Source organism: Bacillus sp. SJS (assembly GCF_000732485.2).
GTDB lineage: Bacteria > Bacillota > Bacilli > Bacillales > Bacillaceae > Metabacillus_B > Metabacillus_B sediminis.
Window position 1 is genome coordinate 1 of sequence record NZ_JAQV02000007.1, and the last position, 115343, is coordinate 115343.

General features: G+C 41.6%; 114 protein-coding genes, 2 pseudogenes, 1 riboswitch and 1 other annotated feature (1 of these 118 running past the window's edge). Of the genes and pseudogenes, 23 read left to right on the top strand and 93 right to left on the bottom strand.

The annotated features are described in order from the left end of the window. The 3 genes from AS29_RS03645 to AS29_RS03650 form a co-directional block, all read right to left on the bottom strand. The coding region (locus tag AS29_RS03645; protein WP_035409408.1) for a hypothetical protein at positions 1-251 on the bottom strand (251 nt) is incomplete at its 3' end. Then, the gene (locus tag AS29_RS21215) at positions 232-390 is read right to left on the bottom strand and encodes a hypothetical protein (RefSeq protein WP_156505854.1); all 159 of its coding nucleotides are present in this window, start codon (positions 388-390) and stop codon (positions 232-234) included. The genes AS29_RS03645 and AS29_RS21215, both read right to left, overlap by 20 nt. A 321-nt stretch (positions 391-711) precedes the next feature. Further along, on the bottom strand, positions 712-1467 hold the full coding sequence (locus AS29_RS03650) for an SDR family oxidoreductase (protein WP_035409410.1): 756 nt from the start codon (positions 1465-1467) through the stop codon (positions 712-714). Between the two features lie 176 nt (positions 1468-1643). Between AS29_RS03650 and AS29_RS03655 the strand changes: the two genes are divergently transcribed. Next, positions 1644-2957 (top strand): purine-cytosine permease family protein, encoded by a 1314-nt coding sequence (locus AS29_RS03655; RefSeq protein ID WP_035409412.1) that lies wholly within the window; start codon positions 1644-1646, stop codon positions 2955-2957. Between the two features lie 16 nt (positions 2958-2973). On the opposite strand, the gene AS29_RS21220 is transcribed toward AS29_RS03655, so the two are convergent. From AS29_RS21220 to AS29_RS03665, 3 genes are read right to left on the bottom strand one after another with little or no spacing between them, the layout of a single operon-like run. Further along, positions 2974-3135, bottom strand: coding sequence for a hypothetical protein (locus AS29_RS21220; protein ID WP_156505855.1), 162 nt, complete (start codon positions 3133-3135; stop codon positions 2974-2976). Positions 3136-3182: 47 nt separating this feature from the next. Next, positions 3183-4589, bottom strand: a complete 1407-nt coding sequence (argH, locus tag AS29_RS03660; protein WP_035409414.1) for an argininosuccinate lyase — start codon at positions 4587-4589, stop codon at positions 3183-3185. Next, positions 4586-5791 carry an argininosuccinate synthase gene (locus AS29_RS03665; RefSeq protein ID WP_442854514.1) on the bottom strand — a complete coding sequence of 402 codons (1206 nt, stop codon included), beginning with the start codon at positions 5789-5791 and terminating at the stop codon, positions 4586-4588. The genes argH and AS29_RS03665 overlap by 4 nt, the downstream gene beginning before the upstream one ends. A gap of 171 nt (positions 5792-5962) precedes the next feature. On the opposite strand from AS29_RS03665, the gene AS29_RS03670 reads away from it, so the two are divergent. Further along, a complete protein-coding gene (locus AS29_RS03670) occupies positions 5963-6262 on the top strand; it encodes a hypothetical protein (protein WP_035409419.1) in 300 nt (99 codons plus the stop codon). A 33-nt stretch (positions 6263-6295) separates the two neighbouring features. Here the strand turns inward: AS29_RS03670 and AS29_RS22000 are convergent. The 29 genes and pseudogenes from AS29_RS22000 to pxpB all read right to left on the bottom strand — a co-directional run. Beyond that, positions 6296-6367: pseudogene (locus tag AS29_RS22000) on the bottom strand (hypothetical protein); the annotation flags it as partial. Positions 6368-6450: 83 nt separating this feature from the next. Continuing rightward, entirely contained in the window at positions 6451-7026 is a 576-nt protein-coding gene (locus AS29_RS03675; RefSeq protein ID WP_035409421.1) for a hypothetical protein, read from the bottom strand. 18 nt (positions 7027-7044) lie between these two features. After that, on the bottom strand, positions 7045-7389 hold the full coding sequence (locus AS29_RS03680) for a hypothetical protein (protein ID WP_035409423.1): 345 nt from the start codon (positions 7387-7389) through the stop codon (positions 7045-7047). Then, complete coding sequence (locus AS29_RS03685) at positions 7382-7831, bottom strand: hypothetical protein (RefSeq protein ID WP_035409425.1); 450 nt, start codon at positions 7829-7831, stop codon at positions 7382-7384. Before AS29_RS03685 ends, AS29_RS03680 begins: the two co-directional genes overlap by 8 nt. Positions 7832-7876: 45 nt before the next feature. Then, a complete protein-coding gene (locus AS29_RS03690; protein WP_035409427.1) occupies positions 7877-8725 on the bottom strand; it encodes an FxLYD domain-containing protein in 849 nt (282 codons plus the stop codon). Between the two features lie 112 nt (positions 8726-8837). Further along, positions 8838-8978: a hypothetical protein gene (locus tag AS29_RS21225; protein WP_156505856.1), complete on the bottom strand. Its 141-nt coding sequence runs from the start codon at positions 8976-8978 to the stop codon at positions 8838-8840. A 70-nt stretch (positions 8979-9048) separates the two neighbouring features. Next, positions 9049-9711 carry a hypothetical protein gene (locus tag AS29_RS03695; RefSeq protein ID WP_156505857.1) on the bottom strand — a complete coding sequence of 221 codons (663 nt, stop codon included), beginning with the start codon at positions 9709-9711 and terminating at the stop codon, positions 9049-9051. Between the two features lie 546 nt (positions 9712-10257). Further along, on the bottom strand, positions 10258-11616 hold the full coding sequence (locus tag AS29_RS03700) for a phage portal protein (RefSeq protein ID WP_035409431.1): 1359 nt from the start codon (positions 11614-11616) through the stop codon (positions 10258-10260). A gap of 48 nt (positions 11617-11664) precedes the next feature. After that, positions 11665-13269, bottom strand: a complete 1605-nt coding sequence (locus AS29_RS03705; protein ID WP_035409433.1) for a terminase large subunit domain-containing protein — start codon at positions 13267-13269, stop codon at positions 11665-11667. Between the two features lie 43 nt (positions 13270-13312). After that, positions 13313-13708, bottom strand: a complete 396-nt coding sequence (locus AS29_RS03710) for a hypothetical protein (RefSeq protein WP_035409435.1) — start codon at positions 13706-13708, stop codon at positions 13313-13315. Continuing rightward, positions 13705-13842, bottom strand: coding sequence for a hypothetical protein (locus AS29_RS21230; RefSeq protein WP_156505858.1), 138 nt, complete (start codon positions 13840-13842; stop codon positions 13705-13707). Before AS29_RS21230 ends, AS29_RS03710 begins: the two co-directional genes overlap by 4 nt. A 231-nt stretch (positions 13843-14073) precedes the next feature. After that, complete coding sequence (locus AS29_RS03715) at positions 14074-15024, bottom strand: hypothetical protein (RefSeq protein WP_035409438.1); 951 nt, start codon at positions 15022-15024, stop codon at positions 14074-14076. Between the two features lie 43 nt (positions 15025-15067). Next, positions 15068-15247: a hypothetical protein gene (locus AS29_RS03720; RefSeq protein ID WP_035409439.1), complete on the bottom strand. Its 180-nt coding sequence runs from the start codon at positions 15245-15247 to the stop codon at positions 15068-15070. A 12-nt stretch (positions 15248-15259) separates the two neighbouring features. Further along, positions 15260-16072 (bottom strand): hypothetical protein, encoded by an 813-nt coding sequence (locus tag AS29_RS03725; RefSeq protein WP_035409441.1) that lies wholly within the window; start codon positions 16070-16072, stop codon positions 15260-15262. 203 nt (positions 16073-16275) lie between these two features. Continuing rightward, on the bottom strand, positions 16276-16455 hold the full coding sequence (locus AS29_RS20910) for a helix-turn-helix domain-containing protein (RefSeq protein ID WP_231889901.1): 180 nt from the start codon (positions 16453-16455) through the stop codon (positions 16276-16278). An 83-nt stretch (positions 16456-16538) separates the two neighbouring features. Next, entirely contained in the window at positions 16539-17399 is an 861-nt protein-coding gene (locus AS29_RS03730) for an SU10 major capsid protein (protein ID WP_035409443.1), read from the bottom strand. A 57-nt stretch (positions 17400-17456) separates the two neighbouring features. Beyond that, complete coding sequence (locus AS29_RS03735) at positions 17457-17864, bottom strand: hypothetical protein (protein WP_051860746.1); 408 nt, start codon at positions 17862-17864, stop codon at positions 17457-17459. Positions 17865-17880: 16 nt separating this feature from the next. Next, complete coding sequence (locus AS29_RS03740; RefSeq protein WP_035409445.1) at positions 17881-18168, bottom strand: hypothetical protein; 288 nt, start codon at positions 18166-18168, stop codon at positions 17881-17883. Next, a complete protein-coding gene (locus AS29_RS03745) occupies positions 18168-19472 on the bottom strand; it encodes a hypothetical protein (RefSeq protein WP_035409447.1) in 1305 nt (434 codons plus the stop codon). The genes AS29_RS03740 and AS29_RS03745 overlap by 1 nt, the downstream gene beginning before the upstream one ends. 9 nt (positions 19473-19481) lie before the next feature. Beyond that, entirely contained in the window at positions 19482-19832 is a 351-nt protein-coding gene (locus AS29_RS03750; protein ID WP_035409449.1) for a hypothetical protein, read from the bottom strand. Then, positions 19832-20047: a BhlA/UviB family holin-like peptide gene (locus AS29_RS03755; protein WP_035409450.1), complete on the bottom strand. Its 216-nt coding sequence runs from the start codon at positions 20045-20047 to the stop codon at positions 19832-19834. Before AS29_RS03755 ends, AS29_RS03750 begins: the two co-directional genes overlap by 1 nt. Before the next feature lie 1143 nt (positions 20048-21190). Then, positions 21191-21631, bottom strand: coding sequence for a hypothetical protein (locus tag AS29_RS03760; protein ID WP_051860747.1), 441 nt, complete (start codon positions 21629-21631; stop codon positions 21191-21193). A gap of 1232 nt (positions 21632-22863) precedes the next feature. Next, complete coding sequence (locus AS29_RS03765; RefSeq protein WP_051860748.1) at positions 22864-23058, bottom strand: hypothetical protein; 195 nt, start codon at positions 23056-23058, stop codon at positions 22864-22866. Beyond that, complete coding sequence (locus AS29_RS03770; protein ID WP_035409452.1) at positions 23055-24080, bottom strand: tyrosine-type recombinase/integrase; 1026 nt, start codon at positions 24078-24080, stop codon at positions 23055-23057. Before AS29_RS03770 ends, AS29_RS03765 begins: the two co-directional genes overlap by 4 nt. A gap of 114 nt (positions 24081-24194) precedes the next feature. Further along, positions 24195-25382, bottom strand: coding sequence for an acetate kinase (locus tag AS29_RS03775; protein ID WP_035409454.1), 1188 nt, complete (start codon positions 25380-25382; stop codon positions 24195-24197). Between the two features lie 229 nt (positions 25383-25611). Continuing rightward, positions 25612-26802, bottom strand: coding sequence for an NRAMP family divalent metal transporter (locus tag AS29_RS03780; protein WP_035409456.1), 1191 nt, complete (start codon positions 26800-26802; stop codon positions 25612-25614). A gap of 16 nt (positions 26803-26818) precedes the next feature. Further along, positions 26819-27571: a LamB/YcsF family protein gene (locus AS29_RS03785; protein WP_035409458.1), complete on the bottom strand. Its 753-nt coding sequence runs from the start codon at positions 27569-27571 to the stop codon at positions 26819-26821. Between the two features lies 1 nt (position 27572). After that, positions 27573-28565: a biotin-dependent carboxyltransferase family protein gene (locus AS29_RS03790; protein WP_035409460.1), complete on the bottom strand. Its 993-nt coding sequence runs from the start codon at positions 28563-28565 to the stop codon at positions 27573-27575. 1 nt (position 28566) lies between these two features. Beyond that, a complete protein-coding gene (gene pxpB, locus AS29_RS03795; protein ID WP_035409462.1) occupies positions 28567-29274 on the bottom strand; it encodes a 5-oxoprolinase subunit PxpB in 708 nt (235 codons plus the stop codon). 311 nt (positions 29275-29585) lie between these two features. Between pxpB and AS29_RS03800 the strand changes: the two genes are divergently transcribed. After that, entirely contained in the window at positions 29586-30785 is a 1200-nt protein-coding gene (locus tag AS29_RS03800) for an MFS transporter (RefSeq protein ID WP_035409464.1), read from the top strand. A gap of 72 nt (positions 30786-30857) precedes the next feature. On the opposite strand, the gene AS29_RS03805 is transcribed toward AS29_RS03800, so the two are convergent. From AS29_RS03805 to sppA, 7 genes are all read right to left on the bottom strand, one after another. After that, positions 30858-31829, bottom strand: coding sequence for a class I SAM-dependent methyltransferase (locus tag AS29_RS03805; RefSeq protein WP_035409907.1), 972 nt, complete (start codon positions 31827-31829; stop codon positions 30858-30860). A 214-nt stretch (positions 31830-32043) separates the two neighbouring features. Beyond that, the gene (gene tpx / locus AS29_RS03810) at positions 32044-32544 is read right to left on the bottom strand and encodes a thiol peroxidase (protein ID WP_035409466.1); all 501 of its coding nucleotides are present in this window, start codon (positions 32542-32544) and stop codon (positions 32044-32046) included. 211 nt (positions 32545-32755) lie between these two features. Continuing rightward, positions 32756-33376 (bottom strand): hypothetical protein, encoded by a 621-nt coding sequence (locus AS29_RS03815; protein ID WP_035409467.1) that lies wholly within the window; start codon positions 33374-33376, stop codon positions 32756-32758. Positions 33377-33512: 136 nt separating this feature from the next. Beyond that, positions 33513-33992 (bottom strand): GerW family sporulation protein, encoded by a 480-nt coding sequence (gene ytfJ / locus AS29_RS03820; RefSeq protein WP_035409468.1) that lies wholly within the window; start codon positions 33990-33992, stop codon positions 33513-33515. Positions 33993-34003: 11 nt separating this feature from the next. Continuing rightward, positions 34004-34699 (bottom strand): DUF2953 domain-containing protein, encoded by a 696-nt coding sequence (locus AS29_RS03825; RefSeq protein WP_035409470.1) that lies wholly within the window; start codon positions 34697-34699, stop codon positions 34004-34006. Between the two features lie 194 nt (positions 34700-34893). After that, on the bottom strand, positions 34894-35385 hold the full coding sequence (locus AS29_RS03830; RefSeq protein WP_035409472.1) for an RDD family protein: 492 nt from the start codon (positions 35383-35385) through the stop codon (positions 34894-34896). Positions 35386-35398: 13 nt separating this feature from the next. Beyond that, a complete protein-coding gene (gene sppA / locus AS29_RS03835; protein WP_035409474.1) occupies positions 35399-36394 on the bottom strand; it encodes a signal peptide peptidase SppA in 996 nt (331 codons plus the stop codon). A gap of 173 nt (positions 36395-36567) precedes the next feature. Here sppA and AS29_RS03840 point away from each other — a divergent pair, with 173 nt between their 5' ends. Beyond that, complete coding sequence (locus tag AS29_RS03840) at positions 36568-37368, top strand: NAD kinase (RefSeq protein ID WP_035409476.1); 801 nt, start codon at positions 36568-36570, stop codon at positions 37366-37368. Between the two features lie 88 nt (positions 37369-37456). Here the strand turns inward: AS29_RS03840 and AS29_RS03845 are convergent, their stop codons facing one another. The 5 genes from AS29_RS03845 to AS29_RS03865 form a co-directional block, all read right to left on the bottom strand. Next, a complete protein-coding gene (locus tag AS29_RS03845) occupies positions 37457-39055 on the bottom strand; it encodes an amidohydrolase (RefSeq protein WP_035409478.1) in 1599 nt (532 codons plus the stop codon). Between the two features lie 108 nt (positions 39056-39163). After that, positions 39164-40741: an acyl-CoA synthetase MbcS gene (gene mbcS, locus AS29_RS03850; protein ID WP_035409481.1), complete on the bottom strand. Its 1578-nt coding sequence runs from the start codon at positions 40739-40741 to the stop codon at positions 39164-39166. 178 nt (positions 40742-40919) lie between these two features. Then, positions 40920-41123, bottom strand: coding sequence for an alpha/beta-type small acid-soluble spore protein (locus AS29_RS03855; RefSeq protein WP_035409483.1), 204 nt, complete (start codon positions 41121-41123; stop codon positions 40920-40922). 102 nt (positions 41124-41225) lie between these two features. After that, positions 41226-42434, bottom strand: coding sequence for a tRNA uracil 4-sulfurtransferase ThiI (thiI, locus tag AS29_RS03860; RefSeq protein WP_035409484.1), 1209 nt, complete (start codon positions 42432-42434; stop codon positions 41226-41228). A 4-nt stretch (positions 42435-42438) separates the two neighbouring features. Then, a complete protein-coding gene (locus tag AS29_RS03865) occupies positions 42439-43584 on the bottom strand; it encodes a cysteine desulfurase family protein (protein ID WP_035409486.1) in 1146 nt (381 codons plus the stop codon). 199 nt (positions 43585-43783) lie between these two features. Here AS29_RS03865 and brnQ point away from each other — a divergent pair, with 199 nt between their 5' ends. After that, positions 43784-45127, top strand: a complete 1344-nt coding sequence (gene brnQ / locus AS29_RS03870; protein ID WP_035409488.1) for a branched-chain amino acid transport system II carrier protein — start codon at positions 43784-43786, stop codon at positions 45125-45127. A gap of 39 nt (positions 45128-45166) precedes the next feature. Here brnQ and ezrA read toward each other — a convergent pair whose 3' ends face one another. Next, positions 45167-46876: a septation ring formation regulator EzrA gene (gene ezrA / locus AS29_RS03875; protein ID WP_035409490.1), complete on the bottom strand. Its 1710-nt coding sequence runs from the start codon at positions 46874-46876 to the stop codon at positions 45167-45169. A gap of 401 nt (positions 46877-47277) precedes the next feature. Between ezrA and hisJ the strand changes: the two genes are divergently transcribed. Beyond that, the gene (gene hisJ / locus AS29_RS03880) at positions 47278-48099 is read left to right on the top strand and encodes a histidinol-phosphatase HisJ (protein WP_197491574.1); all 822 of its coding nucleotides are present in this window, start codon (positions 47278-47280) and stop codon (positions 48097-48099) included. Here the strand turns inward: hisJ and refZ are convergent. Further along, positions 48071-48703, bottom strand: coding sequence for a forespore capture DNA-binding protein RefZ (refZ, locus tag AS29_RS03885; RefSeq protein WP_035409494.1), 633 nt, complete (start codon positions 48701-48703; stop codon positions 48071-48073). The two genes, hisJ and refZ, sit on opposite strands and share 29 nt — an antisense overlap. Positions 48704-48834: 131 nt before the next feature. Between refZ and AS29_RS03890 the strand changes: the two genes are divergently transcribed. Continuing rightward, on the top strand, positions 48835-49314 hold the full coding sequence (locus tag AS29_RS03890; RefSeq protein WP_035409495.1) for a GAF domain-containing protein: 480 nt from the start codon (positions 48835-48837) through the stop codon (positions 49312-49314). A gap of 215 nt (positions 49315-49529) precedes the next feature. Here the strand turns inward: AS29_RS03890 and AS29_RS03895 are convergent, their stop codons facing one another. Beyond that, positions 49530-51359, bottom strand: coding sequence for a sensor domain-containing diguanylate cyclase (locus tag AS29_RS03895; protein WP_066098951.1), 1830 nt, complete (start codon positions 51357-51359; stop codon positions 49530-49532). A 340-nt stretch (positions 51360-51699) separates the two neighbouring features. Here AS29_RS03895 and rpsD point away from each other — a divergent pair, with 340 nt between their 5' ends. Next, positions 51700-52302 (top strand): 30S ribosomal protein S4, encoded by a 603-nt coding sequence (rpsD, locus tag AS29_RS03900; protein WP_035409497.1) that lies wholly within the window; start codon positions 51700-51702, stop codon positions 52300-52302. A 376-nt stretch (positions 52303-52678) separates the two neighbouring features. On the opposite strand, the gene tyrS is transcribed toward rpsD, so the two are convergent. Beyond that, positions 52679-53938, bottom strand: a complete 1260-nt coding sequence (tyrS, locus tag AS29_RS03905; protein ID WP_035409500.1) for a tyrosine--tRNA ligase — start codon at positions 53936-53938, stop codon at positions 52679-52681. Between the two features lie 56 nt (positions 53939-53994). Then, positions 53995-54219, bottom strand: a binding site (T-box leader). 122 nt (positions 54220-54341) lie between these two features. Between tyrS and AS29_RS03910 the strand changes: the two genes are divergently transcribed. Further along, positions 54342-57164 carry a transglycosylase domain-containing protein gene (locus AS29_RS03910; RefSeq protein WP_051860749.1) on the top strand — a complete coding sequence of 941 codons (2823 nt, stop codon included), beginning with the start codon at positions 54342-54344 and terminating at the stop codon, positions 57162-57164. Positions 57165-57399: 235 nt separating this feature from the next. On the opposite strand, the pseudogene AS29_RS22005 reads toward AS29_RS03910, so the two are convergent. Then, positions 57400-57483, bottom strand: a pseudogene (locus AS29_RS22005) (YjcZ family sporulation protein); the annotation flags it as partial. Between the two features lie 163 nt (positions 57484-57646). On the opposite strand from AS29_RS22005, the gene AS29_RS03915 reads away from it, so the two are divergent. Next, complete coding sequence (locus AS29_RS03915) at positions 57647-58498, top strand: YihY/virulence factor BrkB family protein (RefSeq protein WP_051860750.1); 852 nt, start codon at positions 57647-57649, stop codon at positions 58496-58498. 208 nt (positions 58499-58706) lie between these two features. Here AS29_RS03915 and pelG read toward each other — a convergent pair whose 3' ends face one another. From pelG to AS29_RS03940, 5 genes are read right to left on the bottom strand one after another with little or no spacing between them, the layout of a single operon-like run. Beyond that, positions 58707-60167, bottom strand: a complete 1461-nt coding sequence (gene pelG, locus AS29_RS03920) for an exopolysaccharide Pel transporter PelG (RefSeq protein WP_035409502.1) — start codon at positions 60165-60167, stop codon at positions 58707-58709. Beyond that, positions 60130-61566 carry a GT4 family glycosyltransferase PelF gene (gene pelF, locus AS29_RS03925; RefSeq protein ID WP_035409504.1) on the bottom strand — a complete coding sequence of 479 codons (1437 nt, stop codon included), beginning with the start codon at positions 61564-61566 and terminating at the stop codon, positions 60130-60132. Before pelF ends, pelG begins: the two co-directional genes overlap by 38 nt. After that, on the bottom strand, positions 61563-63413 hold the full coding sequence (locus AS29_RS03930) for a DUF2194 domain-containing protein (RefSeq protein WP_051860751.1): 1851 nt from the start codon (positions 63411-63413) through the stop codon (positions 61563-61565). Before AS29_RS03930 ends, pelF begins: the two co-directional genes overlap by 4 nt. Continuing rightward, the gene (locus tag AS29_RS03935; protein ID WP_035409508.1) at positions 63410-64318 is read right to left on the bottom strand and encodes a tetratricopeptide repeat protein; all 909 of its coding nucleotides are present in this window, start codon (positions 64316-64318) and stop codon (positions 63410-63412) included. The genes AS29_RS03930 and AS29_RS03935 overlap by 4 nt, the downstream gene beginning before the upstream one ends. Next, on the bottom strand, positions 64315-65541 hold the full coding sequence (locus AS29_RS03940; RefSeq protein WP_035409510.1) for a hypothetical protein: 1227 nt from the start codon (positions 65539-65541) through the stop codon (positions 64315-64317). The genes AS29_RS03935 and AS29_RS03940 overlap by 4 nt, the downstream gene beginning before the upstream one ends. 65 nt (positions 65542-65606) lie before the next feature. Beyond that, positions 65607-65697, top strand: a riboswitch (cyclic di-GMP riboswitch). Between the two features lie 35 nt (positions 65698-65732). Between AS29_RS03940 and AS29_RS03945 the strand changes: the two genes are divergently transcribed. Then, positions 65733-66617: a putative glycoside hydrolase gene (locus tag AS29_RS03945; RefSeq protein ID WP_051860752.1), complete on the top strand. Its 885-nt coding sequence runs from the start codon at positions 65733-65735 to the stop codon at positions 66615-66617. 374 nt (positions 66618-66991) lie between these two features. On the opposite strand, the gene AS29_RS03950 is transcribed toward AS29_RS03945, so the two are convergent. From AS29_RS03950 to acsA, 6 genes are all read right to left on the bottom strand, one after another. Next, complete coding sequence (locus AS29_RS03950) at positions 66992-68872, bottom strand: PTS fructose transporter subunit IIABC (protein WP_035409512.1); 1881 nt, start codon at positions 68870-68872, stop codon at positions 66992-66994. 12 nt (positions 68873-68884) lie between these two features. Continuing rightward, a complete protein-coding gene (gene pfkB, locus AS29_RS03955; RefSeq protein ID WP_035409514.1) occupies positions 68885-69799 on the bottom strand; it encodes a 1-phosphofructokinase in 915 nt (304 codons plus the stop codon). Further along, positions 69796-70551, bottom strand: coding sequence for a DeoR/GlpR family DNA-binding transcription regulator (locus AS29_RS03960; protein WP_035409516.1), 756 nt, complete (start codon positions 70549-70551; stop codon positions 69796-69798). The genes pfkB and AS29_RS03960 overlap by 4 nt, the downstream gene beginning before the upstream one ends. Before the next feature lie 297 nt (positions 70552-70848). Next, positions 70849-71481, bottom strand: a complete 633-nt coding sequence (locus tag AS29_RS03965) for a type 1 glutamine amidotransferase family protein (protein ID WP_035409518.1) — start codon at positions 71479-71481, stop codon at positions 70849-70851. Positions 71482-71555: 74 nt separating this feature from the next. Continuing rightward, the gene (locus AS29_RS03970) at positions 71556-72518 is read right to left on the bottom strand and encodes a helix-turn-helix transcriptional regulator (protein ID WP_035409520.1); all 963 of its coding nucleotides are present in this window, start codon (positions 72516-72518) and stop codon (positions 71556-71558) included. Positions 72519-73011: 493 nt separating this feature from the next. Beyond that, positions 73012-74727 (bottom strand): acetate--CoA ligase, encoded by a 1716-nt coding sequence (gene acsA, locus AS29_RS03975; RefSeq protein WP_035409522.1) that lies wholly within the window; start codon positions 74725-74727, stop codon positions 73012-73014. Between the two features lie 457 nt (positions 74728-75184). On the opposite strand from acsA, the gene AS29_RS03980 reads away from it, so the two are divergent. The 3 genes from AS29_RS03980 to AS29_RS03990 all read left to right on the top strand — a co-directional run bounded on the left by AS29_RS03980 (position 75185) and on the right by AS29_RS03990 (position 77703). Beyond that, entirely contained in the window at positions 75185-75817 is a 633-nt protein-coding gene (locus AS29_RS03980; RefSeq protein WP_035409523.1) for a GNAT family N-acetyltransferase, read from the top strand. Positions 75818-75886: 69 nt separating this feature from the next. After that, entirely contained in the window at positions 75887-76531 is a 645-nt protein-coding gene (locus tag AS29_RS03985; RefSeq protein ID WP_035409526.1) for an acetoin utilization AcuB family protein, read from the top strand. Continuing rightward, on the top strand, positions 76528-77703 hold the full coding sequence (locus tag AS29_RS03990) for an acetoin utilization protein AcuC (RefSeq protein WP_035409922.1): 1176 nt from the start codon (positions 76528-76530) through the stop codon (positions 77701-77703). The genes AS29_RS03985 and AS29_RS03990 overlap by 4 nt, the downstream gene beginning before the upstream one ends. Before the next feature lie 48 nt (positions 77704-77751). Here AS29_RS03990 and ccpA read toward each other — a convergent pair whose 3' ends face one another. The 5 genes from ccpA to AS29_RS04015 form a co-directional block, all read right to left on the bottom strand. Further along, positions 77752-78753: a catabolite control protein A gene (gene ccpA, locus AS29_RS03995; protein ID WP_035409528.1), complete on the bottom strand. Its 1002-nt coding sequence runs from the start codon at positions 78751-78753 to the stop codon at positions 77752-77754. A gap of 241 nt (positions 78754-78994) precedes the next feature. Continuing rightward, the gene (locus AS29_RS04000) at positions 78995-80071 is read right to left on the bottom strand and encodes a bifunctional 3-deoxy-7-phosphoheptulonate synthase/chorismate mutase (protein WP_035409530.1); all 1077 of its coding nucleotides are present in this window, start codon (positions 80069-80071) and stop codon (positions 78995-78997) included. A 598-nt stretch (positions 80072-80669) separates the two neighbouring features. Continuing rightward, complete coding sequence (gene ytxJ, locus AS29_RS04005) at positions 80670-80999, bottom strand: bacillithiol system redox-active protein YtxJ (RefSeq protein WP_035409532.1); 330 nt, start codon at positions 80997-80999, stop codon at positions 80670-80672. Positions 81000-81085: 86 nt separating this feature from the next. Next, a complete protein-coding gene (locus tag AS29_RS04010) occupies positions 81086-81538 on the bottom strand; it encodes a YtxH domain-containing protein (protein WP_035409534.1) in 453 nt (150 codons plus the stop codon). A 29-nt stretch (positions 81539-81567) separates the two neighbouring features. Further along, the gene (locus tag AS29_RS04015; RefSeq protein ID WP_035409537.1) at positions 81568-82005 is read right to left on the bottom strand and encodes a DUF948 domain-containing protein; all 438 of its coding nucleotides are present in this window, start codon (positions 82003-82005) and stop codon (positions 81568-81570) included. Between the two features lie 219 nt (positions 82006-82224). Between AS29_RS04015 and AS29_RS04020 the strand changes: the two genes are divergently transcribed. Then, positions 82225-83343, top strand: coding sequence for an aminopeptidase (locus AS29_RS04020; protein ID WP_035409924.1), 1119 nt, complete (start codon positions 82225-82227; stop codon positions 83341-83343). A gap of 183 nt (positions 83344-83526) precedes the next feature. On the opposite strand, the gene murC is transcribed toward AS29_RS04020, so the two are convergent. From murC to AS29_RS04050, 6 genes are all read right to left on the bottom strand, one after another. Then, on the bottom strand, positions 83527-84825 hold the full coding sequence (gene murC, locus AS29_RS04025) for a UDP-N-acetylmuramate--L-alanine ligase (protein WP_035409540.1): 1299 nt from the start codon (positions 84823-84825) through the stop codon (positions 83527-83529). Positions 84826-85100: 275 nt separating this feature from the next. Then, a complete protein-coding gene (locus AS29_RS04030; RefSeq protein ID WP_035409542.1) occupies positions 85101-87815 on the bottom strand; it encodes a DNA translocase FtsK in 2715 nt (904 codons plus the stop codon). Between the two features lie 634 nt (positions 87816-88449). Then, the gene (gene ytpR, locus AS29_RS04035; RefSeq protein WP_035409544.1) at positions 88450-89055 is read right to left on the bottom strand and encodes a YtpR family tRNA-binding protein; all 606 of its coding nucleotides are present in this window, start codon (positions 89053-89055) and stop codon (positions 88450-88452) included. Between the two features lies 1 nt (position 89056). Further along, positions 89057-89875 (bottom strand): DUF1444 domain-containing protein, encoded by an 819-nt coding sequence (locus AS29_RS04040; protein WP_035409546.1) that lies wholly within the window; start codon positions 89873-89875, stop codon positions 89057-89059. A gap of 24 nt (positions 89876-89899) precedes the next feature. Next, the gene (locus AS29_RS04045) at positions 89900-90214 is read right to left on the bottom strand and encodes a thioredoxin family protein (RefSeq protein WP_035409548.1); all 315 of its coding nucleotides are present in this window, start codon (positions 90212-90214) and stop codon (positions 89900-89902) included. 77 nt (positions 90215-90291) lie between these two features. Continuing rightward, positions 90292-90792 (bottom strand): hypothetical protein, encoded by a 501-nt coding sequence (locus AS29_RS04050; RefSeq protein WP_035409549.1) that lies wholly within the window; start codon positions 90790-90792, stop codon positions 90292-90294. Positions 90793-90932: 140 nt separating this feature from the next. Between AS29_RS04050 and AS29_RS04055 the strand changes: the two genes are divergently transcribed. Then, a complete protein-coding gene (locus AS29_RS04055; RefSeq protein ID WP_035409551.1) occupies positions 90933-91373 on the top strand; it encodes a YtoQ family protein in 441 nt (146 codons plus the stop codon). A gap of 41 nt (positions 91374-91414) precedes the next feature. Here the strand turns inward: AS29_RS04055 and AS29_RS04060 are convergent, their stop codons facing one another. Next, on the bottom strand, positions 91415-91945 hold the full coding sequence (locus AS29_RS04060) for a DUF84 family protein (protein WP_035409553.1): 531 nt from the start codon (positions 91943-91945) through the stop codon (positions 91415-91417). A gap of 25 nt (positions 91946-91970) precedes the next feature. Then, on the bottom strand, positions 91971-93044 hold the full coding sequence (locus AS29_RS04065) for a M42 family metallopeptidase (protein ID WP_035409556.1): 1074 nt from the start codon (positions 93042-93044) through the stop codon (positions 91971-91973). Positions 93045-93152: 108 nt separating this feature from the next. Here AS29_RS04065 and AS29_RS04070 point away from each other — a divergent pair, with 108 nt between their 5' ends. Continuing rightward, positions 93153-93464, top strand: coding sequence for a hypothetical protein (locus AS29_RS04070; RefSeq protein ID WP_035409559.1), 312 nt, complete (start codon positions 93153-93155; stop codon positions 93462-93464). 124 nt (positions 93465-93588) lie between these two features. Here AS29_RS04070 and AS29_RS04075 read toward each other — a convergent pair whose 3' ends face one another. After that, positions 93589-94431, bottom strand: a complete 843-nt coding sequence (locus AS29_RS04075; RefSeq protein WP_035409562.1) for a YtnP family quorum-quenching lactonase — start codon at positions 94429-94431, stop codon at positions 93589-93591. Positions 94432-94565: 134 nt separating this feature from the next. Further along, positions 94566-95219, bottom strand: coding sequence for a tRNA (guanosine(46)-N7)-methyltransferase TrmB (trmB, locus tag AS29_RS04080; RefSeq protein WP_035409565.1), 654 nt, complete (start codon positions 95217-95219; stop codon positions 94566-94568). A gap of 232 nt (positions 95220-95451) precedes the next feature. On the opposite strand from trmB, the gene AS29_RS04085 reads away from it, so the two are divergent. Continuing rightward, positions 95452-95730: a YtzH-like family protein gene (locus tag AS29_RS04085; RefSeq protein WP_035409567.1), complete on the top strand. Its 279-nt coding sequence runs from the start codon at positions 95452-95454 to the stop codon at positions 95728-95730. Between the two features lies 1 nt (position 95731). Here AS29_RS04085 and AS29_RS04090 read toward each other — a convergent pair whose 3' ends face one another. The 6 genes from AS29_RS04090 to thpR all read right to left on the bottom strand — a co-directional run bounded on the left by AS29_RS04090 (position 95732) and on the right by thpR (position 101657). Next, on the bottom strand, positions 95732-96538 hold the full coding sequence (locus tag AS29_RS04090) for a phosphotransferase family protein (RefSeq protein ID WP_035409570.1): 807 nt from the start codon (positions 96536-96538) through the stop codon (positions 95732-95734). Between the two features lie 257 nt (positions 96539-96795). Continuing rightward, positions 96796-98940 carry a type I pullulanase gene (gene pulA / locus AS29_RS04095; RefSeq protein ID WP_035409574.1) on the bottom strand — a complete coding sequence of 715 codons (2145 nt, stop codon included), beginning with the start codon at positions 98938-98940 and terminating at the stop codon, positions 96796-96798. Positions 98941-99074: 134 nt separating this feature from the next. Next, complete coding sequence (locus AS29_RS04100) at positions 99075-100016, bottom strand: nuclease-related domain-containing protein (RefSeq protein ID WP_035409577.1); 942 nt, start codon at positions 100014-100016, stop codon at positions 99075-99077. 11 nt (positions 100017-100027) lie between these two features. Then, positions 100028-100708: an LrgB family protein gene (locus tag AS29_RS04105; RefSeq protein WP_035409579.1), complete on the bottom strand. Its 681-nt coding sequence runs from the start codon at positions 100706-100708 to the stop codon at positions 100028-100030. Next, a complete protein-coding gene (locus AS29_RS04110) occupies positions 100705-101091 on the bottom strand; it encodes a CidA/LrgA family protein (RefSeq protein WP_051860753.1) in 387 nt (128 codons plus the stop codon). Before AS29_RS04110 ends, AS29_RS04105 begins: the two co-directional genes overlap by 4 nt. After that, a complete protein-coding gene (gene thpR / locus AS29_RS04115; protein WP_035409583.1) occupies positions 101091-101657 on the bottom strand; it encodes an RNA 2',3'-cyclic phosphodiesterase in 567 nt (188 codons plus the stop codon). The genes AS29_RS04110 and thpR overlap by 1 nt, the downstream gene beginning before the upstream one ends. A gap of 134 nt (positions 101658-101791) precedes the next feature. On the opposite strand from thpR, the gene cysK reads away from it, so the two are divergent. Beyond that, complete coding sequence (cysK, locus tag AS29_RS04120) at positions 101792-102724, top strand: cysteine synthase A (protein WP_035409586.1); 933 nt, start codon at positions 101792-101794, stop codon at positions 102722-102724. A gap of 93 nt (positions 102725-102817) precedes the next feature. Here cysK and AS29_RS04125 read toward each other — a convergent pair whose 3' ends face one another. Further along, complete coding sequence (locus tag AS29_RS04125; RefSeq protein ID WP_035409927.1) at positions 102818-103612, bottom strand: SDR family NAD(P)-dependent oxidoreductase; 795 nt, start codon at positions 103610-103612, stop codon at positions 102818-102820. Between the two features lie 180 nt (positions 103613-103792). Between AS29_RS04125 and AS29_RS04130 the strand changes: the two genes are divergently transcribed. After that, a complete protein-coding gene (locus AS29_RS04130; RefSeq protein ID WP_035409589.1) occupies positions 103793-104149 on the top strand; it encodes a winged helix-turn-helix transcriptional regulator in 357 nt (118 codons plus the stop codon). A gap of 161 nt (positions 104150-104310) precedes the next feature. On the opposite strand, the gene AS29_RS04135 is transcribed toward AS29_RS04130, so the two are convergent. Then, complete coding sequence (locus AS29_RS04135; RefSeq protein ID WP_035409591.1) at positions 104311-105099, bottom strand: sugar phosphate isomerase/epimerase family protein; 789 nt, start codon at positions 105097-105099, stop codon at positions 104311-104313. Further along, on the bottom strand, positions 105096-105929 hold the full coding sequence (locus AS29_RS04140; RefSeq protein WP_035409594.1) for a phytanoyl-CoA dioxygenase family protein: 834 nt from the start codon (positions 105927-105929) through the stop codon (positions 105096-105098). Before AS29_RS04140 ends, AS29_RS04135 begins: the two co-directional genes overlap by 4 nt. Positions 105930-106120: 191 nt before the next feature. Here AS29_RS04140 and AS29_RS04145 point away from each other — a divergent pair, with 191 nt between their 5' ends. Further along, positions 106121-106978, top strand: coding sequence for an AraC family transcriptional regulator (locus AS29_RS04145; protein ID WP_051860754.1), 858 nt, complete (start codon positions 106121-106123; stop codon positions 106976-106978). On the opposite strand, the gene AS29_RS04150 is transcribed toward AS29_RS04145, so the two are convergent. From AS29_RS04150 to AS29_RS04165, 4 genes are all read right to left on the bottom strand, one after another. Next, on the bottom strand, positions 106979-108190 hold the full coding sequence (locus AS29_RS04150) for an MFS transporter (protein WP_035409596.1): 1212 nt from the start codon (positions 108188-108190) through the stop codon (positions 106979-106981). Positions 108191-108206: 16 nt separating this feature from the next. Next, entirely contained in the window at positions 108207-108434 is a 228-nt protein-coding gene (locus tag AS29_RS04155) for a hypothetical protein (protein ID WP_035409598.1), read from the bottom strand. An 87-nt stretch (positions 108435-108521) separates the two neighbouring features. After that, positions 108522-109691, bottom strand: a complete 1170-nt coding sequence (locus AS29_RS04160; RefSeq protein WP_035409599.1) for an MFS transporter — start codon at positions 109689-109691, stop codon at positions 108522-108524. 141 nt (positions 109692-109832) lie between these two features. After that, a complete protein-coding gene (locus AS29_RS04165) occupies positions 109833-110594 on the bottom strand; it encodes an SDR family NAD(P)-dependent oxidoreductase (RefSeq protein WP_035409601.1) in 762 nt (253 codons plus the stop codon). 96 nt (positions 110595-110690) lie between these two features. Here AS29_RS04165 and AS29_RS04170 point away from each other — a divergent pair, with 96 nt between their 5' ends. Both AS29_RS04170 and mprF read left to right on the top strand, forming a co-directional pair. Continuing rightward, positions 110691-111044, top strand: coding sequence for a MerR family transcriptional regulator (locus tag AS29_RS04170; RefSeq protein WP_035409603.1), 354 nt, complete (start codon positions 110691-110693; stop codon positions 111042-111044). 117 nt (positions 111045-111161) lie between these two features. Then, the gene (mprF, locus tag AS29_RS04175; protein ID WP_035409622.1) at positions 111162-113714 is read left to right on the top strand and encodes a bifunctional lysylphosphatidylglycerol flippase/synthetase MprF; all 2553 of its coding nucleotides are present in this window, start codon (positions 111162-111164) and stop codon (positions 113712-113714) included. An 84-nt stretch (positions 113715-113798) separates the two neighbouring features. Here mprF and AS29_RS04180 read toward each other — a convergent pair whose 3' ends face one another. Further along, positions 113799-114800, bottom strand: coding sequence for a phosphotriesterase family protein (locus tag AS29_RS04180; protein ID WP_035409625.1), 1002 nt, complete (start codon positions 114798-114800; stop codon positions 113799-113801). Beyond that, positions 114797-115343, bottom strand: partial view of a long-chain-fatty-acid--CoA ligase gene (locus tag AS29_RS04185; protein ID WP_035409627.1) — the end only. It continues 1130 nt past the right edge of the window; 547 of the gene's 1677 nt are visible here — the last part of the coding sequence; its start codon lies off the right edge, out of view — the gene reads right to left on this strand; the stop codon is at positions 114797-114799. Before AS29_RS04185 ends, AS29_RS04180 begins: the two co-directional genes overlap by 4 nt.

The following is a 115343-nucleotide window of genomic DNA, read 5'->3' on the forward strand; positions in this document are numbered from 1 at the left end:
CCGCTTTGTCTGACGATTTTGTCTGACAAACGACAGGATGGCCGCTTTGTCTGACGATTTTGTCTGACAAACGATGAATCAGCCAAACTCTTTTTTCCAGCCGTTCCTTCTCGTTTTCCAGCCGGACTTACTTGCTTTCCGGCCACTTCACCTGATTCCAGCCGATTCCGCCACCTTTCCAGCCATACTCGTTTTTCCAGCCGTTCCTTCTCGTTTCCCGGCCGAACTTGCTTACTTTCCGGCCACTTCACCCGTAATTCCAGCCGATTCTGGAGCCTTTCCAGCCAAATTCGTTTTTCCAGCCGTTCCTTCTCGTTTTCCAGCCAGACTTACTTGCTTTCCGGCCACTTCACCTGTGATTCCAGCCCATTCCAGCGCCTTTCCAGCCAAACTCTATTTGTCTGACATACGACATAATGACCGCTTTGTCTGACAATTTTGTCTGACAAACGAAGGACTGGCCGCTTTGTCTAACAAATCGGATCTATGACAAATCCCCGTTCCTCTACAATTACCCCGCTTCTAAAGCTTCCCCTGTCCTGATCGTTGCTTTAAATTTCATCTTCATATATTTTCTGCTCAAATCACTTGGTCTTTCTCCATCATATGAATGTCTATCATCATTGGAAAAGCTGCTTGCAAAAAAGGGCGGAATAACGAGAAAAGAACGGACTCTCATCTTTTATGAGTCCGTTCTTTTCGTTAGTTTCCTTATTTTCGTCTAAGTACATCTGCTCCGCCATTTGCATCGATAATGGCGCCTGTGATGAAGTCCGATTGGTCGTCGCACAGGAACGTGATAATGCGGGCAATGTCTTCCCCTGTCCCAGACCGGCCGATTGGGGTATTTGGGTCATGCTGGCTGCGGGCGGAATCAATTGTGGCTTCTTTCATGTCTCCCATAATATTTCCCGGGCAAATCATGTTAGCGGTGATCCCGTTTTCGGCTTCTTCGTATGCGATGGATTTCGTCAGGGAAGCAAGACCTGCTTTTGAGGCGCTGAAGGCGGACCTATGCAGCCATCCAGGCGCGCTTGCTGCGTCCTGAAATCCATATGTAATGAGGCGGCCGAATTTCTGTTCCCTCATAATGGGCACTGTTTTTCTGAAAAGGTGAAATACGGAACTTAAATTTCCTTCGATCATGCTGTACCATTCATCATCTGAGTAATCGGCCAGTTTTTTTCGTTCGAATATATAAGGCCCGGCGTTGTTGATGAGGCAGTCGATTCTTCCATAGGCTTGCATCGTCGTATCGATAATGGCATCCAAGTCGCTTTTTTTGGTTACATCTCCTTGAAGAAGAAGCAGCCTCCCGGATAGATGCTGAAACTCATTTTTTAATGCTTCTGCTGCTTCCCGATCGCTTCGGAAAGTGGCGGTAACCGAGTACCCCTTTTGAAGAAAAGCTTCAGTTACTTTTTTTCCGAGTCCCTTTGTTCCGGCGGTAATGATGGCGTGCTTCATCGTCTAAGCTCCTTTCGAGCTGTGGTTTATATAAGGAATATATTGTATCCTTTTTGCATTGCTGTAATAATAAGGTGAACCTTTTAGCAGAAGCTGCCGATGCGTTTTATATCCGCTCCCGGCTCCTCTTTAAAAATAATAAACGGTTCTAAAACATCTGGAGGCAGGTTACTGGGATGATTCCAATTGATAAAAAGCCTCTGTACGGCCTTGAGCGCTTCGGACTTGAAGCGGTGCCCGCAGAGCTTAGAAAAACGGGTTGGATTGAGTATTTCATTATCCAATTTGCTTTTTCATTTAATGCCGGCAATGTTCTGCTGCCGGCTTTGGCTGTTATGGAAGGAGGGCTGAGCTTCAGTCAGGCATTCTTCAGCTGTATTGCAGGTGCCTTTTTAGCCTTTCTGCTTGTATCTTTTCTGTCATTGCCGGGTTCTGTCAGCGGTCTTCCTGCTCAGTATGCGATCCGGAGTATTCTCGGGAGCCGCCTTGGGCAATACGCCGCTTCTCCCGTTCGTTCTTTAATCTCGCTCTACTGGTTTTCCGTTCAGACGATCGGCGGAACGTGGATGCTGATTGAAAGCTTGAAAAGATTTGGTGTTCAGAGCCTTTCTTTTCCTTTGGCTGCTGCTGGACTTGGAGCCATAATGATCGGGATTACAATTGTAGGTTTTCATGCTGTGAAAAAGGCCACTGCCTATTTCCTTCCTTTTTTACTCGCAGGAGAAGGAATCATTATCTATTTATACTTTACTACAAATATGAGGGTAACTGCATCTGTAAGTACTCAGAGTGCAGACAGTGCGGGAAGTTTGACGATGCTGCTGTTTGCGAGTCTTGTTTTTGTCCAGTATGTAGCCGGTGTAAGTGCTTCTGCCGATATGACCAGATATGCCAGATCGCCACTTCACGGATTTTGGGGAATGTTTGCGGGTAACTTTATCGGGTTTTCGATGACAGCTTTTTTAGGTATCTTCAGTGCTTCTTATTTTGCTGAAATGAATCCATTTTTATCAGCATCAAGGCTTACAGAATCATCCTTGCTTTTCTCTATTATTCTGGCTGCGTCGATCCTTTCGCTCATTTCAATCAATTTAAGCAATGCATACACGGGAAGCTTCAGCCTGCTGAATATATTCCCTTCCCTTGGAAGAATTAAAAGTGCGGTCTTATTCGGAACAGCCGGTATTATCCTTAGTACGATGCCTGCAGTAGTTACCGAGGCAAAAAGCTGGATTTCGATCCTCGGCAGTTTATCCATTCCGTTATCTGCTGTCATCGTATCCGATTTTCTAACGGTAAAAAAAGGAACGATATCTGATAAGGATCTTTTACAAATGGGGAGTGTTAACAGGCAGGCTGTGTTTTCTATGGCGGCAGGAATTCTTATTTACTGGCTGGTCCCTTCAGGCACTGGTCCGGGTTTTATCAGTTTTATAGCAACATGTGTACTTTATATCTTAATCATTCAAAAAAAAGCTGGCACCGATTGATGCCAGCTTTACTCATTTAGATTTCATCTGCTTTTTCTGCTTGATCTTGGGTAAAATTTTCATCAAAATTCTGCTCTACGACTCCGCTTTCGTATGCATTTTTGATTTGATCTGACGTTTCCTGATCTGCTGCAGAATCATATTGAATGGACGAGTTTTTCGGTTCTTGTTTTTTCACAGGACAGCCCTCCTCAAGGTTAATGGGTTCCTGTCCTAGTGTTTGAGTTAAGTCGCGTTCGCTTGCAAGGTAACATTTTCCTTTTGGAGCTTTGAATAGGCTTTTTCAAGCGCAGCCTTCACTGCTTCAAATCCGGTTCCGCCTGCACTCATCCGTTTGGCCACCGCCTCATAGGGATCAATGGCAGCATAAAGATCTTCACTGAAAAGCCCTGACGCTTCCAGGTAATCTTCCAGCGAAAGGTCTTTTAAATAACAGCCTCTTTGAATGCATTCATATACGAGTCTTCCTGTTACTTCATGCGCCTCTCTGAATGGCATGCCTTTTTTCGCAAGATAATCGGCAAGCTCAGTGGCATTTGAAAAATCTTTTTGAACGGCAAGGCCCATGTTTTCTTTTTTAACCGTCATGGTATCTACCATACCTGCAAAAATTTCAAGACTGCCCTCGACCGTTTTCACAGTGTCGAACATTCCCTCTTTGTCCTCCTGAAGGTCTTTATTGTACGCAAGAGGCAGCCCCTTCATCACAGTTAAAAGAGAGAAAAGGTTCCCGTAAACCCGTCCGGTTTTCCCTCTAATGAGCTCTGCCATATCCGGATTTTTCTTTTGAGGCATCATGGAGCTTCCGGTTGCATAGGTGTCATCGAGCTCCACAAACTGAAATTCCTGAGAGCACCAAAGAATAATTTCCTCACATAATCTGGATAGGTGCATCATCATGATGGAGCTATTGTTTAGAAATTCCAGGATGAAATCACGGTCGCTGACGGCATCCAGGCTGTTTTCGTAAATCCCGTCAAATCCAAGAATTTCCGCTGTGTAGGCACGGTCGATCGGGAATGTGGTCCCAGCAAGCGCTCCAGCCCCAAGAGGCGATAGGCGAATTCTCTTTAGAGAATCACGGAAGCGCTCCTTATCTCTTTCAAGCATCCAAAAATAGGCAAGCAGATGATGAGCAAAAGAGATAGGCTGTGCTCGTTGCAAATGGGTGTAGCCCGGAAGAATCGTATATATATGTTCCTCCGCTTTTTGAACCAGCACCTGCTGAAGTGCTTCAATTTTCGTAGTGATGATTTGAACATGGTCATTCAAGTAAAGATGCATATCCGTTGCAACTTGGTCGTTCCGGCTTCTGCCGGTATGAAGTTTACCGCCAACCGGTCCAATTTCATCAATCAAGTGTTTCTCAAGGTTCAAATGAATATCTTCGTATCTGGCTGAGAAAGAAAGCTCTCCATTTTTCATTTTGTTCTGCAATGTATGAAGGCCATTCTTTATAAGCTCTGCTTCGTTTTGAGTCAAAATCCCGGTTTTTCCAAGCATTTGCACATGCGCCAGTGAGCCTTTTATATCTTCTTCAGCCAGCTGCTGATCAAACCCGATTGAAGCGCCGAACTCATCTACCCACTCTTCAGGGGTTTTCTGAAATCTGCCTCCCCATAGTTTGGTCATGCTTCCACCTTCTTTTTATTTTGAACCATGCTGCTTACCTTTGTCGGAAGCCCGTAGAGAGAGATGAAGCCGACCGCAGCCTGATGATCGAAAGCATCCTCTGCTGTATAAGTAGCAAGTTTTTCATCATATAGTGAGAACTCGGATTTACGGCCTTCCACAATTGCGTGGCCTTTAAAGAGCTTCACACGCACAACCCCTGTCACATGCTTCTGAGTTTCCTTCAGGAAGCTCTCCAATGCAGGCTTAAGCGGTGAAAACCAAAGGCCATTGTAGATGAGCTCTGTCAGCTTCTGCCCAATAATCGGCTTAAAGTGGGCTACCTCTTTAACGAGCGTTAAATCTTCAAGCTCTTTATGTGCCTTCAGCAGCGTTACCGCTCCGGGACATTCATAAATTTCTCTCGATTTAATTCCGACCAGGCGGTTTTCAACGTGATCGATTCTTCCGACACCGTGCTTTCCTGCTAATTCATTTAAATTTAGGATGATTTCAGAAAGGGAATACTCGACTCCGTTAATCGCTGCAGGAACCCCTTTTTCAAAGGTCAGTTCGATGACATCCGGCTGATCCGGAGTTTTTTCAAGCGGAGCAGTGAGATCATAGGCCTCTTCAGGCGGCGCGGCCCAAGGATCCTCCAATACTCCGCATTCGTTGCTGCGGCCCCATAGATTTTGATCAATTGAAAACGGGCTGTCTAATTTAATGGGAATCGGGATGTTATGCTTCTGGGCATATTCGATTTCTTCCTCACGCGACCAGCTCCACTCGCGTACCGGTGCAATAACTTCCAGGTCAGGGTTTAAAGCCTTAATAGACACTTCAAAGCGCACCTGATCATTTCCTTTCCCTGTACAGCCATGGGCTACTGCAGATGCTCCTTCTTTTTCAGCTACTTCCACAAGCTTTTTTGCAATGAGAGGGCGTGAAAGAGCGGATACGAGTGGATACTTTTCTTCGTAAAGCGCATGGGCCTGCAGGGCAAGCAGGGCATATTCTTCTGCAAATTCTTTTTTTGCATCAATGACGTACGATTCGGACGCACCGACCTCTAATGCTTTGCTTTGAATGAATGCCAGGTCTTTTCCTTCTCCAACGTCGAGGCAGCAGGCGATAACATCATAGCCGCGCTCCTGAAGCCATTTAATTGCAACGGAGGTATCCAAACCGCCGGAATATGCTAATACTACTTTTTGTTTCATTGTAATCTCCCTCTCTGTATATCATTGTATAAAAATACTTTTATATTTATAAAAATACATCTTAGAGAAGACTTTAACAAGGATTCGAACCTTTTTCAACCCTTAAATGCAATCTTTTCGTGAATTTTTATATAAAAGAATGTATGCTCATACAAAAGGAGGGATTTTAGTTTGGGACCCGATTTCATTTTTGATAACCGTCTTGGCATTCACATTCCTTCAAAATTTCGATCAATGAAGGATCGGTCCATCATGATGGCTGAATGGGAAAAGGTGAGAGGCAAAATTCCGGATCGGATTTCGGAGTTAGAGGATTTAATTAGAGCGAAGCAAAGACTTATGGACAATGAGGAGCATTTCGAAACGGCCTGCTTATATAATTCAGAAATAGCTGGGCTCGCTTCTGTTATTAACGATCTTTGGCTCTGGTACAGAGCTGCTGATCCTCTTGCAGGAAAAGCTCATCATTAAAAATAGCCCCCTGCAAAGGAGGCTATTTTTACATTATGTTAAACGCATAACATCGCGTGCAATCATGACTTCTTCATTCGTCGGAATGATCATAACTTTAACCGGTTCTAAAAACGTTGATTTATCAACCTTTATTCATGTTTTCTAGGTTAATAATATCATTTAGGTCATGGTTAGTAAAGGAATATTTATACAGTTTTGCAATTGCAAATCATCAATCCACTTTGAGTTAAATCAATGTTTTGTACAGTCCACTTTTTATCCATACTTGGAAACTTAAAATTAATTTTAATCTTTTCCTTATTAACTTTATTGTCCTGAAGCACTAGGATTATTTCATTCACTGGTACTCTGATTGCATCTGTAGAATTTACAGAGAACGATTTATTATCAACAATTGCATGAACATAAGTTGGTTCACCAACAATCTCCTCAAATACAGCCCTTCCTAAATCATCATATCCTAGAAATTTACCGTTTGTTATTTCTCCAGGGAATTCAATTACATGATTACACTGTCTCATAAGGGCTTTATACTTGGCTGTACGCATAGATGAACTCTCGGTAATTGTAAGATATTTAAAGGTCTTATAATCGACTACAGAGCCTCTAGGCACGTTTTGAACCGTATGTATATATCTTTCTTCCTGTTCACTTATTAATGGATTAGTAATTATTGCTTCTGTTTCTTTGTCATTAACTTTAACTTGTTCTCCATAGTCCATTATTATAGAAGAAACTAATGATTCATCAATGAGTTTCACTATGAAACCTCCTTTCTATTACCCGTTGAACAGCATAAAGAAATTGGATTCATTATTGACCTGTTCATCCGTCTTCATTTTTCTAATTTTACTTTCCAATTGATCAATACGAGCCATTAAATTTTCATGAAAGTCAGAAACCGTCATATCGTCTACTTTTACTGTTCTCATAAGGGATGGATTATTTGCAATTGATTCTAGGATAGATAGTGCTGCAGAGTAGATATTTTTCTTATTAGTGGCTGATTGAGGATTATATTCAGTTAGAGAATCAATGTCATTCTCTTGAAGATAAATAACTTTCTCACTTTGATCTAATTCAATCCCTTTGATTTCTAAATCCAATCGTTCTAAATTAATCATTAATATCATTCCCTTTGTTATATTGGTAATCATGTTTAATATCTACTGCAAATGCTTCAAGCGTTTCATCTGTTACTGGAAAACCTAGTGATGGATTTTCAGCCCTGTCTACCTCATACCATATACCGTCATTATCAAGTAAATATTTTCTGACGATATTCTTAGAGTGCCTTTTCATAAAACCTGAAATGTAACCTGCTCCAGATACTTTTCTGAAACTTTGATGTTCGATTTTAGATGTACATTCTTGATATGGTAAGTGTTTATGGAAATAAGTTGATAAGCGACCAATGAATTCATCATATTTAACTTTGTACATTGCATCATATTGATATTGTTGCATTCTTAACATCTCCTTTGAAATTTGATTTTGTTCTTGCGGTGAATAGTTTCGTGATACTCTTCTTCGGTAAACATCATGATAATTTGAAAAATCTTTCATTGTTTTTCCCTCCACAAAATAAAAAAGCGTCCGAAGACACTTTCATTAGTTAAAATCCATTACATCTACTTTACACCTTTTGTATTTGACAGAACTTCTTAATTTAGTCATAACTTCAAATGCTTTTTCTTCACCTGGCAAAATACCCTCATCACCTGCTGCATAAGTAGTATCCGTGTCAATTACGTTGTTTGATTCATCCAAATAACTAACTTTCAATTGTATAAATGAATATTTCTTATCTCCATTATTTCTAACAGCACCAGTTACAATGTTATAATCACCATCTAATTTATAATCCACATCTGTAACTTGGAGAATAGGTGTAGTTTTTGCTGAAGTTGTTTCAACTTTATCTGACCCTGATTTTTCAATAGCAGAAGCATTCAATTTTTCTTCTTTACCGTGTCCATCATTATAAGTTATCACGTAGTCTTCAGGTTGATATGAACGATCATAATCCGTTGTGTAGTAACCATCTTTTTTCCATTCAAAGAGACTAATACCATCTAAACTACAATACTTTTTATAACCACACGCAAAATTAATTCCATCATTATTTTCTGTAACCATCATTGCTGCTTTACTAATCAAAGAAGCCTTTTGACTGTTATCTAATTCCGAAAAATTTGCATTTACAGATGATAATAAATTGTAAGGGTATGAGGTCAAGCCATTATATTCAACTGATTCTGCGTTCTCATCTTTAGAAAATTCAAATGAAGAAAAATACTTGCTTAATTCTTTATCTTTGTTTAATTTTTCTTCAATTTTGTCCAATGTAGACTCATTAATCGCTACATACGTGTAGTAATACCAGAATCCTACACCTATCAGTCCTATAATAGTAAAAACACCAAGGGTACTCCTATATTTTCTAAATAACTTTCCCATCATACACCCCCTATAATTTAACAGTTAAATAATACCATGAAATTATATGGAATATTCATTATTTTCCAATTAAATGCACAAAAAGACACTCAAATGATGAGTGCCTAGAGTTTTATTTCTTACCTTCTTTTTCTCTCTCTTCCCTTTTACGTTGTTCTCTTTCTCTATTAGCCTTTTCCTCTTGCTCTCGTCTTTGCCTAATTAACTCCTGTTGTTGTCTTGATAAATGTTGAGTGTCATATCCAAATCCCATGATATCACCTCCCTCTGTCCAATTTATTTCGACATTTAGGGAGAAAATACCTTGTTAAAAATAGGTAATTTTATTTATCCTTTATAAAATCATGATGTTTTAACTCATATATGTCATATAAAACTCTATTAATGATTTCAATAATTTCAAATAATTTACTGTACCCTGGACTTTGAATATTATGTATGGCGTTATTTCCAAATTTGATAACACCTTGTAAAACTAATGCTTGAGGAAGTAAAATTAACCCGTTCTCGAACAAACCAAAAATTCTCCCACCAAGACTTGTATGTTCTCGTATTATATCTTTATTGTCAGGTAACTTTACACCGTTTTTATCATACAAGTGCCCGCCTTTTATATCTAAGTGTGAGCAAATTCCCTCAAGTAATGTTCTTAGCCCTGCAGTACATAAAATAGCATGTTTAAAAGAATAAGATTCTATTATTTGATCATATAAATTAGATAAATTTTTAGGAACATTTCTAAATTCTTGAGGGGTAATTTTAAAAGGCCCTTCCATTGTTTCAAGTATAGGCTCAGGAGGATACACAGTATATAACCTACCCCAAACGATTTCATCACCGTTCCATTCTGAAGTCTCATCACCCTGAAAATCCTCAACAAAAGAAATAGAATCACAACCTAAACATTTAGTAATGTGATACTTACATATCCAGTGTTCATGAGATTCTTCATCTGCATATTCCTCATAAGTATTAATTACCGACATATTCCTTTTTCCTTTACATTTCCTGCAATAAATCTTTTCACTAAGAATATCCATAGTTTCACATCCGTAAAATTTATGTAACCATTTTACTATATTTTCCTTGGGTGTGTAAAAGGGTATGTTACGGCACTCTTTTTTTCGATTAGGGGTATTTATATAAGCAATCCTCATACATTTTATGTATATTTCATTCAAATTTGGTTTACATAATAGCAGGAATAGTCAGTAACTAATTTCCATAAATCCTTATATATCAACGTTTGTAGCACTTGAATTTTTTCTCAATTATACGCTATTTTATACACCCTTGATATATCAACGTTTGTGGCTCATAAGGTGCATGAAATAGTGAATAAAACTTTTCTTTTATTAGGTTTCATAAATCTTAAAAAATGAGCCGTTATCTCAAATTTGTGATATCTTTTTGCTGACCCCTGTATTCCATTCTAAGCCTCGGCTGCACTGACCTCTGTATAACAATGTAAGCGCAAAGCAACATATACTCTACGCTCACAAACCCTTGCTATACCTATGTTTTCATTAACTTTACACTTCTTCTTCCATATCTTTACCAACTTTATCCACACTATCCACAACTTGTTTTCCTCTGTCCTCACTCTTAATCTTATTCAATTCCATCTGGACATCAGTTGTATATGGACTATGAGACAAAATACTCTCTAAACTAATCGCTGCCATCTCATTCAATGACTTCAGATTTTCAATAATCTCTTTATCATTAGCCGGTCTAGCATACTGGAATACGCAATCTAGGCTCTCATATTCGTCTTCATTAAATTTGATACCTTTGTATCCAAGTAATTTTCTAACCTTCTCAAAACGCTCTTCTAGTCCCTCACGCATGTACTGTTCATTCATTCCCGCTTTAATATCAGCCAATGAGAACAATAATTTAATACTTACCTCAGACAAGTTACTAATGTCTGTCTTATTCATACTGACTGCAGGTGTATTGCTTATATCTAATAAGGATTGAACCAACGTCTTATAAATGGTTTGGAATGATTGGTAATCCAATTGATTACTTACCATCTTGAAGTCACTACCATCATCCAATTGAATCCCTTGACCAACAATATAAGATGAGATACCTTCACCCTTTAACTGCTGTCCAATGGCTACAGGGATAGGATTGTGATGCTTATAGAAGGAATCAGTAAACTTACTAATCAAATCCTCCATTGAATCAAGAATAGTTATCCAATCCTCTAACTCTGATCTACCTTCATTAGTATCTAACTCATTTAAGTTATGATAAACAATCGGTAATCCACTTAGATTCGCATATTGTCCTATCGACTTTAAGTTTCCACCTAGATTGCTGTACTTATAAACAACCTCATCAGTGAATACTGTATGGTAATCTACTCCATCAAGCACATAACTCTCAATAAAGCAGAGTAAGTTATTCTCGTTATCATAAATAGGAAAGGAAGTAGATGGATCAATTAATTTACTTTTAATTACACCTTTATCCATATAGACATATTCAGCACACATGCCATACTTATTTACCTTATCAAGTATCTGAAGGTTTAATCTGTCATATTTACCTTTCTTACTCACCTTTTGATATTCCTTTACTACTCTTTCATTACCAGTAAGCGTAATAGGATTCTGAAGCAAGTAAGACGTTTGGAAGTTAAGTAAAGTCTTAGCATATTGAAGAACAATCTTTCTCGGCTCAAACTCTTTACCATTGTAGTTATAAGAAGGTGATTGAAGAATCTTATGCTTACCACTTAAATAATCCTTCAAATTCATCACTTCGTTAACTCTTGTTTGTGCTGCTACAGTACTAACTTCTTCTAAGAACCATTCAGGACGGTTCTCATGATAAACTCTTACATACTGTTCAAATTTACTTTGTAACTCGCTTTTCACCACTTAACCTCCTAATTGAAAGAAGGTCAGGTTCACCAAGAACCTAACCTAAATCTCAACATAATATTTTGCTTGTTTCATTGCCTGACAACTCATAGCGACACTAATTACTAAGTCATCATGGAGATTCTTGCCCTTTTTATTGCCTAGTTTCCCTTGATTTTCTTGGTAAATTTTCATCTCTTCAAGCGTCTGGATACATTCTATATTGATGAGTCCTAACTCGAAGTTTTCCTTTAAATCATTTATTAAAATAGGCTTAGTTGCTGTAGTAGTCATAAAGCCTAATTGAAGTTTCTTTTTGCCCTTCTGATCAAATATCTTCTGCTTCAAGAGATTCATGTATCCATACTCTTTCCTTAACTTCTCAAGCAATGGCAATCCGTAACTGTTTCTCTCAACGCAAATGTAAGCATAATTAAAAAACCTGCCTAACTCGTTCACTAATTCAGCGAACCTGTAGACAGGAATATCATTTGCATATAAAGAAGCCATTTGTTGCCCCTCTGAATTGAATATACTCATGGTTGAATTATCATTATCCCCACCAGTACCCGAAGCAACGTCAACGCCTCCATAGTGCCTTAATGAGCGTTTAGGAAGGTGATAGATAAACAGATTCTTGTTGATCAGAGGCTTTAATTTGTCAGGTAAATCATTATAAATTTCTTTCGTTTCCATCGGTTGAATAGCAAACTGCAACCGTTCAATAATCTTCTTAGTATCAAATACGGCATTATTACTTTCTGCAAAGGCTTCATCAGGGGTTGTAGGGAATTCCCTTTGAAACTTTTCTAATGAATTCGTCTCTATGTAATACCTTCTAAACATCAATTGTCTGAAGTTTGCTTTGTATTCTTCATACAATATTTTCTCATCGTGTTCAAGGTCGTTCTTGGACATTCTGCGCCCTTTATTATGAACTTTAAACCATTCCTCTGCTTCATCAAAAGAGTGCTTAAATTGCTTACTGTAAGCCTCTGCAAGCCATGAATAGAAGTGTGCCTTCCATACGCTCTCACGTCCTCTGTAAGCCTTCTTAAACATCTCCTGATATGTATTGAACCCTAGTGCTGTAGACTCGATAATAATCTTACTGTACGGGTTCTTAGCAAGTGCTGGAATGGCTGTTGCAATAATTTCTTCCTGGGCTTCATTTGGATACTTAGCCATCTCTGAAAAATGGATTAACTCAAATGTATTCCCTGAAATACTATCCTCTCCACCTGCTGTAGCAACTACAATCCTTGAGCCATTTACCATATAGATTTCATCTCGGTTGCTGATTTCTAACTTAGGAAATAGAGTGGGGTATTTATCATGAGGAAGTGAATTATACATCTTTTTAATCCGTCTTAACAAACTCTGAGTAACCTTATTATGCTGAGTCATAATCATATATGAGGTATCAGGTTTAGTGATTGCTGAATACAACATATAAGCCAGTGACCACGTAGTGAAGCCTATTTGCCGCCCTTTGAGAATGATATTATATTTAGTCATTTCTTTTGTGAATTGTTCCTGTTCTGGATTAAGGATGAATGGAACACTTTCACCATTATTATCTATGATTTTAATGAAATTCTTTGCAAATAAAGGAAATGAGTCCATTACCTTTTTCAATTTTTCTTTGTTAGATTTTATAATAGCCATTTATTCACCCCCAATATCAAAGGAGGACTTAGAATCGTCCTCCTCAATCAAGCATTAATCCGTCATCTTCTTCTATTTCATCTTCTACACTGTTAAATGTTTTGGCTGCCATTTTAGCATTGGCCTGTATATCCTTTTGCAAAGTTAAAAAGAGACGAATTGATTTCTCGTCTCCCTCTTTGGCTTTATTCACCGTTATTTTATATATCTCGTCAAAATCATCAGCAATCTTACTTTCCAGAAGTAGCATGAGCAAGTTTTTATATTGTGCTGTCCGTTCCCATTTAACAAATCCATCAAGGCTCTTCCTGTTTACTTCTCTCATAAAGTCCTCTGCTGACTTCTTAGGCAGATCACGTTTAAATCTAATGTCATGTTTCCATGAGAAATATAATTTCTTTTCATTGGGTAACTGTTCCAATGCCTCGTATATATTCATTCTGAATCACCATCTTCAAATTTCTCAAATTTACCTGTTAACTTCATTATTGAAAATTGCATAGATTCAATCAACGATACAAACTTTTCAACGTCTTTCTTAATATCAGTCATAGATTGGTTAGTTGTTTTCATAATAAATTCCTCCGATTGTTTTATAGAATATAAATAGGACTAGGATTAACCTAGCCCATAAAGTTGAATTTTCTAGAAACCCCTTTTTTCGCGGTACTTTTTACATAGATAAGAAATATTGTAGATTATTATTAATTGTTAACTATTAGATAATATATATAACAAAAAGTTGAATTAAAAATTTGCCAACTCTATGTTATATGTTCCGCAAAAAACGGGGTTTGTGTATTTTTAGAAATTTGACGGTAAACCCTGCAAAGCATCTTCAACCATTGCATCTTGTAACAGAGATTCTTCTTTCTTTTTATAAAATGCTTTTTCATTGGTTACTTTACGCTTAATGTAAGTCTGTTCTGTATCACTAAAAGCAATATAATCTTTAGTTATGTATGTATTGGCAAGTCTTTCACTTTCCTTCAGTCCAATAACAAATTCCTGGTTAACTATACACAGAATCATCCTGTGCTTTTTTAAGGCATCCAAGTATTTATCCAAAGTACGAGGTTTTAACCCTGTTTCTTTGGCAAGATTCGTTAGTGAAACATCATATCCACTCTTAAATATTTGATTTTTACTTTTCAAATAAGAATACAAGAAAAATCCAGTACAACCTATTTCACTTTTGCTCATAGAGAAAAGAAATACTTCTGATGGGATCATATGAGTTTTTTCTACATCATAGAAAACCCCATTTGGATGACCTTCCTCATATGCTTCTGCATCTCTGTGAAAGTGTTTGACCGGAAACTTTATTTTAATGTTTCTTCTTTTACCGTAAAGTACTGTTTCCTTATCATCTGGATCAACATCACTTACCATATAAAATTCTATTTCATCATTTTCATACTTTTTATACGTCCAAGATAAAGGATAGTCACTTACAGTCATGGTATACCCCATTTGATCCAAAAGACCGTTCTTCTTGATAATGTAATCTATTTTTTCATAATTAGGTTTGTACCCTAATATTTGCTTAATAGTTTTTACACTTATCTCAAATTGTCCATATTTAGCATACCTAAACAGCCAAGTAATAAGATAAATATAAGCATATGCAAAATAGATATGTGCTGAAGAAGTAAAATCACTTTCCTTCAAGTCATCAAATATTTCATTTGGCATAAACAATTTATCCTCGTTTTCATTCCAGTTAGTTATTCTAGCAATTTCTTCAAATGTCATGGTATTTCCTCCGATTACTTTTTAGATTATTTATTGGATTGAATTAGTTTTTGTATTGCTTGTACTCTTCAAGTGCTTGCTGCAACTCACTATTGATGTAATAAAGTGAGAACATTTTTTGTGATTTTGGCTCAATTGCCACGCAAATGAAGTTGATTCCTTTGGATTTAAGGAAATCCGACACGTTTTTGTTATAAACAAAATGAAAATTTGATCTGTTCACCTTGCTACCTCCTCACTGATGGTATGTATATTTGAATTTTTTCTTACCTGTTAAAGCAAATGAGATTACATTAGAGAGATTGTCTTTAGATTGTGTTTTGAATGTTTCACCGTATCCGCTCATAAACACGTTCCTTAGCGTAAATTGCTGTTTTGGCAACTCTAAAGGCATACCAAAAAGCCCCTGCAATTCTGCAAGGGCTAGTTTGGTTTCTAAGTATCCATCATTATTTAGTTTTATTTTCTCTTTAGTCTTATATTTACCTTGAAGCATCTCGTACTCAAATTTGTGAGTAGTGTTTAGAAGATCCAATAATTCTTCAAAGCCAAGCAATTTTAAATAAGCATTATGTACTTCTTTAAATCGGTCATCATAATGTCCAAGATAACTTGAATCTATGCAGAGTAAGAGCATTTTACCTTCTTTTGTTTCTGGAAGAGGTAAGCCGTAATAACTCCACATAGTTAGAACTGTAGACATAGCATACTTTTTGAAGTAGTTACCGCTATGAACCTTTAATAAAGCGTTAATATTGGCTGTTTGCGGATTAACATAGTCATCCTCATTAATCCTAACAACATGATTACACCAACTTTTACCCTTATGAAGGGCTAAATCTACTCCAATTGCTTTCCGTTCATCATTTCTATCTGCTACAAATATTCTGTTAAAGTTATAAAAGTAATTAATTTCATTCCCTTTGATGTACTTTTCAATTGCACATCCTAATAGTGAATCTAAATCATCTGATAGCATTAATGAATTTTGACCTTTAGTATAATCTGAACACCATTCTGGAAATAAAACCTTTAATTTTTCGTTCATATCTAGCGAAAGATTGAAAATCTCCCACTATCCTTCAGTTGTGTTAATCCTATGTAATTTGTATCGCTTATACTCCTACTTAACAAATTTAAGTAGAGTCCTCCTTTTAATCCTCAGTAATCCTTATTACTGACGCTAAAAGAAGGAGTTGTGGTATAGCGAATTTCTTTGTAATTCTTTCACTTTTTCACCTCATCTTTCGATTATTTTTTAGAATCTATAATTTCTCTATATCTATGTAATTTTGTTTCTGATAATTCACATTCACCTAATTCATAACGACTCAATAATGACTGGCTACACCCTATTTGACTCGCTAGTTTAGTCAGGGTTAATTTCTTACGCCTCCTTCTCAGCAAGTATTCTTCCTTTTGGTTAATCACATCTTATTCACCCCTTTCATTTAATTTTGTATATAAAAAGAGGATACAAGCCATAAGGCAAGTACCCCCTTCTTGTTATGTAATTAAGCAGTTACTACTTCAAAAGAAGCAGCCGCTTTATCGTTAAGAAGATTAATTCCTGCTTGAGTTTCAAGGAATACAGATTGCTTAGAACCACTTACTGCTTCCACTTGAGCATGGAAAGGAATAAGTACAGGCATTTCAAGGTAATCAGGATTTACAACAAACATTTTATTGTTGCCTAGTTCTTCACATAGAGCAAAGCGTACAGTACCGAAAACAGTAATGTATTCCTCAATGTCAAATCCTAAGAATTTATCACGAGCGAAGAATTCTACAGAACCAGTTTCATTAAGTGCTTTTTTCAAACGTGCTGGAAGGAAACAGATAAGGTTCTCAGAAACACCTGCATCATAAAGTTTTCCAATCATTTCTTCAAATGCGTCACCAGTTAATGCACTTTTAACTTTATGTGCTGCATTGATTTGTGTAAGGATACCATCAGTTGTATAAGTAGCAGTAGCAGAGTTATAACCTTTTGTACCATGTAGAAGTTTATTTTCCATTCTGCGCTTGATTGCTTTAGACTTCTTATCAACTTCATGAGCCAATAGATCAGAAATACCTTTAGCATTTGAATATTGAGCAGTATTAGTAACACTAGCAAGATTAGCGAAAATCTCAAGGTAGTTATCTCTTGGAGCAAGAGTGTCTTTCTTAAATACAGGTGCATCTCCACCTTCTGCAAGTGTTACCGCAGAATCACCAATCTCTTCTGTAATCCAGTGTACTTGAGGTGCTGTAGCCTTTACTGCTTTTGATAGCATAAAAGTTGTAAACGGATTTTGCTTTTTATTTACCTCAATTAGAACGTCTTTCAAATCATAATTCTGGCCTGCTGCGAAATCTTTACTTGTAAACATATAATCATTCTCCCTTATAGTTAGTTTTATTTTTTATAAAAAAGTCACTAATCAGAATCAAATTCCGAAAAGCGACTTAATCATTCCTTTTGTATTACCTGTTTGTTTTGCCTGGTCATATTGAGTTGTTTGCTTATGGTCGCTTGGCACATAACCATTGGCAACTTTAAACTCATCCATTAAGATATTGAACTTCTCAATCTTTTCTTTGAGTTGATCAGTATTTTCAGCCACAAAAAAATCAGCAAACTTTTCAAGCCCTGCTGATTTCAACTCAATATTAACTTCTTTATTCCATAGTTCTTGTTGCTTTTCTTGTAATGCTTTTTCTGCTTCTGATACTTCTTTAGGTTTGAATTGTAAAAGTTCATCCCTTTCAGATTGAATAGGGTTTAATTCCTTTTCAATCCACTCTTGCTTTAATGAATCTAATTGCTCTTGAGTAAAACTAATTAGTTCTGACATTTTTTAACCTCCTCGATTATTTACTGAATTGAACTTTCACCTTTCCTCTGGCTAGGATAGGTTTATTGTTGTAACTGCCAGCAAACTCGAATACAAATGACTCGTTCAATCCACTGGCAGTAGTTTCATAGTCATAAAAATAGACACCAACTTTTTCTCTGTTGCTGTCTGCAATAGGTATAGTTTCAAGATGTAATCCTGTCATGTCATAAATACATAACTCAACATTCTCAGGATCAACTAAATTCCCTGAAAATGATTTAAATTCTACCTTTAATCTAACTGTGTCACCTGAAAGTACCATTAATCAATCACCTCCCAAGAAGAAGGATTTTCCATATACGATACTTTACTTATATTTTCAATCATATAAGCCCTAGACGGGGTTTCTAGAGCATATACATGAGCATTAATAACTCTAGTACTAAGAGGATAAAGGACGCTTATATCGCTTCCTAGAGGGCTTAACGAGGACAATAAATGCTTAAAGGTTTTACTTTTTCTTTCAACTGATGATGAAATTGGATTTATAAAAGTTATCACGTTGAACTGACCACTTCTAACAGTTCTAGTGGACTTCTCAGCGACTGAAAATATAGGCAATCCATAACTCTCAGACAATCTTAAAGTCGCTATATGACGCTCAGAATTAGTGTAAACAGGTTGTTGGAATGTCTCTAATTGTTTAACAGATTTCTGGCTTTTGGCTGCTAGAGAATTTGTAGAATTTGTATAGGCATTAACAGAAATTGTTCCCTTGTTTGCAACTATAGGTACTCCAAACGCTCTCAATGAAGGGTAATCATTTTTGATTAACCATGTGTTTGTAAAATCCCAATTTGTATATGTGGATTGGTTTTTCATTTCAATAGTTGTCTTTCCGGAAATACCTATTGTAGGTGAAGTTTCTTGGTTAGAAGATTGTTTATCAAAAAAGCAGTTTTCAAACAAAATATTCGAATTACTTCTGATAAAACCTGCAAAGCCACTTTTACCGTTATAAGAAGATGAATTAGTGTATATTACTCTTCCAGAACTGTAGGAATTCCTAACAACACTATTACTATCTACTGACCCTATTAAGCCCCCACCATAATACTCTGAAGTGATTGTTACTTGATTACTTGAGTAACAATTGTGAACTATTCCTGTATCAATCTTACCGATCAATCCACCAGACTCATCTTTTGCTTTAACACTTCCATTGATGGAAAAGCAGTTCTTTATAGTTGCTCCATAAGAGAAACCTACTAACGATCCTGCATAACTACAATTCCCTGCATTATTAGTATTTATTTGAACATTCTCCATACCAACATTTTGTAAAGTTCCGTTATGGAATTGTCCAAACAAACCTAAATAAATTTCATTATTGTTCTTGTTTACAGTTAAGTTTTTAATTCTAAATCCCTTACCATCAAAGTTTCCAGAAAAACCATTAACCCAGTTATTCCCGTCATAAAAAGAGATAGGATTCCAATTTCCCCAACTACTCATATCTATATCGTTGCCTAATTGATATGAAGCCGTTAAGTTATTCCTTACATTGTTTAAGTCGTCTGGTGTTTTTACTATGTAAGGATCAGATTGTGTTCCTGCACCTAACATTTAAACCACCTAAACTTTCGGTACTTGAATAGAATGAATAACTGTAAGTTCATCTTGTGCTGTTTCCATTGTAAAAGGTGAAAAGGATTCTACACTGTAAGCATTACCACCTGAAGCCACACTGTAAATGGCACTAGAAGCAAAAGTCTTAGGAAGAGTCATTCCTGAATCAGAACCTTTAACTATCACTTGAAGTTTAAGGGTTTGACTTCCTGCAGTATGTTGCCATGTCACTCGACTATCTGTTGGAGACAGACGTATAATTGCAACTCCTGAATTATCTCTTAATTCTATGTACTTCCAATTACTTTGAATAAAATCTCTGATACTCTGATAACCTTGTATATTTATTTCTGCCATTATTTAACCCCCTTCAATTGTGTAATTTGGCTTTCTAATCGTTCAAGTGAATGAACAATGCGATCCTGTGCTTCATTTTGTTTCTCAATTTGAGCAATTAACTTTTGTTCCCTTTCAATCGCTTCTTTTCTCGTACTAGTTAGCAGCCATATAAATAAAACTGCAAACACCCCTTGTGAAGCAAATTGTTCGATAGGAATGGTAGTTAAATCCATTTTAAACACCTCCCTGGGCGGATTAATCGAAGACATACGAGGACTCATGTATAATTATGAGTAAAAAAATAGGAGTAGCCCTTGATGGACTACTCAGAAAGAGGAGGTTGTAAAAATGAAAGAACCGTAAACTAGGCTCTAGATACTGGAAGGGGAATACCCTTCATTCACTGTCATTGTTTAATGGCAGCCAATGAAACTTACTCTATATTCATAAGTACTGTTTACCTGAATTCCTTACAGTTACACTGATATCAAGGGTTTAAAGGCTTGTCTAAAACTCGAGAAATATATTTTCTTTTGTACTTGTATATCCACCCTGATAAATACCACAGAACTACTTCACACACTTGCTTCCATATACAAAAATAGACTCATAGTCTTATAAATGTTGATTTTAAAGGGTTCGTGACTAATTCTATTTGGTAAAGTTTTCTTACTCCCCAATAGGGAACCAATTTCTTCATGTGAAAAACTCATTAAATCCTTGCTACTATTGAGTTTATCATCAGTGAGTAATAAACTTTTGTGACTTTTTCGGTTTATTTTAACCACTATTTTATTACCTTCCCTTAAAGACGATTATCTCTAAGAAGAGAATATGCCCCAAAAACCCTTTACTATCAAGGTATGAAGGCATCTTGTTCTATTTAGATTAAGATTTATTTTTGCTATTCAGCGTTACAACTCATATCCACCCTGATAAATACGTTCTATTTGCTAACATTTTTCTTTCTTCCATATTACAAAAATAGACCCATATGCCTATAAGTGTTGGTATTAAAGGGTTTTTAGCGAACTCTAAGTGTCCACATTATTTTTATCGTTTTTTACTTCTGTATCCCTTCCCTTAAAGACAATTATCTAGATTACGCAAATCCCTTGCAAACCGTTGGTACATAAAGGGTTTTAATATCTTCATGAAAAATCATGGTGTTCGTTTTGCTAACCTTCCTTTATAGGAAATTATCTTTATAACTATAAGATGTTAGAAACACTGATATAGCACCGTTTCTACTAAAATGAAAATTTAATCATGTTTATTTTCGCTAGTCTTCCTTTATAGGCAATTATAAGAATTAAAAGAAAGGTCATAAACCTTGATATAATAGGAATAGCGACCCATGAATGGAACGCTGAGTTTCATGAACCACTATTCTTCTTATTAAATTTTATTTTCCTTAATTTAGCCTTTTCTTTTTTTATCTCTTCTTGACACTCTAAACATTGCGCCTGTCTTTGTTTGGTAGGTTCAAATCTTTCATTACACCTGTCGCAAAGAATACTATTTCCTAAATTCTGTTTTAAGTTTGAAACCATTACATCACCAAAACTATTCCATAAAGTAGTTTTATGACTTGATTTCTTTTGGTTATACAAATACTCCACTAACACATTAGTTACATGCACCGGATCATTAAATACTTTTAGGATTTCTTCTCTTATGACTTGATAAACATAGGTATAATTTTCTGAACCGCCATCTGACTTATTCATCATAAACCGCTTTTTCTTATCTAATTCTTCGTATTTTTCTATGATTTTCAAATTAATATTTTGCAATTCTAATGGACTTTTCTCCACTTTCTCACTACCTTTCCCTTATGACGATTATATGCAATTAAGTAGTAACCACCAGAAAGCCTTATTCTATACTGTTTTGTGTAGCATACCACTGAAACTGGTTATTATTATTTTCGCTACTTCTTCATAAGTACTATTTACCTGAATATCTTATAAACCCATTAGTATCAATATCTTAAAGAGTTTTCTATTTAGGTAGCATGGTTCTTTTACTCCACTCTGATAAATACGTCCTAATGCGTTACATCTCTAAATTTCTTCTCTTTATCATAAGTACTGATTACCAACTTTGCAACTGAACTCAATAATATCAAGGGTTTGGAGTGTTTTCTATTTATACACGCTTTCTCATTTGTCTGTACTTAATATCCACCCTGATAAATACCATCAACTGTCCACACAGTCACTTTGTACCCACCCTGATAAATACCACTCTATTATTGGACATTCCTAGTTCTTCTTTTACTGTCTCTCCATAAGTACTCTTTACCTCAATTGCTCAGAAATCTCTATATATCAACTGGTTTCGCAGTGAAGTTTGTGTCCACGTTTTCCTTTTGAACCATTTAAAAACTCCTGCTCTGATCCTTGCCTTCACATTAACCCTTTTCCAATATTCCAGTAAAAGTTTTCCTTATCTTTATCACGTTTTTTCGCCTTAAAATTTGACTTGGCACTTAGGCTCTTTTACTTTTGGTTGAGGTGTATGGACAACGGCTTGGAGGCAAAGTTGTTGCCTATGTTCAAATGACAAAAAATCAAATGAACATAGACAACGACACTTTTGTATATCGGGTTATGGAATCCGTATTGTATAGCCCCTATTTGTCGAGGATATTAATCCTAACAAGCCTACTGTCAAAAGTTTGCCCATGACAGGAAAATGTGGCTTGTCTTGCTGGTATATCTACCTCAAACTTTCCACCGAACCGTTAAAGGTCGTTCGCACCATTCAGCAACAGACATAAATAGGGAAATGTCACTTGTTGCCTATCTCCATTTCTTCGCTTTGGCTGGATCAATACCTGACGTAAGTTATTTACTTGTGCTTAACGGCTACTCACAAGGGAAATCCCCTTCATGCTTCCTAAAAAAAGACAATAGGAAACTAAGCCCCTTGATAATCTATTTTTAAAATTTTATAATAAAGGGGCTGAAAGGTGTATTCCTATTCAGTTTTAAGTGAATGAAACAAACAGAGGCTTGGTGCAGCGAACACCTTGCCTCATTTTTTATTCTGGAAAGAAAGTCTTCACTTCATTTCTGAAATAATCAAAGAAAACAGCCATTTCCTCCCCGTTTCTATCTACAATACGCTTACCATAGGGAAGTACTTTAAAGTCCACTACTACCACACTAGACACGTCAAAATTAGCGTTAATCCAGTCCATTACCTTCATTTCATACTCATTTATAGTTGCGATCATTTTTTAGTCCTCCTTGTTTTCCTTTTATCTGATTCCTCAATTAAATTTAATGGTGAGTATTGTGCATGTTGCTGTTTAACTGTCTGATCCAAGATGTGAGCATATCGAGAAGTAGTAGTTAAATCTGCATGACCTAAAATCGTTTGTAATACACGCATTGATCCATTTTGTCTAAGAAACATTTCTGATGCCGTATGGCGAAATAAATGGGGATGTATTCTTTTCTCAAATCCTGCCCGTTTAACAATTTCTCGAAAATGCTTTCTGAATGTATCTGGCTTCAAAGGTTTACCATGATTGGTAAGGAAGATATATTGACTGGCAAACTCTTCTGTTTCCTCATTCAGTTCATGAATTAGTTTCAATGTTTTTCTAGTAACAGGTACAATTCTCACTTTGCCATTTTTGGTTTGCTGAAAAGTAACAAACTTCTGTTCATGGCTAACATCTTCTTTTTTGAGGGAAAGAACCTCATTAATTCTTCCAAAGGAATCAAGGAGAACATGTAAAATGACGTACTCTCTAAAATCGCTGTATAACCCCTTATTTAATACTTTGAAGAGTTTCTTTATTTCAGGAATAGACAGGGTTTCGATTTTCTTTTCTCTTTCCTTTAAGTTGTTCATACTCTCAAAGATGTTCTCTTCTACAACTTCTTCACCAACTAAAATGTTAAACGCTGCCTTTGCATAGCCAATATAGGTATTAACTGTCCCCTTAGAAACACCTTTTGGCTTCGACTTACGGTACTTGTGATTCTTAAACTGAATCTTTTCATTCAACTGCCAATACACAAACTCTCTAGCATCATCAGCCGTTAACATGGCAATATCCGTTTTCTCTCCAAAGAATTGATCAAAGTCATTGAACACTTTTTCATAATTCATAATGGAATTTGGACTTAACCCTTCAAGTTGTTTAATTTTCAAAACAATATTTCTTGCGTCATCAATGCTAAAAACCTTTGATGCTAATTGATTAGTGTATCTCTTTGTTTTTCTATAAATTGGATTTTTAGACACTAAAAAAAGCAACCTCCCTTCATGTTTAGAACACGAAAAAAGGTTGCTTTCATTTGTTTTTAGGTAATGGTTAGTCAGACGCAATAATTTGCAAGAAAGCCTCTACAAAGCCTATTATAGAGCCATTCGCATAACATCGCGTGCAATCATGACTTCTTCATTCGTCGGAATGATCATAACTTTAACCGGTGAATGAGGATAGCTTACGAAGCGATCGTCGCCGAATGTGTCGTTCAGGGCTGGATCCCAGTAAATACCCATGAATTCAAGGCCGCGCAGCACGCGAGCACGCACCTCTGCACTGTTTTCCCCGATTCCGGCAGTAAAGATAATCGCATCCACTCCGCTCATGCGGGCAGCGTAGGAACCGATGTATTTATGGATACGGCTTGCAAACACCTCAAGAGCCGTCTCCGCCCGCTCGTTTCCTTCTTTTGCGGCCGTCGTGATGTCGCGAAGGTCGCTTGATAATCCGGAAACTCCAAGCAGTCCGCTTTTCTTGTTCAGGATATTCAATACTTCATCTGCAGAAGATCCTGTTTTTTCCATGATGAATGGGATAAGCGCCGGATCGATATTTCCTGACCGTGTTCCCATTGCAACACCTGCCAAAGGGGTGAAGCCCATTGACGTATCAATAGATTTCCCGCCTTCAATGGCTGCAATACTTGCACCGTTTCCAAGGTGGCAGGAAATCAGGCGCAAATGCTCAAGAGGTCTGCCGAGCATTTCGGATGCACGTTCAGAAACGTATTTATGAGATGTTCCGTGAAATCCGTATTTACGAATGCCGTATTTTTCATAATACTCGTATGGCAAGCTGTAAAGGAAGGATTGATCAGGCATCGTCTGATGAAAAGCCGTATCAAATACTGCTACAGCCGGTACGTTTGGCAGAACTTCCTGGAATGCTTTAATTCCAACAATATTGGCAGGGTTGTGAAGAGGCGCCAAGTCGGAAAGTTCTTCAATTGCAGCTAACGTTTCTTCCGTTATTGGAGCAGAATCGCTGAATTTTTCGCCGCCATGTACAACCCGGTGGCCGATTCCTTCAATTTCAGAAAGAGAAGAAATGATATGAAGATCCGTTAGCTTGGAAAGAAGAATTTTAACCGCAACCGCGTGGTCCGGGATATTTGTTGTTTCTGTTTGCTTTTCGCCATTTACAGTAATGGTAAATGTAGCATTTTCAAGACCGATTCTTTCTACAAGCCCTTTCGTTACTACATCTTCGCTGGGCATATCAAACAGCTGGAATTTAAGAGAAGAACTCCCAGCGTTAATCGCAATTATTTTAGCCATTATTACCGCTCCTTTAAGTAATCGTACAAGTTGAACGATCTATTCTTATCATTCGTTAAAGATCCGAAAAATATCTGACTTTTCCATTTAAACATTGCCCGGAACACAATGCAATATAAACCGGTACATGCAATCGTTTACAGATAAAAGTCATTGTTTTCGGACTTTTCCTGATATTTGGGACAAGTAAAAAAGCAGCTTGAGGGATTTCCCAAACTGCCTTTATGAATCAGAAAAGCTTTGAAAAGTTTGCTGTTATCGTAGAAATGCTTAAGAAAGCCATAACAATAACGATAATAACACCGAATATCGTAAGGACAATAGGATGTTTATAATCCCCTACTATTGTCTTTTTGTATGCTGCTATAAGCATTACAGCCAATGTTATCGGCAAAATGAGACCATTTAATGCCCCTGCCAGCAAAAGAAGCTGAACTGGATTTCCGAGGGCAACAAAAACGGTTGCAGAAATTAAAATAAAAACAATGATCGTTGATTTTTGGTATTTCTGAATAACAGGACTGAAGGTTTGGATAAAGGAAACAGACGTATAAGCTGCACCGATAACCGAAGTGATGGCCGCTGCCAGCAGGACAACACCGAAGAATTTATATCCCATATCTCCTGCAGCATGCTGAAACACAGATGCCGGCGGATTGTCTTTGCTGATTGTAAGTCCCTGTGCAACAATTCCAAGAGATGCAAGAAAAAGGAAAATCCTCATAAGTGATGCTACTGCGATCCCTGTAACAGCACTTTGATTTACTTGGTTCAGGGCATTTCTACCTTTAATACCTGCGTCTAGAAGGCGATGTCCTCCTGCAAATGTAATATAGCCTCCCACTGTTCCCCCTACAAGAGTAACAATAGCGATAAAATAATCTTTTTCGGTATCCGGCATGAATGTTTTCGTCACGGCTTCGCCAATTGGCGGCTGGCTTGAGAACGCTACATAAATCGTAAGAAGGATCATCATGAAGCCCATTACTTGGGCAAACTTGTCCATAAGCTTGCCGGCTTCTTTAAACACAAAGACCATAATGGCAATCGCGGCTGCTATGATAGCGCCGAGCTTCTGGTCAATTCCGAAAAGCACGTTGAACCCAAGTCCTGCTCCCCCTATATTTCCAATATTAAAGGCAAGCCCGCCAAATACGATGAGAACGGCTACAAAAATCCCAAGACCTGGAAGTACCATATTAGCAATGTCCTGCGCCCTCTTTTCAGAAACGGCAATAATCCGCCATACATTCAGCTGCACCCCAATATCCAGGATGATGGTAATTAAAATAACAAACCCAAACGAAGCAGCTAATGTTTCCGTATAAAAGGTTGTCTGGGTTAAAAACCCAGGCCCGATTGCTGAGGTTGCCATTAGAAAGGCAGCCCCCATTAGTACACTTAAACGATTTTCTTTCATATAAATCCCTCCCTCGTTACATCGTTTTAATTTGAATACCTGATTCCTGGAGCTCTTTTCTAATTTTTTTAGCAAATTCCAGAGCGTGTGCTCCATCGCCATGTATACAAACAGTATCTGCAGTCAATGAGATTTCTTCCCCATCTGTGCTGATCACTTTTTGTTCGGTAATCATTTTCTTCACCTGATCAATGGCCGTTTGATCATCTTTAATCAGGGCATTGGATTGACTTCTTGGAGTTAATGCTCCGTTATTTTGATAGGTACGGTCAGCAAAAACCTCGCTTGCTGTTTTTAATCCGATGTCCTGTCCGGCTTTTATCAGCTCGCTTCCGGAAAGACCATACAGGATTAACGATGAATCATATGTATAAATGGCTTTCGCTATCGCTCCAGCCAGGGATGCATCAGCAGCAGCCATGTTATAAAGTGCTCCATGGGGCTTCACGTGATGCAGAGCTCCTCCCTCGGAACGGACAAATCCGTCAAGCGCCCCAATCTGATACAGGACGATGTCATATGCTTCCTGCGCGGAAATGGCCAAAGCCCTTCTCCCAAAACCCTGAAGATCAGGAAAACCTGGATGGGCACCGATTGCTGTATGATTAGCCAATGCTTGTCCTACCGTCCTTCTCATTACGGACGGATCTCCCGCATGAAAGCCGCAGGCAATATTAACGGATGAAACAAGAGGAAGGATTTCCTCATCGTTTCCGATTGTGTAGGATCCAAAGCTTTCCCCCAGATCGCAGTTTAAATCGGCGCGCATGTTAAAGAACCCCCTTTTCGAACTTGTCCCTCACCATGTTTCGGATAAAATCAATACCCTTTTCCCTTTGAACGAAAAGCTTTTGGGCTTCTTCAATGGTGGTCTTTTCAAACTTAATCTTTTCACCCGGTTTTAGCTGTGCCAGGTGCGGCAGGTCAACCGCGATTACCTGCCCCATTTTCGGATAGCCGCCAGTCGTCTGGTGATCGGCCATTAAAATGATCGGCTGTCCTCCTGCAGGTACCTGGATGGTTCCAAATCCCACTGCTTCAGACAGGAGTTCCCTTTTTTCTTTTAATGCTAAAACAGGTCCCTCTATCCGGTATCCCATTCTGTCGGATTGGCTCGTCAGCGTAAATTCCTCCGTGTTAAAAACGGATTGCGAATCCTCTGTAAACCACTCATATTCTCTGCCTTCTATGTATCTGACCGTTTTGTTTACTACGTTATAGTCCGGCTTCATATACCAGCTTGCCGGAATGGCTTTGGCTTCTGAATTCCTGATGGCTGCCTTGCCGATCAAATCGGATTCTCTAATATTCAGCTCGTCATTTTCTGTTAGCGCGCGTCCATTCACTCCGCCTATTCGTGCCTTTAGATAAGTTGAACGGCTGCCAAGCTCCGGCTCCAGGTCATAGCCTCCTGATGCAGCCATATACGTTCTGCAGCCTGAGACAGGTGCACCGAATTCGAGCTTTGCTCCTGATCTTACAAAGACGGGTCTCCATAGCGGAATGGGCTGCCCGTTAACTTTCGGAGAAAGATTGCCTCCTGTAAGGGCAATTATGGTATCCTCCGTAAACTCAATGGAAGGCCCGAGCAGGGTCATCTCAAGGGTTGCTTCATCATCTGGATTTCCGGCTAAAATGTTTGCAAGGCGGTGTGCATAAAGATCCATTGCTCCGCTTTTAATTACACCATACTTCTGAAAGCCGAATCTGCCATTATCCTGAATCGTGCTCAGCAGACCGGATTGGAGGATTTTCAAGCTCATGCTATAACTCCTTTAAACGGTTATATTCTTCTTTGCTAATCCGGTAAAACTGAACGGAATCCCCTGCCTTTAAGAGTGCTGGCGGTTGTTTGGCGGCATCGAACAATGAGAGCGGTGTCCTGCCGATGATTTGCCAGCCTCCGGGTGTCTCAAGAGGATATACCCCTGTCTGAGTTCCTGCGATGCCTACAGAGCCGGCCGGTATTTTCGGTCTCGGTTTCTCTTTTCTAGGTGCTGCTATTTTCTCAGTCATTCCCCCCAAGTAAGGAAACCCCGGTGAAAAGCCAATCATGTATACGGGGTATACGCCTTCAGTATGGAGAGCAATGACCTCCTCTTTGCTTATACCATTGTGATTTGCTACTTCATCCAGATCCATTCCAAAATCTTCGTCATAGCACACTGGAATTTTTACCGGCTCAGAGCCTGGAGTTTTCACGCTTTCCTGCTCCATTGAGGAAATGATTTTCTCGATTTCTTCCTGGATCCTTTCATGGGATTGGCCAGGGCTTTCCTTAAAATAAAGCAAATCAAAAATGATGGTTACATTTGTAAATGCAGGTATGTATTCTGTCAGCCATGGAAAATCACCCTGATCCAGCTGATCCGTTAATAATCTGATTTTTATCCGAAGGTCTTCACTTATTTCTTGCCCAAGTTCTACAAGCAAGGCTTGTTCGCTTATTGGAAAGTAAGCTGCTCTTTTCATTTCCTTCCCCCCTTCTGCCTGATTGTTATATTGTACATAACCAATTTTTTTAGCACAAATCAAATTTTGTCAAATGAATAGGAGATGGTATTCATTTCTGAGCTGTACCAGCAATTACTATTTTTCGTCCCTTTTACTAAAACATGCAGACAATACAAGATCAACTCTTATATAATTGAAAAAAATGGAACGGATGCGAGGTCGTTAACGATGTAAGATTTTCAATCAATCATCATATTCCACTCGAAAGGAGCTCGTCCGATGTAAAGGTACAATCCTTCCTAAAAATAACGATAAGGGGATGTGCCTATATGAAAACTGCAAACTTCCGCTACTTATGGATTGGACAGACGATCGCAAATGCAGGCGATATTTTTTATGCAGTAGGGCTGATTGCCCTGCTTTACGAAGCGACTGGATCGGCATTTTATTTAGCAGCCGTTCCTTTTGCCATTACGGCTTCTAAATTTTCAAGCGGGCTTGCCGCGCCTCTCCTTCTTGACCGCTGGAAATTAGATGGGGTTCTAGTTTTTTCCCAGGCAGCAAAAACGCTCTTCCTTCTCCTGCTGGCGCTTGGAATAACTTCAGGACATTCGGGGAATTTACTCTTTATGTTCCTATGCATTATCATAATCTCTATTTTGGATGGATGGTCGGCCCCTGCCAAAAATGCTATGCTTCCCGGCCTGGTACCTTCGGATGATCTCGTAAAAGCGAACAGCTTTACCGCGAGTATGGATCAAAGCGTACAGCTTGGAGGCTGGGCGGCAGGCGGAGTGCTGGCTGCTTTAATCGGGTCCATGAGTTTAATTTGGATGTCCGCTGGATTATATGCTTTCTCAACTATTCTGCTAAAGAGAATTAAGCTTCAGCCTATCCCTATTGAAAGCAGTTTGAAGGAGGAAGAAATATGGAGCCGCTTGAAGGAAGGATGGATTAGAATTTGGAAGAGTCCATCTCTAAGGGCCATCCATTTCATCCTGCTTCTTGAAACAGCGGCAGGAGCCGTATGGATTGCCGCCATCCTTTATGTTTATGTTAAAGATCAGCTGCAGATGGGAGAAGAATGGTGGGGATATATTAATGCCAGCTTTTTCGCAGGACTGATTGCCGGAGGACTCTTAGGTGTCCGGTATGCTTCATGGATTGACCGGAACAGCCGGAAGGTGCTGATCACTGGCGCATTTGGAGTCAGTGCTGCAGCCTTTACTTTCGGAATAACCGCAGTACCTTGGCTTGCATTGGCAGCATCTGCTTTTTTCGGGATGATGGAGCAGCTTAAAAATGTATGTCTGCAGACAGCTGTTCAGCGATTTACACCTGCCGCGCTCCTATCCAAGGTTTATTCAGCCCAAAGCTCTATGCTCGCTCTTACCTTCGGACTAGGATCGCTTGCTGTAGGAGCTGCGGCGGAGAGGCTTCCGATTTATTTGGTTTTTATGCTGTCCTCAGGAATTCTGCTTCTATCAGCAGGATACACCATTCTGCGGAAAAACAGACTTTCCTCCTGAGAATAAAAGAGCATATCCTTTGCACCAATTAAAAAATAGACCGGTCTGGCACCTGCCAGAACCGGTCTATTTTTAGCGGCTTTTTTCAAACCATTCATTAATCTGCTTCATCATCGCCTGCATTCCTTCAAAATTAGAGAATTTCGGCAGGTCAGCAAGCATCGCCTGCTTAGGTGGGGCAGCCCCTTCCCCTTTTTTCTGGAGAATAAAAATGCTCTTGGCATGCTGTTCTCCCTGGAACATAGACAAAGGCAGCTGCAATAACCCTTGTATATAGGCCTGCTCCTTTATAAATGCATTCAGTTTAGGAGCTTCCTTGGAACTGAAAAGCTGATTAGGGATAATGAAAAACAGGTATCCACCCGGTTTTGCATGGTTCATGCTTTGTTCAATAAAGAGATGGTGAGCATACGAGTGGCCTTCATCTGCTTTGAGCGAAAAGGCTGACGCTCCTTCATCATTTGGATAGTAACCTACAGGCAAATCGCAAATGACAGCATCGGCAGGATCAACAAATAAATTTTGGAGACTGTCCTGGTTATAAAATTGAACGGGATGCTTTTGAAGATTCGCGTTTATATAAGATAGCTGAATCAGGAGATCATCTACATCCACCCCTGAGCTTTCCACTTTATGATCCTTAAGCTGATTTAAAACAGCTGTAAGCAGGTTGCCGGTTCCGACTGCCGGATCCAAGAGTGAAAAGGAAGGCTTATTACTCATGAAGCGCTGAACGAGATACCCAACAAAAATCCCTACTGAATCCGGAGTCATCTGGTGGTTTGGATGGGCGCCTTCCTTCAGGCCCTTTAGCACACACAATTGGAACGCTTTTCTAATCTCTTCTGATTCATATGTATCAAGCTGGATGTCAGCATAAAGTTTTTTTACTTTTTTCTTAGCCAATTCACTTAACTCATCCTGCAGCACATCACCGTGAAATAAGTTCTCCCCGGTTTCGGCTACTGCTTCTATATAGGATAATTGCAATTCTTCGGCCAGCTGTTCAGATGATTCATTTAAAGCAGTAAACAGCTTTTCCATATTTGAAACGGTTTGCATCCACTTCTCCTCCTAGAGCATACTTCCTACCATTTTAGATAAGCTCTGGCTGAAAGACAAGGCTTATGCCTGAAAAAAAGCGCAAGCGCCTTGAAGGAATGAAGGTCTGGGCAGTGCAAAACGTCCTGTTGAAGGGCGGAACTGACCGCATGGCGGGGGCCTCCGGAAAAATTAACCGGAGGCTTTAGGAACAATATTATTTGGCAGCCTTAGCGGCTTCAATTGCTGCTTCATAATCAGGATGATTCGTAGCTTCACTAACATATTCAGCGTGTACCACTTCGTTATTGCTGTCGATAACGAAAACGGAACGAGCAAGAAGGCGGAGTTCTTTAATCGCCACTCCATATGCCTCTCCAAAGCTAAGATCGCGGTGATCGGAAAGTGTCACGACATTCTCCAGTCCGTTTGCAGCACACCAGCGTTTTTGAGCAAATGGAAGGTCATTACTGATTGTTAAAACCGTAACATTTTCAAGCTTCGCTGCTTCTTCATTGAATTTTCTTGTCTGTGCATCGCATACCCCTGTATCAATAGACGGAACGACTGAAACAATGCGGATTTTACCTTTTGAGTCCTCAAGTTTTACTTCAGACAAGTCGTTGGCCAAGACGCGGAAATCTGGTGCTTTGTCCCCTTTTTTCACTTCTTTATTCGGCAAGGTTACAGGATTGCCTTTAAACGTAATATTCGCCATGTTTATTCCTCCTCTATCATCTATGGATCTATGTACAATTTCATGATAGCTTGTCCCGGGAGGCTTTGCAAACTTAACCTCATTCTATTTACTGAATTTTACAAAATTTAAAAAATCGCAGATAACTTTGGAGGCATAACGAGGCGAATTAAAAAAGGCCTGTACTCAGACCTTTTATAACGCTTAGAGGACCGTGAAGATGTAAGCTTCATTAACGGAACCAAGTACGAAGCAAGCTTCCGATTAATTCCAAATCACTAATTGCTTTATTTAATGCTGCGGGGTTAATCATTGTACTTAGAGTATCCCTTAATTGACCATCTGCCTTCCAGCCAGCTTTGGAAGAGCTTGTTTCCTGATCATCTAAAGTGAATTTTGCTATTGCATGACCTTCTCCAATATCCTTAAAACGCTGAGTTAGGAGATCCATAGCTGAATCCAAGGCTTCTTCCCCGTTCATGACGTTTCTCCGGTTATTTGCCCATTCTCTGAAGCTTTGAGAAAAAGGTCCTAAACCTGCATTCAAATCGATATTTTTTATAAAATCGATATTTTTTACAAGTCTGGATTGAACCGAAGCAGTTCCTGCTGATAAAGTCCCGGCAGCCGCTTTTTCTTCGTAGAACTCCTGCCAAAAACTTATGACACCGGCGATTGTCTGTGTAATTCTTGATTTTTGTTCCTCCGAGAAACAATTGTCCAAATAAAATAATAGGCATTGCGGCAATGAGTCCAAACCGGGCAGTGCAGGCAACTCGATGGTGATTGGTTCGTACGTCGTTGTACACGTGCATTTTTTTAGAAGACAAATCAAACAGCAGCCATATACCAAATCGCTTTCCTCCTACAATCAAGATAATCCAGTATATGGTTTCAATTTTTTTTTGATTGGACATCCTCCCTGAATTTATCGAACGGCTTAATACAAAAAGGGAACCCGCTGCCAATCAGCGGGTTCCCTTTTGCTATTAAAAGTCAATATCATCTCTCATAGAAGAAGGATGACCGTTTGATCCGGAATCATTTTTTTTAAACATTTTCTGGATTTTCTCGATCGTTTGCGGTGCAGATTCCAGAATTCTTTCATATAAATGGGTGCTTTCATCCAGATGAAGCATTTTCACTCCATTATGGCCGACAATGAGGAAGGCAATTGGTGTGATGGAAACTCCGCCTCCGCTCCCTCCGCCAAAAGGCATTCTGCTGCGACTGCTGTTTCCGGACACATGTCCTGCCTGAGGCTGGGCAAAAGATTGATCCTCGCCTGAACCTGCCTGGCCGAATTCACTGCCGCCTGCAGCAAAACCAAATCCAACCTTTGATACCGTTAAGATCACGCTTCCATCAGGAGTCTCGACTGGATCTCCAATGATCGTATTTACATCTACCATTTGCTTTAAATTTTCCATAGCCGTTTTCATTAGACCTTGAATTGGATGGTCGCTCATAATGTTGCCCCCTATGCAGTATTATTGTGTTCTCCAAATATTTTGGATAAAGGCTTATTGCCAAAGGATGGCTTTCCGCCCTTCCAATATTTAACGAATCGCAATCCACCGATAATAGCATGCCCGATTCGAAACCGGACCATACCTGTTACCATCGTATCCAGACAAAGACCTTGAAAAATCGGAACAATTGATAGAACCGGCTGTGTTTTGAGCTTCATATAGTTTCCTGCCGCTCCGCACATTAAACCCTTTATAGTCCAAAGCATTCCGGCAGTGCTGCCTGTAGAAGCAGAATCCCCTAACCCGAATCTGGTATGCCATTCAAATTGTGTAATTTCAATATGCTTTAGAAATTTTCTTGCAATGGTATGAAGACCTGTAATATGCCCTGCCAGTTCTTTGAAATCACGAATTCCCGTTTTCACATCACTTTCTGTAATATGATCTTCCTGTGATTTCCCGCTGTTCTTTTCTTGGCCCATATTGGATTCCTTAACTACGCTTACACTCATATCCTTCTCATTTGCTTTTATAACAGGAACCTTGAATGTATAGCGAAGCAATCCGCCCCATGCTCTTACCTTTACTTTCAAGTCATCATTTTTTCCAATCCGGCAATATTCAACGGTGATGGTCAGCTTCGTAAAGGCAATAAGCAGCATAAAAAGAAAAAGAAATAAAAGAATTCCATAAACCCAAATCATCTATACCGCTCCTTTCAGCAATTAAGTATCGCCCAGTACGCCTTTCTTTAATCGAAAGTCTGTAAACTTGCCTATTGGACTGGACTTAAAAGGGGAGATTGAACATTTAACTCCATGTCCGGCCCCTCCCGCTCCCATCTCTAGCAGAGCAAAAAAAAGCTGCTTCCCAATACGATAGGAAGCAGCTTTCAATACTAATTTCTATACATGTTTTCATGAACGACTGCAGTATCCGCAAACAGATCATGCAGTGCCTGTTTTTTGGGAGTAAATCCCGCTACAATGTAAGCGATCCACACCGTTTTACTGATAAATCGCCCGACAAGTTCTCTAAAAAGGATCGTTCCCCATGATAGTGGTTTTTCTTGATTTAGTGAAACCACCCGGATGCCGAATATCATTTTACCAAGCGTCTGATTTAGAAATTTCGTCATCAGCACGAAGTATAGAAAGAAAATAAGCAATTCCAGAAGCGGTTTAGGAGAGAACATCGAACTTCCTCCATCACTTCCCGAAAAGATAAATATGGGTTTGATCAATATAGCATTGATCCCTGCGATAACAGCAAGGTCAACAAGATAAGCCCAAAAACGAATCCAAAACCCTCCATAAACCGGTTCTGAGCGAACGGGTTCCGATGTAAGGACAGAGGGCCGTTCCACTGTATCGTCAAATGTCGTGTCCATTAAACGCCCTCCTTTATTTTGAATACATGTACATCAAACGGCTATTAGCCGGTTTAGAAAATAGTTCGAATAAGCCAAACATCTGATACTCATCACTGAATACCTTTTTAGCTCCCAAGGAAAGCAGAGAATCAAAGCCTGAGCTTTGTTTATATTCAAAAACTTCAGCATTCTCGATTTTTAGATCCTTTTCCATTGCAGCTACAGTGTCATCAATGTATCCCAGTTCATCGACAAGCTTTTTTTCTTTCGCCTGGCGTCCGTCATAGATGCGTCCGTCCGCGATTTTTTTTACATCTTCACGAGTCATTTTCCGGCCTTCAGAAATAACATCCACAAATCCTTCGTAGGCGTTGTTTACCATACCTTGAAGGATATTGCGCTCTTCTTTTGTCATATCACGCGATGGAGACATAATGTCCTTATATGGACCGCTTTTAATCGTTTCGAACTTCACGCCATATTGCTTCGCGAGCTCACCATAGTTTACACCTTCCATAATGACTCCAAGTGACCCGGTAAGCGTATCAGGAGCAGCGAAAACTTTATCTGCTGCCGTTGAAATATAGTAGCCTCCTGAAGCAGCCGTTGTTCCCATGGACACATATAGCGGTTTTTTCGTTTTCTTTTTTAATTCCATTAAATGCTTATGTATTTCTGCACTCTCAACTACTCCGCCGCCAGGAGAATTCACTTTCAGTATAACTCCCTGAACGGAATCATCCTTTTGAACCTCTTCAATTTTTTTCAGAAACTCCTGATGATTGTATCCAGAGCTTTGAAAATAAGAAGCCGACTCTCCCGTATCCTGAATAACCCCATCTACTTCCAGGACAGCAATTCTATTTTCTGCAGAACCCTCCTGAATGATTTCTTCACCGAATTCTGAATCATTCATTGCAAACATTTCATTTGCAGCGCTTTGGAACGTCGTAACCGTATTGAAGATTGCTGAAACGATCACTAATACAAGGGCGATGCCTAGCGCAGCCCACCTTTTTCCATTCATTCCATATCCTCCTTCAGTTTCATTTACTTTCATTTCTATCGTCAAAAATGTTCCCTGGTATCAGTAAAAAAGAACATGACTTAAGGGATAAATGGTAAAATAAACAACATAACACATTGTATCATAATTTTACTCTTCAAGGATAACATTTCCATTTCAAGGGAGGATGTACCATGACCAATCGCCGCAATGTATTTTTTTATTATCGGAACTCGGATGATATAGGTGCCAAAGTAGAATCATTGACGAAGCTTGCTGAAAAATACGGGTTTACGGTTGTATCTCATTCAAAGGATGCAAACATTATTGCAAGCATCGGAGGAGACGGTACATTCCTGCAGGCTGTCAGGAAAACAAATTTTAGAGATGACTGCCTGTATGTAGGAATCAGCACAAAAGGGTCCGCCAGCGTTTATTGCGATTTTGTATTGGATGATACAGAAAAAATTATTGAAGCGATTACGACGGAGCAGGTTGAAGTCCGTAAATACCCTGTTATCGATGTAAAAATTGATGAATCCGCTTCTTTTAAATGCTTAAATGAATGCACAATCCGATCAGGGATTATTAAAACTTTTGTCATCGACGTGCATATTGATGAAATCCATTTTGAAACGTTCCGCGGAGATGGAATGATTATTTCCACACCAACGGGAAGTACAGCTTACAGCAAATCAGTAAACGGGGCTGTCATCGATCCGCTTTTGCCTTGTTTCCAAGTAAGCGAGCTTGCTTCTCTCAACAATAACCGATATCGAACATTAGGTTCTTCTTTTGTATTAAGCGGCAGCAGAAGATTAAGATTAGAGGTAGCTCAAGATGGAAATGACTATCCAGTAATCGGGATGGATAATGAAGCACTGAGCATCCGCAGCGTGCAGCAGATTGAAGTGACATTAAGCCCTTCTATCATTAAAACGGTAAAATTGAAGGACAACTCCTTCTGGGAAAAAGTGAAACGCAGCTTTTTGTAAGCAATAGCAAGGCCGTCCCCAGATTGGGGGCGGCCTTTGTTCTTGATTCAGAGCCAGTTAAGTGAACATATCTGAGCAGATCCTGGATTTAGAAATCTGCCTTTTCATAAACAACCTTTCCTTCTGCGACTGTCATTGCCACCTTCGTTTTGAGGAGCTCATCCGGATCTTCCATTGTAAAGGGATTGCAATCGAGAATGGTAAAATCTGCGTCAAACCCGGGCTGAATTTTTCCTCTTTCGTGTTCCTTATGGATTGCGGCTGCACTGCCTATTGTATAAAGATTAATCGCTTCATACATGGAAAGTGCTTCTTTCATGAAGTATCCCGGCTCCTCTGGTGTATGGATGCTTTTCCTTGTTACAGCTGCATGAATCCCTAAGAGCGGATCAATCGGTTCAATCGGTGCGTCTGATCCCCCGGCACATGGGATTCCACGGTCTATAAGAGTTTTCCAGGCGAAGGATGTTTTTACCCTTTCTTCTCCAAGCCTCTCTATAATCCAAGGGAAATCACTGGCTGTAAATCTTGGCTGGATATCAAGGATGATCGGCATATTCTGCAGCCGTTCGATGAGATCAGGCCGGAGAATTTGTGCATGAATGAAACGGTCTCTCTTTCCAATGGCGGGAGGATGCAATTCGACTGCATTCAGAGCCATCTCAAATGCTTGATCTCCAATTACATGGATGGCAATTTCCCTATTATAGGATCTTGCTTTTACTATTAGTTCATTCAATTCTTTTTGAGTATGGACGGCAACTCCCTTTACATGGGGATCATCCGAATACGGCTCGCTTAATAGCGCTGTCCTGCCGCCAAGTGCTCCATCTGCAAAGATTTTCATAGCCCCAAATTCAATAAATCTTTGATCCTCTATGCGGTTCTGCTCAAACTCGTCTATTACAAGATGATGGATAAGCAGGTGCGCCTTAAATGGGTTGTCTTCGGACAGCACTTCATTATAGGCATCAATCGGAAGCTGCATGGCTCCGTAATAGGACAAGTCTTCGGAATGCCCCCCGGTTAAACCATACGTGAAGCAGTCCTGAACAGCTTTGCTGAGCGCCTTTTTCAGGTATTCCTTTGAAACAGGAGGAATCGTTTCAAACAATACGATATCCTGAGCTCTGTCCATCAAAAATCCAGAAAGTGAACCGTCTTCCCTGCGGCCAATAATTCCTCCTGCCGGATCCGCCGTTTCTTCCTCAATTCCTGCAAGCTTTAGTGCAGCAGAATTTGCTAAAATAGCGTGCCGGCATATCCTTTTTAAGACAATTGGATGCTCTGCGGACATTTCATCAAGAACCTTCCTGTCAAACATCGATCCTTCACCCAGCTGATTTTCATTCCACCCTTCACCGATCACCCATTCTCCCGGCGGAGTTTCTGCAATTTTCCCTGCAAGTGCTGCTTTAATGGCTTCGTGGCTTTCCATATCAGAAAAATCAAGCCTCATCAATTTCTCACCATGACCTATTAAATGGAGATGACTGTCCACAAAGCCAGGAAACACGGTTTTTCCTTTTAGATATATTTCTTCATCAATGGTATCCGCATATGCAGCTCTGATTGATTTTTCATCGCCTGCTGCCTCAATTTTATTTCCTGCTGTATAGATGGCCTCTACCTGTTTGTTTTCGCCTTCCATTGTATAGATCGTGCCGCCGTGCCATAACGTTCCCATGATTATCCTCTCTTTCTATGTATTTCATTGAAATATGGAAATTCTAGCATACCGCCGCCATAAAGAAAACCAGGCGTCTGCCCGGCTCCTTTATTTTACCTATGAAATTTAAACACTTTCTCTCATTTGCTCTTTTTGACGGAGCTCGACTCTCCGGATTTTTCCGGAAGCGGTTTTTGGCAGGTCTGTTACAAATTCTATTTTACGAGGATATTTATAAGGCGCTGTCAATTTCTTAACGTGCTCCTGCAGAACCTTCACAAGACCAGGATCTTCAGCATCTGCACCGTCACCGAGCACTACATATGCCTTTACCACACTACCTCTAATTTCATCCGGACTCGCAACAACAGCACACTCTCTTACAAACGGATGTTTTATAAGCGCATCCTCCACTTCAAAGGGTCCTATCGTATAGCCCGAGCTGATGATAATATCATCAGAACGTCCTTCGAACCAGAAATAACCGTCCGCATCCATTCTCGCCCTGTCGCCTGTCAAGTAATAATCCCCTCTGAATTGCATTGCCGTCCTCTCCGGATCTTTGTAATATTCCTTAAAAAGGGCTGGAGTGGAGCGATGTACCGCAATGTCTCCTACTTCATTTTCCTTGCAAACCTCACCATTGCCGTTAATGATTGCTACCGTGTTGCCCGGCGTAGGTTTTCCCATTGATCCCGCTTTAATCTCCATTCCCTTCATTACCCCGACCAGAAGCGTATTCTCGGTTTGTCCGTATCCATCGCGCACTTCAATTCCAAAGTGCTTCCTGAAAATGTCTATAACTTCCCTGTTCAAAGGCTCTCCTGCGGAAACGGCGCTGTGCAGGCTGGAAAGGTTGAAACGGGATAAATCCTGTTCTTTTGCCATCAGTCTATATTCTGTGGGAGTACAGCATAAAACATTAATTTGCTGATCCTGAAGCAGCTGCAGATAGTGAGACGCTTCAAACTTACCATGGTAGATAAAGCCGGTTGCCCCCATTCCAAGTACGGATAAAAACGGACTCCAAATCCATTTTTGCCAGCCTGGTCCGGCTGTAGCCCAAACCTTGTCCTCTTTACGAATGGAGAGCCAGTTGGCAGCAGCCGTCCTAAGATGTGCATACGCCCATCCATGTGTATGGATAACGCCTTTAGGATTGCCGGTCGTACCGGATGTATAAGAAAGAAAGGCAGTGCTGTCATTTTTGGTGTCTGCAAATTCTAATTCACCAGATTGCCTGCTCATCTCTTCCGTCAGCGAGCGCCAGCCAGGCTGAGGCTTTCTTATCACCCATTTAAGTAAATCTTGTGCTTCCTCTACTTCATTGGTTTGTTCTGTGAATTGCTCATAGCAGATGATCCCTTTTACTTCACCATGGGTAATTCTGTAGCGGAGATCCTTAGGTCTTAGCAATTCAGAACTCGGAATGACAACTATTCCCGCTTTTAAAGCACCCATATAAACGGCATAGGCTTCCACAATACGCGGTGTCATGATTAGGAGCTTGTCCCCCTGGCGTAAACCCGCTTCTATTAAAGCGCTTCCAATTTTGTTTGCTTCCGTTATTAATTCGCCATATGTAAGTTCTCTGCGCTGAATCCCGTCTTCCCAAATAAGTGCCGTTTTCCCGGCATCTGCATTTTTCTCTATTTCGCTAACCAAATTGTAATAATCAGGTGCAAGTAAGCTCTCCCGTTTCATATCCTGACTCCCCCTTTGCATTCTTCTTTTTAATTATACAAAATTTTTATAAATTTTTGAATAATAACAATTTATTCAGCGCTAATAGGGGATGCTGTTCTTTAGGGGCTGAATACATTTCAGAATTCAAAAAAAATAGAGCAGGGTTGCCCCTGCTCCTGTAGCCATGTTTTATTTATTATTTTTTGTAACCGCCGCCCAAGTTTGATTGTGCGTAAGAAACTAGACGCTTAGTGATCTCTCCACCTACAGATCCGTTAGCGCGTGCAGTAGTTTCTGCTCCAAGGTTTACACCGAATTCAGAAGCGATTTCGTATTTCATTTGGTCGATCGCTTGTTGTGCGCCTGGAACTACTAGTTGGTTTTGTCTGCTTTGTGCCATGTGTTCTCACCTCCTTGTGAATATAGAGTGTGTAATAACACATGTCTTCATTCTTCAAATCTTTCTGGTAATTGTTACTAACAATTTCCCTGATTTAAAGGTTCAGAGCAGACTGTCCAAACTTTTGTCTGCCGCATCCGTTTTATCCGTAAAATCAATGGTTACGGTGTGATCGACCGCTTCCTGTGTCAAGCTGTCAAAGTCTACAAAACTTTCGTATCTGTTGGCTTTATCAAGCTTCGGTCTCGTTTTTGGCGCTGCCGGAGTAAATATTGTACAGCAATCTTCATATGGACGAATGGAAATATCGTGTGTCCCGATCTCTTTAGCAATCTTGATAATTTCCGGTTTATCAAATGAAACGAGCGGTCTGATGACCGGTGTCGCTGTTACATCATTAATAGCAAACAGACTTTCAAGCGTTTGGCTTGCCACTTGTCCTAAGCTCTCACCTGTAACAATTGCAAGCCCTCCATTTTTAATCCGGAGCTGATCCGTAATTCGCAGCATCATTCTTCTTGTAGAAGTCATCGTATAGTTTTCAGGCACCTGCTGTTGAATCTGTTCCTGAATCGCTGTGAAAGGAACGATATGAAGCTTCATTTTCCCTCCATAATTGGAAAGCTGTTCGACGAGGTCAATGACTTTTTGTTTCGCTCTTTCACTTGTATAAGGGGGACTGAAAAAATGGACAGCCTCCAATTCAACCCCTTTTTTCATCGTCATATAAGCAGCAACAGGGCTATCCAATCCTCCTGAAAGCATAAGCATCGCTTTCCCGCTGATTCCCGCAGGCAGGCCTCCCGGACCGAACGTATCCTGAAACATAATGTATGTTCCTTCTGTACGAACTTCTACTTTAATCTCATGATCGGGCTTCCGTACATTTACGGTGAGCTCTTCAGTATTTGAAAGAATATGTCCTCCAAGAATGCCGTTCATCTGGTCAGATGGCACAGCAAAGGTCTTATCCGCTCTCCTTGCACTGATCTTAAAGGTGTCACCGGGCTGGTATACAGAATTGATAGCTTCCAAAGCTGTCTTTTTAATTTCTTCAACATCACTCTCGCACTTCGCTGCAAGGCTAAAAGAATGAATACCAAAAATGCCTGTCAGTCTTTTCGAAATTTCCTGATGAGGCTCCCCGTTTAACTGAATGTAGATCCGGTCCCGGTTTGACTGAAATCGGATAGCAGGAAAGTCTTTTAATACTTCTTTTATATTTCTTCTAAGTCTTTCAACAAATTTGCTGCGGTTTTTCCCTTTAGTGGAAATCTCCCCGAACCGCACGAGTATATGTTCAAATCGCATCATTCTACCTCTTCATTTTCATAATATGCTTAATGGCCTGCTCGAGAGCTGTAAACATGCTTTCCAGCTGCGAACGGTCTGTATGGATATCCAGGCTGATTCTAATTCCGCTTTCAGCTTCTTCCTTGCTTTTGCCCATCGCCAGAAGGGTTTTGCTCGGTAAACTCTTTTTAGAAGAACAGGCAGATGTGGTCGATACGTAAATCCCGCTCTCCTCCAGCCTATGAACGAGAACTTCAGATTTAACCCCTGGAACAGAGAAGTGAATGATGTGCGGGGCTGAATGACCTTTAGTGGTATTCAGTACAACACCTTCCATTGTGCTCAGCCTTTTCATAATCTGCATTTTCGTTTCTTCAAGAGCCTTTCCAAACCGCGCATAGTCCTCCTTAGCCATTCGAAGCGCTTTTGCGGCTGCCGCGATTCCGGGTACGTTTTCCGTACCGGACCGATAGTGATTTTCCTGTTCGCCTCCCGAAAGAAGCGGTGTTAGACGGATGCCTTTTCTTACATATAAAATTCCAGTACCTTTGAGACCATGGAACTTATGGGCTGAAAGGGAACATAAATCAATACCTGCCCCTTTCAGATCCAGCGGAATCTTTGCCGCTCCCTGAACATGGTCCGTATGGAATGAAATGTTAGGATACTCTTCAAGTAACGCTCCAATTTCTTCAATTGGCTGGATGGTTCCTACTTCATTATTAACGTGCATGACAGATACTAAAATCGTATCTTCCCTTATTTCGTTTTCTAATTGCGAGGGGCTGACTCTTCCTTCTTCATTAACGGCAAGGATTGTCAAATCAAAGCCGAAATCCTTTTCCAGCTGCAAACAGGCTTCCATTACAGATGGATGCTCAACAGCAGATACAATAATATGCTTGCCTCTATGCTTTTTCATAAAAGCCGTACCTTTAATGGCAAGATTATTGGCTTCCGTTCCTCCTGAGGTAAACACGATTTCATCTTCTTCAGCGCCAAGGAGATTCGCTGTCTGCTTTCGTGCCTGCCTCATAAGATTTTCAGCCATGCTCCCCATTTTATGAAGAGATGAAGGGTTGCCGAAAAAATCATTGGTGACTTGTATATAGGATGCCAGAACCTCTGGATATGGTTTTGTTGTGGCACTGTTGTCTAAATATAGCATTTTCATTCCTCCATGGATAAATGCACACATCGTAATATGTTATCATATAGGCCGGAATATTGAAATGGAGAAATCTATCCGTTGACGGGTTAAATTTTTTGAATATAATTAAAATTAAAACAGTTGAACAATTCGACATTTTTCATAAAGCTGTGGTAATATCTTACCGGTATGTATTGTCAGAGTCAGGAGGCTTATCATGAAACAAGGTTTATCAACTAAAGAAACGTTTGTCGTTGGACTCATGCTGTTTGCCTTATTTTTCGGAGGCGGAAACATGATTTTCCCCCCGTCGCTAGGACAGGCAGCAGGCACAAACGTATGGATTGCCATAGCCGGATTCCTTATAACAGGTGTGGGGCTGCCATTGCTTGGAGTGATTGCGATTGGTTTAACAGGCTCTGATGTCCAAACATTAGGGAGCCGGATTCATCCCATTTTCGGGATCGTCTTTACCATTGTTCTCTATTTAGCAATTGGTCCGCTATTCGGCATTCCGAGAACAGGAACCGTCGCCTATGAAATAGGCGTTACACCATTTCTTCCAGAGGGGATGGCTAAAAACGGAATGTCCTTATTCATTTACACCCTGCTATTTTTCGGTGTAACGTACTGGCTTTCACTAAATCCAAGCAAGCTTGTAGACAGAATTGGAAAGCTCTTAACCCCTGCTTTGCTGGCAATTCTCGCATTGCTTGCCATTAAAACATTTGCTACGCCGATGGGAGCTGCAAAAGCCCCGCAGCCTGCTTATCAGGATAGTCCATTTTTCAAAGGATTTTTAGAGGGTTACTTAACGATGGACACACTTGCCGCCCTCGTATTCGGGATAGTTGTCATTAACGCTGTTCGGGACAAGGGAATAACGAACAGCAAATCCATTACAAAGGTTTGCATACAGTCAGGCCTCATTGCAGCTGCCGGATTGGCACTGGTTTATCTTTCTCTTGCCTACATGGGAGCAACAAGCGTCGACGCCGTCGGGCTTCAAAGCAATGGAGGACTCATATTATCCAAATCAGCCAATGTCCTCTTTGGTTCATTAGGAAACATTGTCCTCACACTTGCGATTACATTTGCATGTCTAACAACCAGCGTTGGACTTGTATCAGCTTGCGGGCAATATTTTTCGAAAATTCTACCAAAGGTTTCGTACAGTGTTATTATTCTCATACTGACCATTTTCTCTACAGTAATAGCGAACTTTGGCCTAACACAGCTCATTGCATTTTCGGTACCTCTTCTGACAGCGATTTATCCGCTTGCGATCGTTCTGATTTTGCTGTCACTCATTGACAAGATCTTTAACAGGGCTCCGGAAGTATACGCTGTTAGCCTGTTCTTAACAGGAATCATCAGTATCGCCGACGGTTTAAAAGCAGCAAAAATACAATTGGGTTCTCTCTATGAGCTTTTCGATGCCTTTGTTCCATTATTCTCAAAAGGCATCGGATGGGTTGTACCCGCTATAATCGGTGCCCTTATCGGATATGTAATTGCTCTAATCCGCAGGCCAAATCTTAAAACAAAAGAGAGTCATTAAAAAAGGACAGATCCAATGGATCTGTCCTTTTTTCCGTCTCTATTTGTTTTTCAATTCTTCTAAATCTTCTTCAACAAGCGTTCCAATTTTTTCAAAGGAACCCGGTTCTACATGTTCAATAGCCGTTGCCGCCTTCTTTAATGAGCTTTCATATTCATAATGCCGGAAGAGATTCTCTGCTTCATGCAGATCTTTTGAAAGCCTTTCATTCCGGCTTCTGAACCGGTTCCCATACTGGATAATCCTTTCAACATAATATACTTGTTCAATCATATCTTCTGTTTGCTGATGCACTTTAGCAGAAGCAGAGACGGCATCTTCAAGCAGGATATTGACCGCTACCATATCCAGCGGAATTTCATCCAGCTTCTCAGATACATAAGCGATTGTTCTCTGAGCCTCTTTTAACAGGTCGGAGTAAGCAGCTGGCAAACCAGGCACATTGCTCTTGCTGATCGATCTTGCAGATTCATTAAGCAAACGCCTTGCCTCTGTTAACTGCTCGCGTGCCAGCAGCTCTTCTTTTCGAAGGGCATGAAGCATCTCCCGGTACTCGTTATGGTCTTTGCGAACTTCAGATGTTTGTTTTTCAAGCTCCAGCAGTTCTTCTTTCAGAAGGGAATAAGCAATTTTTTCACTCGCCATTTTATCCTGAATGTGATGGAAGCGCTTTTGAAGCGCCGCTACTTGTTTATCAATGCTGCGCAGTCTGGATGTTTCCTCTTCGCTTAGATGATAGCTTTTCTTTACCGTGTCCGTTTCTTCCTTTGAAATAAGCTTAGCAGCTGTTAATTCATGAAGTGCTCCCTCTGTCTTCACTGTTTCAGATAACACAAAGTGGTGGGCGTGCACTTCCTTTTCAAGAAGATCATACATCGTCTCAATCGATTCATGGATCTCTTGGAGACTTTCGCTGATTCCGTCCAATTCAAGTTCGCAAATCTTTTCCTGGAAAATGATGAGCGTCCCGGATATCCGCTCCGCTTCACTTTGAATTTGAATATGTTCAAGAAAATATCCCTGTTCTGCCATTTCCTTGTATCCATCCGAAATTTCAGCCAGCTGGTTCGGTATTGCACTCTGACAGTCTGCAAGCATGGCAGGGATGAGCTCTATTTTGGCGCATAGCTCATCCAAAATAACATTCTGTTTTGTAAGGATTTCTCTAGCAGCCAAATAATTGCCTGCGTCTGTCTCTGCTTCAAACCGCTTTAGTTCTTCATACACTTCATAAAGCGCTGTCTCGAGCTTTGCATGCGCTCTTCCAAACGTATGACTGTGGGCAAGCAGAGTCTTTTTCGCTTTTTTAAATTTCTCTTTTACATCTTCAATTTCAATGCTGTTTCTCTCTTCGCTCGTTACAAGCTCATAGATTTCTTCGATGATCTGTTCAATGTTCTGATCGGCTGCCTCAAGCATCCTCTCAATATGGGCGAGTACCTCTTTTGATTTCTTGAATCGGTACTTGTCCGCATGGTCTTCTGCATCGAATAGCAGTTCTTCTACTTCAGGAAGCTGGGACGTAATGATTTCATCCCATTCCTGTCTCCATTTTTCAAATAACTCTTCCGCTTGTCCAGTCATTTTTAGTTCTTTTACTCTGGACATCTCGTCTGCGAGCGACCGGTTCATAATTTCAATTTTTCTCGCTTCAAGCCGGTCGACTTCCCGGTATATATTTTTCCTGATAAAATAACCGACTGCGAAAAAGATAACGAGTGCAGCCAGTAAACCAATAACGACTTCCATAATGGGCCCCCTTGCTGTATATAAGAAAAGCACAAGCTCTGATAGCCCCATGAGCTGCTTGCGGCTTACGTCTGCTCAAGCGTTCAAAACCGCACGCCGGAAAAAGAATCATGAGACGGCTGGTCCGCTGCTTTATCAGTTTCAAGAATTGTTTATAATAATGCTGTGTCAGTACACAGACTTTTCTCATTGAAAAAAAAACGGTTTGCCGCTGTCATGTTAGAATCTACTGACTCGTTCCATACCCTTCATTTGTCACATGCACATTCTATGTATAACACTTGCAAAAGTTATGTTATTTCAATGTTTTTATGATACCATGTTAACGATATTTTTTGACCAGTTTTTTTAATTTTTTACATGCTATTATCCTGCTTTATACCAAGGGGGAAAAGAATTTGATAAAAATAGACGGTCATGTCCATACTCCTTTTTGCCCTCACGGCTCCCCGGACAGTCTTAAAAGCTATGCCGAAAGAGCTATTGAGCTTGGGTTTAAAGAGATTTCATTCACTGAACACGCTCCGCTTCCTGAAGGATTTTCCGATCCTGTACCTGAGAAGGACAGCGCTTTGCCAATGGAACAGCTTGAACTCTACATCCATTCCATTCTGGAAATTAAAAAAGCTTACTCGAAGGAAATTAGAATTAATCTGGGGTTTGAAATAGATTATATCGAGGGATTTGAAGCAGCCACATCCAAATTCCTGAACAATTATGGAGAAATAATGGACGATTCCATTCTTTCCGTTCATTTTCTGCTGAATAACGGAAACTACTACTGCTTGGACTACAGTGAAGAGGGTTTTGCCGAGATATGCCAGGCGGCAGGCTCTGTTGAGGATACCTATAATCTTTATTACCGGACAGTTGAAAAATCCATTCTTTCCGATTTGGGCAGCTGGAAGCCTAAACGAATCGGCCATATCACACTCGCTCATAAATTCCAGCTGCTGTTCCCTGCACCCTGTCAGGACTTGGAACGAATCAGCAGCCTGCTTGATTTAATAAAAGCGGGGGGCTATGAGCTTGATTACAATACGGCGGGCTTGAGAAAAAAACATTGCCAAAATCCCTATCCATATGACAGTGCGGCAAGGCTTGCCATCGAAAAGGGCATTCCGCTTTTGTACGGTTCAGATGCCCATATGGCTGAAGATACGGGAGCAGATTATCAAGCCTTTGAAAGATTGATTACAGGATTGCCTCTTTCTTCGGAGTAAGCAATGAAATCATCCAGCTTTCAAGCTCATGGAAATACTGCTTAACAAAGTAATCTTCATGCGGCTGAAGGTAAAGAACTTCCGCAATATACTGGGGCTGAAGGAAAGGCATTGTCAGCATCCCTTTCAGCTGGACAATGAAATGGCCAATCGGTATTTTATTCAGGCTTCCGTCACCCATACCCTCTTCCAGCAATGAAGCCAGTAAAAACTTTTCTTTCAGCATATACGTACTCATCACTTCTCTGATCAGCATCGTATCCAATGTAATTTCCCGATATACAAACCGGGTTAATTGACGCCGTTCATGCTGATAGCTTAAAATGTTAAAAACTAAACGGGTCAGCCTGCTCACCGGACTTTTATCAAGATCAGCCAGAATGGCCCCGTCCATGGCATTTAAATATCCTTCGTAAAAATCGGAAACAAGATATTCCATCAATCCGGTTTTGCCGTTGAAATAATACGAAATATGAGCAACATTGACGCCTGCTTTCTTGGCAATTGCCCTGACGGAAGTACCAGTGAAGCCATTCGTATTAAACAGAGAAATAGCTGATTGAATGATTTTTTCCTTTGTCAGATTAAAGGTTTCCTGTTTCATCCGGCTCACCCCTTGTATTCTTTCCTACTTCTTTCCATAGAAGAAGGGGGAATCCTTTATGATCTTCTCGACAAAGTTCCTTTTGCAGAAGATCCCGTTCGTTATATTTGAATGAAAGAGGGAGATAAATCATGTTTCATGTCGAAAAATACTCAAATAACACGAAAGAAAATTACGAGCTTGTTATAAAACAGCTGAAGGCTCTTCTCGAAGGGGAACCGGACCAGATTGCCAATCTGTCTAACGCTTCCGCATTGCTGAACCAGTTTCTTACAGAGGTTAATTGGGTCGGCTTTTATTTAATGAAAGAAGGAGAACTCGTTCTCGGCCCATTTCAGGGACTGCCCGCTTGTGTGAGAATTCCTGTTGGCAAAGGGGTCTGCGGAACGGCCGCGGCGTCTGGTGAAACCCAGCTCGTTGAAGACGTACATCAATTTCCCGGCCACATCGCCTGTGATGGAGCAACCAATTCTGAAATCGTCGTACCTTTAGTAAAAAACGGAGAAGTCATTGGTGTCCTCGATATCGACAGCCCTGTTAAAAACCGGTTTAATGAGCTGGACAAAGAATATATTGAACTTTTTGCAGAAGCACTGCTGCCGTTTATTTAACAAATGAGCTCTTGTTTAATTAGGTTCTATAAATAATACCTGTCCATGCTAATTGGAGCGGAGGATGAGGTAATACAGCCAGCTGAAAAAAGCGCCTGGATTTATGTCCGGGCGCTTTTTTTATTTCTGTTATACTTGGCTCTTGATTGGCGCTGCAGGCGTTCGCTCCAATCAACAGGTGTAAAAAAATCAACCTCATGCTTTAACATAGCCTATTATTTATCAGAATCCGCCTGAATGACCACTTGATCTTTGCCATTGCTTTTCGCTTTGTAAAGAGCCCTGTCTGCTCTTAAGAACAGCTGTTTAGGTGTATCCTCCCGGTCCGCTTCCCACCAGGAAATTCCGCAGGATACAGTAATGGAAGGAGACGTAATTTCTCTTACCCGTTCCACAAGGCGGTTCGCAACCGCAATACCAGACTCGATTTCCACCTGCGGCAGGTAAATTGCGAGTTCTTCTCCGCCCCATCTTGCTCCAACATCATGCTCTCTCACATTGCTTTTAATAATGTTTCCTACTTGAATAAGAACCTCATCGCCTGTCTGATGACCATAGGTGTCATTGATGTTTTTGAAATTATCAATGTCTATTAACAGGAAGACCCCATTTCTTTCCTGACTCATTGATTGCCGGATCCGTTCATTTAAATAGTTTCTCGAAAACAGCTTTGTCAGGTTATCCGTCTTAACAAGTGCCTCCAGTTCTTCGCGCAGCATTGAATTTGTCAGGGCAAGTGTGGAATGGTGAATCAGCGATTGAAGAAGCTTAAAAGTTTCAAATGTAAAATGGTATGGCGTTTCATGTACAGCAATAGCAAAACCTCTGACCTGCTCATTCTCCATCATCGGAACGGCCATCAGGCATTTGTAAAGCCCTGGTATGTTTTGAGCAGAAAGGTTCCCTATGAAAATTCCTTCCTTCTCATTAATAATCTTTGTCCTTACGAAGGAAAGATAAGACTCTGCTTCGGGAGTAATAAAGAAGCCTGTACTGCCGGGCAAAAGCTGGTAGCTTCCGGACGAATCTTTGTAAAAGAAACCTGCTTCCTGTGCATTAAAGGAATGGATAATCCGTTCTGAAAGAAATTTCATCGTATCTTTAAGCGGCATGTTTTTATTTAGCTGATGAGATGTTTCATTGATTAGCCTCAGATCCTCTATCACTTTTTTAGACTGCTGATAAAGCTGGGCATTCTCCATCGCGTTTCCAGCCGCATTCGCCAGCATCATAATAAACTTAATTTCCGATTCCTTGAGAGGACTTATTTTGTCAGAGATGACCTCGAGCACTCCGTATATTCCCTGCCTCCCTTTGAGAGGAACGAATACATGGATATTTTCAGAGGAGGCTCTGTCCATTTTAATGGTCCCCGTTAAAAAAGCTTCCATCGCACAGTCCGTAGAACCTTTTTCATCGAAATATAAATCCTTTGTCGGCAGTTCAAGTCTGCTGTCATTGTCATGTGAAAGAAATAAATAGAAAATGTAGGAAGAATACATGCTTTGAAGGGCTTCAATAAGTTCAAAAAGAACCTGATCCTTATCCATTGAGGAATGGAACCGCTCAGTCAGCTCATAAAGATGAGTATGCTTTCTTGAATTCAACACACTCGTTTCAATCTCTCTGCAATAAAAAAGAAACTGGCTGCATGCATGGCTTACTTCATTAAGATCATCGGTACCTGTCAATTCAGCTCCAATCATCTCAAGGACCGCAAACCATTCTTTCTGAGGATCACCGATCAGCATCCTGCATTGGTCAGTCTTTTTGGAAAAGCCATTCTCAAACAATTCATCCCGGTCTTCCTCTGTAGAAGAAACAGGGGATTGAAAGGATGAAGTGCTCGCCGTAAAATAGGGCAGCAATGGAACATTTGCAGAATAATAGCAGTAAATTGCTGCTTGGTCAGCATTAAATACAGATTTCAATTCAGAGGCTAGCCACCTTGACGCCTTCTCAATGGAATGATCTGTTCTTTCATTATATAAATAGGCAAAAAAACGGCCGTTCAGTGATGCAGCCTTGCTGATGATTTCTTGCATGTTTGGACCACCCGTTAAATTCCAAATTAAGTAAATTTTAATGATTTTATTATATCATAAAACTAGCTCTTTCCATAGATTAACTTTCCCTGTCAGCCTATCAAATAAACGCACAGTTGACATCATCGCCACTACGTCATATAATGTTCTTTGTTGTGTAAAATATTGCAGCCTCAGAATCGCATAGATGTCCCCATTTTGTTCCCGTGCCTGACACGAGGTGCATCGAGTAACTCCCTGCTGCTGGAGCGAGGATGCATGAAAACATAATGGTCATACATGTAAGGTTCGGTCTGGTTTTTATTTTATACAAAATAAAAACACAAGGAGGAGTCATATAATGTCTCGTTATACTGGCCCTAGCTGGAAACTATCCCGCCGTCTTGGAATCTCTCTAAGCGGTACAGGTAAAGAATTAGAAAAACGCCCTTACGCTCCTGGACAACACGGTCCTGGACAACGTAAAAAACTTTCTGAGTACGGTCTTCAATTGCAAGAAAAACAAAAACTTCGTCACATGTACGGAGTAAACGAGCGCCAGTTCCGCAACACGTTCGTTAAAGCTGGAAAAATGAAAGGGATCCTTGGTGAAAGCTTCATGGCTTTGCTTGAATCCCGCCTTGACAACGTTGTTTACCGTCTTGGTCTTGCGCGCACACGCCGCCAAGCACGCCAATTGGTAAACCACGGTCACATCATGGTTGACAACGGCCGCGTTGACATTCCATCTTTCCAAGTTAAAACTGGTCAAGTTATCACTTTGCGCGAAAAATCCCGCAACCTTGATATCGTGAAAGAAGCTCTAGAAGTAAACAGCTTCGTTCCAGAATACTTGACTTTTGATGCTGACAAGCTTGAAGGAACTTACACTCGTCTTCCTGAGCGTTCTGAGCTTCCAGCTGAAATTAACGAATCTCTTATCGTTGAGTTCTACTCTCGTTAATCGATTTGAAGAAAAAACCGCTGAACTTTTGTTCGGCGGTTTTTTTGTTTTGGTTAATTGTTTGCACTGACCCCCAGTGCAGCAACGCGCTGGGGGAACGGGCAAGAAGCGGACGAACCCTTATCCCGCAACGGCTTTCTACTAACGGGGACGGAGGTTTAGTGCTTTAGTAGAGCGGGGGTCAGTGCACAGCACTGACCCTCAGTAAAGTAAAGCGTTGGGGGAATGAGCAAGAAGCGGACGAACCCTTATCCCCCAACGGCTTTCTACTAACGGGGACGGAGGTTTAGTGCTTTAGCAGAGCGGGGGTCAGTGCAAGGCCCCCGCAAAAACTGAAAAAAAGCGCCCAAAACTATGGGCGCTTTTTTCCAACCGATTAAAACTGTACCATCGTATACTTCTTTTTCCCGCGTCTGATAATTGTAAATTCGTCATCGATCCGGTCATCTGCATGCAGTGCATAATCCAATTCCTGCTTGCGCTCGCCATTCACGTAAACGGCCCCGTTTGTAATGTCTTCTCTCGCCTGTCTTTTTGAAGGAGCGATACCAGCTTCAATAAGCAGGTCGATCAGGCTGATCTCTTTGCTGCTTGCCTGATGGGACGGAACGTCTTTGAATCCTTGTTTGATTTCTTCTCCGCTGAGCGCTTTGATTTCCCCGCTAAATAGCGCTTGGGAAATGCGAATCGCCTGGTCAAGAGCTTCTTGTCCATGAACCATTGCGGTTACTTCTTCTGCCAGACGCTTATGAGCTGCTCGTTTTTCAGGAGCTTCTTGAACTTCTTTTTCAAGCGCGTTGATTTCTTCATGAGAAAGGAATGTAAAGTACTTCAGGTATTTTACTACATCACGATCATCTGCGTTGATCCAGAACTGGTAGAACTCGTATGGAGATGTTTTTTCGCGATCCAGCCAAACAGCTCCTCCCTCGGTTTTTCCGAATTTCGTGCCATCTGCCTTTGTTACGAGCGGAATCGTCAGCCCGAATGCTTTAGCTTCTTCTTCCGTTTTACGGATCAGCTCCAGGCCTGCGGTAATATTCCCCCACTGATCGCTTCCACCGATTTGAAGCTTACAGCCTTTGTTTTGGTACAGGTTAAGAAAATCGTATGACTGCAGAATCATGTAGCTGAACTCTGTGAATGAGATGCCGGATTCAATCCGCGTTTTAACAGAATCTTTAGCAAGCATGTAGTTCACACCAAAGTATTTTCCTACATCCCTCAAGAAAGCAATAACATCCATTTTTCCAAGCCAGTCAAAGTTGTTGGCAATGACAGCCGGATTTGCTTCTGCTTTAAAATCCAGAAACCTTGAGAGCTGTTCTTTGATCCGATCAGACCAGAGCTGGACAATATCCTCAGTATTCAGCGTACGCTCTGCCTTTTTACCGCTCGGATCACCGATTAACCCTGTTCCGCCCCCAACCAGTGCAATGGGATGGTGGCCAGCCTGCTGAAATCTTTTCAGCGTCAAAATAGGCAGCATATGGCCAATGTGAAGACTATCCGCTGTTGGATCAAATCCCGAGTATAATCTAATGGATTCCTTATTCAACAGTTCCTCAAGACCTGTTTCATCTGTAATCTGGCTGACCAGACCTCTAAATTTTAAATCAGACAATAATTCATTCATGTGACATACTCCTCTTCGTTTTGATGAAAAATAAAAAAGCCCCTTCATTATAAAAATGAAGGGACGAATTTCGTCGCGGTACCACCCTACTTAAGAATAGTTCAACAAATAACCATTCTTCGCTCAATCAGATAACGGCCGCAGCCGTCTTCAGCCGCGTATTGCAGCTTCAGATGCTCATGGAATGTAATTCACAGTCTGTTTATGTACTGATTTTCACCAACCATCAGTTCTCTGAAACAGGGAAACAGCTGTTACTGTAATCCAGTCGTTGCTCAATATTCACATATTGAATTTTTACCACAATACAGGCCATTATGTCAAATCTGTTTTTGCGACAAATGATACAAATTTTCAGTTAATTTTGTGTTATAATATTTTTGCTTCAAGGGGGAGGATTGGAATGGAGAAATGGATACAGAAATGGTCTTGGGATTCTGCTAAACAGGAAATTTTGAAAAAAAGACTGCGGATTGCTTACGGGGTTTTATGGAATATGACCCTCATCGCCCTTATACTAATTGGTACTTTCGTCATTTTCGCCGGAAGCGCAGGAGCCGGTTACTTTGCCTCTCTTGTAAAGAATGAAGATATTATTAGCTACAATGAATTGAAAAAAGACATCAATAATTATGAAGAAACGACAGAAGTTTATTTTGATAACAATGAATTGGTTGGTAAGCTAAGATCTGATCTTTTCAGAACAAAAGTAAAACTTCATGATATTTCTCCTCATTTAAAAGACGCCATCATTGCAACTGAGGATGAATTTTTTTATGAACATGATGGAGTGGTTCCGAAAGCGATTTTCAGAGCACTTTATCAGGAATTTACGAACGCCAATATGCAGAGCGGCGGAAGCACACTGACTCAGCAGCTGATTAAGAATCAGGTTCTTACGAATGAAGTTTCTTTTGACCGTAAAGCAAAAGAAATTTTGCTTGCCCTTCGCTTAGAGCGTTTTTTTGAAAAAGAAGAAATTCTCGAAGCCTATTTAAATATGGCGGATTTCGGGCGGGATAACTCAGGACGCAACATTGCGGGAGCCGAAACGGCTGCCCAGGGAATATTTGGTGTGAGCGCAAAGAATCTTAGTATTGCTCAAGCGGCATTTATTGCCGGAATGCCTCAAAGTCCCTTTGCTTATACACCTTATACGAATGAAGGAACTTTGAAAAAAGATCTGTCTCCAGGCATCAATCGCATGAAAACCGTCCTTCGCCGGATGCTTAGCGAAAAAGCTATTACCATGAGTGAATATGAAAGCGCTTCTTCAGAGGATATCTCTTCACAGTTTAAAAAAGGGAATGAAAACCGCCATCGTCAGCAATATCCTTTCCTGACAGACGAAATTGAGAAACGGGCAAAAGAGATTTTGATGGAGCATCTAGCGGATGAAGATGGCTTTCTGCCTGAGGATCTTTCACGTAATTCAAAATTAAAGAGTGACTACCTGACTCTTGCTGATCGCGAGCTAAGACAAAACGGCTACCGCATTCACACAACCATCAATAAAGATATATATGAAGCGATGCAGCAGGCAGCAAAAAATTATAAAGACTACGGCAAGGTCAATACCGTGCAAAAGAAAAATCCTGATACAGGGCAGCAGGAGTCAGTAAATGAACCGATAGAACTTGGCGCTTTGCTGCTGGAAAACAAAACAGGAAAAATTCTTAGTTTCGTCGGTGGCCGCGATTATGAGAGGGAACAAGTTAACCATGCCACTTCAACCCTAAGATCCATCGGGTCAACCATGAAACCCCTCGTATTTTACGGGCCTGCGATCGAAGAAGGATTTCTGCAGCCCGGAAGCTATTTGGCTGACCTTCCCTATGAGAAAAAGCAAGTAAAGGGTGACTCTTACAAGCCTAATAACTTTGACCGAAAATTCCATGGACTGGTAAGTGCAAGGGAAGCATTGGCCAAATCCTATAACGTAGCGGTTGTCAGAGGCTATGAGAAGCTGATGCCTTCAAAGCCGATCAAGTATTTAAAGAAGATGGGCATCACATCAATTCCTGACGAAAAAAACGATTTCGCTTCTTTTCCACTTGGCGGAGGCGGTGATGTCTCCGTCGAAGAAAACGTGAATGCCTATTCAACCTTTGCCAACAACGGAAAATTTATTAATGCGTACCTGATTGAGAGTATCGAGAGAACAGATGGAACGGTTATTTATCAGCATGAAATGGATACTGAAGATGTATTTTCCCCTCAGACTGCCTATCTGACAATTGACATGCTTAGAGATGTGCTGTCAGATGGTACAGGAAAAAGTGTACCACGTCTCTTAAATTTCAAGGCTGATTGGGCAGGAAAAACGGGAACGAGCCAGGATATAAAGGACTCCTGGTTTGTTGCATCCAACCCGAACGTAACATTTGGGACATGGATCGGCTATGACACCAATGCAACAATTGGTACGTACCGAGGGAAAACCTACAGCCAGCGTGGCCAGGAAATCTGGGCATCGCTTATGAATGCTGCATATGAAAAGAATCCGGAACTGATTGCACCGGAGGAGCCATTCAGTATGCCAAAAGGAATTGCTGAATTCTCCTATTGCGCCTTATCCGGAGCCCTTCCTTCTGATCTTTGCCGTCAGGCAGGCTTGGTTAAATCTGATTTGTTCAATGTAAAATATGCGCCAGGCACTGTAGATGACAGCCTGAAAACGGGAAAGTACGTTCTTAAGGATGGTGTAGCCTTTGAAGTTCCAGCAAGTGCACCAGCAGATTTTGTATACGAGGGTCCTATGATCAAACAAGACCTTCTAGACCGGCTCGGATTCCAATCCCCTGAAGACCTATATAAGTATTCAAGCGACTTAGGAGGTCTGGTTGTCTATTCAGGCAGTACGCTTCAGGAGGATGGACTCCAGCCATCCAAAATTACCGGAGTATCCATAGACGGCGCCACCCTGAATTGGAGCCGCTCCAATAACTCTGATGTTCTCGGATATCGAGTCTATATGTCCACTGGCGGAACCGGCAGCTTCGTAAAAATCGCCAGTTTAGCTGCTTCAGATGGAACAGGTCTCACAATAGGTACAGCAGGAGCCTCATACTATGTAACTGCGGTTGATTCTTCAGGAAACGAATCGCCCCCTTCCAGAATTGCCGGTAATCCCGCTCCTGAGGAAGCAAAGCCGGATGATGAAAAAGAAGCGAAGAACGCTGAAACGAACGACGCAGCCGCTTTACAGGATGCTTCAGCCGGATGAATTGTACAGACAGACCATTAAACTCCGGATGTCTAATAAGTCCTGCTGAGAAGAATTAAATGAACTTGAAATCCCCGGAACGCTGTGTGAGCATTCCGGGGATTTGTTTATAAAACATATTCAGCTTTAAAAACTTGTATACTGTAAAGCTCCATGCTCTTACAAATTACCAGCCGTATCCTCCGCCGTATCCACCACAAGTTCCGCAAGATCCACAAGATCCGCCACCGACGTAAGAAGCTCCGATGATAATCAAAAGAATAAACAGAACTACTACTAAAGCAAATCCGTTATTTCCGCAATATCCGCCATCACTCATTTTGTTAGCCTCCCTTCTGTATATTCAAAATAGTATATGGCCCTCCCTATAAATGTGGAACAGTTCACATCCCCCAATTATCCGTACAAAAGCCAGCATAGGTTTCAAAATGATTTTCCACAGGGTAACATAAGCATAAGAACCCTACTACAGGAGGCCAGATATGACATTCATCAAGGAACTTATTCATCGAATTCAAAAGCACGAATTAGGGGATTTGGCAGCCGTTCTTGCCTATTATTTCCTGCTGTCCCTTTTCCCGCTTCTTATTTTTTCACTTACTCTGCTTCCCTATTTTTCAATTGATCCGCAAACCGTAGGGAAGTTTGTTCAGGAATTTGCACCTGGAGAGTCCGGCCAGCTGCTAGAGGAGCAAATCACATCTCTCCTTTCAACACCCAACGGGGGCCTGCTTTCCTTAGGAATCATCGGTACACTCTGGTCCGCATCGAATGCAACAAATGCTGTGATGAGATCATTAAATAAAGCGCATATGGTGGAGGAATCAAGAGCATTCTGGAAGGTTAGAGGGATGGCTATTCTTTTAACCATCGGCCTTGTGCTTGGTTTAGTGGTTACGCTTGTCCTTCCTATTTTCGGGGATGTCCTTCTTTCCGGAATTAAAAGCATATTTCCGGATACCGCATTGACTGACAGTTTATTTACAGTCATTCGATGGCTGATTGCCTTTGTATTGATGGCATTAATTCTTGGCATCATTTATTACTTTTCGCCAAACCTTGGTCTTAGGCCGAGGGACGTCATTCCAGGGGCCATTGTCGGAACGCTGCTCTGGCAGCTGATATCGTTCGGTTTCTCTCTTTATGTCAGCCAATTCGGGAACTACCAGGCGACATACGGAAGTGTCGGAGGAGTGATTGTGCTAATGACCTGGCTGTATTTATCAGGCTTTGTCATTCTCATAGGGGGAGAAATTAATGCGATCCGTTTTTGCAAAAGGACGAGTGAGCATTGTTACACAGAGGAAACAGATGATAAAAAAGCATCTTTATAAGAAAAATGGGGCTGTCAAATAAGTCCTGCTGAGATGAAATGATAGAAATTGAAACCCCCGGGACGCAGTGAGCATTCCGGGGGTTTTGTATGTTTAAAAAGGTAATTTGAACAATTATGAGTTAGTCTGATTGGTGGAAGGTCCAACACTGCAGCCGCAGCACTTTTGAAAACTGAATTTCTAAACAGTCCTTTTTTTGGAGAATGCATTATTCAGCACCTGTCAATCGGTTTAACCGGCGGGACAGATTGTGGAAAGGGCCTTCAATACGAGAATGGCGGGATTTGCAGAAAGCGTAATAATCCGCCTTAGAAACATATTGGAACAGTCTGAACGCTGAGTAAACAAAGCTGAGCAGACTGCCCACTGTAAAACCGACTCCATAGGCTGCTTCCCCTGCTGGAAGCATGAGCAGCGTAAACAGGGCAATCCCCCCGAAGAAGGCAGCGGAAGTGAATAGAGCACCCTTCCGGTCATCAAAATAAAGCAGCAGAAGCATCATGATCATGGTCATTCCGTTGCAAAAAGCCCCAATCAGTGTAATCCGGAATATGCCTAATATGAGGTCTGCATTAAAAAACAGCGGGAATATAAAGAGAGCTAAAAAAAGAACCGCCAGGGAAATAAACCCTTGATTTCTGACAAGCCTCTCAATCTCCTGTTTAAGCACAAGCAGCATTTTTGCTTTTGACTTTCTGATCTGAGTCAACGTCCCCCCATCATTTATGAAGGAAAAGAAATCCCGGTATCTCTCATAAAATCTTGTTTCAATGGAAACGACGAAAATGACATATGACGGCAATATCGTTAAGTAAGCATAAAACACGGCCGTATCATATCCCGGGTGGTAACGAAAGGTATCTAAAAGCCATTGCCCGCCCGATACCCATATAATCCAATTGCTCACCCATAACCCGGCATTATAAAAAATCCCTGTAAACGCAAGCTGCGGATACTTATCAAAATAAGTTAAGTATTCAAATGGCATGGACGCAGCCCGATTTGGGAAAGTTTTCAGCATAGCATTCACGAGCCAGAGAAAGGTCACTGCGATTCCAGCCGTAAAACTGCCCATCATAATCCATGCCGGCGTCCATTCTCCTTGAGGGAATGGATTCCATTTCAGCAATATAAACATGCAGCTGACTGACAAGACCCCCCCCGCCAGAAAGGCTAAGGCAATGGATTGATAATTCTTGGCGCCCGATAGGTAAAGCAGCATAATCCATATTAAGTTAAGAAGTAAAAATAACCCCAGCATCATAAATTTATATTCCCACTCGAGAGGTGACAGCAAGGCAAATATAAGCCATAAAAGGATGGCGGCGGCAGCCGTCACCGCCGAAAAACCAAGATAAGAGGAAAATACCTTTTCTTCTTTTTTTTCGTAAAGGCAATCAGCCGTATACCTCGTTACAACGAGCTGCTGAAAACCAAATAGAACCTGAGAAAACATAAAGCAGTAAGAGACAGAAATCATAAACAGCTGTTTATTAAGCGCGTTAACCCCAGGGACTGTCTTCAGCAGGACCTGCAGCATAAGAATGGTGAAAATAACAATCAGCCACGGGCCCGCGGTAACAAAAAGAGAATACAAATAGGCCTTTAGCCTGGAAGAATAATAATCTTCTTTAAATAATTTTTGCAGCTGGAATCCGATGCCGGCCAACGTTTTCACCTCTCTTTACATATAAATTTCTGTAAAAAGTAATCACATCCGATAGAAGATAGTCATTCTTCACACGATTAAGTCCATTTTTCCCCATTCGTTCAAGAAGTTCCGGGTGATTCATAAACCACCTCAATCGATCCGCGAGCTCCTCGGGCTGAATCGGGGGGATGACAAAGCCGCAAGCGCCGTAAGGATCTTCTTCTCTTCCCTCGATGAGTTCTCTGCAGCTTCCTACATCCGTTGCCACCCATGGCCTGGATGCCGCCATTCCCTCTAAAATAGCCAGCGGCTGCCCCTCTGACAAACTGGTCAAAACACATACATCGAAGGACAGCAGGTAATCCTGAACATTCACCTTGCCGGTAAACGTAACCCATTGCTCAAGCTCAAGACTGACAACTAAATCCTTGCATTCCTGTGCATACTCGGGTAATTCTTCATCTGACCCTAAAATAGACCAATGAAACGCATATCCCCATCTTCTTAACGTATTGGCCGCATAGATCATCGTTTTTATATCCTTGATCGGTACAATTCTAACGATAGCTCCAATATGAAAAACCGGCTTCTTTCCTTGAAGAGTTAACGAGGTATTGATGTCTATTCCATTTGGAACAATCGCCGTTTTCTCAGCCGGAGCCCCGAGCTCCAGCTGATAGCCGCGGTTTTTTTCAAACAGCGTGATAACGTCCTCTGCCTGTTCGTAGGCAATCCTGGAAAGATGATGAAAAAAACGAATCCACCTTTTTTTGTATATGACTGGAATCCATGATGATTGAAGGATTTCCTCTTCCCTCTCCCTCGAATAGATTCCATGCTCCGTAATGATAAAAGGAATGTTTTGTACAATGGATATATAGGACCCGATTAACCCTCCATATCCGGTTGAAGCTGAATGAATGACATCGACTTTGCTGTAATCCTGCTGGAGAAGATGCATGACCGGTGTATACATGGATTTCCACATCCACATATAATCAAGGAATGACCCATACAGCTCCTCATATTCATAGCATTCTTGCACTAGAGTGTAAAAAGACTCGCTTTCAAAAAATTCTTCCACCGACCCCATTTTTTCCTGATTCCCAAGTATAAGCAGTGCCTTAGGATCCAGCGTTTGGAAGGTAAACCATTTGAACAGAAGCGACAGTTCTGCTTCTGTAAGATTGGATTTTACCTTCTTATCCGGAAGATCCGTTATTAATTCCACATTTTGATGATGAACGGTATTCTTCGTAAGTGAATATTTCAGTTCACTATTCTTTTTCTTTTCTGGAGTAATCGTAAAAAGAGAGAATTTGATATCTTCCATTCCGGTAATCAAGGTATGGATCCAGCTTGATACTCCGCCGCTTACGTAAGGATAACTCCCTTCAGCGATCATTCCTACTCTCATTTCCTGCTCGCCTCTTCCCATTCAATGACAGCATCCGGCTTGTTCATGTGTAATAAGTACAGTCCAGGCTGCCGCTCTTCAATTTTCCCGAACGGATAACTTCCCTCTTTCAGTTTTTTCCCCTGCTCCAGCCTTAAATAAAACAGAGAAGGCTGAGGGACGTGATAGCCGTGAATCTCCACCCCGTTTTCTTTATAGGAAATTGACCATTGACCTTCCTGATAGGCAGCCATTCGTTTTTTTGCATCTATTTGTTTATAGCCTTTTACGTATTCAAAGTTTTTTGCAAGAAACTCCTGCATATTCACATACTCTCCCTTTAAACTTTTCCAGCTTGCATTTTTGGAGCGGTCTTCATCCAGTACATCGTCCGGATGAATAAAATGGGAGAATACCCCCATGTTTGCTATAGCATCCGTCAGCTGAAACTGATCCTCTTTTGTAAACGTATAGCCGCTATTAATTCTTGGAAAATGATATAAATCCGTATAAACAGAATCATAGCCAAATTCCTGAATTAAACTCCCATTGGAAGGGTCACCAGTATAAAGACTTGAAAGGACCTCCAAATCCGGCATGGTGTGTCTTAAAGCAGAGATTCCGGATCGATTCAGCAAATTGGATGGCGGAACATAGGTCTTTAGCTTTTGATCAGGAAAAAGCTCCTCCTGAACACCTCTAAGTTCAAGGAGCGAACTCTCCATCTCTGATTGAGACTCCCAGTAGCGGTATCCAAACTCAGAGGAAATCGGCTCTTTTTTGGTCACTAGTGCTTCATGGTTATACCCATGCAATGCAAGCTCTCCGTTTATCGATAGCAGCTGCCTGCCATAGGCAAGCAAATCCTTCTGATTCATTTCCATCAGCTGTCCGGTTAAAAGGCGGGGCTTGTCAAGGTACGTCCCGATAATGGCACCAGTGTATGGAAATTCATAATTTTGACTGATTTCTTTCATGTCCGGCCACCATATTTTTTTATAAAATTCAGGATAGGCCATACCATATTCCTTCCTGATTTTTTTTGACTCTGCTTCAGCAATCGGGGCTGGAAAATCATCTATATACATGACTTTTCCTCCCATTTGTCCAGAGACAAATGCAGGGAAAGCGAGACTAATTGATTGAACAATCAGGCCGCGTGTACTTTTATCCTGCAGGCTTGTCCCGTTCCAGTTTACAACCCTGCCTGAGCCTGCGTCACGAGTCCACAGTAAAGGAAGCGATCCAGCGGACATATAAGTCTTTGCATCAGGCTGCAGCTCTGTTTTCAGCATGCTGTTAGAGAAATAGTTCGAATTTGAATCCAGGTCAGGATAACCTTTAAAAAACGAATCTGAAAATGTAATGCCTTTTACTTCGTCAGCAAATCCATCCGCTTTCTTTATACCGAGCAATTCATTCCATTCAGCATCAGAAAACCGGTTTGCTAAAAAAAGCCGGCCGCCGTCATTTACAAATCGTTCAATCAAATTAAAATCCCAGCGGGCTGTATTCTCTCCCGTTAAAATAAGCAGAGTATACGGGGATGGTTTTTGGGTGCCTGCTTTTTCAGCAGCAATGACCTGATACTGAATTTTCGCATATTCCAGTGCTTTTTTTATATTGAAAAATGTTCCTTCACTTAGCTTATCTCCCTTTTCAGGCTCGGTTAAATAGATTTTCATATTCCCGGCCTTCTTATCCGGATTACTCGAATTCATATAGGAAACTTTTTCTGCCGGCTTCTCATTTGGGCTAAGCGGCAAGTTGGAATAAAAATGATCTGAATTCATAAATAAAACTCCTGCAAGCAATAGAATGACTGCTCCAAATGTAAAAATAGCAAAACGGGGAATTCGTCCATTCACTTTTGTTCCCCTCCTAAATATCGGATAATTTCTTGCTGATTTCCCGGGAAAGAAACCAAGTCCGGATGGTTTCTAAGCCGATCGGCCAGTTCGAAAACTCTCTCCCATCTTTCTTTTGTATAGGAAATCTTCAGCCATCCCCACATGACGTTAGCAGAATTAGGGTTTTGCTCTAGAAGCCCTTCAAAAATACGCTCTCCTTCGTCAGGATTTTTTTCGAATAAATACAAGCCAAGTGCTTCTGTATACTTTGGATCATCTGGAAATGCTTCAGCTGCCTCTCTCAAAAAAACTTCATACTCAGCCTCGGTTTTCTCTCGAATTGCAGAAGAAAGCAATTCGCTCGAAAGATAATCCTGATAGGAGTCCAGCAGCTGCCGGTAAGAGGACGGCCGGTCCGTGACCTTTTCTTTTTTTTGCTGCTGGATAAGATTTGATAACCGATCGTGAAGAACATTTGTGATGGTTGCTGCATAATGCACAGCCTCCATATCAGGATGGTTAAGACCCTTTTTAATGATTTTTTCCTGATTGACCGTATTTTCATTCGACATATGCAGCAAGAGATTTTTCATCATCCACGTATTTTCCGTACTGTGGCTGGTCATGTTAAGCAATTCACGATCCTGCCTCAAAGTTTCTCTCAAACTTTCAAAATTGTATACCTTATTATGAATATAGCTTGAATATTCCTCCATAAAGGTGTCATCCTGTTTTCTCATGTATGCTAAAAGCAAAAACCACCCATACACGAAACCAAGCACAGGAACTGAGAATGAAAGAAGAATCCATAATATAAGAAGACCATACTGATTCTGTTCAATTTTTTTGACATAGTAAAATTTGGACAAAAGAATGGATGCGGTAATTCCTAAAAGAGACCCTGCGGCAAAAATCCATATCATTTTAACGAATCCACCTCTTTTGCAAGAGCTCTCTGCAATCTTTCTTTCACTGCCTTTTCATTTACAGGTTCTACACCTGGCAGGAGCACATAAAGAACTTCCATCTCTTCATCCCACCCCGCTGTATCAAGCTCCCTTAGCTGGTTTTTCATTAAGAGATCGATCTCACTCAAATTATGGCCGGCTGTATTCAGTTCGAATATAACAAAGGGCTGCCCGATCTTTTCTGCCCTTTCAAGCTCTGCATTAAATCGTTTAAAAAAGGAAGCAAGCTGAAAGATCCCCGTACCAGGATATCTTTCATGCTGATTTTGCTCCCGCTCATATTTATAGGCAAAACCGAGTCTTGTGCCCATCCACTTTAAGCACCAGTCAAGCCACTGAACTTGCTGAGCTGTGCAAGCCTTTAAATCAATGCCATCCACCGCCAGTATATACCTCTTCTCTCCATAAATAAAAACCGGACCTGCGAGTACCGGGGAGGCAGAATCATCTTCCCGTGATCTGAACAGCACATGAGAAGATTCCTGCATCACTTTAGTTAACAGAGAAGGCATTTCATCCATCCAATAATTCGATTTCAGCTTTCCATCCCTGTTTGTATTTATTTTGGAACGGATTGAATCACCGTGATTGGAGATTAGATATAAAACGAGCTGGCTCCCTTTAAATTTCTGGTTAACAATACGCACCATTTCATTAAAAATCGTGTCCGAATCTGTAAAATGAAGCGCCGTGATCATTTCATACATTTCTGCATATTGATCCTCTGATTCTAAAAATCTCCTTCTATAACTCTCATTTACAGATAATGCTTCGTCTAATGTTTCTTCCAGAAGCTTTTTATCCTCTGAAATTTCTTCATATAAATATGTTATATCAGAATATCTTTCTTTATGGGATTTACTTGAAAGTCCAGTAAATAGAAGAAGGAAAAAGAAAAGCACCAGCGGAAGCATATGATTGAAGTCTGTCAGATACAGATATAGATCCTCGCCGCTTTGATATTCATAAGCAAGCGAGGTGAAAAAGGCGATAAAGAAGGGGATTAATCCAAAATATAAGCCATATCTCATAGAAATAAGGACAATTATAACAGACCAAAGCACCTCATTCAGCACAGGAAGACTGTCCGAAAAGAGGAAAATCAGAATGATGCTCAAGACGGATAGTCCAATCGCTTCAGTTATTTTTAGAATAGTATTAGTTTGTCTATAGATCATTAGAATCACTGCCTTTTATAAAAAATAGGTTGAGTTAAGAAAAATAGGCTGATATGATTAGGACAAAAGGTGATGGGCAAACTTGCTGAAAAGCAAGGACGCAAAGGCATGGGTCGTCGACTTCTACAAAGAAGTACCGATCGCCAGCCTGCGAAGCTACCATCCCTCGTTAAAAAACGGAGGGATTACAAATGAATAACGTAATCAGATTTTTTGTATTGGTTTTTTTTGCTGTATCTAGTATTATTTCTTTATCTCCCGCTGCTTCTGCTTTAACGACTTCTTCTCCCGCTGCTTCTGTCCAAAATGTTTCTGCTGCAAATGGAGTGTTTGATGACGTGAAAACCTACAAAATTTTCTACGATGCTCCCACCCCGGCTATCATCAATAAGATGAAGGCTTATGACCTTGTCATAATAGAGCCCCTTCTTTACACCAAAACCCAAATCGAAAAGATTAAGGCAAGTGGTACGAAAGTATTCGGCTACATCAACTCGATGGAAGCTGATAATTGGAATACCGCATTTTTGGAAAAACTTCAGCATGACGATTATTATCAGCAATCGAATCAGAGATATTTTATTCAGCAATGGGATTCCTATCTGATGAATATGGCTTCCCCGCACTTCAGACAATTGCTGCTTTCTGAAATTGAAGCCCAAGTTTACAGTAAAAATATGGACGGCGTCTTTTTTGACACCGTTGGAAATATAGATGATTATTTCAGTGAAAATCCTGGCGAACTTGCTAAACAGCGCGCAGGTCTTGAGGAGTTGCTGAAAAGTGTAAAAAACGCCTACCCAGCTCTTGGAATTATCCAGAATTGGGGAATGGAGACTCTCAAAAGTACGAGTAAAAAATATGTAGATGCGATTATGTGGGAGAATTTTAACCACAATGTTGTATCTAAAGATGCTTGGTCTAAAAATCAGATGAGCGATTTAAAAGCCATTCAGAAGGAAACTGGACTTAAAGTTCTTACTGTTTCTTTTGAACAGCACTCTAAGAGTGAATGGTATTCCGTGCAGCAAGGATTTCTTCATTATAAAGCAGCTAAAGACTTTAATAGATGGTAATTATTATATCACCCTAAAATAACAGGTATTTTTCGACAATAACTAGTTCTCCATTCTTATTAGACTCTAATCTCCTTAATTGACTTACATTATTTGTAGCACAGCCATAAGATGCTGACAATATTCGAATAGGCTCAGTAAAACCAGACTTGCCTCAAATGCGAGTCTGGTTTTTTAGTAAGGTCCTACCATTCGATATAATTCATTGTACCTATTTCTAACGACTTAGTCTATTTAGAATATTTAAAATTCAGGAAAAAAGGTAACTTATTTCACAATAAATATTCTTCCTAACCCATTACCCTTTAATTTAGAGAAACATGCGGAATACAAAAAAGAGGCTGCGGAGTATTTTCCGCAGCCTCTTTCGCCATTTATTTTATAGGCTTTTTCCAGAATCCAATGATAAGAGCTGTTACAGCTGCTCCGATAAGGATGGCGACAATATACAAGAACGGATTGCCATCTACAACTGGAATTACAAATGCCCCTCCATGAGGTGCAGGAAGCTTGATGTTAAACAGTATCGATAGCGCTCCGGCTGTCGCTGCGCCAATCACCGATGCTGGTATGACCCTTCCTGGATCTGCAGCAGCAAACGGGATCGCTCCTTCCGTAATAAAGGTAGCTCCCATAATGTATGCCGTTTTCCCTGCTTCCCTTTCCTGCTTCGTAAATTTACTTTTAAAAAACGTTGTTGCAAGAGCCATACCAAGCGGAGGTACCATTCCTCCAGCCATAATAGCTGCATGAGGAGCAAAGTTTCCAGCGTCAATCATCGCAAGACCGAATGTGTAAGCCGCTTTGTTCAACGGTCCGCCCATATCTACCGCCATCATGCCTCCAAGAATTAATCCAAGAAGGATTAGGTTTCCTGTACCCATCCCTATTAACCAGCCGTCAAGAAGATTCATTAACGCTTTTGCCGGTGGAATTACCACTACGATCATGATGACTCCTGTAAATAGAATCCCGAACAGCGGATAAAGCAAAACTGGTTTAACTCCTTCGAGTGCATTCGGTAACCGGCTGAATGCCTTTTTTAGAAATAAAACGATATATCCGGCAAGGAAACCGGCAATCAGTCCCCCAAGGAAGCCTGCGTCTCCACTAGAAGCAAGCAGGCCTCCAACTGCTCCTGGTGCAAAACCGGGTCTGTCGGCAATACTCATGGCGATGAATGCTGCCAGGATCGGAATCATTAATTTAAATGCATTTCCTACGCCGATGGTATTCAAAATTTCTGCGATTTGATTATAGCTTGGGTCTTTAGGATTTGCGGAGTTAATTCCGAACATGAAGGAAATCGCAATCAGTATACCTCCCCCTACTACAAATGGGAGCATATTGGATACACCATTCATTAAATGCTTATAAAATCCCGTTCTCTGTCCTTTTTCTTTTTGGCCCTCATTGCTCTTTTGCGAGCTGCCTTGGCTGCTTTTATAAGTAGAAGCATCCTGTTTCAGGGCACGTTCGATTAGCTCCTGCGGCTTTCTGATTGCCTGGGCAACCGGTACTTCTATTACATGCTTGCCGTCAAAACGCTCCATCTCCACCTGCTTGTCTGCAGCTACGATGATCGCGGAAGCCCTTTCAATTTCATCCTGCGTTAACAGATTCTTCACTCCGCTTGAACCATTCGTTTCTACTTTGATCATAACGCCCATTTCTTTTGCTTTAGCTTTCAGAGCGTCAGCCGCCATGTACGTATGAGCAATCCCGGTTGGACAGGCTGTCACAGCGAGAACCAGCTGTTCAGCTGAATCCGATACAGATTCCTCCTCCTCTTCAGACATCGCATCCTCTTTTGAATTGATGGCTTCCAGCACTTCATTTTCTGTTCTTGCTTCCTCCAATTTCTTTCTGAATTCAGGGTCCATGAGGAAGCTTGACAAAGAAGAGAGTGTTTCTAAATGGGTATTATTTGCACCCTCTCCAGCTGCAATCATAAAGAACAAATGACTTGGCTGCCCATCTAAAGCCTCGTAATCGATGCCGGTTTTCGAACGGCCGAATGCAATAGCAGGACTTTTCACAGCACTCGTTTTGGCATGAGGGATAGCAATGCCCTCTCCAATTCCTGTTGTGCTTTGTCCTTCACGGGCAAGAATCGCCTCTTTATATAATTCACGATCATTCAGTTTTCCGGCATGATCCAGCTTATTTACAAGTTCGTCAATCACTGCTTCTTTTGAAGCCGCAGATAAATCCAGCAGGATGGTATCTTTAGTCAGCAAATCTGTAATTCTCATCTTATAGCCTCCTCATCCAATTTTCTCTATTTTTACTTGTTCGAGCAGTTTTTCTGCTTCTTCCTTTGTACAAAGATCATGCGAAAAAGCTGTCGCACTTCCTGCGGCTGTTCCAGCCCGAAACGCTTCCTCATAATCACCAAATTTTGTATAAGACGCCAGGAACCCTGCTACAACCGAATCTCCTGCACCTACAGAATTCTTTAGGATTCCCTTTGGAACAGCAGCTTTTAGAACCTGATCTTGATTAATAAATACTGCTCCTTCACCAGCCATTGATACAATGACGTTCCGGACACCTAAGCTGATAAGCCTTTTTCCAAAGTAAGCGGCTTCATTTACCGTGGACACTTTTGTGTGAAACAGCTCTCCCAGCTCGTGATGGTTCGGCTTAATTAAAAGCGGTTCGAATTGAAATGTTTCCTCCAGTGCCGGACCAGTCGTATCAATTACTGTCTCTGCGCCTGCATTTTTGCAGATTTCAGAAAGCTTGCTGTAAAATGTCAGAGGCATTGAGGAAGGAATGCTTCCGGCAAGAACAAGTAAATCGCCTTTTTCCAGCTGGTTTATTTTTGAAATCAGCTGCTCCTGCTGCCCGCCTGTAATAATAGGACCTGAAGCATTAATTTCTGTTTCCATTCCGGTTTTTAGCTTGACGTTGATTCTTGTATTATCAAGGACCTCAACAAAATCTGCTGCTATTGATTCTGATTGAAGGAAGTTTTTTAAGAATTCACCTGTGAACCCTCCCGCAAAACCAAGGGCCGTACTTTCCGTTCCCAGCCGTTTCGCTACTCTTGAAACGTTAATGCCTTTTCCGCCCGGGAAAAGCTGCGTTTCCTTTGAACGATTCAGACTTCCTAATTGAAATTCTTCCAGCTGAATGAAGTAATCAATAGAAGGATTCAATGTACATGTATAAATCATGATGTGCTCACAACCTTTATCTCTGTTTTTTCAGCATATTCTTCAAGCAAATCCTCATCAAGTTCATTCGTAATCACGATGGCCTCGTGCAGGTCCGCAATTTTTGCAAACGCGGTTTCATCAAATTTGCTGCGGTCTGCAAGCATATAAGCCGTTTGTGAGCAGCGGATGGCAGTTGTCTTTACTGCTGCCTCCTCAGGGTCAGGTGTTGTATAGCCTGATTCAGCATGAATGCCATTGACACCCATAAAACATTTATCAAAACGGTATTCACTCAAGCTTGAGGTAGCCCGTGCACCGATCAGTGCTCTTGTTGTCTGCTTTACATAACCGCCTATTAAATAGGCAGGAATCTGATATTGGGAAAGCTCTTCAATATGGGTAAGGCCATTTGTTACAACTAATATGTCCTTGCCTTCAAGATAGCGAATCATTTGCAGCACAGTAGTTCCGGCATCCAGGAAAATCCGGTCTCCGTCCTTCACAAGGCCTGCTGCAAACTTCCCTATTTTTTGCTTTTCCTCAAGGTTAATATCTGCCTTTTGCGCGATATTCGGCTCTGTTCCCTTTTGATGAAGAAGTTCTGCTCCGCCGTGAACCCGTTTTAGCTTTTTTTCTTTATGAAGCTGGCTTAAATCTCTTCGAATTGTAGATTCAGAAGAATGGGTAGCATCAACGAGCTCCTGGATATTAACGATTTCTTTTTCTTCAATCATGGCAAGAATCTTGCCGTGGCGCTCTGGTGTAAGCATCTGCGCACCTCCAATAAATAGTGCCTTATGACCACATTGTAGCGAAAGCCCTTACATAAATCAATCAAAAACATTCAAATTCAATCAATATTTATTTGATAATATTCAAAAACAGTCTTTTTCATTCAATGTTGTTCAAAAAAATCATAAAAAAACCGAACCAACTTACGGGCTCGGGGTAACTCTATTAGAGGTAGCATCAGTAATAATGCGGATTTACAACGATAGAGAAATTCCAGATTAATAAGCTTAACTTCTCCACAAATCTAAATAGAGGAATTGAGCTTTTCAGTTACTTCATTTATTTATTGAATTCATTAACTGGAAGAAGTATTCAGGTCTTTGAGTCTTATTTAGGTTATACCATGAATGTAATGCATCTGATGTAAATACATCTATATTTTTCAGTACCTCCATGGCAAATTCCAGAGGAGCTATTCCCGATGCAGTAACTAAATTCCCATCAGATACCGCAGATCCCAACTCATAGAACTTTTCTCCTTTATAGTTAGGACATACCATTTTAGTATATTCCAAGTTATTACTTGTATGCTTTCTAGTATCTAAGTATCCCATATTCGCGAGGCCCTCTGTTGCACCGCAAATTGCAGCCACAATCGTGCCAATCTTTAAAGCTTGGCCAATTCTTTCTAAAATAGGCTGATGAATTTCTTCACTCCAAGTAGTCCCTCCTGGTAAGATTAAAAGATCTTTCCTCTCAAGAGTACATTCATCAAGGAAAATATCCGGTTTTATGCTCACTCCTCCCATTGTAGTAATCATTTCTTTATTAGCTCCTACTGTAATTACTTTTAAAGGTGCTAAATCTTTTTTGAAATATCTTCCTGAGTTTAGTTCAGCAATTAAATATCCATATTCCCAGTCCGACATTGTATTAAATACATATAGAAAAGCCCTTCTTGTTTGCATCCAATAACACTCCAATCACAATTGATATAGCTAGTATAATAAAACTTCCCTGACAGTTAACGTCAGGGAAGTTTTCATACTTGATGAAAATTTATTAATTCCGACAGAACTTCAATAAGTCTTTTCTTAAGACTTATTGGCTCAATAACTTTAATAGATTTATTGTACGGTAAAAGTAAATAAGGTACATACGTATGGATCACATCTTTTTCAAGAAGAAAGACTGCTTGATTTGAAGTCCGTTCTTGTAAATAATGTCCTAAAAACCAATGTTGGCAAATATCAGCCAACACACTTTTATCCCCATTAATAACTAAAGAAATAATCCCTTCCTTATCGTCTATAGCTGGGAGAAGGCTTTTTATAAAAAAGTCACGTGCTGAAAAATTTTCTGGCCGGTTAAACTTATTTTCGGTGAGCATTAGACTCTCGATTCGATCTACTCTAAAACTACGGATATCATTTCTAAGATGACAAAATGCAATCACATACCACTTATTATTCCAATAGATAATTCTATACGGATCGACCAATCTATCATTTAATTGCTTTTCGCCACTTTTATGGTAAAGAATTTTTACAGAGTACCCGTCAGCTACGGCCTGCTCCAACTCCTTCAAAAAAGGTTCCATAGAGAGTGAACTTAATTGACTTATTACTTCAAGACTAGTTAAATGTTGGTTTATCTTTGTTTCCTGCTCTTGATTTGAGTATTTACTTAGTTTTGAAATAGCCCTATTTAGTGCTTCACCTCCATAATATCCGGCTTCTTCTGCAAAAACAGCAGCGTGAAATAGTGAAGTTTGCTCCTCAAAATCAAAAAAAAGAGGCGCCTCAATAAAATTGTTCAATAAAGTGTATCCACCGTTATGTCCTGGTTCTGAAATTATAGGTACACCACTTGTTGAAATTGTATCAATATAACGATACACAGTCCTTATATTCATCTCTAACTTTTCTGAAATTTGCTTTGCAGTAATTTTTTCACCTGAACGAAGCATCCATAGAATCGCTAACATATTGTCAATTTTAGGCATATACTTCCACCTCTATATGAGATTATTTCCTGTTATTTTTAGTATAAATCATCAACTGTTCTTTTCCGATAGCTTGATATATAATGTGGCCCATCCCCGGGCTGGTTTTCTTTAAAAGGGCAGCTTTTTGATAGAGGGGTCTCGTTGCAGTTTGGAGTCATTCAACTTGTGATGGAGGATCGTGTTAAAGAAGAGTCGGACATATCCAATTGTCTGATGGATGTGCGTTGGATGGAAGCTATTTTACGTGGACAAATACATACAATAGTCATTGTGAGGATATTTTGCGGTTAGGTATTCAATAAGAGAAGCAACAGTCTTGGCTTTCTTTAATATAGAGAAATTAGGCTCTTCCTCTAGACAAAACAGCTTAGCTGTAATCTCATTTAAGACCACTGAACCTTTCTTAACGTGTTAAAAACAGGAGAATCGTCAGGAAAATAGGCATAGCGCTGTAAATCCGTATTTTCCTGACGGTATCCCTATTATGCAATTAGTCTTCCATTGTCGACAAATCACCTGCTGGCAGATCCAGCTCCCAGGCCTTCAATACTCTGCGCATGATTTTTCCGCTTCGTGTTTTAGGAAGCTTATCTTTGAATTCAATTTCTCTTGGGGCAGCATGTGCAGCCAGACCTTTCTTTACAAACGTCCGGATTTCCTCGCTCAATTCATCAGATGGCTCATAGCCGTCTCTTAATGCAATAAATGCTTTTATGATTTCTCCGCGCACAGGGTCGGGCTTGCCGATTACCCCGGCTTCTGCGATTGCCGGATGTTCAACCAGCTTGCTTTCTACTTCAAACGGGCCTACGCGCTCCCCCGATGTCATAATTACATCATCAATTCTTCCCTGGAACCAGAAGTATCCGTCTTCATCCATATAAGCGGAATCCCCTGATACATACCAGTCGCCGGGCATAAAATAGGATTCATATTTTTCCTTGTTGTTCCATATCGCATACATCATGGAAGGCCAGCCCTTTTTAATTGCCAGATTTCCCATTTGATAGGCAGGCAGTTCATTCCCCTGATCATCAACAATGGCCGCCTTGACTCCTGGTACCGGTTTTCCCATTGACCCCGGCTTAATTTCAAGACTCGGGTAGTTGCAGATGGTTTGGGCTCCGGTTTCCGTCATCCACCACGTATCATGAATTCTTTGGCTGAATACTTTTGTTCCCCACCGTATTACCTCCGGATTGAGAGGCTCCCCGACGCTTAATACGTGGCGCAGGCTGCTGAGATCGTAGTTTTTGATCATTTCATCCCCTGCCCCCATCAGCATTCTGAAGGCTGTCGGAGCACTGTACCAAACCGTAACCCCCAGATCCTCAATTGTCTGATACCAGGCTTCCGGTTGGAATCTGCCTCCGACTATAACATTTGACGCACCGTGCAGCCAAGGTCCGAAAATCCCATAGACGGTACCCGTTACCCAGCCTGGATCAGCTGTGCACCAATATACGTCATCTTCCTTCATATCAAGAACCCATTCAGCTGTCTGATAATGCTGGATCATGGCCCGCTGAACATGAAGGACACCTTTTGGCTTCCCTGTAGAACCGGAAGTATAATGAAGGAGCATGCCGTCCTCAGCATCCAGCCACTCTGTTTCAAAATCCTTGCTTGCCTTTTCCATTTCCTTTTGAAAATGGATGAAGTCGCCTTCGACCGTCTCATCTCCTACTAGAATAATGTGCTTTAAATCCGGAAGCTCATCATGAGGAATCCGATCAAGCAGGTCAGGTGTCGTCACAATGACCTTAGCACTGCTGTCAAAAAGACGGTCCTTCACCGCGCCCTCCATGAATGCTTCAAATAGCGGCCCGACAATCGCTCCTGCTTTAATGGCGCCAAGAATGATAAAGTAAAGTTCAGGTGTTCTCGGCATAAAGACGAAAACCCGGTCGCCTTTTTCAACATTGGCCGCCTGGCGGAGTACATTACCAGCCTGATTAGATAGATCCTTCATTTCTTTAAACGTATATTTTTCGTTTCGGGAAGGGTCTCGATAATAAAGCGCAACTTTATTCTTCCGATGGGTCTCTGCATGACGATCAATTGCTTCATAGGCTGCGTTTAATTTTCCCGTTTGATGCCAGGAGAAATTCTTCTCCGCATCTTTCCAGTTAAAATTCTCATACGCTTCATCGTAGTCTTTTAGATTATGATTACCCTTCGACGCTGGCAGCGCTTCCAATTTCATCCCTGAATCCCCCTCTGTTCTTGATTCAATATTTATTATAGTATACGAGTTGATTTTTCTCAATTTTTAAATAATATCAATATGAAAACGCTTTACTATTTGTAGTATAATAGAAGGAAGTTTGAACTTAGCTTTAACTTAGGCTCTGTTAAAGTCTTGTGTTGATTTTTAACACCTGTTGATTGGAGCGGAAGGCGTGAGACTCCTGCGGGAGCAGCGGGACAGGTGAGACCCCGCAGTCGCGAAGCGAGGAGGAGGCTCACCGCCCGCCCCGCTGGTCGCTGAGCGCCTGCAGCGAAATTCAACAGCCAAATTTAACTTTAACTTAAACAATAGCGGCTAATTTTGCCTAACAGGGCTTCTGCCGCTATAAAGAATGGGTTACAAGGAAACCTTAATAGACCAATTCTTCGAAAAAACCTACTATTTAATGATGCAGAAAGAGGCGGGTGACCGAATGGAACATAAAAAAACCTATAATGCCATGGAATTGAAAACTCCTAACGGCTCTCTTATAATTGAAGGCCCAATTGCATCCGGTAAACTGGCAGACTATGAATTTCACAGAGATTTAGTGGCTTTCAGACCTCCAGGGCAGCAGCATAAAGCATTAATTGAAATAGCCCATTTGCCCGAGGGAAGAATTCTCATTGCCCGCCATAAACATACAATCGTCGGATATGTAACGTATCTGTACCCGGACCCTTTGGAGAGATGGTCAGAAGGAAAGATGGAAAATTTGATTGAGCTTGGTGCCATTGAAGTAATTCCAGAGTTTAGAGGATGCGCGGCCGGAAAAAACCTTCTGAGAGTGTCGATGATGGATGACAAAATGGAAGACTACATCATCATCACAACAGAATATTACTGGCATTGGGATTTAAAAGGAACAGGCTTAAACGTTTGGGAATATCGTAAAGTAATGGAAAAAATGATGAATGCCGGCGGACTTGAATGGTTTGCAACGGATGAACCGGAGATCAGCTCCCATCCTGCCAATTGCTTAATGGCTAGGATCGGAAAAAGAGTCGTTCCTGACTCCATTCAGAAATTTGATAGACTTCGCTTTAAAAACCGTTTCATGTACTAGGGTAAATTCTCATTTTCTATCAATTTTTCAGAACACTGTAAGCCAAGGCAGCAAAGGGGATGGAATTGCATGATTGTCGATCAGATCATGAACAAAAAGGTCATCACACTTAATCCAGGGGATACATTAGCAAAAGCAATCGATGTGATGAAGAAGGAAAGAATCCGGCATATCCCAATCGTTAATGAAAATGGGTCACTTGCCGGGATTGTCTCAGACCGGGATGTTAAAGACGCAAGCCCTTCAGTATTTCAGCTAATCGAAAAAGTGGACGAGTTAGACCAGCCGCTCGAAAATATTATGAAGACGGATGTGGTAACAGGACATCCGCTCGATTTCGTTGAAGAAATTTCATCTATCTTTTATGAACGGAAAATCGGCTGCATGCCTATATTAAAAGCAGGTAAACTTACAGGGATCATTACCGAATCAGACCTGCTTCATACTTTTGTTCAGCTTACGGGAGCAAATCAGCCGGGATCGCAAATAGAGGTAAAAGTGCCGAATCGGGCAGGGTTGCTATCCGAAGTATCAGGCATTTTTCAGCAGCGCAATATTAATATAGCAAGCGTCCTCGTTTATCCAGATCGGGATGAGCACTTTAAAATCCTTGTATTCAGGGTGCAGACCATGAACCCTACTGGCATTATTTCTGATTTGGAGGCGGCCGGTTACCATGTTTTATGGCCAAATATGCCGGAGATGCCGTTATGAAGGACTCCCTTTTTGTATATTCTGAGGATTACCTGAACTATCAGTTTAACCAGCATCATCCATTTAACCAGCTTCGTGTAAAACTGACATTGGATTTGCTAAAGAAAATGGGGAAAATCGATGACAGTATGATTATTCCCGCAAGGAAAGCTTCAGCTGAAGAACTTGCATTGATTCATGACCGGAAATATATTGAGGCTGTACAAAAAGCAGGAAAAGGAGAATTAGGAGAAGAGGAAGCAGGTAATTACGGGATTGGCACAGAGGACACGCCGATCTTTGCAGGAATGCATGATGCAAGTGCAGCGCTAGTGGGAGGTACGCTTGAGGCAGTTGATGCCGTAATGTCCGGAAGAGCGAAGCACGCTTTAAATTTAGGAGGCGGGCTGCATCATGGGTTCCGGGGGAAGGCTTCTGGATTTTGTGTTTATAACGATAGTTCAGTAGCCATTAAATATATGCAGGAAAAATACCAGGCAAGAGTTATGTATGTAGATACGGATGCCCATCATGGGGACGGAGTCCAATGGACTTTTTATGATGATCCGACTGTTTGCACATTATCCTTGCATGAGACCGGGCGGTATTTATTTCCCGGGACAGGAAATGTGACAGAACGCGGGCATGGGGCTGGATACGGCTATTCCTTCAACATCCCTCTTGATGCGTTTACAGAAGATGAATCCTGGCTCGATGCCTACAGAAAGTCATTTCGGGAAGTTGTCAAATTCTTTAAACCGGATGTTATCTTTTCACAAAATGGTGCCGATGCACATTATCTAGACCCGCTTACACATCTTTCATCAACGATGGACATTTACAAAGAGATTCCAAAGATTGCTCACGAACTGGCTCATGAATATTGCGATGGCAGGTGGATTGCCGTGGGCGGCGGCGGTTATGATATATGGCGGGTCGTTCCAAGAGCCTGGGCCATGGTTTGGCTGCAAATGCAAAACGAGATCCCTTCAGGTCCTCTTCCCCAGGATTGGCTGGATGCCTGGCAATCCCAATCACCAGTTCCTCTTCCTTTGTGCTGGGAAGACCCTAGGCCCCTTTACAAACCGATTCCCCGCAAATCTGAAATTGAAGAAAAGAATGCGAACACGGTTGCTAAAGCGCTGCAAATCATACAGCAAAATCAAATGACTAGGAAAAATGTTAATGGATAATGTAATCCAATCAAAAAGGCACCTTAAAATAGGTGCCTTTTTGACTGTTTATTTCGTTGACTGGCGCACTTCAATGCGGTGCGGAAGTTCAACTGCTTTTTCTTCAACTGTTTCTTTGTTCATTAGCTTCGTCAGTAAACGCATAGCAACCGCTCCAATGTCATAAGTCGGCTGGACGACTGTCGTAAGCTGCGGACGTACCATTGTAGCTAGACGTGTATTATCGAATCCGATGATTTCTACATCAGCAGGAATGCTGCGTCCACGATCTTGGGCTGCATGAATCACACCTAATGCCATTTCATCTGTACCTACAAAAATCGCTGTAGGCTTGTCTGATAATTCCTCGAGTTTTTCATACGCCTCAATCCCTGAGTCGTACGTATAATCTCCCTCAGTAACGAGATTTTCGTCAAATGAAATTCCTGCATCCTTAAGTGCACGCTTATAGCCGTTTAGCTTCTTTTCACGATTTGTCGGCTCTTCTAATGGACCTGAAACATAGCCGATCCGTTTGTGCCCTTTATCAGCAAGCATAGTTACCGCATCATAAGCACCCTGTTCATAATTAATGTTAACGGAAGGTGTTTCGTTTTCCATGTCTATAGAGGCAGCAAGTACAATAGGAACAGGAGAACGCTTGAATTCTTCGGTATGGGCGCTTGTAACGTTTCCGCTCATAAACAGAATTCCGTCCACTTGTTTTCCAAGCATTGTATTAAGTAAATGAAGCTCTTTATCCTGATTTTGATCCGAATTGCTTAAAATAATATTGTACTTATACATCGTTGCAATGTCTTCTATTCCTCTAGCCAGTTCTGCATAAAAGATACTGGAAATATCCGGAATGATTACACCTACTGTTGTTGTCTTTTTGCTTGCCAGGCCTCTTGCGACTGCGTTCGGGCGATAGCCTAGACGCTCAATGGATTCGAGCACCTTTTTTCTTGTTGTAGGTTTTACGTTTGGATTGCCATTCACGACACGTGATACGGTTGCCATTGATACATTTGCTTCCCGCGCCACATCATATATGGTGATATTGCTCATTTTTATACACTCCTTTAACTTGCCTGCATGTCCTGTTTATATGTAGTATGAGCAACTTGACAAAATAATAGTATCATCGCTCTATTTCTACATTCATGTACCTAATCATACGATACAATGAAAGCGTAAGCAACGAATTTACACCCTTTTAACATGGATTTTGAATACTCAGTTTCATTAAGCGCTTACTTATGCTTAACAAAAAGAAACAGCCTGCTCAAGAACAGGCTGTTTCCCATTATTATGCTTTTACTTTCACCATTGGTCTAAGTTCAGAAATCCAGTGGTTGAACTCGTCGATGTTCATTTGCTGGGCAGAATCGGAAAGGGCTACGGCCGGATCAGGGTGAACCTCTGCCATTACTCCGTCTGCTCCAATTGCTAATGCAGCTTTTGCTGTTGGGAGAAGAAGATCTTTTCTTCCTGTAGAATGCGTTACATCTACGAATACAGGCAAGTGGGTTTCTTGTTTTAAAATCGGAACGGCTGATATATCCAGCGTATTGCGGGTTGCTTTTTCATATGTGCGAATACCGCGCTCGCATAGAATGATCTGATCATTTCCCTGGGCAATGATGTACTCAGCAGCATTCATGAATTCCTGCAGGGTAGCAGCAAGGCCTCTCTTAAGCAAGACAGGCTTGCGAACGGCACCGGCAGCTTTAAGAAGTTCAAAGTTCTGCATATTGCGTGCACCGATTTGAATGACATCTACATAATCAAGAGCGATTTCGATATCTGCAGGATTAACAATTTCACTGATTACAGCAAGATCGTATTCATCCGCTACTTTTTTAAGGATTTTCAAGCCTTCTAATCCTAAGCCCTGGAAATCGTATGGGCTTGTTCTTGGCTTGAAGGCACCGCCGCGCAAAATTTTAATTCCTTGTTTTTTAGCAGCCTCAGCCACTGCTGCAACCTGCTCATAGCTTTCAACCGCACACGGCCCAACGATGAAGGATTGGCCTCCATCCCCAATTGGCTCGCCTTTTACCATAACAACGGTATCTTCAGCCTTTTTCTTTCTTGATACAAGAAGCGCTTTGCTGTGATCGTCTTCCTGCAGCTCTAATCCCGCTTTGAAAATTTCCTTGAAAATATGCTGAAGAGTAGACTGTTCAAAAGGTCCGTCATTAGACTCAAGAATTTGGTTAAGCATTTTGCGTTCGCGCACCGGGTCATAACGATTGACACCCTGTGCTTCTTTTGCTTTTCCAATCTCTTGAACCAGTCTGCCCCGTTCATTGATTAGTTTAAGAATTTGAAGATTGATCTCATCTGCTCTTTCCCGGAGTGCTTCTAATTCTGCGTGACTCATTCTACTCATCCTTTCGCTGTATCTTATATTACGCAAGTTATGAATCGCTATGTTCACGCCCGCGTTTCTGATTAGTGTTTATTATAAACAACTTTACTCTCTATGTCACGAAAAAATTCTTTAACATTTAAACGCTTTTAAGCGATAAAGCATTTTATGTAAATTAGAGAAGATACGTGCCTATTTATTTTTTAGTTCTGTTATATTGGGGCTGTTGATTGCAGCTAGCAGGCAATCGTTCCAATCTACAGTTGCAAAAAATTAACATAGCCAAAAATTAAAAAAGAGGCTTTCCAATAAGTCCGATTTAAAGCTTCTAGACCTTTTTACCTTTTTTTGCTTTGGCTGATTTCCGCTCCAGGCTGCTTGCTTATCCTTGGGCGGGCGGTGAGCCTCCTCAACGCTGCGCGTCTGCGGGGTCTCACCTGTCCCGCTGCTCTCAGCTCGGAGTCAAGCACCTTCCGCTACAATCAGCCATACCAAGATTGTTCAGAAATACGTGCAAAAAAACCCCTTGGAAGCTCCATACACGAAGCACTCAGGGGGTTTTTGGTTTCCGTTATTTCCTCTCTTATGGACTTTTCAGACAGCCCCTTCCTTATAAGGATGATGCCGCTTTTTTGAGTGAGTCTGCGGTAATATTCCAATGGGATGCATTCCATACTGCCGAACCGTGATCGATTAAAATAGCTTGGGGTGATTCATGCTTAATTCCCAGTTTCTCTGCTATATAGGCTGAAAGTTCTCTTGATTCCTGTACATGAAGGTAAAACGATTTCAAGTCATTCTGAGAAGAATCGAATTGGGAAAACTGCCTGAAAGCTTCTTTGCTGATTGGACACGTCAAACTATGCTTCACAAATAAAAATTGATCATGGGTTTGAAGCAGGCTTTCAAATTCACTGATTTCCTTAATCTGTTCTTTCACTTTCTTTGCCTCCTTTTATATAAAAAACCGGCAGAAGTCTTCCTGCCGATTTTAAACGTTAACCTTTAAATTTCCCTTAAAGAGGATTACTTTGAAGAGTCTTTTTCCGCAAATTCGCGGGCTTCCTGCAAAACGTTCTCCTGGGAGTCAAATGCTGACGTACGGGATGATGCGGCTGCTTCTTCAGCCAGTTCATCAATCGCTGATACTTCTGCATTCATTGGATCCTGTTCAGGCGTTTTGTCTCCGCTGCGGATGTCTTTCACTTTATTCATAATGGAAGAAGACTGGCTGCTGACCGTCTGAGACAGAGAAGCTGTTTTTTCCTTCGCCTTATTCGCCCATTCGCTGCTTTTGCCCAAAGCATCATTCGTCATTTTATTCGTTTTTTCTGCAACCAGGTTCGCCTGGCTTCCGAGGTCATCTCTTAAATCCTTACCGGATTTGGGAGCAAGCAACAGGGCTGCTGAAGCTCCAACGATTCCTCCAATAAGGGTGCCGATCATAAAATCTTTACTATTGATCCCATCTTTGCTCATCCTGATTCCTCCCCATTTTCAATATCTGTTTAGTTCATAGTTGAAGTTTTTGATCTTTCTTTTTTCACTTTCCATTTCTGCCAAATGTCCATTGCTGCATTGCTCCATTGAACAACCTGTGAAATCTGTTCTTTGTTTTTATCCAAACCGTTTGAAACGGAGGTGGATACATTGCTTACAGAACGATTAAGCTGCTGAAGTGACTGTCCTACTCCCTGCACAGCATTAACAACTGTGTTCAGCTTTTCAGATTTCTGCTGAATGTCGTTGGCGAGCAAATTGGTTTTATGTAGGAGTTCTGTCGTTTCTGTCGTAATTCCCTGAACTTGTTTTTCCAGCCCTGACATAGTCCCTGCTACATTATCTAGTGTCGCCTGCACAGATTTCAGTGTTTTGGATACAAAAATAACAAGCACTGTAAAGGCGATTGCTATTAGTGCGATGCTTAAATACAAGATGATTTCCAAGATAGGGCACCTCCCATGAATTTAATAACCATTTACCCGTCACATGACATTATAAACATTTAAAATACTTTCTATTAGCCAATTCTACATACCGCACCTCATTTCCTACCCCGGACAAAAATTTTTTAGAAACCTGGCGGGGAAAGGCAGAAAATTTCAATTTTTGGAGTTTTTTCAGGTAAAATGGGAAAGAACACAAAAAAATTGGGGGTTGTTGCAATGAAAGATCCGCGAATACAGACACTGGCACATAATTTAATTCATTACTCCGTCAGACTTCAAAAGGGTGAAAAGGTGCTGATTGAAAACTTTGGTCTTCAAAGAGAGCTTGTGACTGCACTTGTACAGGAAGCCTATGCAGCAGGAGGCCATCCATTTGTATTGCTGAAGGATCAGCAGGTGGACCGTTCTCTTCTTATGGGTGCGACTGAGGAGCATTACTCAAAAATTGCCGAGTATGAAGCCAATGTTATGAAAGACATGGACGCGTACATTGGGCTCCGCTCAGGAAACAATATTAATGAACACGCTGATGTACCGGATGAAAAAATGAAGGTTTCGAGCAAAACACTAGGCAAGAAAGTACATAGTGAAATAAGAGTTCCTAAAACGAAATGGGTCGTACTCAGATATCCGACCGCTTCCATGGCCCAGCTAGCGAAAATGAGCACAGAAGCTTTTGAAGACTTCTATTTTGATGTATGCAATCTTGACTACAGCAAAATGGATAAAGCAATGGATGCATTAGCCAGTCTGATGAATCAAACAGATCAGGTCCGTTTAACAGGTCCTGGGACTGATCTATCATTTTCCATTAAAGATATCCCAGCTGTTAAATGTGCGGGCCATTTGAATATTCCGGATGGGGAGGTTTATTCTGCTCCAGTAAAAGATTCAGTTAATGGAACGATTTCTTATAATACTCCGTCGCCATACAACGGCTTTACCTTTGAAAACGTGAAGCTTACTTTTAAAGACGGGAAGATTGTTGAAGCGTCTGCGAATGATTCAGAGCGTATTAATCAAATCTTTGATACGGATGAAGGAGCACGTTTTGTAGGCGAATTTGCAATTGGCGTAAATCCATATATCCTTCACCCGATGCAGGACATTCTGTTTGATGAAAAAATCGACGGCAGCTTCCACTTCACACCTGGCCAATGCTACGATGACGCGTTTAACGGCAACCATTCTAATATCCATTGGGATATGGTCATGATTCAGCGTCCGGAATACGGAGGCGGAGAAATTTATTTTGACGATGTTTTAATCCGCAAAGACGGCCGATTCGTAATCCCTGAACTGGAAGGATTGAATCCGGAGAATCTTAAATCATAATCCTGTTTAAAGGTTCTGCTTAGAGGAACCGATTGAAATTGAAACCCCCGGGACGCTGTGTAAGAGCATTCCGGGGGTTGTGTTTTTTATATTGGCATTTTAAAAAATATGGTTAGGCTGATTGGAGCAGCCTGCAGAGAAAATCAGCCTAACCTTTCTAATTTTTAAACAGAGAGAGCAGTTTTAGGCCAGTACATTTTCATATGCGCGCTGATATTTTTGAATATCTCCTGCACCCATGAAAACAAGCACGCCGTTCTCATGCTTTTTCAGTACATCCATTTCAGCTTCCTGAATTAAAGAGGATTGATCGATTTTCGCAATCAAGTCGTCAATGCTTAACTTGCCGGCATTTTCACGGGCAGACCCAAAAATATCACATAAGTAGACGTAATCCGCTTTTTTCAGACTGTCCGCAAACTCCTGCATGAAGGATTGGGTGCGGGTGAATGTATGCGGCTGGAAGACCGCGATGACATCACGATCCGGATATTTTTGTCTCGCTGCTTCGATTGTTACCTTGATTTCAGTAGGGTGATGGGCATAGTCATCAATCAGCACCTGGCTGCCGATCACTTTTTCATTAAACCGGCGCTTTACACCTTCGAAGGTAAGCAAGCGCTCCTGAATAATTTCCACATTCACTTCTTCGTAGTGGCACAGAGCAATGACTGACAATGCATTCAGTACACTATGATCACCGAAGCCTGTAATTTTGAAAGAGCTGTAGAAGGTATTCCTTACAAATACATCAAAGCTCGTTCCATCCGTACTTTTCACAACATTTCTAGCCTGAAAATCGTTTTGCTCTCCGAATCCGTAGTAGACGACCGGTACTTTTGCCTGAATTTGCTGCAAATGCTCATCGTCTCCGCAAGCAATGATCCCTTTTTTAACCTGCAGGGCCATTTTCTGAAAAGCATCGAACACATCTTCAATATTTGCAAAATAATCAGGGTGATCGAAATCGATATTTGTCATGATGGCATAGTCCGGATAGTAAGACAGGAAATGTCTGCGGTATTCGCAGGATTCAAAGATAAAGTATTTACTATCAGGGAGCCCTTTACCTGTACCGTCTCCAATCAGGAAAGAGGTTGGCTCAGCTCCCTGAATGACATGTGACAGCAGCCCGGTAGTGGAAGTTTTTCCATGAACTCCAGTAACTCCGACGCTCGTATACTTATTCATAAATTCGCCGAGGAAACGGTGATAGCGAATAACCGGAAGACCCAGATTCATTGCTTCTGCAATTTCAGCATGGGTATCAGGAAAAGCGTTTCCTGCTATGATCGTAAGTCCCGGTTTAATGTTTTCTTTATCAAAAGGGAGAATTGTAACCCCTCTGTCTTCAAGTGCTTTTTGAGTAAAGATCGTTTTGTCAATGTCGGAACCCTGAACCCCGTACCCCATATCATGGAGAATCTGTGCCAGTGCACTCATTCCTGTTCCTTTAATTCCAACAAAATGATAAACAGTCATAATTGAACCTCCAGCAACGTCTATCTGTATGTTGATTTTACTTTGGGCATGCGCCCGCAGCTTTTTTACAGTATATGACGTTCATCTAATTTTGCAACCGCTCCATTCATCGTTGATATTCTCGTCGATAACGGAGTGATATTTTCTCGTTTTTACTTGTATTGCCCTAACCTATCAAAAGTAACCCTAACTACTATAAGCCTCTTTTTATGCAGTGTCAATTTCCCGCAGGACCTATTTATCCCGCGGATTGTTTGATTATCCCAATTATGGAATTAAAGGAGATTGCTTTCCTGGCCAGGCAGTAAATCATCTTCAGAAATTAAAATATCGCGCGGACGGCTTCCTTTTGCTTCTGAAATGATTCCTTGCTCTTCCATCATGTCAATCAGACGGGCCGCACGATTATATCCAATTCGAAAACGCCGCTGGAGGCTTGATGTCGATGCTCCATTTTGTGTGACAACAAACTCGCATGCTTCTAAAAATAAATCATCCTCATCTGCCTGAATGGATGATTTTTTCAAAAATTCCTCCTGGTTAAACAGATATAACGGATCCATTTGTTTTTTTACATGAGCAACAACCTGCTCCATTTCATCATCTGAAACAAAATTTCCCTGTACTCTTAAGTGCTTTGACGTCCCATTTTCAAGGAACAGCATATCCCCTCTGCCCAAAAGCTTTTCTGCCCCTCCGACATCAAGAATCGTTCTGGAATCCACTTGTGATGAAACAGAAAAGGCAATTCTTGTTGGGATATTTGCTTTAATAAGTCCAGTAATGACATCTACAGAAGGCCTTTGAGTAGCAACAATTAAGTGAATTCCGCAGGCACGCGCTTTTTGAGCAATTCTGCAGATGGCTTCTTCCACTTCCCCCGGAGCTACCATCATCAAATCGGCGAGCTCGTCAATCACAATGACGAGATATGGCATGTGTTCACCCTGATTATGAGTTTTCACCAGTTCATTGTACCGGCTGATGTCTCTCACACCGGAGTGTGCAAACAGCTCATACCGTCTTTCCATTTCCTCAACGGCCCATTTTAATGCACCTGTAGCCGCTTTTGCATCCGTAATAACGGGACTGACTAAATGAGGAATCCGGTTGTATGGAGCAAGCTCCACCATTTTTGGATCAATCAGCAGCATTTTCACCTCGTGCGGAGTTGCTTTATACAGCAGACTGATCAGCATTGAATTGATGCAGACGCTTTTTCCAGATCCTGTAGCTCCCGCAATTAATCCATGCGGCATTTTTTTCAAATCTGTTACAATGGGCTGTCCTGAGATATCAAGTCCGAGTGCCACTGTAAGAGGAGAAGGATTGTTTTTAAATTCCTGTGACCTAATGATTTCCCTTAAAGAAACCGTTTTGCTCTGAAGGTTCGGAACTTCAATTCCGATTGCATTTTTTCCTGGAATTGGAGCTTCAATCCGGATATCCTTTGCTGACAAGCTAAGTTTAATATCATCTGACAAATTCGTAATCTTATTTACTTTTACACCAGGTTCCGGCTGAACCTCGAATCTTGTAACCGAGGGTCCTTGTGTAACATGAACCACCTTGGCCCTTACGTTGAAATTCTTTAGCGTGCTATCCAGAAGTTCCCGCTGCGAGTCAAGCCACATCTGATCATTTGAAGCCTCTTTAGGAGGTATGCTCAGCAAATGAAGCGACGGAAAAAGATAAGAGCCCTCTTGAGCACGGTCTTTTATCCGATTGCGGTCCCGATTCAGCATGAGAACGTTGTATGGAACAGAAGCAGATGCAGACTTTCTTTCTGTATTTAATGGTTTTACGGAATCAGATTGCAGCGGTTTAGGTGCATCCGGTTCTGTATACATTGATGTTTCTGGTGCCTGCTCCGGCTCTGCAGTAAATGAATTTCGCACTTCTTCAAGAGCTGGATCAGCTATTTCAGCCATTTCCTTTTTTTGAATAGAGGCTGGCTCTTCCATTAAAATAGGAATCTCCTTTGCTGCAGGGTCAGCTGCGTTCTCTATTTCATCGAAGCCATTATGCACGATTTCAATATTTGATCCGGTGTCCTCCTCCTCAGCAAAATATAGAGGTTCGTGGAGTTCTTTTACCAAATCTTCTTCCATTTCATCGTCTTCTTCTATAAGAAGAACGGATTCATCTTGCTTCTCCAAAACCTCTTCTTTATTTTCTTTTGAAACAAATCCAGAGTTTATATCCTCTGCAAAAGAAGTCTTTTGTCCATTCATTTCGAAAATTGGGTCCTCATGGCTCTTGGAAAGGGTTCCCATGTCCATTGCAAGCGGTGCTTCTTCAGACTTATCATCTTGAACATGCGGCGGGTAATCAGGAATCGGATTGGTCCCTTTAGCATAAAATTCTTTCTTATCAGAAGCGACTTGCTTTTGAGCAGCCTCAGCTGCTCTTTTTTTATAAAAAGAAGAACTGTGCATGGATAGCTTGCGAAGGGTTTCTTCTTCATCCATCCTGCTTTCAGCAATGGTTTTCTCTCTTATTTTATATGGAAGAGACTCCATTTCCGACCTCTTGCGGAAACCATAAATGGGAGATGGAATGATGGTCGGCTGGAAAGGCTTCTTCACACTTTTCGTTTCAGGCTCTACTTTTCTTATTGCTGCCGGTTTTGAAACAGTTGCAGACGGTCTAAACCCTTCATCCCTTCTGCTAATCTCTCTCGTTCTTTCCGAAGGAGAATGGATAGGTTTGGCAGTAACGGGCCTTTGTGGCCTTGCCTGACGCTTCCGCTCATCCGGAATCGCAGGAAACCGAAAATTTCCGGCCGGATACTGATAAGCAATTTTCGTTTCGTACTGATTTCCGGATGCCCGCACATTTTTCGGCGGCGCCAGATGATGAGATTGCTTGCTTTCACGCTTTATTTCTTCTACATTTTCTTCATCGTCTACTCTTACATACTCCACAACTTCTACAATTTCTTCTGTTTCACCAAAAAGAAACTGTTTAAATTTTGACATCCAGCTCATTTCATTATCACTCTTTCAGCATCATGTTGTTTGTTCATCTTAATAGAAGCCATGTTTCACCGACACTATTATTTTTCAAAGGTTTACACCACAAAGTTTATACCCTATTGAAAGGAGTTATATTCATTCATTATTCATTTTTAGAAGCAGAACCCAGGAAAGCTTGTCCATTCTGGTTACAGATTTTGATGGCATGCTTGCGCGATGAGCCTGGAAGCAGGACGCAACGCTTTTAGCTGAACTTCCTTGGTTGAAGCCGGGTATTGAACTTAGTTTTGGTGTCTAGCTCCGTCGGCAGCCTCTCTGGGTCGTAAACCACTCATCATTCTTTTATAAGTAAGGCTATGTTACAGAATTCTGTTGATTTTTCAACACCTGTTGATTGGAGCGGAAGGAGTGAGACTCCTGCGGGAGCAGCGGGACAGGTGAGACCCCGCAGCCGCAAAGCGGCGAGGAGGCTCACCGCCCGCCCAAGGATAAGCGAACGCCTTAAGCGGAAATCAACAGCCAAGTTTTAACAGTGCTATAAGTAAAAAAGCCACTGGATCTCTTCATCCTAGTGACTTTTATCTTATCATAAATTTCGATGTAAAATATGGTTTTCAGTGGGTTCAATCGTTATTCAAGGGGCAAATTACTGAAAAAAGTTCTCTCCAGGAGTCCTGTTTTCTTCAAGGACTAAAATTCCTTTTTCCTGTGGTGCATCCGGAAGGTCCAATTCACGTGCTGAGCAGATCATTCCGCTGGAAGGAACACCTCGCAGTTCAGCATCCTTAATCATCATTCCGCTCGGCATCACGGCGCCGACTTTAGCGACCACTACATGTTGGCCTGCTTCTACATTCGGTGCTCCGCAAACGATTTGAAGCACTTCTGTTCCTATATTTACCTTGCAGATATTCAGCTTATCGGCATTTGGATGCTTCTCCTTGGAAAGGACGTGTCCGACAACAAATTTAGGGGAGAAATCCACGCTCAGGCGCTCATCAAAACCATTTTGGGATAAGCCTTTATTAATATCTTCCACAATTGCCTCTGTTAATTCGACTGGTCCTGCGCCATTCACGGCTATGTATTTGGATGCGTTGAACAGATTGTAGCCAGCGAGCTCATTCGATTCCGCATCAAAGATTTTTACTGCATCCTGTTTTCGTTCAAATGTCCGGTTTTCACGCGGGATATCATTGATAAAAACAAGCAGGGTATCGCCTACGCCTTCGCGGTTATAAAAAACATTCATTTTATTCTTCCTTTCCGTCTTTCGGTCTATTTGCTCTGTTTTTCCCCAGAATAAAAACAGGTTCCAATTCGCCTTCCTCATATAAGAAAGACAACGCGGTAATCGGGACCCGGCCGCTTGCAAAAAAGCTCATTGTCATTTGGGCGAGTATGTCATACCCCACCTCATTTTGAACGTCAGCAATAATTAAAACATCCTGGTGCGGCAGTGCCAAAGCCATTGTACCAGAAATTCGTTCTTTAAACGATTCAAGTATGGAGTCATTTAAAACCCGGCTTGCATCATATCCGTCATTGGCTCTGAAAAAGTAAAACGTATTGCCCGCCACCTGATCTTCTTTTACAGAAGGAGCTAACGATCTTAGGTTAAAAAATGCCGTTTCTTTTATTCTTTTACGGTTCCATCCCTCTTTTTCCATCATAGCAGCATCAATTAGCCGATACGTTTTTCCCATATCGAGTGCATAGAAAATTCTTGTTTCAGCTGTATGCTCATCAAAAAGCAGCGGGATGTCCTCGCTTGATTTTTCTGGAAAAGAAGTAGAACGGATAACCGGAAAAATTGACTTTTCCTTTCCTTCCAAACCGCTTTCTTTTTTCATAGCAAGCAGTGCTTCCTCTACATGATAGATGACCTCTTCTATAGCCTTGTCCTTTTCTGTTTCATAACGGGCTGCAATTTCATTGAGCCCGATTGTTATTCCTTTTTTGATAGCAGGATCTTCTATTCGAAGCGTTTCTTTTTCACGGTCATAATGAAATGACCATTGATGGCTGCTCAGCTTTTCTTCTATTAGTTGCGAAAGTTTTCTTGGCTTCATCCGCGGTATCCTCCCGTCAGCCGATTATTGAATTGAATTCAGGAATTCCTGGATTTGTTCAATTGTTTTTCGGTCTTTACTTACAAAACGCCCTGTTTCCTGTCCCTTACTGAAAGCGACAAAGCTTGGTATACCAAATACACTCAGCTCCGCGCAAAGATCAATGAATTCGTCCCGGTCTGCATAATAAAATGTAAATGCCTGATTATCCTTTTCAAGCTCTGGAAGAAAAGGATCAATCACCCGGCAGTCCGGGCACCAGTCTGCTGAAAACATAAGCACTGTATTCTCTTTTTGAATGATTTCTTTATATTGTTCCATAGATTGTAATTTTTCCATTAGATGATCCTCCGATTTCTAGATTTCACATAGTTGAATCATACCAGAAAAAAGAGGCTTAAATCCATCCGCATGTTTCATTGGATGGATTTAAGCACCTTCATCATTTGGCCCGCTGCTTCTGGAACCTCTTCTTTTTTAATTAAAGCGGTCAGTTTATTTCCGCCGATCCCTGCTATTGCTTCATATTCTTTTCCCTTTGTATTTCGAACGAAAAGGTAGCCGAACTCTCCATCCGCGTTAAATGTTTTATCAACAAGCCTTTTCTTGTATTCCTTGCGAAGCAAATCGTAGGAAGCTTTACTGTCTTTTCGTTCATTTTTATTTATGAAAAGCAAAAACTTTTGCCCTCCCTTAGTCAGGATTGCATTGTTCGCCTTCTTAGAGGAGATGCTGTAATTTTCCGGCAAGTAAAATGAACCGCTCTCAATCTTTTCATTTGGCTTTTGAGGCTTCTCACCAAAGCTTTTTGAGGCACTTTCTTCGGCCTGCTTTTTCATTTCCTTATCAGAAATTCCGCCGCAGCCTGCAGTAAGAGCAAGTAAAATAACGGTTAATAGGCTTATCCACCTCTTCATTGCTTGACCCTCCAATCAAATATCAATTACGTGCTTACCTATACCATTCCCATTTTAAGGATAAACCTCCCTTAATTTCGGTTTTTCTTCATCGCGGCTAGGGTATTGACAGGTAGAATCTGATTATTGGGGGAATTGATATGAATATTCATGTCTATTTGGCTGGAGAAATCCATAGTGACTGGAGGACCGAGCTGAAAGAAAAAGCAGCTCACTTGCCTATTACATTCACTGGCCCAATGGAAAATCATGAGCGCTCCGACCAAATCGGCGAAGAAATTTTAGGGAAGCAGCCTGATTCAATTTATAAAGATGAAGCCGCCTCCCGAATTAACAATTTGAGAACGACCTTGCTGCTGAAAAAAGCGGATCTTGTCATCTCCTTATTTGGTGAATCCTATAAGCAGTGGAATACCGCTATGGATGCAAGTGCCGCGATTGAAATGGGCAAGCCGCTTATATTAATTAGACCGAAGGAGCTGCATCATCCTCTTAAAGAACTTTCCAGCAAAGCAAGTGTCACTGTTGAAACTGTTAGCCAGGCCATTCAAATATTGTCCTACATTTACGATAAGGAATAGTTGATCAATAGCTTTAAATGATAAAAGCAGGCAGCTCTCTACTAAAGAGACTGCCTGCTTTTTTCGTATTGATATCTGCCTGCAAGCAGTTTTACAACGTGGGCAAACATTTCTGCCCTGTCTACCGCTCCGTTTGTGAAGATTCCCATTGCCCCTTCATTTTTCCCTGTTTCCGTCCGGTGAGCAAATTCATCCATCACATCACTTAGTTCTCTGCCCTTTACAAGTTCCGCGCCGATCTCAAGAGGAAGCTGAATCCGGGCTCCGCCGGCAACGATTGGCTGAGAAAGACTTCCATCTGTTAACGCTCCCCAATTGCAGAGAAAGAAGCCGAAGGAGGTTTCAACGACTCCGCCTTCCAGCCCAATACCAATATCAGCTCCAGTTTCTTTTCTGGAAGCCTCGGCCCGGTTGATGGCTCCCTTCATCGTTTCTTCATCTGAAAAAGGCTGGCTGGATACGCCTGACGAAACATCAGCTTCAATGAATTCCTGTATTAAATCAATTTCTGCAAAGGCCAGTTTTACAGCTCTGACCTTTGCCGGATTGGTTGTCCCGATGCTTACAATCATTTTTTTCCCTCCATGTACATGGGAATCAGCTGTTTGCCCGGATCGAATCCACCGTGCTTTGGTCACATGCTTTTACTAATTTAACAAGCAATTCTTTTGCCGCAGCATAATCATCGACATGAACCATGGAAGCATGTGTGTGAATGTATCTTGAGCAAATCCCGATGACTGCAGATGGAACGCCTTCGTTCGAGGTATGTACCCGTCCTGCATCCGTTCCGCCCTGGGAAACAAAATACTGGTAAGGGATGCTGTGTGTCTCCGCCATATCGAGGACAAATTCCCTCATCCCCCTGTGAGTGACCATCGACCGGTCAAGGATCCGCAGAAGTGCCCCTTTACCAAGATGCCCGAATTCTTTTTTATCCCCTGTCATGTCATTAGCCGGGCTTGCATCCATGGCGAAAAACAAGTCCGGTTTGATCATATTGGCAGCTGCCTGGGCCCCGCGCAAGCCAACCTCTTCTTGAACCGTAGCACCAGAATATAGAATATTATCGGTCTTTGCATCTTTGAGTTCCTTTAAAAGTTCAATCGACAGCCCGCAGCCATACCGGTTGTCCCATGCCTTAGCCATAATTTTTTTAGGATTGGCCATTGGGGTAAACGCACTGTCCGGAATAATCTGCTGACCCGGTTTAATTCCGATCTGCCGGGCATCTTCCTCGCTGTCTGCACCTATATCAATCAGCATATTTTTAATTTCCATCGGTTTACTCCGCTGTTCCTCACTCAATAGGTGAGGAGGAATGGAACCTATCACGCCCGGAATCGGACCATTATTCGTATGAATGATGACCCTTTGTGCAAGAAGTACTTGATTCCACCAGCCTCCGAGCGGCTGAAAGCGGAGCATTCCGTTTTTAGTAATGGAAGTAACCATAAACCCGGTTTCATCCATATGACCGGCTGCCATGATGACAGGACCATTCGGATTTCCCTTTTTCACACCAAAAATCCCGCCCAAACGGTCCTGAACCACTTCGTCTGAGTATTGCTCAAGCTGGCTTCTCATAAATTTTCTTACCTCATGCTCATTTCCCGGTGCTCCCGGAAGCTCCGTAAGCGTTCTAAAAAGATCCATAGTTTCTTTATTCATTCCGCTAACCTCTTTTCGAATTTTGTCTGTATATGTAATCACCTGGCTTAACAAGGGCGGCTAACTTAGGTATACTAAGATAGAAAAAGCTGAAGGAGGCAGATAGTCATGAAATGCAAAGGTTTAATTGCCGGTATTGGATTAGGCTTCGCAGCAGCGTACCTTTTAAAAGACCAGCTCAAATCCCCATTTATTTCGTCCGATAAAGCACTCCAGCTCGTTAAGCAGGAATTTAAGAAAAAGGGACCGATTGAAGGATCCTGGATTTATACGGTTCCAGAGGATTATTCCATCCACGAATCCAGTCATAAAGTGTATAAAACCGGAATCACGAGAACCATTGAAGGATCACTTGAGCAGTACGAGGCCATCGTGCACGCAGGAACAGGACTCTTGCTTGAAGTGAACAAGGTTTCGTAATCCCGTTTGGAAGCAGAAGAATATCTTCTGTTTCTTTTTTTAGCTCTGTTAAACTGGGCTGAAGATTGCAGTTAGCAGGTTTTAAATCAACTCCGTGGTCTACACTAGCCTTTTTTATAAAAACTTATTTTATTCTATCCACAGTGTCTACTGTTTCCTTTGAGGCATTCCATTTGATTGCCCTGTATTTGGCATCATGGTAAAACGTGATCCATGCTTCCTTTTCAGCGGCAAAGCTCAGCCATTTCTCTTTTTGCTCGATGGACGTCATCGGATAGTCATCGTAGGCCAGAACCCAAAGCACGTTATCGTGGGCATGTGTCGGCATCAAATCGGCCATATGAACGGCCGTTTCTCCCGCATCCTCTAATATAAGAATGCTGTGGCCGTTGCTGTGGCCCCCCGTGTGTACCATTTTAATACCAGGAATAACTTCTTCCTTACCGGTAAACGGTATAACCTGGTGCTCGATTGCTTTCCAATTTTCTTTCCAATATGTATTTTTAGACCGAATGTTCGGATTTTTCATCTCGTTCCATTCTATATCACTCGTAAAAATGGATGCGTTCGGAAAGACCGATTGTAATTCCCCGTCAACTTCTTTTGTAAGCCCGGTAATATGATCAAAGTGCATATGCGTCAGCAGGACGATATCAATGCCCAGTGGAGTAAGGCCAAGTTCATTAAGAGATTCTTCAACCTTTGACTCTTCCGTTACCCCATAATTTCTTAGCTGCTTATCTGTTAGCCTGCCTTTTCCAATGCCAGACTCAACAAGGATATTCTTCCCATCCTTCTGAATCAGAATCGGATCTGTTCTAAGCTCAATTTGGTTCCGCTCATTCACAGGATATTTCCTGGACCAGAGGGGTTTCGGTACAACCCCGAACATGGCGCCCCCATCCATATGAGTATCCCCGCCGTTCAGCCAAGTAAGCTTCATCTCACCAATTCGTAATGTTTCCATATAAAAATCCCTCCCTGCTTCATTTTAACAGTAATTCTGCCTATCTGAAAGCGCAGCCGTTCAATGGGAACAGAGAAAGAAAAAGAACCTGAGAATCTGCCGGCCGGCAGATACAATCAGGCTCCTGTTCATTCTTATTCACTAGGCTCGTTTTGAAATTTTGCCTCAGACCGGTAAATTCTTTGGCCTTTATTGGAGAACTTTTCTTCATACTCGGTCATAATATTTCCCTCAAAATCGCTTTGATGCAAATCAAGGCTCACAAAAGTAAGCAGCATTCCGTATTCCGAAAAGCTTCTTAATGAAAATTCAAACAAACCCTGATTATCGGTTTTGAAGTGAATCTCTCCTCCTTTTACAAGCAAGCGCTCATAGAGGCCGAGGAACGTTTTATAAGTAAGACGGCGCTTTTCATGACGCTTCTTAGGCCATGGATCAGAGAAATTCAAATACAGCCTGTCCACTTCGCCGTCCTCAAAAATATCCGTCAAAACCGCCGCATCCACATTTAAAAGCTTCAAATTATCCACTTCTGCATCAATGACCTTCTGCACGGCAATGACCATCACACTTTGAAAAAGCTCAATGCCAAGGTAATTAATATCAGGATTTGCTTTAGCCATTCCAGATAAGAATTGCCCTTTTCCTGTCCCGACTTCTATATGAATAGGATTGGAATTCCCAAAAAACTCCTTCCATTTCCCTTTTAATTCAGAAGGCTGCGCGATTGCAATATGACGGTTTTCCTGTAAAAACTCGCTTGCCCACGGTTTGTTTCTTACTCGCATCGTAACACCTCATGTACATTTTTTCAGATTCTGCTCGTTACAAAATAGCATGACTTTTCGTATTGCGCAATACTTGCCGCACCTGCAAAATAGGTTGATTTGAGAATCAACCTAGGTTTTATACAGACAAAAACCGGCAGCTGCTGCATGCCGGAGCGTAATTTTTTGGCGGGATAAAAAGCATTCAGTTGAACATCTTAAAGGTATAGCAAAAATGAAAGGAAGATGAACCATGCCCCTGGATTATCATCATCAAGTCACACTGCTAAAGGATATTCTGACTGAGCAGCAAGCAGATTGCTGCGGAACCGTTGCGGAATGCGAACAAATTGAACGGCTCATTAAATCTTTGATGGTCAATGCACAGATTGACCAAAATGTTAAAAGTGTCCTTCAGAATATTTACGAATACAGTCAAAATGGAAAGTCCGCATCTGAACTGAATCAGCACATTACTTCACAGCAGCAGAATCTAACCCAATGGATACAGGATATCGATTCCTTTTCGTAATTTAAATTTTCCGTGTCAGGAGCAAGGTTAAATTTTGTACTGCCTGATGCATTTCCTTTGCGTGGTTCTTTGAGCGGTTCCACATGAGAGAAACAATCGTCTGAGCTAGTACATACCAATACATTCGCAGACGCAGATGATCTGTTAGCTCAAGGCCATATTGGGAAAGCCAATCACTCCAGCGGCTTTCCTCAATGTATGAATACAGCAGGTTCCCCAAATCAATAGCTGGATCCGCAATAACAGCACCATCCCAATCAATCAGATAGAGCTGGTCGTTATCCGCAAGCAGCCAGTTGTTATGATTTAAGTCGCAGTGGCATACCACTTTTTCTTCTATTTCCACATCGGGCAGCCGGTCATGAAGGTATTGCAGAGCTTCTTCTATTTCAGGAAGAAAGTATGTTTCGAACTCGAGTGTATCCCGAATATCTTCAAGAATAGATGAGGGCGTCAGCGGCTGCTTCTCCAGCCGCTTCAGCATATCCAGCAGCTCTTTCGAATGATGAATCTTATGTAAAAGCGAGGCTACATGATCTCCATCCATGTCAGCAGGCTTCAACTCCCGGCCTTCCAGCCAATGCTGCGCCGTGATCACATCACCGTTTTCCATTCTCCTTGTCCAAACCAGCTTTGGAACAATTCCTTCTGCTGAGAGAACGGCAAGAAATGGCGAACTATTTCGTTTTAAGAAAAGCTTTTGTTCCCCATTTCGGGCATAATAAGCTTCTCCCGTAGCCCCTCCTGCAGGAGAAAGCTCCCACTCTTGTCCGAGCAGATGTTCCAGCCAATTTTGATTCAATGTCAACCCATCATTTCATGTTAAGATTTTTATCAATAAGCCCGTACAGCATTATTGCAGGCGAGGGCAAATGAAGATGGACTCATTCAAAAACAGTTCATCATGAGCCACTCGTTATATTTAAATATTAATTCATTTTAAGAATGTCATCATATAAAAAAAATAAAAAGACCGCTAATTGAGGCAATCACAAAGTAACATCCAATAGCCGTCCTTTTAAATTTTATCGTTTACTGGTATTTCCCGTCAAGAAAAACTAAGGCCTAAGGCTTAAACAATATATACGTTCCTATGTTTTTCAGCTTCACACTTCCTTTTTCAACCAAGCAAATTCCGTCTTGAGCTCCCGGGGAATAAGCAATCTCCCACTCATCTTCATCCGGCAAAGCAAATTCCGTGTCAAATTCCCACGCCTGATGAATGACTAAAATATTTGACCAATTTCCATACTCCCCGACATTTTTCAATAGATAATAAATGGCGTATGGCGGAGAGGGAAGGATATAAAAATGACGCTCAACCTCTTCTTTGCTGCTTAGTCTGAACCCTCCATGAGACTTCCTTAATTGGATCAGCTGTCTTATTTCTTTTATGTCCGCTTCAAATGCTTCTCTCAGGTTCCAATCTAAATGATTAATGTCATCATTTTGGTTATAGCTGTTTTCGCAGCCCTGCTTCGTTCTGTAAAACTCCTGTCCGGCATGCAAAAAGGGAATACCCTGTGACAGAATCACCATTGATGAAGCAAGTTTCTGATACTGACGGAGCTTTTCATCCGGAGCATCCGGTACAGCAATTTTTAATTTATCCCAATACGTATGATTATCATGGGATTCTACATAATTGACCGATTGCGAAGGATCCTCAAGCCATTTGGCTGAACCTTGGCTGTATTGAACAATCCCCTTTATAACAGAGAGCGCTTCATCTTTTTTTCCTTCATCCCCCATTGAAAAGCCCCTGTCTCCATGAAGGAAGGTGCTCCCCTTTATCACATCCCGGAAACGATCATTGAAAAAGGCCATTCCGGGAATTTTCTTTGCATTGATTATGGTCGTTTTTCGATCCGCTCCAAGCGGTGTTGATAAATCCCAGCCTTCTCCAAGAAGAACCGCATCTTCTTTAATCGAAGCGGCAAGCTCCCTTACCTTCCTCATCGTGTCGAGATCAAGGATTCCCATTAAATCAAAACGAATGCCGTCTATATCATATTCCTCCAGCCAATAGCGGACAGAATCCAAAATGAATTTTCTAGCCATTCTTCTTTCAGAGGCAAAATCATTTCCGACTCCTGTACCGTTTGAAGGATAGCCATACTCATCCATTCTAAAAAAATAGCCTGGCACTAGCTTTTCAAAAGAAGACAGGTTCAAATCATACACATGATTGTATACGCCGTCCATAATCATCTTCAGTCCATTTTCATGCAATGACTGGATGCATTCTTTCAGCTCTCTGATCCTTGCCATCGGATTATCCGGGTCCGTCGAGTAGCTGCCCTCAGGTGCATTGAAATGAACAGGATTGTAGCCCCAATTGTAGCCTCCGTCTTCCTCGCCCTCCTTAACTCCCTCAAAGTCATAGATCGGGAGAAGTTCAACGTGGGTAACCCCGAGACTTTTAATATAGGACATCCCGGTAGTAAAACCTTTTTTTGAAGCCGTATTTTTTTCTGTAAACGCTTTGAATTTCCCTTTCGCGCTCATGCCGCTGTTTTCGTGAATGGAAAAGTCTCTTACATGCAGTTCATAAATAATGGCATCCGTAACCTGGTTCAAAGGAGCAACCGGAATTTTATCCACCTGAGCGTCTGCAGGATTCAAAAGGACGCCCCACTCCCCGTTTATCGTCACAGCTTTTGCATAAGGATCTGCTGCTTCTCTCCATTTTCCATTAATCAAGGCACGGTATTTATAAAATTTCCCGTATTGATCCACGCCAGTTTGAGCACGCCATATTCCTTGGCCTGCCTTTCTCATCGGCATTTCGATTATCTGCTGGGCAGGATCGCTCAATAGGAGACGAACCTCTATTGCTGTAGGCACCCATACTTTTAAAGAAATTTGGGCTTCCGTAAATTCAACTCCGAGTTTACCGTCATATCCGTATAGTTCATCAAAAGCCGCCGTTCTAATTACAGCTCCCATCAGCAATTCTGCAGAGAGGCCGCTTGAATCAGTAACCACTTGCCGTTCACCGGCTTTCAGCTGGATGCTTGAATGACAAATGCATTTTACAAAATTTTCAATATCATAACAATCTGACATAGATAAAGGAGATTCGTTCCCTGCTTCATCTGTCACTGTAAACGTTTTTTTAAAGGAATGCTGACGATCTCCCGGCAGCAAAATGGTAATGGTATGAAGATCATCTAAGTAAGCTTCAAATGGGCTGTTTACACTCGTCATTGCTCTTCCCCCCTGGAGAAACTGTAAAGGAATAAATTACGATGAATACCTGCAATTGTTCAGTCTCTCCACTTATTACCGGATCTATAATTCATTTTATGTGCAATTGCCCTTCGTGTGTTAGAGGACTTCCCTTAATTTCCCTTCTCCTCCCAGTCACTGCGGATTCTGGAACGGGTTAGAGTGCAGTCAAGAATGGCTTTTACTGCCCTCAGCTGATCATGTTTGATCGGTGAAGATAAATTTCTCATTTTGCTGAACCACTCATCGAAACATCTCTTATCAGTTACCTCCACCTCATAAGGGGGTGTTTGAAAATCAGCATAACCATGTTCAAAAATAAGCCGTTTCATCACAGGAAAATCAATTCCCCTGCTTTTTATAATTCTTGAAATAATCGTGGATGTACGATGTAAATCAAGCAAAGGATTTAACGTTTTTTTTGTATATTTCCCGCTTTTAATGGTCCAAAATCTTTCTCCGGAGCCGACAAGTATATCCTCTTTTTTGCCTGAAATCCAGGAAATGCACTGAATTCCGGCAGGCGTTATTAGAACAGGACCAATCTCAACGGCCGCATTTTTCACTTCGAGAACGGCATTGTGCATATACAAATTATGATCGGGAAGCCGCTTCAGGAAAAATTGAAGTGTCTCGTCATAAAAATAGCGTCTGTCAAAATCCGACTGCTCACGAATTGTCGAGCTCGCCCATTTCAGCTGAAAGCGGTAGATCTTATCCAGAAATTCATGCTTTAAATCGTTATTGGAAGCAGGCACATGGCTAAACAGCATATTAGGGGGTTCTTCAGCCGCAAAAGCCGGAAACTCGGAAACCAGTTCTTCGTGTTCTCTTTGCTTTCGAAACGGCCATTTTCCCCAAAAGGAAGCTTTTTCTTCCCCATGATCAGGCTCTGCAGGAAACGGGACAAGATAGGGGTCGAACTGCCTTTCCTCCCAGGCCTTGTTAATTCTCTCCCACTGATGTTTTTTCAAACGGATGTATTGACCCGTATAGTGATAAGGGTCTATTTCATATCTTGATATGTAATCTCTCAGTTTGATCAATTGACCCATATCGGTCTCCTTTATAAAAGTAGTGCCGCAATTTGCGGACATAATAATGAAGCAAAAATCGCACTGAAGGTCATCGCCGCTGAGCTGACCGCACCCTCCTGTTCCCCGTATTCCAGGGCCCTGGCCGTACCGACACCATGGGATGCAGCACCATACCCTATTCCAACTGCGATTGGATTTTGGATAAGCAGCTTTTTCATCAGGAACGGTCCGAACATCGATCCTGATATTCCCGCCACCATGACATATACGGCGGCTAAAGCCGGAATTCCGTGAATCATGGATGCGATATCCATTGCAATCGGAGCGGTGACAGATTTCGGCATTAGCGAACGAATAATTTCAGAATCCATTCCGAACAGGATGGCCATATACATTCCGCTGAAAAGCCCAATCAATGTACCGGCAAAGGAAGCACCGGCAAGCAGCAGCATATGCTTCTTTAACCGGTCCCACTGATCATGCAGGGGAAATGCAAGAGCGACGACGGCAGGACCAAGGAGCATGCTGATAAAAGTTCCGCCCTCCATGTAAGCCTGGTATGCCGTTCCCGTCAGGAGCAGAACCATAATAAGGATCGCAGTACTTGTTACAATAGGAAGCAGCAGAGGAGTCGGAAGATACGTATGAACCTTTTTCATTCCATTAAAAAGAAGAATGGTTCCTGCAAAGGATAAGATGGCCGTAATCATGACTCCAACCCCTTTCTTCTGCTTTTTGCTGCTTTTCGTTTAAGTGATTTTTCCGTCATCCAGGCAGTCAAAGACATAACCAGAAACGTACTGAGAAAGGCAGCTGCTGCACTAAGAATTCCTTTTCCCTCAAATAGATGAAGATACTGGATCAGCCCCACTGTGCCGGGTACAAATAGAAGGGTTAAATTTCTCAGCAAGAATGAACTTCCCTCTCTAACCCATTCCGGCTTCATCCATCCTGCCCTTAAAAGGCAGAAAAGCAGAATCATGCCAATCATGCTCCCGGGCATTTGAAGGTGGGAAACCCTTTGTATATACATACCCGTCATGCTGATTCCAAAAAGGAGAGCGACTTGAATAGCGATTTTTACATACAGCATCAAGAATCCGCTCCTGTTAAAGGAAAAGAACGAATCGTCTTGTACTTAGGTTCTTCGTTTACATTTGTCTGCAGCAAATCAATGGCTGGCGCTTCAAATGAAGGAATGGACTCAGGGTTCCAGCCGGCCGGATTCATATATGGATCTTTTCCGTCCCATTTTCTCGCGAGGGTAATATGAGGCTTGAATGGTCTTGGATCAAGCTGAAAACCATTCTTTATGCAACTAGAATAGACTTCCTCTCTCACTTCCATCAAAGTTCTAGACGGACGGACTCCAAGCCATAAGATTCTTGGCGAATCTGCTGCTCCGAATGTTTGAATCCCGGCAAAGTCCAAATGAAAAGAAGGCAGCCTCCCTTCTATTATTTCGGATAAATCACCGCTTAACTGAAGAAGATGCTCCCCGGAAGGCGGCTCGCCGAGAAATGCAAGTGTAATATGATAATCAAACGGGTGAACCCACCGTTTGAACGGCATGCGGCTGCACTCCTGTTTGATCAATGATTGAATGATAGCTGACTGCTGTCTTGGGATGCGGACAGCCAGAAAATAATGTGTGCCCATTTTTTTACCCTCTTTGCTAAAAACTCTTATTCCTATTCTACCAAATGAACGGATTGGATACACAATTCGATGACTAGGTAAACCATCTTAATTTTTGATATGATATTTTCAAATAGTACCTGGAGGAATGACGAATGGATGTCGCAAATAATATGGCAGATTTGATTGGAAGAACTCCGCTCGTGAAGCTTAACCGGCTTGCTCCTGAAGGCGGAGCACAAATCTACCTGAAGCTGGAGTTCTTCAATCCGAGCAAAAGCGTGAAGGACCGCGCAGCCTTCCAGATGATTTCCGAAGCGGAAAAAAGCGGACTGCTTACTGAGAAGTCGACGATTATTGAACCGACAAGCGGCAATACCGGCATTGGCCTTGCCATGAACGCTGCCGCGCGAGGCTATAAAGCCATATTAGTGATGCCTGATACGATGTCCCAGGAACGAATTAACCTGTTAAAGGCATATGGAGCAGAGGTCGTCCTTACTCCGGGAGATGAAAAAATGCCGGGGGCTATTAAAAAAGCTAAAGAACTGACCGAGCAAATTGAAGACAGCTACATGCCAATGCAATTTGAAAATGAGGCCAATCCGGATGCCCACAGAAAAACGACCGCTGTTGAAATAATAGAGGCAATGGAGGGGACAGGCAAAAAGCTAAGTGCATTTGTTGCAACCTCCGGCACCGGCGGAACCATCACTGGAACTGGTGAAGAACTGAAAAAACACCTGAAAGACCTCACTGTGCATGTAGTGGAGCCTGCTGGATCTCCTGTCCTCTCAGGCGGAAAGCCCGGAAAGCATAAACTCGTAGGAACGAGTCCAGGGTTCATTCCATCTATTTTGAACGAGGAAGTATATGATGAAATTTTCCGCATCGAGGATGAAGAAGCCTACACAACGGCGAGAAGGCTTGCGAAAGAAGAAGGAATCCTTGTCGGGCCTTCATCCGGTGCTGCATGCTTCGCGGCAATCGAAGTGGCAAAGCGCCTGACGCCTGAGGATACAGTGGTATGCATAGCCTGTGATACAGGGGAACGCTACCTGTCTACCGATTTGTTTACTTTTAATTAATACAAGAAAAAAGCTTATTATCTATCCGTCTCTATGTTTAGATGTACAATTATAAAAAGCGCCGGAGCGTATACCCGGCGCTTTCAAATTGATTTAGAGGATGCTTTGAATTATACCGCCTTCTACTCTTTGTGCGGTTCCAGTGATTGCTGATGCTTTGGATGAAGCTAGGAAAACGATTGTATCCGCTACTTCTTCTACAGTAGCATACCGCTGAATCAGAGAAGTAGGCTGATCGTTTTTGAAATATTCCTTAATATATGTTTTCAGATCCATGCCGTTTTCTGATGCCATATCGTTAATGAAGGTACCAAACCCTTCCGTCCATGTTGGGCCTGGCAAGACAGAATTAACCGTTACATTCGTTCCTTTAGCTACCTCGGCCAACCCTCTGGATAAAGTGATAAGAGCCGTCTTTGAAACCCCATAAGGAACAAGCTCTGGATATGGCTTGATGCCCGCTTCACTGGCCAGGTTAATTATTCTGCCTTCATTTCGTTTAATCATATCAGGAAGGAATGCTCGTGAAAGGCGTACAGCGCTCATTACATTAATTTGATAGTAATCCAGCCACTCTTCATCTGTTACCTCTTCGAATGGTTTGACAGCAAACACCCCTGTGTTATTAACAAGGATGTCTAAATCTCCTAACTCCTTGATTTGTGCAATCAGGCTGTCCGTTTCATCTTTTTTAGAAACATCCGCTGCTATACCGTAAACCGTACCAAGGGAAGAAAGTTCTGCCACGGCTGAATCCACATTTTTTTTTGACCGTCCATTAATGATAACTCTTGCTCCTTCATTAAGAAAACTGACGGCAGCTGCTTTCCCAATTCCAGCTGTTGATCCTGTTACAAGTACTAATTTATCAGTTAAATTTAGTTTCAATACAAACATCTCGCTTTCAAGGTATTTTGTTTTTGTTTTCTCATTTTGCCTATCATTTGCTAGCTCATTCAGTATGCAATATAATTTTCAACGTGAAAAGTACGCACTTTACAGTTATTAAGTTACCATCCGGTGCCGAAGTTACCGTTTAGTACCTATAGATTTGGAGGCAAAATTTAAATGAAGAAATACACGATGCCTGTAGAAGCAGCGCTCGAAGTAATTGGAGGAAAATGGAAAGTAGTTATTTTGTGCCATTTAATTCTTGGAACAAGAAGGAATAGTGAATTGAAAAGGCTTATGCCGGGTATATCGCAAAAAATGCTTATTCAGCAGCTTAAGGAATTAGAAGAAGACAAGCTTATTTTAAGAGAGGTATTTCACGAGGTCCCTTTGCGAGTAGAATACTCACTGACGGATTATGGCTGGACTCTGAAGGATATTCTCGATGCATTATGTGCTTGGGGTGAAGTTCATATTGAACGGAATTTTGAAAATAAGTATGATGTTTTAGAAAAAAGCATTTTGAATGACTGAACAGATTAAGCGTCATGCAGAAATTTGAAAGAGGGGATTCCAAGTTACTTGTGCCCTTAGACAACAAGTAACCTGACTAACCCCTTGCCGCGAAGGTTGTTTATAATATTCAGTCGGGATGGCTAATTTAAGAAGGGATGAGGCTGACCGTCTTAATTCCTTTAAACCCTCAAACGCTCTTCCACAAAATTCCCCATCCACAGGCAGACATCCCATAAATCGGCTAATGGCCGCTGCGTAAAAGGCTCGGTATGCATGTACCCGGGAGGACCGTATTCAGGCGTAAAGCTTAAGAATCCGGCTCCTTTTTGACGGTGTGCTTCCGCTATCCTCCTCCACCATTCTGCATGGATATCCAGCTCTTCCTTATACTCCGGGGCTCTTGGATCTGGTACTTGCGGGCCCTGGCTAAATCCCACCCGCGTATGGACATGGACGGTTCGCTGAATGGCAAGCTCCAGTCGATGGGCTTGATCGTGCAGCATGGACTCACACACACATACCCAGTGACTGAAATCCGCTGTTATGCTTAAATCCTTAATATCTTTAAGCAAATGTGCCGTACTCCAGGGGGTAAACATCGCTCTTCCCCGATGCGTTTCATGTCCAATCAGGATTTGTGCCTGTTTTTCAATTTGAACAGCCTTTGTAAAGAAAACCAGCTGATCTTCATAAGGCATATCATCTTTCGCACTTTGGGAATTTATCAAGAGGGGCTGGAATTCTGCCGCATCCGCCACCTGCTTTTCAAAACTGCTTGAATCCTCTGCGAAAATTTGAGCAACGTAATCGAGCTGATGCTCCTGAAGCAGCTCCCTGAATTCGCTTTGCCGCCCATGAGCAGGCAGAGGGGATTCAATCCCGCTGTACCCTGCGTCTGAGACAGCTTTGAATTGTTCGCTGAGAGAACCCTCCATACCCCACAAGGATTTGATTCTTTTCAACTTCATTTTGTCTTGGAGTAAACAAGGGGATTCAGCGGACTGTTTACTTTATCTCCTGTTTTCAATCCAGGCATCCACTGCTTTAAGTCATTTTCCCTTGCTTCATGATCAATTTCCGATACAGTTGTACCGTCTGCCATATAAATAATGGTCATGACTTCTCTTGTCCGGTCCGTTGGATTGCCAGGCGCGCTGTGCAGTGTCCATCCATAATGGAATGTGGCATCCCCAGCGGTCATTCCCCCGTACGTCACTTTTTCTAATCCCTCTGCCTCAATATAATCGCCAAGCGTCCGGTGGGATTCGTCCGAGATCCCAAGCTTGCTGATATATCCGCGTTTATGGGATTCAGAAGCAAACGACATCGATCCCATCTCATCCGATACATCCACAAGCGGCATCCACATGGTGATGGTTTTATTTGTGTCAATCGGCCAGTATGTCTGATCCTGATGCCATGGAGTATGACCCCCGCCCGGCTCTTTAAACAGTGCCTGATCATGATAAATCCGGACGCCGTCAACTCCCAGCAAATCGGCAGCAATTTTGGCAAAACGGCGCGCCATAACAAACTTCTTAACATCCTCTGATTGCTCCCACAGGTTCATCACCTGTACAAAGGCTTTTCCATACGTATCCCTTTCTGATAAAGGTGCGAGCTTTTCAGTATGTTCAAGCGTTCTTTGATAAATCACGTCTCGATAAGCTTTAATTTCTTCCTTTGAAGCAGCTCCCCGTAAACAAATATGGCCTTTATCCTGGTATTCTTGAATTTGATTCTGAGAAAGACTGAAATCACTGCTTAAGTCTGGAAGCGTTTCCAATTGGTTTTTCAAAACAATCCCTCATTTCTTCTTGTTTACAGACGGTTTTGCCTGTTAACGTTATCATAAGGCTTGCGGAAAGAGAGATGTTCTATTTTTTTGTGCCTGAATGTGCGTTTTTTTGATGTTTTTTTAATTGTTGAGACCAGACTTTTGCTATAAGATATGTAAAAGGCCGCTTAATTTGGAAGGACGATTGATTAATGGATGCAGTTAGAGAGTCGCACAGCTTCGATCCAATGTTTCCCTTTGTGTTTTTTTACCATTTAAAAGGAAATCCGGAGCAGGAGCCGCATTTATATCATTTTCACGATTGGTATGAAATTGTGTTCGTCCTTGATGGACAGGGTACCTTTTTTATCGATAAAGAGTTTTATCCAATGAAAAAAAATGACCTTTTCCTCATTCCGGGAAATGTCATTCATCATGCGAATCCTTCTAAGAGAAATCCTTTCCTCTGCACTGTGGTCTTATTCCACCCTGCACTTATTCAATCCATGGAGCTCGGTGATTTCTTTTCCTTTCTGTCACCATTTTCCCAAAAAGAATTCCACTATTTTCTTATAGCTGAACACATGAAAGAGCATGAAGAAATTTTAATCCGCATGCATACTGAGCTGTTAAAAAAAGAAATTGGATACCGTCATGCGCTGCTCGCTCATCTCCAGGGAATTCTTCTGCTGATTGCCAGACAGCAGCCTGCTATTCAGGAAACATCCCGCAAGCTTTCAAAGAGTGAAATATGGATGAAAGAGGTATTATTCTATATTGATCTGCATTTTAGTGATCATGAACTTACCTTGCCTGCCCTCGCAGAGCAGGCTCTAGTCAGTCCCGAACATTTCAGCCGGATTTTCAGGCGGGTAACCGGCCTGACTCTCCCCGCCTATTTGGGAGTGAAACGATTATTCAAAGCTAAAGAGCTGTTATTACAAACGGATTTAGCCGTTTCATTTATTTCTGATGCATGCGGTTATAAAAGCGTATCCTATTTTCACAGCAAATTTAAAGAAAAGCTGGGCTGTACTCCCGGAGAGTTCAGGAAGAAAGAATTCAGGTAACTAAAAGGCTGCCTGATTCCCTTCCTTCAATTGTCTTTTTTCTTTCATTAATCGGTTTAATCTTTCAGAACTGAACAGCATCGCACCAATCGCAGCGACGATAAACAGCGGAAAAATCCCAATTGTTGTATGAGCAGAAACAATTCCCAGCATCGGAGGCAGAAAGGTGTTACCTGTAAAGGCAAAGGCCATTTGATAGCCTACTATTGTCTGAGAGTGCGTTTTGCCGAAATGCACTGGAGTTTCATGCATCATGCACGGGAAAATCGGGGCTAATCCAAGGCCGGTCAAAACAAAGCCTGCGAGTGCAAAGCCAGCCGGCAGCGGCAGAACCAGCAGCATAGCTCCCGCTAATGCGATCCCCTGTCCGGCTAAAATCAGCATCCGATTGCTTACCTTTAAAGTGATAAAGCCCGTTATAAAGCGCCCAACGGTAATTCCGCCGTAATAAATGGAAACCCACTGGGCAGCAGTTGCGGCCGGCAGTCCCTTCATATTCACTAGAAAGCTGCTTCCCCATAAACCTATTGCAGCTTCAGCACCGCAGTAAAACAAAAAAGAAAACAGAGCCAGATGAACTCCCTTGATTTTATAAGCCTTGACAGGTTTTCCGGATGGCTGTTCCACTTCAGCTGTTTCCTCTTTCACAGGCTCACTTCTACCCGCGGCCCGTTTCCATAAAGGAAGAGTAAAAAATAAGACGGCCGCTAAAGCAATCTGAATCAAGGCAATCATGAGATATCCGTTTCTCCATGAGCTATCCGCAGAAATGGACTGTGCCACAATAATCGGGCCCAGAGTTGCTCCTGCGCCCCAGAAGCAATGCAGCCAGCTCATGTGATGCGCTTTATAATGGATTGCCACATAATTGTTCAAGCCTGTATCAATGGCTCCTGCCCCAAGACCAAGGGGAATAGCACAAATCATCAGCCAAATCAGTGAAGGGGCAATAGAAAATCCCAAAAGTCCGCCAGCTGTCATCAGGCAGCTCACAAGAGTGACGGGACCTGTACCAAACCGATCAAGAATTTTGCCGCTTGCCAGACTAGAGACAATGGTTCCTGCAGCGATTGTCATAAAGAGCAGGCCTGCCCGATCCATTGGTTCCCCCAAGTCTCCCTGCATGACAGGCCAGGCCGCACCGAGTACGGAATCAGGCAGCCCTAAGCTGATGAAAGCTAAATAGATGATCATCAAGAAGAATGTTGCCATGTCTGATTGTCCTCCTTCACTTATCCTCTTTGACCGGACCGGTAATCATTAAATCCAGTCCAAGGCTTTGCAGCCCATATAGATAATCCTTCTTCCAATCACTAATAACAAGCTTTGGGATGTGTTCTGCAGGAATATAATGTGCGCTTCTAAGTTCTATTTTCTTAATAGCCGCTTGGTCTACTTCCTCCTGGCTGAAAATAATCGACTGAGGATTGATAATGGCAATAAATGAAGGGCCCATTCTGCTTCCAAAAGTCCTTGTTACCTTTCATACACCTATTCCACGCCATAATAAAAAGCCCCCCTTTACATAAGGGGGCAGCATAGCTCAGGCTGGCGCCCCCGGCTCCTGCTTCACAAACAGCAGCAGGATAACCGCAAGCAGCGATAAAATCCCAAAGAATAGATAGACAGAGAAGACGGAATACGCTTCTAATATAAATCCGCCGAGAAAGGTGCAAAACCAGTTGCCCAGGCCATTTCCTACTGCGGAATAGAGACTGATTGCTGTAGCCCCTGCAGAAACCGGTGCGATATCTTTTACATATTGAAGTGCAGCGGGAATAAACAGCCCTGTTGAAAACCCTTGTGCCACCGTTGTTGCATAGACGAGAGCAAGCGGCGGTTCGAAGAAATATAGGAACCATCTTGCCATTGAAACAATGGCGGCAAGAAGGAGAATCTGTTTCATTCCGAATTTCCCAATCCAGCGGTTTGCATATTTCATAACGGGTGCTTCGCTTCCTGCAGCAAGCATGAATGCCAGTCCGATTCCTGCGAGCCCTCCCCCTAAATCATCTACGAAAATACCAAAATAAAAATTGTTGGCGAGGATTGGCCCGAGAACAAGAAAAGCAACAGCCAAAAAGATAAAATACGATGGTGCTTTGACAAGATCACTCATCCCTTTTTTAAAGCTCACCTTTATCGGCTTGCTTTCTCTCGGAAGCTGCCAGGCAAAAACCATCCCTAAACCCATAACAAGCGTAAACGTATAAAAAATAACGGACAGGCTGGTGGTTTCCGCTAGTTTTCCGACAGCCAGAACCGATACGGCAAATCCAATGGCTCCCCAAAGCCGTATCGAACCATAGTCCATTTTCGTTTTTTGAACATAGTTAATCGAGATGCTGTCCGATAATGGAATAATGGCTGCCTGGAATATGGCGAGCAGCGCTGCGGCGCCAATAATGAGTGAATAGCTTGAAACGGCCGAATAGGCGATTCCCATCAAAGCCGTCACTGCAATTGCTGCGGTGAGGAGGTGAACAGGCTTCTTCGTTACGTCGCTCAGTATTCCCCAGACTGGCTGAATCAGAATCATCACAACCGGACTGATCGAAAGCACCATACCGATCTGGCTCCCTGAAAGACCAATCTCATCCCGTAAATAAACTGAAAGAAGCGGGGAGAGAGACCCAATACCGAAAAACACAAGAAAATAAAATAGATAAAAATTCAATTTCACAGATCGTTTTTTTGCCAGAGAAGCTTCCAAATCATTATCCTTCTTTCTGTAAACACATTTAAAATCAGCTTCTCTAACTATACCATTTATCAGGAAAGTATTGGCTTTCATTTTCCATGAATGCCAAAGCAAAAAAAAGCGCCGGATCCGCGATCCAGCGCTTCTTACTCTTTATCTGCGATTCCGATCTGCGTAAGGATAAACCGGATCCTTCAGTTCGAAGTCATACGTTTCTCCGTTCACAAGTCCGACTGTTTTTTCACTGTCATACAGATCAAGCATGAAGCCGGCCATTTCTTTAGCCGTATGGAATTTCGGAACGGCTCCTTCATATTCAAAGCTGTCAAGATCCATCGAACGCTTGGCAAACTCTGTTTCTGTTGCAGCAGGAGCAAGTACTTTTGCCTGCATAGGAGCACCTTTTGATTTAAGTTCCTGTGCAAGACCCTCAGTAAAAGCACTCACATAAAACTTTGTCGCGCAGTAGGTAACGGCATCGGCTACGATGGTATACCCGCCTCCTGATGAAACGTTAATCAGCTGTGTGCCCTCTTTATCAGAGTAGTCTCTTGCGAAAAGTGAGGATAAAATCGTCAATGCTTCAATATTCAGATGAAGCATCGTTTGGATTTTATTCAGGTTCTGTTCACCAACAGCTGCAAAGTTCCCGAAACCTGCGTTATTGATAAACGTTTCAAGGTCATAATCTTTAAGACCTTCGTAAAATTGGTGTACTTCTTCTGATGAAGATAGATCAGCCGTACGGATCACCACATCCAGATCAGAGTTGAGACTCTGGATTTCTGATTTAAGCTTCTGAAGCTCGTCCTCTCTGCGGGCTGTAATAATTAAGTTTTTGCCGCGGGCGGCAAAGGCAAGAGCCGATTCATATCCGATACCTGAGCTTGCACCTGTAATAACCGTATACTTCATATGATCTCCTCCTATTTTCTGCATTCTATATTGTGATTCTTTTACGATTTCATTATACTGATTAGAGTTAACTCTAAGTCAAATTTGGAGGCAATCATGTATACAATCAGCGAAGCTGCAAAAGCTTTAGGAGTCAGTACCCATACATTAAGATATTATGAAAAAGAAGCAATCATTGAACCGGATCGCAAATCCAATGGAGATCGAATATATTCCGATTTGCATCTTAAATGGCTGCAATTTGTTCTTAAATTAAAAGAAACCAAAATGCCTGTAGCGAAAATTAAAGAATATGCTCAATTATTTAAAGAAGGCCAGCATACAAATCTGGCAAGGCTTGAGCTTTTAGAGCAGCATCGAAAAAGCATCCAGGATCAGCTCACTGTTTTGTCAGCTACCGATATAATGCTTGAAGAAAAGATTGATTCTTACAGAAAGAGCCTCAATTAATTCTACATATGAAATCAAAAAATCTGTTCAGCTATTTGAAGCAGGCGTACGTTAAAATCATTTACATCGCCTATTTAAACGAAGATTTTATAGGGTTGTGCGCAAAGGAGAATTATTATGGGAAAGCATTTCAACTTAGTCAAATTGGCTAAGATATTAATCCCGTTTATCATCATCATTTTTATTTATATAGAGGGAAAGAATGAAATTGCCCAGATTAATCCTTCCCGGCTGTTAATCGAGCTGAAATCCCTTGAACCCGTTCAAATCGTTTCAATGCTGCTAATAGGATTAACCGGAGTCTCAGCATTAATGGTATATGACCTTGTGTTAATCAGAAAATTAAGAATCTCTTTGTCTTGGCATACCTTTTTAAAGATCTCTTGGATTGCCAACACATTTAATAGTGTCATAGGGTTTGGCGGTCTTGCAGGTGCAAGTTTACGAGGTTTATTGCTTCATAAACACGTTAAGGATTCATCTAAGCTGTTCTCCTCCATTATTTGGCTGTTGCCGATTATGTTAACCGGGCTTTCGGTTCTTGCATGGCTCCCTCTTATTTCAGAAGGTTATAGGATACCGATGTATAATAGCCATCCATGGGTAAAATTTGTTTTATGGGGAATGGCCCTATATCTGCCGGTTTACCTGCTTATTTTTCTTATTTTCAAGGATAAAAAAGCTCATTTCGCATTAAATCGATGGACAGCATTGGGAATCGCAGGCTCCCTGTTGGAATGGCTTTCAGCAGCATTTGTACTTTGGTCCATCGCCCTAATAACAGGGACAAATCTCCCCTTCATTTCCATGCTGGCGGTTTTCGTTATTGCTTCAATTGCCGGCGTCATTAGTTTAGTTCCCGGGGGTATTGGTTCATTCGACTTGCTGCTCTTAGTCGGTTTGAATCATGCTGGTGCAGATGACAGCCAAATTTTAATCATTCTGCTTTTTTATCGGGTCTTTTACTCTCTTGTCCCTTTTATTATAGGTCTGTTATTCGCTTTACCGGAAGCTTACTCTCAAACGAGAAATACGGTCGATCCGTTCAAAAATAACAAATGGATGAAACGGTTCTCCTTTATTCCAAATTCGCTTATTCCTAATTTAAGCTTTTGGGCCCTGGCTGTTTTAGTTTTCCTTAGCGGCGTTCTCCTTCTTTTATCTGCCGCAACACCTGGAATTGTTGAGAGGATTACATTTGCAGAAAAGCTTTTATCTGAACCCTTTCTCACTATTTCCGATCTTTTGTCTGTAACAGCTGGAATATCCCTGCTTTTACTATCCCGTTCCATTCAGCTTAAAGTGAGAAGTGCTTATGTGCTAACCTATATTGCTTTATTGGCAGGAGCTCTGTTCACATTTTCAAAAGGACTGGATTATGAAGAATCTATTTTTTTATTCGCCATTCTTGCCCTCTTAAGATTTTCCAAAAATCATTTTTACCGGGAACGTCATCCTTTTTCTTGGAAAGCTTCAATCTATATGATGGCATTGACTACCTGTTCTTTGTTCGGCTATGTATCAATCGGTTTCTTCGATCAGCCGTTTGAACGGCTGTCTCTGCCCGCTTCTGTAAAGGACGTTCTTATAAAGACACCCGGAGAGCTGGTTCTTACAGCTGCAGCAGGTTTTATTCTTGCGATCCTTTTCTACACAATCGGCTTCACCTTTTTAACGAAAAAGGAACATATGGAAAAAGATTCAGACGAACTGCTGGAGTTTTTGGAAAACACCAATGGGAATGTGTTAACTCATTTGGCGTTTATGGGGGATAAAGATTATTTTTGGAATAAAGACCGTGACGTTTTTATGATGTACACCGTTTATTCTGATAAATTAGTGGTGCTCGGAGATCCGATCGGGAATGACAGATCATTCGGCAATGCCATTACTGAGCTTCGGGAATACGCTGATATGAGAGGTTTCACACCCATTTTCTATCAAACAGAGAAAGACTGGCTTTCGCTATACCATGAACATGGCTATCAATTTTTCAAACTTGGCGAAGAGGCGTATGTGAATCTTGAAGAATTTACGCTGACCGGAAAGAAAAAAACAAATATGCGTACCGTGAGAAATAAATTTGAGAGAGAAGGATATGTTTTTACAATTGCCGAACCTCCTTTTTCTGATTCCTTTATTCAGGAACTTGAGAATGTCTCTTCAGACTGGCTGCGAGGGCGAAAAGAGAAAGGATTTTCTTTAGGTTTTTTTGACAGGGATTATATTCAGCGGGCACCGGTAGCTATTTTAAGAGATGAATCCGGGACGTTAATCGGATTCGCAACCATCATCCCTGTATATGACGGAGAGACCATATCCGTTGATTTGATGAGGCATTCACGAGAGGTACCAAGCGGCACAATGGATATGATTTTCGTCTCCATCATGCTTCATATGAAAGAACAGGGCTATAAGTGGTTTAATCTCGGAATGGCTCCCTTATCAAATGTCGGGCAGAATAAGTACGCCTTCTGGAGTGAAAAAGCAGCGGCACGAATTTATAAGCATGGTCAATATTTTTATCAGTTTGAAGGGATTCGGAAATACAAAGAAAAATTCGCAAGCCGCTGGGAACCGAAATATTTGGCCTTCAGCTCAAGGTCCGCTCTTCCTGTTACGATGCTGCAGCTATCGAGACTTATTCAAAAGGATGCGGATAAAAAATAAGAGAATTACACAGCAAATAGCACGAAATAAGCTCAGAGCATCCTGCTCTGAGCTTTTTTAAAAGAAATTTATACCTGAATCCTCCTATACGATATCAGCTCCCTGTTTCTGAAAGAAAAGCTGCTGAGGATTTTTTGTAAATAGGTTCTCCAGCATCTCTTCAGAAAATCCGCGGTCATTCAGCTTGGGCAAAATATTTTCAAATAAATGGACCGGATGCCAGTTTCTCAATTGTACAGCGATCGGTTCCGGGATTTCGGGCGGTCTGCCCAGCCAGATATTTACCGTATCATGCGAGAGCAGAATTTGATTGCCATAACCTTCTTTCAGCAGTACGCTGAGCGTCTCTATTTTTTCTGCATCAGGCCTTGCCCCCACAATCCCCTGCAGGCCAAAACGGTCGAATCCGATATAGACGCCTCGTTCCAGGACCCTTCGATGATAAGCAGGATCCGTATTTCCGCACATATGACCGATGACTATTTTTTCCGGCGAGGCTCCTTCCGATATAAGGAGTTCTGCCTGTTCCGGTCCCATTGTTCCTTCCTGTGTATGGGTTAGGATGACAGCTCCTGTCTCCTTTTGAGCTTTTGCTGCTGCCCGGAAGAACATTTCTTCATAAGGGGTGCTGTGATCCTTGCTTGAAGCCACCTTGATCACTCCTGCTTTCACTCCTGTTTCGCCAATTCCTTCAGTAAGCTCCGTCATGAACATTTCATAAATTTCATCCTCCGCTGTTCCAAGCTGCTGCCGGAATTTGAAATAGGGGGTGGCGCCTTCTCCTTCGTAATAGTAGCCTGTCGCGCATACGATCTGCAGTCCGGTTCTATCTGATACTTCTTTTAAAAATTCCGGATTTCGCCCGCATTCATTCGGAGTAGGATCAACAACGGTTTCTACTCCAAAGCTTCTTAAGGACAACGCAATCGTTTCAGCCGTTTCCAGAGCTTCCTTTGTATTCATTCCGCCCAGCGTCAAGTCTCCGCTGTATCCTGGATAGCCGAATAGAAAGTGCTCATGGATGAGTGTTTTCCCCAGCTCATCTGCAGTTATGGCTCCAGTTACCGTTTCTAACCCCTGATTCATCGCTCGATTCCTCCGCTCACCTTTTGGCGTTCCTCTTCCTGCAGCTGTCTCCACAGCAATTTTCCGCTTGTAGTCATCGGCAGAGATTCCCTAAATTCAATCACTCTTGGATACTTGTAATCTGCCATATTCTGCTTCGCCCAGTCTATGATTTCCTCAGGCGCGGTGCCAAGCCCGTCCTGTGTGAGAACGACAAAGGCTTTTACGGTCTCTCCTCTTCTCTCATCCGGAATTCCTACTACACAGGCCTGCTGAACAGCCGGATGCTTATAAAGCAGCGATTCTACTTCCGCCGGCCATACTTTAAATCCGGATGCATTAATCATCCTCTTTACGCGGTCGACCATAAAATAATAGCCTTCCTCGTCCCTTTTGCCGATATCACCTGTCCTGAAATATCTTTTTCCATCAATTTCCATAAACGCCTGTTCATTTTCCTCCGGTCTGTTATAGTAGCCAAGAAAAACCTGCGGTCCGTTTACAACAATTTCTCCTTCTCCGCCTATCGGCAGCTCTTCGTGAGTGAGGGGATCGATAATTTTC

Excerpts from the sequence above, each read along its gene's own strand:
- AS29_RS03650 (WP_035409410.1), bottom strand. The coding sequence starts at position 1,467 with ATGAAGCACGCCATCATTACCGCCGGAACAAAGGGACTCGGAAAAAAA.
- AS29_RS03655 (WP_035409412.1), top strand. The coding sequence starts at position 1,644 with ATGATTCCAATTGATAAAAAGCCTCTGTACGGCCTTGAGCGCTTCGGA.
- argH (WP_035409414.1), bottom strand. The coding sequence starts at position 4,589 with ATGACCAAACTATGGGGAGGCAGATTTCAGAAAACCCCTGAAGAGTGG.
- AS29_RS03665 (WP_442854514.1), bottom strand. The coding sequence starts at position 5,791 with ATGAAACAAAAAGTAGTATTAGCATATTCCGGCGGTTTGGATACCTCC.
- AS29_RS03680 (WP_035409423.1), bottom strand. The coding sequence starts at position 7,389 with ATGATTAATTTAGAACGATTGGATTTAGAAATCAAAGGGATTGAATTA.
- AS29_RS03685 (WP_035409425.1), bottom strand. The coding sequence starts at position 7,831 with ATGAAAGATTTTTCAAATTATCATGATGTTTACCGAAGAAGAGTATCA.
- AS29_RS03690 (WP_035409427.1), bottom strand. The coding sequence starts at position 8,725 with ATGGGAAAGTTATTTAGAAAATATAGGAGTACCCTTGGTGTTTTTACT.
- AS29_RS21225 (WP_156505856.1), bottom strand. The coding sequence starts at position 8,978 with ATGGGATTTGGATATGACACTCAACATTTATCAAGACAACAACAGGAG.
- AS29_RS03695 (WP_156505857.1), bottom strand. The coding sequence starts at position 9,711 with ATGTCGGTAATTAATACTTATGAGGAATATGCAGATGAAGAATCTCAT.
- AS29_RS03705 (WP_035409433.1), bottom strand. The coding sequence starts at position 13,269 with ATGGCTATTATAAAATCTAACAAAGAAAAATTGAAAAAGGTAATGGAC.
- AS29_RS03710 (WP_035409435.1), bottom strand. The coding sequence starts at position 13,708 with ATGAATATATACGAGGCATTGGAACAGTTACCCAATGAAAAGAAATTA.
- AS29_RS21230 (WP_156505858.1), bottom strand. The coding sequence starts at position 13,842 with ATGAAAACAACTAACCAATCTATGACTGATATTAAGAAAGACGTTGAA.
- AS29_RS03715 (WP_035409438.1), bottom strand. The coding sequence starts at position 15,024 with ATGACATTTGAAGAAATTGCTAGAATAACTAACTGGAATGAAAACGAG.
- AS29_RS03725 (WP_035409441.1), bottom strand. The coding sequence starts at position 16,072 with ATGAACGAAAAATTAAAGGTTTTATTTCCAGAATGGTGTTCAGATTAT.
- AS29_RS03730 (WP_035409443.1), bottom strand. The coding sequence starts at position 17,399 with ATGTTTACAAGTAAAGATTTCGCAGCAGGCCAGAATTATGATTTGAAA.
- AS29_RS03735 (WP_051860746.1), bottom strand. The coding sequence starts at position 17,864 with ATGTCAGAACTAATTAGTTTTACTCAAGAGCAATTAGATTCATTAAAG.
- AS29_RS03740 (WP_035409445.1), bottom strand. The coding sequence starts at position 18,168 with ATGGTACTTTCAGGTGACACAGTTAGATTAAAGGTAGAATTTAAATCA.
- AS29_RS03745 (WP_035409447.1), bottom strand. The coding sequence starts at position 19,472 with ATGTTAGGTGCAGGAACACAATCTGATCCTTACATAGTAAAAACACCA.
- AS29_RS03750 (WP_035409449.1), bottom strand. The coding sequence starts at position 19,832 with ATGGCAGAAATAAATATACAAGGTTATCAGAGTATCAGAGATTTTATT.
- AS29_RS03755 (WP_035409450.1), bottom strand. The coding sequence starts at position 20,047 with ATGGATTTAACTACCATTCCTATCGAACAATTTGCTTCACAAGGGGTG.
- AS29_RS03765 (WP_051860748.1), bottom strand. The coding sequence starts at position 23,058 with ATGATCGCAACTATAAATGAGTATGAAATGAAGGTAATGGACTGGATT.
- AS29_RS03775 (WP_035409454.1), bottom strand. The coding sequence starts at position 25,382 with ATGGCTAAAATAATTGCGATTAACGCTGGGAGTTCTTCTCTTAAATTC.
- AS29_RS03780 (WP_035409456.1), bottom strand. The coding sequence starts at position 26,802 with ATGAAAGAAAATCGTTTAAGTGTACTAATGGGGGCTGCCTTTCTAATG.
- AS29_RS03785 (WP_035409458.1), bottom strand. The coding sequence starts at position 27,571 with ATGCGCGCCGATTTAAACTGCGATCTGGGGGAAAGCTTTGGATCCTAC.
- AS29_RS03790 (WP_035409460.1), bottom strand. The coding sequence starts at position 28,565 with ATGAGCTTGAAAATCCTCCAATCCGGTCTGCTGAGCACGATTCAGGAT.
- pxpB (WP_035409462.1), bottom strand. The coding sequence starts at position 29,274 with ATGAAAAGAGCAGCTTACTTTCCAATAAGCGAACAAGCCTTGCTTGTA.
- AS29_RS03800 (WP_035409464.1), top strand. The coding sequence starts at position 29,586 with ATGAAAACTGCAAACTTCCGCTACTTATGGATTGGACAGACGATCGCA.
- AS29_RS03805 (WP_035409907.1), bottom strand. The coding sequence starts at position 31,829 with ATGGAAAAGCTGTTTACTGCTTTAAATGAATCATCTGAACAGCTGGCC.
- tpx (WP_035409466.1), bottom strand. The coding sequence starts at position 32,544 with ATGGCGAATATTACGTTTAAAGGCAATCCTGTAACCTTGCCGAATAAA.
- ytfJ (WP_035409468.1), bottom strand. The coding sequence starts at position 33,992 with ATGAGCGACCATCCAATTCAAGGTCTAATGAAAACGGCTATGGAAAAT.
- AS29_RS03825 (WP_035409470.1), bottom strand. The coding sequence starts at position 34,699 with ATGATTTGGGTTTATGGAATTCTTTTATTTCTTTTTCTTTTTATGCTG.
- AS29_RS03830 (WP_035409472.1), bottom strand. The coding sequence starts at position 35,385 with ATGGACACGACATTTGACGATACAGTGGAACGGCCCTCTGTCCTTACA.
- sppA (WP_035409474.1), bottom strand. The coding sequence starts at position 36,394 with ATGAATGGAAAAAGGTGGGCTGCGCTAGGCATCGCCCTTGTATTAGTG.
- AS29_RS03840 (WP_035409476.1), top strand. The coding sequence starts at position 36,568 with ATGACCAATCGCCGCAATGTATTTTTTTATTATCGGAACTCGGATGAT.
- AS29_RS03845 (WP_035409478.1), bottom strand. The coding sequence starts at position 39,055 with ATGGGAACGTTATGGCACGGCGGCACGATCTATACAATGGAAGGCGAA.
- mbcS (WP_035409481.1), bottom strand. The coding sequence starts at position 40,741 with ATGAAACGGGAGAGCTTACTTGCACCTGATTATTACAATTTGGTTAGC.
- AS29_RS03855 (WP_035409483.1), bottom strand. The coding sequence starts at position 41,123 with ATGGCACAAAGCAGACAAAACCAACTAGTAGTTCCAGGCGCACAACAA.
- thiI (WP_035409484.1), bottom strand. The coding sequence starts at position 42,434 with ATGCGATTTGAACATATACTCGTGCGGTTCGGGGAGATTTCCACTAAA.
- AS29_RS03865 (WP_035409486.1), bottom strand. The coding sequence starts at position 43,584 with ATGCTATATTTAGACAACAGTGCCACAACAAAACCATATCCAGAGGTT.
- brnQ (WP_035409488.1), top strand. The coding sequence starts at position 43,784 with ATGAAACAAGGTTTATCAACTAAAGAAACGTTTGTCGTTGGACTCATG.
- ezrA (WP_035409490.1), bottom strand. The coding sequence starts at position 46,876 with ATGGAAGTCGTTATTGGTTTACTGGCTGCACTCGTTATCTTTTTCGCA.
- refZ (WP_035409494.1), bottom strand. The coding sequence starts at position 48,703 with ATGAAACAGGAAACCTTTAATCTGACAAAGGAAAAAATCATTCAATCA.
- AS29_RS03890 (WP_035409495.1), top strand. The coding sequence starts at position 48,835 with ATGTTTCATGTCGAAAAATACTCAAATAACACGAAAGAAAATTACGAG.
- AS29_RS03895 (WP_066098951.1), bottom strand. The coding sequence starts at position 51,359 with ATGCAAGAAATCATCAGCAAGGCTGCATCACTGAACGGCCGTTTTTTT.
- rpsD (WP_035409497.1), top strand. The coding sequence starts at position 51,700 with ATGTCTCGTTATACTGGCCCTAGCTGGAAACTATCCCGCCGTCTTGGA.
- tyrS (WP_035409500.1), bottom strand. The coding sequence starts at position 53,938 with ATGAATGAATTATTGTCTGATTTAAAATTTAGAGGTCTGGTCAGCCAG.
- AS29_RS03910 (WP_051860749.1), top strand. The coding sequence starts at position 54,342 with ATGGAGAAATGGATACAGAAATGGTCTTGGGATTCTGCTAAACAGGAA.
- AS29_RS03915 (WP_051860750.1), top strand. The coding sequence starts at position 57,647 with ATGACATTCATCAAGGAACTTATTCATCGAATTCAAAAGCACGAATTA.
- pelF (WP_035409504.1), bottom strand. The coding sequence starts at position 61,566 with ATGAGAGTAGGAATGATCGCTGAAGGGAGTTATCCTTACGTAAGCGGC.
- AS29_RS03935 (WP_035409508.1), bottom strand. The coding sequence starts at position 64,318 with ATGATATGGATTTTTGCCGCAGGGTCTCTTTTAGGAATTACCGCATCC.
- AS29_RS03940 (WP_035409510.1), bottom strand. The coding sequence starts at position 65,541 with ATGATCTATAGACAAACTAATACTATTCTAAAAATAACTGAAGCGATT.
- AS29_RS03945 (WP_051860752.1), top strand. The coding sequence starts at position 65,733 with ATGAATAACGTAATCAGATTTTTTGTATTGGTTTTTTTTGCTGTATCT.
- AS29_RS03950 (WP_035409512.1), bottom strand. The coding sequence starts at position 68,872 with ATGAGAATTACAGATTTGCTGACTAAAGATACCATCCTGCTGGATTTA.
- pfkB (WP_035409514.1), bottom strand. The coding sequence starts at position 69,799 with ATGATTTATACATGTACATTGAATCCTTCTATTGATTACTTCATTCAG.
- AS29_RS03960 (WP_035409516.1), bottom strand. The coding sequence starts at position 70,551 with ATGCTTACACCAGAGCGCCACGGCAAGATTCTTGCCATGATTGAAGAA.
- AS29_RS03965 (WP_035409518.1), bottom strand. The coding sequence starts at position 71,481 with ATGCAAACAAGAAGGGCTTTTCTATATGTATTTAATACAATGTCGGAC.
- AS29_RS03970 (WP_035409520.1), bottom strand. The coding sequence starts at position 72,518 with ATGCCTAAAATTGACAATATGTTAGCGATTCTATGGATGCTTCGTTCA.
- acsA (WP_035409522.1), bottom strand. The coding sequence starts at position 74,727 with ATGAAATTGGAAGCGCTGCCAGCGTCGAAGGGTAATCATAATCTAAAA.
- AS29_RS03980 (WP_035409523.1), top strand. The coding sequence starts at position 75,185 with ATGGAACATAAAAAAACCTATAATGCCATGGAATTGAAAACTCCTAAC.
- AS29_RS03985 (WP_035409526.1), top strand. The coding sequence starts at position 75,887 with ATGATTGTCGATCAGATCATGAACAAAAAGGTCATCACACTTAATCCA.
- AS29_RS03990 (WP_035409922.1), top strand. The coding sequence starts at position 76,528 with ATGAAGGACTCCCTTTTTGTATATTCTGAGGATTACCTGAACTATCAG.
- ccpA (WP_035409528.1), bottom strand. The coding sequence starts at position 78,753 with ATGAGCAATATCACCATATATGATGTGGCGCGGGAAGCAAATGTATCA.
- AS29_RS04000 (WP_035409530.1), bottom strand. The coding sequence starts at position 80,071 with ATGAGTCACGCAGAATTAGAAGCACTCCGGGAAAGAGCAGATGAGATC.
- AS29_RS04010 (WP_035409534.1), bottom strand. The coding sequence starts at position 81,538 with ATGAGCAAAGATGGGATCAATAGTAAAGATTTTATGATCGGCACCCTT.
- AS29_RS04020 (WP_035409924.1), top strand. The coding sequence starts at position 82,225 with ATGAAAGATCCGCGAATACAGACACTGGCACATAATTTAATTCATTAC.
- murC (WP_035409540.1), bottom strand. The coding sequence starts at position 84,825 with ATGACTGTTTATCATTTTGTTGGAATTAAAGGAACAGGAATGAGTGCA.
- AS29_RS04030 (WP_035409542.1), bottom strand. The coding sequence starts at position 87,815 with ATGAGCTGGATGTCAAAATTTAAACAGTTTCTTTTTGGTGAAACAGAA.
- ytpR (WP_035409544.1), bottom strand. The coding sequence starts at position 89,055 with ATGAATGTTTTTTATAACCGCGAAGGCGTAGGCGATACCCTGCTTGTT.
- AS29_RS04040 (WP_035409546.1), bottom strand. The coding sequence starts at position 89,875 with ATGAAGCCAAGAAAACTTTCGCAACTAATAGAAGAAAAGCTGAGCAGC.
- AS29_RS04045 (WP_035409548.1), bottom strand. The coding sequence starts at position 90,214 with ATGGAAAAATTACAATCTATGGAACAATATAAAGAAATCATTCAAAAA.
- AS29_RS04050 (WP_035409549.1), bottom strand. The coding sequence starts at position 90,792 with ATGAAGAGGTGGATAAGCCTATTAACCGTTATTTTACTTGCTCTTACT.
- AS29_RS04055 (WP_035409551.1), top strand. The coding sequence starts at position 90,933 with ATGAATATTCATGTCTATTTGGCTGGAGAAATCCATAGTGACTGGAGG.
- AS29_RS04060 (WP_035409553.1), bottom strand. The coding sequence starts at position 91,945 with ATGATTGTAAGCATCGGGACAACCAATCCGGCAAAGGTCAGAGCTGTA.
- AS29_RS04065 (WP_035409556.1), bottom strand. The coding sequence starts at position 93,044 with ATGAATAAAGAAACTATGGATCTTTTTAGAACGCTTACGGAGCTTCCG.
- AS29_RS04070 (WP_035409559.1), top strand. The coding sequence starts at position 93,153 with ATGAAATGCAAAGGTTTAATTGCCGGTATTGGATTAGGCTTCGCAGCA.
- AS29_RS04075 (WP_035409562.1), bottom strand. The coding sequence starts at position 94,431 with ATGGAAACATTACGAATTGGTGAGATGAAGCTTACTTGGCTGAACGGC.
- trmB (WP_035409565.1), bottom strand. The coding sequence starts at position 95,219 with ATGCGAGTAAGAAACAAACCGTGGGCAAGCGAGTTTTTACAGGAAAAC.
- AS29_RS04085 (WP_035409567.1), top strand. The coding sequence starts at position 95,452 with ATGCCCCTGGATTATCATCATCAAGTCACACTGCTAAAGGATATTCTG.
- pulA (WP_035409574.1), bottom strand. The coding sequence starts at position 98,940 with ATGACGAGTGTAAACAGCCCATTTGAAGCTTACTTAGATGATCTTCAT.
- AS29_RS04100 (WP_035409577.1), bottom strand. The coding sequence starts at position 100,016 with ATGGGTCAATTGATCAAACTGAGAGATTACATATCAAGATATGAAATA.
- AS29_RS04105 (WP_035409579.1), bottom strand. The coding sequence starts at position 100,708 with ATGATTACGGCCATCTTATCCTTTGCAGGAACCATTCTTCTTTTTAAT.
- AS29_RS04110 (WP_051860753.1), bottom strand. The coding sequence starts at position 101,091 with ATGCTGTATGTAAAAATCGCTATTCAAGTCGCTCTCCTTTTTGGAATC.
- thpR (WP_035409583.1), bottom strand. The coding sequence starts at position 101,657 with ATGGGCACACATTATTTTCTGGCTGTCCGCATCCCAAGACAGCAGTCA.
- cysK (WP_035409586.1), top strand. The coding sequence starts at position 101,792 with ATGGATGTCGCAAATAATATGGCAGATTTGATTGGAAGAACTCCGCTC.
- AS29_RS04130 (WP_035409589.1), top strand. The coding sequence starts at position 103,793 with ATGAAGAAATACACGATGCCTGTAGAAGCAGCGCTCGAAGTAATTGGA.
- AS29_RS04135 (WP_035409591.1), bottom strand. The coding sequence starts at position 105,099 with ATGAAGTTGAAAAGAATCAAATCCTTGTGGGGTATGGAGGGTTCTCTC.
- AS29_RS04145 (WP_051860754.1), top strand. The coding sequence starts at position 106,121 with ATGGATGCAGTTAGAGAGTCGCACAGCTTCGATCCAATGTTTCCCTTT.
- AS29_RS04150 (WP_035409596.1), bottom strand. The coding sequence starts at position 108,190 with ATGGCAACATTCTTCTTGATGATCATCTATTTAGCTTTCATCAGCTTA.
- AS29_RS04155 (WP_035409598.1), bottom strand. The coding sequence starts at position 108,434 with ATGGGCCCTTCATTTATTGCCATTATCAATCCTCAGTCGATTATTTTC.
- AS29_RS04165 (WP_035409601.1), bottom strand. The coding sequence starts at position 110,594 with ATGAAGTATACGGTTATTACAGGTGCAAGCTCAGGTATCGGATATGAA.
- AS29_RS04170 (WP_035409603.1), top strand. The coding sequence starts at position 110,691 with ATGTATACAATCAGCGAAGCTGCAAAAGCTTTAGGAGTCAGTACCCAT.
- mprF (WP_035409622.1), top strand. The coding sequence starts at position 111,162 with ATGGGAAAGCATTTCAACTTAGTCAAATTGGCTAAGATATTAATCCCG.
- AS29_RS04180 (WP_035409625.1), bottom strand. The coding sequence starts at position 114,800 with ATGAATCAGGGGTTAGAAACGGTAACTGGAGCCATAACTGCAGATGAG.